Raw genomic sequence first — 115,343 nt, 5'->3', positions numbered from 1 at the left:
GCCGCACGGTCACCAGGAGCCCGATCGCGTACGACGGCGTGTACGCCCCGGCCATCGCCGTCACCGCCCAGCGCGCGGGCAGCAGCACATGGCAGGCGGTGACGAGGGCGATGTTGACCACGGCGACCCACGCGGCCATGAGGGCCGGTCCTCGATCATGCGCACAACCTATGTGAGCCGGGGGAGCGGGCCGCGATGCCGGGGCGGGCGCGGGGGACCGGACACCGTGAGAGAAAATAGTTGCCTTGAGAAACTAGGAAGTGTGATGAAAGGTCCCGCATGCCGCACCTCACCATCGACTACTCCTCCCGTCTGGCCGGAGTCCTCGACGCGAGCGTTCTCGTGAAGGAGCTGCATCCGCTAGTCCTGGAGGAATCCGGATCGACGGGCGTGTGCAAGACGCTGGTCCGGCCGGTGGACACATACGTCGGAGACATGTCGAACGGAGAGACCGCTTTCCTGCACATCGAGGTGGGCCTCCTGGCCGGCCGTCCCGACCACCAGCGGGCCCGCCTGTCCGAGCGCGTACTGGCCCTGGCCGACGGACACCTGCGCGCGGCCGGTGTGCCCGAGGCGGTCGTCTCGGTGGAGGTCAGGGAACTGGCCGGCAGCTACCGGCTGTCCACCGTGACCACGGCCGGCGGATGACCCCGCCACGGCCCCGCGCCGGCCGTCGTCACCCGGGGACCCCTTAGCCGTCGCGAGGGCCCCTGGGGGCCCTAGGGGTGTCGTGCGTCACCACCCCCTGCCTAGCCTCCGAAATCGAAAGGGGAAGCGGACCGGCAACCGTCCGGAGGCGATCCGCACGGCCCAGGCCCTCACTTCGATCCCGATCGGATGGCGCGCTGGTGAACAACGAAGAGCAACTGCTCGACTACCTCAGGCGGACGACGGCGGACCTGCGCGAGGCGCGGCGACGGCTGCGCGAGAACGAGCGACGCGCACACGGCCCGGTCGCCGTCGTCGGCATCGGCTGCCGTTACCCCGGCGGCGTCACCACTCCCGAGGAACTGTGGGACCTCGTCGCGACCGGCACCGACGCCGTGACCGGCTTCCCCGCCGACCGCGGCTGGGACGTCGACGCCCTGTACGACCCCGACCCGGCCCGGCCCGGCAAGACCTACGCCCGCACCGGCGGATTCCTGCACGACGCCGCCGACTTCGACCCCGGCTTCTTCGGCATCAGCCCCCGCGAGGCCCTCGCCATGGACCCGCAGCAGCGGCTGCTGCTGGAGACCTCCCACGAGGCCTTCGAACGGGCCGGCATCGTCCCCGCGTCCCTGCGCGGCAGCCGCACCGGCGTGTTCGCCGGCGTCATGTACAACGACTACGCCACCCGCCTCGGCTCCGTCCCCGACGACCTCGACGGCTATCTGGCCAACGGGAGCGCCGCCAGCATCGCCTCCGGCCGCGTCGCCTACACCTTCGGGCTCGAAGGACCCGTCGTCACCGTCGACACCGCCTGCTCCTCCTCCCTGGTCGCCCTGCACTGGGCGGTACGGGCGCTGCAGTCCGACGAGTGCTCCCTCGCCCTGGCCGGCGGGGTCACCGTGATGTCCACCCCGGAGACCTTCGTCGACTTCAGCCGGCAGCGCGGGCTCGCCCCCGACGGCCGCTGCAAGGCGTTCGCCGCCGCGGCCGACGGCACCGGCTGGGGCGAGGGCGCCGGCATGCTGCTGCTGGAACGGCTCGCCGACGCCCGCCGCAACGGCCACCCGGTGCTCGCCGTCATCCGGGGCAGCGCGGTCAACTCCGACGGCGCCAGCAGCCGGCTGACCGCGCCCAACGGCCCCTCCCAGCAGCGGGTCATCCGGCAGGCCCTGGCCGGTGCCGGGCTCACCCCCGCCGACGTCGACGTGGTCGAGGCACACGGCACCGGCACCGCCCTCGGCGACCCCATCGAGGCCCAGGCGCTGCTCGCCACCTACGGCCAGGACCGCGAGCGGCCGCTGCTGCTCGGCTCGGTCAAGTCCAACCTCGGGCACACCCAGGCCGCCGCGGGCGTCGCGGGCGTCATCAAGATGGTGCTGGCCATGCGGCACGGCGAGGTGCCGCCCACCCTCCACGTAGACGCGCCCACCGACCAGGTGGACTGGAGCGCCGGAGCCGTCGAACTGGCCCTGGGGCGGCGCCCCTGGCCCGCCACCGGACGGCCCCGCCGCGCCGCCGTCTCGTCCTTCGGCATCAGCGGCACCAACGCCCACGTCGTCCTCGAACAGGCACCCGCCGACCCCGAACCGGCCGAGGACACACCCGGCTCGCCCGCCCGGGAGGGCGGCAGCGTCCCCTGGATCGTCTCCGGCCGCACCCCCCAGGCCCTCACCGCGCAGATCGCCCGGCTGCGCGACCACCTCGGCACCCACCCCGGCGCCCGCCCGGCCGACCTCGGACTGTCGCTCGCCACCACCCGCGCCCGCCACGAACACAGCGCCGTCGCCGTCGGCCGGGACACCGCCGAACTGCTCGCCGCGCTCACCGCCGCCACCCCGCTCACCCGGACCGGCGGCCGGACCGCGTTCCTGTTCACCGGGCAGGGAGCCCAGCGCACCGGCATGGGCCGCGCCCTGCACCGGGCCTTCCCGGTGTACGCCGAGACCTTCGACGCGGTGTGCGCCCTCGCCGACCCGCACCTGGACCGGCCGCTCGCCGACGCCCTCGACGACGACAGCGGCCTGCTGAACCGCACCGACTACGCCCAACTCGCCCTCTTCGCCACCGAAGTGGCCCTCTACCGCCTCCTGGAGTCCTGGGGCGTCACCCCCGACTACCTGGCCGGCCACTCCGTCGGCGAGATCGCCGCCGCCCACGCCGCCGGGGTGCTGTCCCTGCCCGACGCCGTGCGGCTCGTCCTCGCCCGCGGCACCCTGATGGCGGCCCTGCCCGAGGGCGGCGCCATGGCCGCGCTGCGCGCCACCGAGGAGGAGATCACCCCCCACCTGGACGCGACGGTGGGCCTCGCCGCCGTCAACGGCCCGCGCTCGGTGGTGATCTCCGGCGCCGAGGACGCCGTGACCGCCCTCGCCGCCCGCTTCGGCGGCGGCAAGCGGCTGACCGTCTCGCACGCCTTCCACTCGCCGCTGATGGAGCCGATGCTCGCCGGCTTCGCCGAGGCCGCCGCCCGCTGCTCCTACGCCGAGCCCCGCATCCCCCTCGTGTCCACGCTCACCGGCGCCCTCGCCGACCCCGCGCACCTCACCACCCCCGGCTACTGGGTCGACCACGTCCGCCGCACCGTCCGCTTCGCCCCCGCCCTGACCACCCTGCACGACCTGGGCGTGCGGACGTTCCTCGAAGTCGGCCCGGACGCCGCCCTCACCGCGCTCGCCGCCGACTGCGTACCCGAGGACAGCGTGACCATCGCCGCCCTGCGCCGCGCCGGCGACGAGGAACACGACCTGGTCACGGCCGTGGCCCGGCTGCACGCGGTCGGCACCGACGTCGACTGGGCGGCCTTCTTCGCCCCGCACCACGCCCGGCCGACCACCCTGCCCACCTACGCCTTCCAGCGCAGCCGCCTCTGGCTGGACGCCGGCACCGGCGGCAGCGGCGACGCCGGCGGCCTCGGGCAGAGCGCCACCGGCCACCCCCTGCTGACCGCCGCGACCGACCTGCCCGACAGCGGGGGAGCGGTCCTGACCGGACGGCTCTCCCGCGCCTCGCACCCATGGCTCGCCGACCACGCCGTGCACGGCACCGTGCTGCTGCCCGGCACCGCCTTCGTGGAACTGGCGCTCCAGGCCGCGGAGCGCACCGGCTGCGACACCGTCGGCGAACTCACCCTGCACGCCCCGCTGATCCTGCCCGAGCAGGGCGCCCTCGCCGTCCAGGCCGCCGTCGGCCCCGACCGGGACGGACAGCGGGAGCTGACCGTCTGGTCCCGCCGCGCCGACACCCCCGACGCCCCCTGGACCCGTCACGCCGCCGGAGTCCTCACCTCCGCCGACGGCACGGACCCGGCCGGGCTCACCGACTGGCCGCCCCCGGACGCCGAACCCGTCGACCTGGCCGGCCTCTACCCCGCCCTGGCCCGCACCGGCTACGGCTACGGCGAGGTCTTCCAGGGCCTGCGCGCCATGTGGCGGCGCGGGGACGAGCTGTTCGCCGAGGCGGCCCTGCCCGACAGCGCCCGCGCCACCGCCGCCGGGTACGGGATCCACCCGGCCCTGCTGGACGCCGTCCTGCACGTCAACCTGCTGGACCTGCCCGACGGCCAGGCGGTCCTGCCGTTCGCCTGGGCCGGTGTCACCCTCCACGCGCCGGGCACCGACACCCTGCGCCTGCGCCTGACCCCCTCCGGCCCCGACTCCGTCGCCCTCACCCTGGCCGACGCCGCCGGCGCGCCCGTCGCCACCGTGCGCGGCCTCGTGGCCCGCCCGGTCACCGCCGACCAGCTCGCCGGGGACGGCGACGACCCGCTGTACCGGGTGGACCTCGTCCCGGCGCCCGCCGCGACGGCCCCGGCCCTGCCCGCGACGGCCGTGTGCGGCCTCGGCCACGACGACACCGGCCCCGAGAGCGGAGGTCCGGACCGCGTTTCCGGCCTCCTCGGCGCCGACGTCCCCCACCACCCCGATCTCGCCGCCCTCACCGCCGCCGGCCCCGTCCCCGACCTGGTCCTGCTGGCCGTACCGCCCGCCCCCGACGCCGTACCCGACCTGCCCGCCCTGGTGCGCGCGCGGGTGCACGGGGTCCTGGACGTGCTGCGCTCCTGGCCCGCCGACGAGCGGTACGCCGGGCGCCGGCTCGCCGTGCTGCTGCGCGCCGGCGACCTCGCTCACGCCGCCCTGTACGGGCTCGTCCGCGCGGCACAGGCCGAGCATCCCGGGCGGTTCCTGCTGGTCGACAGCGACGGCAGCGCCGACCCCGCACCGGCCCTCGCCGGCGCGCTCGCCGCCGGGGAACCGGAGATCGCGGTGCGGGACGGCGAGGTGCGGCTGCCCCGGCTGGCCCGCGCCAAGCCCGGCGCCCCGCCCGCCTGGGACCCGGACGGCACCGTCCTGATCACCGGCGGCACCGGCGGCCTCGGCGCGCTGATCGCCCGTCACCTGGTCACCACGCACGGCGTACGGCACCTGCTGCTGGCCGGGCGGCGCGGCCTGGACGCCCCCGGAGCCGCCGGACTCGCCGACGCGCTGCGCGACTCGGGCGCGGAGGTGACCGTCGCCCGGTGCGACGCCGCCGACCGCGACCAGCTGGCCGCGCTGCTCGCCGGACACGACGTACGGGCCGTGGTGCACGCCGCAGGCGTCGTCGACAACGGCGTCCTGGCCGGCCTGGACGACCGCCAGGTGGACCGGGTGCTGCGGCCCAAGGTGGACGCCGCCTGGAACCTGCACGAACTGACCCGCGAGAAGGACCTGTCCGCGTTCGTGCTGCTGTCCTCCGCCGCCGGACTGCTGGTCGGCGGCGGCCAGGCCAACTACGCCGCCGCCAACACCTTCCTCGACGGCCTCGCCGCCCACCGCCGCTCGCTCGGCCTGCCCGCCGTCTCCCTCGCCTACGGCCTGTGGTCCGGCACCGACGGCATGAGCTCCGGCATCGACGCCGCCGACCTGGAACGGCTGCGCCGGCTCGGCCTGCCGCCCCTGACCCCCGCCCAGGGCCTGCGCGCCCTCGACACGGGCCCCGGCGGCGAGGACGCCGTACTGGTGCCCGTACGCCTGGACGCCGCCGCGCTGCGCGCCCGGACCGACGGCGTCCCCGCACTGCTGCGCGGCCTGGTCCGGCCCACCCGGCGACGCGGCGCCGAAGGCGGCACCCCGGCGGGCTCCTGGCGCGACCGGCTGGCCCCGCTGACCGACCCCGACCGCGACCGCGCCCTGCTGGAGCTGGTGCGCACCCATGTCGCCGCCGTGCTCGGGCACCCCTCGCCCGAGTCGGTGGAACCGGGGCGCGCCTTCCAGGAGATGGGCTTCGACTCGCTCGCCGCCGTCGAACTGCGCAACCTCCTCGCGGGCGCCACCGGGCTCACCCTGCCCGCCACGCTCGTCTTCGACCAGCCCACACCCACCACCCTCGCCGCCCACCTCAAGACCGCGCTGGTGCCCGGCCCCGCCGACCGGGCCCGGTCCGCGCTGGCCGAGCTGGACCGCCTGGAAGCCGCGCTGCACGCCCTGCCCGACGAGGACGGCAGCCACGCCCGCGTCACCGCCCGCCTCGAAGCGCTGCTGCGCGACTGGCAGGACACCCACGGCCGGCACCCCGCGCCCGCGGCGCCCGAGGACTTCGGCGACGCCAGCGACGACGAACTCTTCGCCAGGATCGACAACGAACTGGGAGCCCTGTGATGGAAGACTCGGCCACGGCCGGCAAGCTCCGCGACTACCTCAAGCGGGCCACGACCGAGCTGGAGCGCAGCCGCCGCCGCGTACGGGAGCTGGAGGACCGCGAGCGCGAGCCCGTCGCCATCATCGGCATGGGCTGCCGCTACCCGGGCGGTGTGCGCACCCCCGAGGACCTGTGGCGGATCGTTGACGAGGGCATCGACGTCGTCACCGACTTCCCCACCGACCGGGGCTGGGACACCGAGGCGATCTACGACCCCGAGCCCGGCGCCCCCGGCAAGACCTACGTCCGCCACGGCGGCTTCCTGCACGACGCCGCCGAGTGCGACCCCGCCTTCTTCGGCATCAGCCCCAAGGACGCGCCCGGCACCGACCCGCAGCAGCGGCTGCTGCTGGAGGTCACCTGGGAGGCGTTCGAACGGGCCGGCATCGACCCCACCACCGTCAAGGGCACCCCGACCGGCGTCTTCGTCGGCCTGATGCACCACGACTACCTCGGCGGCACCATCTCCGGCAGCATCGTCTCCGGCCGCATCGCCTACACCCTGGGCCTGGAGGGCCCCGCGGTCACCATGGACACCGCCTGCTCCTCCTCCCTGGTGGCGCTGCACCAGGCCATCCAGTCGCTGCGCAAGGGCGAGTGCTCCCTGGCGCTGGCGGGCGGCGCCGCCGTCATGGCCAGCCCCGAGATGTTCATCGAGTTCAGCGAGCGCCGCGCGCTGTCCCCCGACGGCCGCTGCCACTCCTTCTCCGACGACGCCGCCGGCGCCGCCTGGGCCGAGGGCGCCGGCATGCTGCTGGTGGAGCGGCTGTCCGACGCGCTGCGCAACGGCCACGAGGTGCTCGCCGTGGTCCGGGGCTCCGCCGTCAACCAGGACGGCGCCTCCAACGGCCTGACCGCGCCCAGCGGTCCGGCCCAGATCCGCGTCATCCGGCAGGCCCTCGCCGACGCCCGGCTCGCCCCGCACCACATCGACGCGGTCGAGGCGCACGGCACCGGCACCACCCTCGGCGACCCGATCGAGGCCCAGGCCGTCATCGCCGCCTACGGGCAGGACCGGCCGGACGACCGGCCGGTGTGGCTCGGCTCCCTGAAGTCCAACATGGGCCACCCGCAGGCCGCGGCCGGGGTCGGGGCCATCATCAAGATGGTCATGGCGATGCGCCACGGCACCCTGCCCCGCACCCTGCACGTCGAGAAGCCCTCCACCGCCGTCGACTGGAGCGCCGGGGACGTCCGGCTGCTCACCGAGGCCCGCCCCTGGGACACCCCCGACGGCCGCCCGCGCCGGGCCGGCGTGTCCTCCTTCGGCATCTCCGGCACCAACGCCCACACCATCCTGGAGGAGGCGCCGCCCGCCGCCACGGAACAGGACGCCCCCGAGCGGGCCGCGCTGCCCGTGATCCCCTGGGTGCTGTCCGGCAAGGGCCCCGACGCCGTGCGCCGGCAGGCCGAACGGCTGCTCGCCGCGGCCGGCGGCCTCGACCCGTACGACGTCGGCCACTCGCTGGCCACCACCCGCACCGTGTTCACCCACCGGGCCGCCGTCACCGGCCGCGACCGGGACGAGCTGCTGGCCGGCCTGCGCGCCGTCGCCGACGGCAGCCGGCCCGCCGAGGCGGCCCCCGAACCCGGCCGGCTCGCCGTGCTGTTCTCCGGGCAGGGCTCCCAGCGGCCCGGCATGGGCCGCACCCTGTACGCCGCGTTCCCGGTGTTCGCCGCCGCCCTCGACGAGATCTGCGCCGCGTTCGACACCCACCTGGACCGGCCGCTGCGCGAGGTGATGTGGGATCAGGACACCGACCCCGCGCCGCTGCACCGGACCGTCTACACCCAGGCCGCCCTGTTCGCCTTCGAAACCGCCCTGTACCGGCTGCTGGAGCACTGGGGCATCCGCCCGGACCTGCTCGCCGGGCACTCCGTCGGCGAGGTCGTCGCCGCGCACATCGCCGGCGTGCTGGACCTGAAGGACGCCGTCGCCCTGGTCGCCGCCCGCGGCCGGCTCATGCAGGAACTGCCCGCCGGCGGCGCGATGGTGTCCCTGCTCGCCACCGAGGCGGAGGTCACCGGGCTGCTCACCGACGGCGTCGGCATCGCCGCCGTCAACGGCCCGCGCGCGGTGGTGGTCTCCGGCGACGAGGACGCCGTGCTCGCCGTCGCCGCCCGGGTGGAGAAGGCCACCCGGCTGAAGGTGTCGCACGCCTTCCACTCCCACCGCATGGACCCCATGCTGGAGGAATTCCGCGAGGTCCTGGCGCAGCTGACCTTCCGGGAGCCCGCCCTGCCGGTCGTCTCCAACGTCACCGGACGCCTCGCCGACCGGCTGACCTCGCCCGACTACTGGGTCCGGCACGTCCGCGAGGCCGTCCGCTTCCACGACGGGGTCACCACCCTGGCCGCCGAGGGCGCCACCCGTTTCCTGGAGGTCGGCCCCGACGCGGTCCTCAGCAACCTGGCCCAGGACTCGGCGCCCGTCGTCATCGCCGCCCAGCGCCGCGACCGCGCCGAGGACGCCGCCCTCCTCGACGCCGTCTGCCGGCTGCACCTGACCGGCACCGGCCCCGACTGGACGGCGCTGTTCCCCGGGGGGCGCAAGGTCGACCTGCCCACCTACCCCTTCCGCCGCGACCGGCACTGGGAGGACGCCCCCATCCTCCAGGCCGAACGCTCCGCGGCGGCCCGCGCGGGCGACGCCGCCGACCCGTTCTGGGACCTGGTCCGCGACCAGGACGTCACCGCCGTGGCCGCCACCCTCGGCGTCGCCGACGAGACCTCCGTCGCCGCCGTCGTACCGGCCCTCGCCGCCTGGCACGAGCGGCGGCAGACCGACGCCGCCGCCGACGGCTGGCGGTACCGCGTCGCCTGGGAGCCGCTGGCCCCCGCCGCCACCCCGGCGCGCGGCGGCCGCTGGCTCGCCGTCGTCCCCGCCACCGACGACCCGTGGACCACTACCGTCCTGACCGGGCTCACCGAACGGGGCCTCACCCTTGACACGCTCACCGTGACCGCCACGGCCGGCCGCGCCGAACTCGCCGCGCTGCTCGCCGGGCGGGACGGCGCCGACGGGGTGCTGTCGCTGCTCGCGCCCGCCACCGCGCCGGCCGTCACCGCCGCCCTCGTCCAGGCCCTCGGGGACGCGCAGGTCACCGCCCCGCTGTGGTGCGTCACCCGCGACGCCGTCGCGCACGGCCCGGCCGCCGCCGTCACCGGCCTCGACCAGGCCCCGGTGTGGGGCCTCGGCCGGGTCGCCGCCCTGGAACACCCCGAACGCTGGGGCGGACTGGCCGACCTGCCCGCCGAACCCGGCCCGGACACCCTCGCCCGGCTGGCCGCCCTGCTCGGCGACGCGGGCGGCGAGGACCAGGTCGTGCTGCGCGACACCGGCGCCTACGGCCGGCGCCTGGAGCCCGCCCCCGCCCGTACCGGCGCCCCCTGGACACCGTCCGGCACCGTGCTGGTCACCGGGGCCACCGGCGCCGTCGGCAGCGCCGTCGCCCGCAGGCTCGCCGCCGAGGGCGCCGATCACCTGCTGCTGACCTCCCGCCGCGGCATGGACGCCCCCGGCGCCGCCGACCTGGTCCGCGAACTCACCGACGCCGGCACCCGGGTCACCCTCACCGCCTGCGACCTCACCGACCGCCGGGCCGTGGCCGCCCTGCTGGACTCCGTACCGGCCGAACACCCCCTCACCGCCGTGCTGCACCTGGCCGGCGTCCTCGACGACGGCGTCCTGGACGCCCTCACCCCCGAGCGCTTCGACCGCGTCCTCGCCCCGAAGGCCGACGCCGCCCGCCACCTGCACGAACTCACCGCGGACCGGGACCTGTCGGCATTCGTGCTGTTCTCCTCCCTGACCGCCACCGTCGGCGGCGCGGGGCAGGCCAACTACGCCGCCGCCAACGCCTACCTCGACGCCCTCGCCGAACACCGCCGCGCCGCCGGACTGCCCGCCACCTCGATCGCCTGGGGACCGTGGGGCGGCGACGGCATGGCCGCCCACGGCACGGTCCGCTCCGCCGCCCGCGCCATGGGCATGTCCCTCCTCGACCCCGCCCGCGCGCTCACCGCGCTGCGCCGCGCCCTGGCCGGCGGCGACACCACCGTCACCGTCGCCGACGTCGACTGGGCGGTGTTCGCGCCCGCCTTCACCGCGACCCGGCCCAGCCCCCTGCTGTCCACGCTGCCCGGCGCCCGCCCCGGCACCGGCGGACCCGAACAGGCGGGCGCCGCCGACGACTTCGCGGCGAAACTCGCCGGCCTCACCGGCGGCGAACGCGACCGCGCCCTGCGGGAGCTGGTCTGCGGCCAGGCCGCCGCCGTCCTCGGCTACGCCGACGTTGACGCCGTCGAGCCGGGCACCGCCTTCCGCGACCTCGGCTTCGACTCCCTCACCTCCGTCGACCTGCGCAACCGGATCAGCGCCGCCGCCGGGGTGCCGCTGCCCGCCACGCTCATCTTCGACTACGCCACGCCCGCCGCCCTCGCCCAGCACCTGGGCACCGAACTCGCCGGCGCGGGCACCTCCTCCGTGGACTCCGTCCTCGCCGACCTCGACCGGATCGCCGCCCGGCTCGGCGGCCTGAGCGCCGAGGACATCGAACAGGGCCGGATCGCCGGCCGCCTGCGGTCGCTGCTCGGCGACCTGGACCAGGCCCTCGGCCAGGAGGAGGCCGTCGCCGTCGCCGGACGGCTCGAGGACGCCACCGCCGACGACGTCTTCGCGTTCATCGACAACGAACTCGGCTCGGCCTGAGGCGACCCTCCCACGACACCCCGGCCGCACCGCGGTCCCCCCTCTTCGCACAGGAGTGGCGACACCCGATGACCAACGACGAAAAGCTGCTCTCCTACCTCAAGCGGGTCTCCGCCGACCTGGCCCAGACCCGCCGGCGGCTGCGCGAGGTGGAGACCCAGGACCGGGAACCCATCGCCATCGTCGGGATGGGCTGCCGCTTCCCCGGCGGCGTGACCACCCCGGAGGAGTTCTGGCGGCTCGTCCACGACGGCACCGACGCCATCGGCGACTTCCCCGACGACCGGGGCTGGGACCTCGACACGCTGTACGACCCCGACCCGGACGCCCCCGGCAAGAGCTACGTCACCCGCGGCGGGTTCCTCACCGACGCGGCCGGGTTCGAGCCGGACTTCTTCGGCATCAGCCCCCGCGAGGCGCTCGCGATGGACCCCCAGCAGCGGCTGCTGCTCGAGGTGTCCTGGGAGGCCCTGGAACGCGCCCGGATCGCCCCCGACGCGGTGCACGGCGCCCGCGTCGGGGTGTTCGCCGGCACCAACGGCCAGGACTACAAGGACCTGCTGGCCCGGATGCCCGACGACAGCGAGGCCGCGCTCGGCACCGGCGTGCTGGCCGCCGTCATCTCCGGCCGCATCTCCTACACCCTCGGCCTGGAGGGCCCGGCCGTCACCATCGACACCGCCTGCTCCTCGGCGCTCGTCGCGGTGCACCTCGCCGTGCAGGCGCTGCGCAACAAGGAGTGCTCCCTCGCCCTGGCGGGCGGCGCCACCGTGATGTCCACCCCGGGCAACTTCATCGCCTTCAGCCGGCAGCGCGGGCTCGCCGCCGACGGCCGCTGCAAGTCCTTCGCGGACACCGCCGACGGCACCGGCTGGAGCGAGGGCGCCGGCATGCTGGTGCTGGAACGGCTCTCCGACGCCCGCCGCAACGGTCACGAGGTACTGGCCGTGGTCCGCGGCTCCGCCGTCAACCAGGACGGCGCCTCCAACGGCCTGACCGCCCCCAACGGCCCGTCCCAGCAGCGCGTCATCCGTGCCGCCCTGGCCTCCGCCGACCTCGGCCCGGCCGACGTGGACCTGCTGGAGGCGCACGGCACCGGCACCACCCTCGGCGACCCCATCGAGGCCCAGGCACTGCTCGCCACCTACGGACAGGGCCGCGAACAGCCGCTGTGGCTGGGCTCGGTGAAGTCCAACATCGGGCACACCCAGGCCGCGGCCGGCGTCGCCGGCATCATCAAGGCGGTCATGGCGATGCGGCACCGGGTCCTGCCCCGGACGCTGCACGCCGAGCAGCCCTCCACCAAGGTCGACTGGGCACAGGGCGACATCCGGCTGCTGACCGGCAACCGGCCCTGGACCGACCCCGGCCGCCCCCGCCGGGCCGCCGTGTCCTCCTTCGGCGCCAGCGGCACCAACGCGCACACCATCCTGGAGGAGGCCCCCGCCGAAGAAGCCGGGGAGGCGGGGGAGGCGGAGCCGCGTACGGCGCCGCCGCTGGTGCCCTGGGTGGTCTCCGGCCGCACCGAACGCGCCCTGCGCGAACAGGCCGCCCGGCTCGCCGCCGCCGTCGGCGAACTCGACCCGGTGGACGTGGCGCACTCCCTGGCCGCCACCCGCACCGCCCACCCGTACCGGGCCGTGGTCCTCGGCGCCGGCCGCGACGAGCTGCTGACCGCCCTGACCGGCGTGGCCGAGGGCGGCCGGGGCGCCGCCTCGGGCCGGGTCCGCAAGGGGCAGACCGCCTTCCTGTTCACCGGCCAGGGCGCCCAGCGCGCCGGCATGGGCCGCGAACTGCACGCGAGGTTCCCGGTGTTCGCCCGCGCCTTCGACGAGATCTGCGCGCTCACCGGCGACGACGACCTGCGTGACCTCGTCCTCGGCGACGACCCCGAGCCGCTGCGCCGCACCGCCCGCACCCAGACCGCGCTGTTCGCCTTCGAAGTCGCCCTGTACCGGCTGCTGGAGTCCTGGGGGCTCACCCCCGACTACCTGGCCGGGCACTCCGTCGGCGAGATCGCCGCCGCCCATGTGGCGGGCGTCCTGGACCTGAGGGACGCGACCACGCTGGTGGCCGCGCGCGGCCGGCTCATGCAGGCGCTGCCCGAGGGCGGCGCGATGATCGCCGTACGCGCCACCGAGGAGGAGATCCGCCCGCTGCTCACCGGCCGGGTCGGCATCGCCGCCGTCAACGGCCCCCGCTCCGTGGTGATCTCCGGCGACGCCGCCGAGGCCGAGGCGGTGGCCGCCCGCTTCGGCAAGAGCCGCCGGCTGACGGTCTCGCACGCCTTCCACTCGCCCCTGATGGAACCGATGCTGGACGGCTTCCGGACGGTCGCCGAGTCCCTGACCTACCACCGGGCCACCCTCCCCGTCGTCTCCAACGTCACCGGCGCGCTCGCCACCCAGGACATCGCCTCCCCCGACTACTGGGTACGGCACGTGCGCGAGGCGGTCCGCTTCCACGACGGCATCCGCGCCCTCGCCGCCGAGGGCGTCACCCGCTACCTCGAGGTCGGCCCGGACGCCGTGCTCACCGCCATGGCCCGCGACTGCCTGACCGTCGACGAGACCGACACCGACGCCGGCACCGACACCCGTACGGACACCCAGCCCGGCGCCGACGCCGTCCTGGCCGCCGCCTCCCGCCGCGACCGCGACGAGACCGAGACCCTGCTCACCGCCGTCGCCCGGCTGTACACCGGCGGCGCCGCAGTGGACTGGACCGCGCTGTTCACCGGCGCCCGCACCGTCGACCTGCCCACCACCGTCTTCCAGCGCGAACGCTTCTGGCCCGAGACCACCGCCACCGCCGGCGACGTCGGCTCCATCGGACTCGACTCCGCCGACCACCCGCTGCTCGGCGCCGCCACCGTCCTCGCCGACACCGACGGCGCCGTGCTCACCGGCCGGCTGTCGGCGCGCACCCACCCCTGGCTCGCCGACCACGTCGTCGCCGGCCGGATCGTCGTCCCCGGCACCGCCATGGTCGAGCTCGCCGTCCGCGCCGGCGACCAGGTCGGCTGCGCCCACCTCGACGAACTCGCCCTGGAGACCCCGCTGGTGCTGCCCCCGGACGACGGGGTACGGGTCCAGGTCGCCGTCGGCGCGCCCGACACCACCGGCGCCCGCACGGTGCACGTGTACGCCCGCGCCGAGAGCCAGCCCGCCGACGCCCCGTGGACCGCGCACGCCTCCGGCCTCCTCACCGCCGGCCCCGCCGCTCCGGGCGCCCGCCTGGACGACTGGCCCCCCGAGGACGCCGAAGCGCTCGACACCGGCGGCCTGTACGAGCGGCACGCCGCCGCCGGACTGGAGTACGGGCCCGTCTTCCGGGCGCTGACGGCCGCCTGGCGGCGCGACGGGGAAGTCTTCGCCGAGGTACGGCTGCCCGAGCGGCCCGCCGCCGACGCGCCCCGCTTCGGCCTGCACCCGGCCGCGTTCGACGCCGCCCTGCACTCCCTCGCCCTGCTCGGCGACGGATCCGCCGACGACACCGCCCGGCTGCCGTTCGCGTTCGCGGGCGTCACCCTGCACGCCACCGGCGCCTCGGTGCTGCGCGCCCGGCTCACGCCCGCCGGCGACCACGCCTTCGCCGTCGACCTGGCCGACGCCGACGGCGCCCCCGTCGCCACGGTCGCCTCGCTGACCTCCCGCCCGCTCACCAGCCTCGCCGGTCACGACCCCGCCGCCGACGCCCTGTTCACCCTCGACTGGCAGCCGCTGCCCCTGGACACCGACGCCCCCGACCCCGGCCACCGGGTGCTGCACAGCGCCCCCGGGTCCACCCCCGACGCCGTCCGCCAGGCCCTGCGCACCGCACTCGCCGCCCTCCAGGACGACGACCCCCGCCCGCTCGCCGTGGTCACCCGGGGCGCGGTGAGCACCGCCGGCGAGGACGTGCCCGACCTGGCCGGCGCCGCCGTATGGGGCCTGGTGCGGTCCGCGCAGTCCGAGCACCCCGACCGGTTCACCCTGCTCGACCTCGAACCCGGCGCGGACGCCGCCACCGTCCTGCCCGGCGCCCTCGCCACCGGCGAACCCCAGCTCGCCGTGCGCGCGGGCACCGCCCGCGCCGCCCGTCTGACCCGCGCCGAACTCCCCGCCGACGCACCCGGCCTCACCTTCGATCCCGAGGGCACCGTCCTGCTGACCGGTGCCACCGGCGGCCTCGGCCGGGTCCTCGCCCGCCATCTGGTCACCGCGCACGGCGTACGGCACCTCGCCCTGCTCAGCCGCTCCGGCACCGCCGACGACCTGATCGCCGAACTGGCCGCCCTCGGCGCCACCGCGACCGCCCACGCCTGCGACGTCGCCGACCGGGACCGGCTCGCCGCCGTCCTGGCCGGCCTGCCCGCCGACCGCCCCCTCACCGCGGTCGTGCACGCCGCCGGCGTCCTGGACGACGGCGTGGTCTTTGCCCTCACCCCCGAACGCCTCGACACCGTCCTCGCACCGAAGGCCCTCGGCGCCCTCCACCTCCACGAACTGACCGGCGAGCACGTCCCGTTGGTGCTGTTCTCCTCCGTCGCCGGCACCGTCGGCGCCCCCGGCCAGGGCAACTACGCCGCCGCCAACGCCCTCCTGGACGCCCTCGCCGCGCACCGCCACGCCCACGGCGCCCCCGCCCTGTCGCTGGCCTGGGGCCCCTGGGCACCGGCCGGCGGCATGACCGGCACCCTCGACGAGGCCGACCGGGCCCGGATGACCCGCGGCGGCATGACCGCCCTGTCCGCCGGGGAAGGCACCGCGCTGTTCGACCGCGCCCTGCGCGCGGGCCGCCCCGCCCTGGCACCGGTACGGCTCTCCCTGCCCGCGCTGCGCGCCCAGGGCCCCGGCCTCGCGCCCGTCTTCCGCGCCCTCGCGGGCCGCCCGGTGCGCCGGGAGGCCGCCGCCGAGGGCACCGGCGCCGGCCTCGCCGAGCGGCTGGCCGCCCTGGGCGCCGAGGAGCGCGCCGAGGCGCTGCTGCACACGGTCCGCGCCCATGTCGCCGCCGTCCTCGGGCACGCCGACCCGGGCGGGGTGGAGACCGACCGGGCCTTCAAGGACCTCGGCTTCGACTCGCTCGCCGCCATCGAACTGCGCAACTCCCTCTCCGCCGAACTGGGCCGGCGGCTGAGCGCCACCCTGGTCTTCGACCACCCCTCGCCGGACGCGCTCGCCACCCACCTCGGCACCCTGGTCGGCGACGCCCCGGCCGCGGCCCGCGGCGGCCGGCGCACCCGCACGGCCCGCGCCGGCGAACCGCTGGCGATCGTCGGCCTGGCCTGCCGCTACCCGGGCGACGTACGCACCCCCCAGGACCTGTGGCGCCTCGTCGCCGACGGCACCGACGCCATCACCCCCTTCCCCGCCGACCGCGGCTGGGACGTGGACCGGATCGTCGACCCCACCCGGAGCCGCCCCGACACCTCCTACGTCGGCGAGGGCGGCTTCCTGCACGACGCGGGCGACTTCGACGCCGCGTTCTTCGGCATCAGCCCCAAGGAGGCCCTCGTCATGGACCCCCAGCAGCGGCTGCTGCTGGAGACGTCCTGGGAGGCGCTGGAGAGCGCCGGCATCGACCCGCACACCCTCAAGGGCAGCCGCACCGGCGTGTTCGCCGGCGTCCAGTACCACGACTACTTCGGCAGCTTCGGCTCCGGCAGCATCATCTCCGGCCGCGTCGCCTACACCCTGGGCCTGGAGGGCCCCTCCCTGTCCGTCGACACCGCCTGCTCCTCGTCCCTGGTGGCGCTGCACCTGGCCGCCCAGTCGCTCCGGCAGGGGGAGTCCAGCCTGGCGCTGGTCGGCGGTGTCGCCGTCATGGCCACCCCGGAGACGTTCATCGAGTTCAGCCGGCAGGGCGCGCTCGCCCCCGACGCCCGTACCCGCGCCTTCGCCGACGCGGCGGGCGGCACGGTGTGGGGCGAGGGCGTCGGCGTCCTCGTCGTGGAACGCCTCTCCGACGCCCGCCGCAACGGCCACGAGGTACTGGCCCTGGTCCGCGGCACCGCCGTCAATCAGGACGGCGCCTCCAACGGCCTCACCGCCCCCAACGGCCCCGCCCAGGAACGTGTCATCCGCGAGGCCCTCGACAACGCCCGCCTCGCCACCGCCGACGTCGACGTGGTCGAGGCGCACGGTACGGGGACGACGCTGGGTGATCCGATCGAGGCGCAGGCGTTGCTGGCCACCTACGGCCAGGACCGGGAGCAGCCGTTGTGGCTGGGCTCGGTGAAGTCGAACATCGGGCACACGCAGGCCGCCGCCGGCGTCGCCGGAGTCATCAAGATGGTCATGGCGATGCGCCACGGCGTCCTGCCCAGGACCCTGCATGTGGACAAGCCGTCGACGAAGGTCGACTGGGACGCCGGGAACGTACGGCTGCTCACCGAGGAACGGCAGTGGCCCGCCACCGGCCGCGCCCGCCGGGCCGGGGTGTCCTCCTTCGGCATCAGCGGCACCAACGCCCACGTCATCCTCGAACAGGCCCCGCCCGCCCCCGCCGAGCCCGCACCCACCGCACCCGACGGCCTCGCCGTGCCGTGGCTGCTCACCGCCAGGACACCCGCCGCGCTCGCCGGACAGGCCGCCGCCCTCCTCGGCCACCTCGACACCCACCCCGGCCTCGACCCGTCCGACATCGGCTGGTCGCTCGCCACCACCCGCGCCCGCTTCCCCCACCGCGCCTCGATCACCGGCGCCGACCCGGCCGCACTGCGCGGCGCGCTGGCCGCGCTGGCCGACGGCACCACCGCCCGCACCCTCGTCCAGGGCACCGCCCCCGGCCGCGCCCGCCCCGTGTTCGTCTTCCCCGGCCAGGGCTCCCAATGGTCCGGCATGGCCACCGAACTCCTCGAACAGTCACCGGTGTTCGCCGCCCGCATGGCCGAGTGCGCCGCCGCCCTGGCCCCCTGGACCGACTGGGACTTCGCCACCGAGCTGCGCGGCACCCTGGACCGGGTGGACGTCGTCCAGCCGCTGCTGTGGGCCGTGATGGTGTCCCTCGCGCACACCTGGAGCGCCTACGGCGTCACCCCGGCCGCGGTCATCGGCCACTCCCAGGGCGAGATCGCCGCCGCCTGCGCGACCGGCGCGCTGTCCCTCGCCGACGGCGCCCGTGTCGTCGCCCTGCGCTCCCAGGCCATCGCCGAGCTGCTGTCCGGCACCGGCGGCATGATGTCGGTCGGCGAAGGCGCCGACGCGGTCCGCGCCCGGCTCGCCGCCTTCGACGGCCGGCTGTCGGTCGCCGCCGTCAACGGCGCCGCCTCCACCGTGGTCTCCGGCGACGCCGGAGCCCTCGACGAACTCCTCGCCCTGCTGCGCGCCGAGAAGGTCCGCGCCAAGCGCCTGCCCGTGGACTACGCCTCGCACAGCGCCCACGTCGAGACCCTGCGCGCCCGCCTCGCCGAGGTCCTCGACGGCATCGAGCCGCGCGCCACCGGGGTGCCGTTCTACTCCACCGTCACCGGCGGCCCCCTCGACACCACCGCCCTCGGCGCCGAGTACTGGTACACCAACCTGCGCGGAACCGTGCTGTTCGAACAGGCGGTACGGGCCGCCGTCGCCGCCGGACACCAGCTGTTCATCGAGGCCAGCCCGCACCCGGTGCTCACCGTCGGCATCCAGGAGACCGACGACGCCGTGGCCGCCGTCGGCTCCCTGCGCCGCGACGAGGGCGGCCGGGACCGGCTGCTGACCGCGCTGGGCGAGGCGTTCACCCACGGCGCCGCCGTCGACTGGGCCGCCGTCGCCGAGGGCCGCCGGCCCCGCCGGGTGCCGCTGCCCGGCTACGCCTTCCAGCGCGAACGGTACTGGCTCGACAGCACCGCCGGCGGCGCCGACGTCACCTCCGCCGGCCTCGCCCCCACCGACCACGCCCTGCTCGGCGCCGCGATGGTCCGCGCCGACACCGAGGGCGCCGTGCTCACCGGCCGGCTGTCCGCGGCCACCCAGCCCTGGCTGGCGGACCACCGGGTGGGCGGCCGGCTGCTCTTCCCCGGCACCGGACACCTGGAACTCGCGCTGCGCGCCGGCGACCAGGTCGGCTGCGGGGACCTCGCCGAACTCACCCTGCACGCGCCGCTCGTCCTGCCCGACCACGGCGCCGTCCAGCTCCAGGTCACCGTCGGCCCGCCCGAGGGGGACACCCGTCCGGTCACCATCTGGTCGCGCCCGGAGAGCCCGGACGGGGAACTGCCGTGGACCCGGCACGCGGACGGACTGCTCGCTCCCACCGGCACCCTGCCCGTCCCCGCCGACCCGCTCACCGACTGGCCGCCCCGGGACGCCGAACCCGTCCCGCTCGACGGCCTGTACGACGACCTGGCCGGCCTCGGCCTCGGCTACGGGCCGCTGTTCCAGGGCCTGCGCGCCGCCTGGCGCACCGCCGACGGCCTGTACGCGGAGGTCGCCACCGACGCGACACCCGACGGGTTCGCCCTGCACCCGGCGCTCTCGGACGCCGCGCTGCACACCGTCGGCCTCACCGACGCGGCCGGCGAGGAGGCCCTGCTGCCGTTCGCCTGGTCCGGGGTACGGCTGCACGCCACCGGGGCGACCGCGCTGCGCGTCCGCGTCCGGCCCACGGGAGAGGGCACCGTCGCCCTCACGCTCGCAGACCCCACGGGCGCCCCCGTCGCCACCGTCGACGCCCTCACCCTGCGGCCCCTGCGCGCCGAGGCGCTGGCCGCCGCGGCCCGAACGCCCCGCGCGGGCGCGCTGTACCGGGTCGAGTGGGTCCCGGCCCCGCCGGTCACGGCGGCCGCCGGCCCGGTGGAGGTGGTGCGGGCCCCGGCCGGGGTGAGCGCCGCCGAGACCCGGGCGGCCGTCGGCGCGGTCCTGGACGGGCTGCGGGCCGGGCTGGCCGACGACCGCCTCGCCGATGTGCCCCTCGTCGTCGTCACCGGCACCGATCCGGCGGGCGCGGCCGCCGCCGGCCTGGTCCGCTCGGCCCAGTCGGAGAACCCCGGCCGGATCGTCCTGGTCGAGTCCGACACGCCTCCGGCCGCCGAACTCCTTCCCGAGGCGGTGGCCCTCGGTGAACCCCACGTGGCGTTCCGGGACGGCGCCTGGAAACTGCCGCGCCTGATCCGCGTCCCCACGGAAGCCCCGGCCGCCGGCGGATCGGAGACGGCCGCCGCCGGGCCCGTACGAGCTGCCGCCGGGATTCCGGCCGCCGACGGGACGTCTGTGGTTCCGGCCGTCGACGGGTCGCCCGCGGTTCCGGCCGCCGGGTCCGCCTCGGCCGCCGAGGGTTCCGCCGAGAACGCCGGCGCTTTTTCCCCGGCTTCCGCCGGGCCCGTACCGGCCGCCGGAACAGCCGGCCCGGCCGAGACGGACCCCGCCCCAGTGCAGGTCTCCGGCAAGGCCGCCGCGCCGGACGCCGGTGAGACCGCTGCCGCCACCCCCGCCCCGCCCGAAGAAGAGACTGCCCTCCCGGGCGACGGCTTCGGGGACGGTACCGTCCTGGTCACCGGTGCCACCGGTGCCCTCGGGCGGATCGTGGCCCGCCACCTGGTCGCCGAGCGGGGGGTGCGGAGTCTGCTGCTGGTGAGCCGGAGCGGCGGCGCCGAGGACCTGGTCGGTGAACTCACCGAGCTGGGCGCCGAGGTGACGAGCGTCGCCTGCGATGTCGCCGACCGCGCCGCGCTCGCCGCCGTACTGGACGCCGTACCCGCCGGCCGGCCGCTGACCGCCGTGATCCACGCGGCCGGTGTCCTCGCCGACGGGGTGCTCTCCTCGCTCACCCCGGAGCGGCTCGACACCGTGTTCCGGCCCAAGGTCGACGCCGCCTGGAACCTGCACGAACTCACCGCCGGCCTGGACCTGTCGGCGTTCGTGCTGTTCTCCTCCTCCGCCGCCACGCTCGGCTCGCCCGGCCAGGCCAACTACGCCGCCGCCAACGCCTACCTCGACGCCCTCGCCGTACACCGCAGGGCCCTCGGACTGCCCGCGCACTCCCTGGCCTGGGGACTGTGGGCGCGGGCCGGCGGGATGACCGGCACCCTCGGCGACAGCGACCTCGGCCGGATCGCCCGCGGCGGCGTCGCCCCGCTGGAGACGGAGGAGGGCGTCGCCCTGTTCGACGCCGCCGTGCGCGGCGCCGACCCCGCCGTGCTGCCGGTGCGGCTGGACCTGGCCGCGCTGCGCGCCCAGGGCGCCGACGCCGCCCCGCTGTTCCGCGCCCTGGTGCCCGTACGCAGGGCCGGCGCGGCCGGTGCGCGCGGCGCGGCCGGCGGCGCCGACGCGCTGCGCGAGAGGCTCGCCGGACTGCCGGCGGCCGAACGCGAGCCGTTCCTCACCGACCTCGTGCGCGGCCAGGTCGCCACCATCCTCGGCTACCGCTCCGGCCAGGACGTCGGCCGCACCCTGGCCTTCCGGGAACTCGGCTTCGACTCCCTGGCCGCCGTCGAACTGCGCAACCGGCTCACCACGGCGACCGGTCTGAAGCTGCCCGCCACCCTCGTCTTCGACCACCCCACACCCGCCGTCCTCGCCCGCCACCTGCTCGGCGAGCTCACCGGCACCCTCGCCCCGGCACCCGCCCGCACCGCCCCGCGCGCCGCCGCCGACGACGAGCCGATCGCCGTCGTCGGCATGGCCTGCCGCTTCCCCGGCGGCATCGCCTCCCCGGAGGACCTGTGGCGGCTGGTCGCCGAAGGCCGGGACGCCATCGGCGAGTTCCCCACCGACCGCGGCTGGGACCTCGACCGCCTCTACGACCCCACCCTGGACCGCCCCGGCACCAGCTACACCCGGCACGGCGCCTTCCTGTACGACGCGGCCGGCTTCGACCCCGCGTTCTTCGCCATGGACGACGAGGAGGCCCTGGTCACCGACCCCCAGCAGCGGCTGCTGCTGGAGACCTCCTGGGAGGCGCTGGAGCGCGCCTCCATCGACCCCGCGACCCTGCGCGGCTCCGACACCGGTGTGTTCGCGGGCGTCATGTACCACGACTACTTCGGCAGCTACGGCTCCGGCAGCGTGGTCTCCGGCCGGGTCGCCTACACCCTCGGCCTGGAGGGGCCCACCCTCAGCGTCGACACCGCCTGCTCCTCCTCGCTGGTCGCGCTGCACCTGGCCGCGCAGGCGCTGCGGCAGGGCGACTGCTCGCTGGCGCTGGCCGGGGGAGTGACCGTCATGGCCACCCCGGGCACCTTCGTGGAGTTCAGCCGCCACCGGGGCCTGTCCCGGGACGGCCGCTGCAGGCCGTTCGCGGACGCCGCCGACGGCACCGGCTTCGGCGAGGGCGCCGGCGTACTGCTGCTGGAGCGGCTGTCCGACGCCCGCCGCAACGGGCGCCGTGTCCTCGCGGTGCTGCGCGGCACCGCCGTCAACCAGGACGGCGCCTCCAACGGCATCAGCGCCCCCAACGGGCCCGCGCAGCAGCGCGTCATCCGCCGCGCCCTCGAAGCGGCCGGTGTCGCCGCCGCCCAGGTCGACGTGGTCGAGGCGCACGGCACCGGCACCACCCTCGGCGACCCCATCGAGGCCCAGGCGCTGATCGCCACCTACGGCAGCGAACACACCGACGACCGCCCGCTGTGGCTCGGCTCGGTCAAGTCCAACCTGGGCCACACCCAGGCCGCCGCCGGAGTCGCCGGCGTCATCAAGATGATCGAGGCGCTGCGCCACGAGACGCTGCCCGCCAGTCTCGGCGTGGACCGGCCCACCCGGCACGTGGAGTGGGAGGGCGGCAACGTCCGGCTGCTCACCGAGAACCGCCCCTGGCCGGACCCGGGCCGCCCGCGCCGCGCGGGCGTCTCCTCCTTCGGCATCTCCGGCACCAACGCCCACGTCATCATCGAGGCCGCGCCCGCCGGGGCACCCGCCGAAGAGGCCGCCAAAGAGCCCGCCGCCCCGGCCGGCGGCACCGTGCCGTGGCTGCTGTCCGGGCACACCCCCGACGCCCTGCGCGCCCAGGCCGCCCGGCTGCTGGACCACCTGTCCGCCGCCCCGGACACCGACCCGCACCGGCTCGCCGGAGCGCTCGCCCACGCCCGGACCCGGCTCGGCCACCGGGCCGCCGTCCTCGGCCGCACCCGGGACGAACTGACCGCCGGACTGAGGGCCGTGGCCGAGGGCCGCACGCCCCCGTCCGGGGCGCTCGGCACCGCCGCCGACGGCCGGCTCGCCTTCCTCTTCTCCGGCCAGGGCTCACAGCTGCCCGGCATGGGCACCCGCCTCGCGGCGGCCTTCCCCGCCTTCGCCACCGCCTTCGACGAGGTCCGCGCCCACCTCGACCCGCTGCTGGACCGCCCCCTCGCCGAGGTGCTGGACTCCGCCGAGCTGCTGGAGCGCACCGAGTACACCCAGCCCGCGCTGTTCGCCGTGGAAGTGGCCCTGTACCGGCTGCTGGAGTCCTTCGGCGTACGGCCCGACCTGCTCGCCGGGCACTCCGTCGGCGAGTTCGCCGCCGCCCACGCCGCCGGCGTGCTCGGCCTGGCGGACGCCTGCGCGCTCGTCGCCGCCCGGGGCCGCCTGATGCAGGCCCTGCCCGAGGGCGGCGCGATGATCGCCGTACGCGCCACCGAGGAGGAGGTCGTGCCGCTGCTCGGCGACGGCGTCGGCATCGCCGCCGTCAACGGGCCCGCGTCCCTCGTCGTCTCCGGTCCCGCCGGACCGGCCCGCGCGCTGGCCGCCCGCTTCGACCGCACCAGGGAACTCGCCGTCAGCCACGCCTTCCACTCGGCCCTGATGGAGCCCATGCTGGCCGAGTTCGGCGAGATCGCCGCCACCGTGTCGTACGGGACCGCGCGCATCCCGATCGTGTCCACCCTCACCGGCGCCCCGGCCGCCCCCGACGAGCTGTCCCGCCCCGAGTACTGGGTGCGGCACGCCCGCGAGGCCGTCCGCTTCGCCGACGCCGTCACCGCCCTGCACGACGCCGGAGTACGGCACTTCGCCGAGGTCGGCCCCGGCGGCGCGCTGACCGCCGCGGCCGGCGAGTGCCTGCCCGACCAGGTCACCGTCGTACCGCTGCTGCGCAAGGACCGCGAGGAGACCGACGCGCTGCTCGCCGGGCTCGCCGCGCTGCACGTGCGCGGCACGGCCGTCGACTGGACGGGCCTGCTGCCCCACCGCGACGGCTTCGACCTGCCCACCTACGCCTTCCAGCGCGCCCGCTACTGGATGACCGGCGACCCGGGCCCGGCGCGCCCGGCCGACGGGCACCCGCTGCTCGGCACCGCCGTCGAACTCGCCGGCACCGACGGCGTCCTGTACACCGGGCACCTGTCCCTGGCCGGACAGCCGTGGCTGGCCGGCCACCGCGTGGGCGGGGCGGCGCTGCTGCCGGGCACCGCCTTCGTGGAGATGGCCCTGGCCGCCGGGGCCCGCGCCGGCTGCCCCGCGGTGGAGGAGCTGACCCTCACCGAACCGCTGCTCCTGCCCGAGGACGGCGCCGTCCGCCTCCAGTGCACGGTCGGCGCACCCGACGCCACCGGCGCCCGCGCCTTCCGGGTGTACGCCGCCCACGGCGACGGCGATCCCTGGACCACCCACGCCACCGGTGTGCTGCGGCCCGCCGGGGAACCGTCCGCACCCGGCACGGCCGCCTGGCCGCCGCCCGGCGCCGAACCGGTCGGTCTGGACGGCGTCTACGAGCGGCTGGCCGAGCTGGGCGCCGAGTACGGGCCCGGCTTCCAGGGCCTGAAGGCGGCCTGGCGGCACGGCGAGGAGGTCTGCGCCGAGGTCGCCGTCCCCGGCGGCACCGAGGGGTTCGCCCTGCACCCGGCGCTGTCCGACGCCGCGCTGCACGCCATCGCGCTGCGCGCCGGGACCGAGGAGCGCATGACGCTGCCGTTCGCTTGGAGCGGCGTGGAGCTGTACGCGCCGGGCGCTACCGCCCTGCGGGTGCGGATCGCCCCGGCCGGCGCGGGCGCGGTACGCGTCGAGGCCGCCGATGCCGCCGGGCGGCCGGTGCTGCGGGTGGCGTCGCTGGCGCTGCGGGCGGTGGACCCGGAGCGGATCGCGGCGGCCGCCGCGGGCGGCCACGACGACCTGTTCGCCCCGGACTGGGTGCCCGTCGCCGTGCCCGCGGCCCCGCAGGCCGGGCGGTGGACCGTCTGCGGCCCCGGCCGCGGGGACCTGGCCGCCGCCCTGGCGGGCGAGGTCGCCGAGGTCACCGTCGCCGCCGATCCGGCCGAGGCCGCCGCCCACGGCCCCGACACCCTGGTCCTCGTCCACCCCGGCGGCGCGGACCCGGACGCGGTCCGGGCCGGCCTGCGCCACCTGCTCACCCAGGTGCGCGACTGGCTGGCCGACCCCCGGTCCGCCGACTCCACCCTGGTGGTGGCGACGCACGGGGCGACCGGCCCCGGGGACGTCACCGATCCCGGTGCCGGGGGCGCGTGGGGCCTGATCCGCTCCGCCCAGTCCGAGCACCCCGGCCGCCTCGTCCTCGCCGACCTGGACGGCACCGAGGCATCCCGCCGGCTGCTGCCCGCCGCCGTCGCCTCCGGCGAACCCCAGCTCGCCCTGCGCGACGGCGCGGTGCACGTCCCCCGGCTGGTGCGCGCCCCGCGCCTGTCCGAGTCCGCCCCGGCGGACTTCTCCGGCGGCGTCCTGGTCACCGGCGGCACCGGCGCCCTGGGCCGGCTGGTCGCCCGGCACCTGGTCACCGCGCACGGCGCCGACCGGCTGGTGCTGCTCAGCCGGAGCGGGCCCGAGGCACCCGGCGCGGCCGGGCTGCACCGGGAACTGACCGCGCTCGGCGCCGAGGTGACGTTCGTCGCCTGCGACGCCGCCGACCGCGCCGCCCTCGCCCGGATCCTCGACGAGCACCCGGTCACCGCGGTCGTACACACCGCGGGTGTCCTCGCCGACGCCGTGCTGACCTCACTCACCCCCGAACGGCTGGACACGGTGCTGCGGCCCAAGCTGGACGCCGCCTGGCACCTGCACGAACTGACCCGCGAACGGCCCCTGACGGCGTTCGTGCTGTTCTCCTCCGCCGCCGGTCTGCTCGGCAGCCCCGGCCAGTCCGGCTACGCCGCCGGCAACGCCTTCCTCGACGCCCTCGCCGCCCACCGCAGGGCGCTCGGCCTGCCCGCCGTCTCGCTCGCCTGGGGCGCCTGGGCGGGCAGCGGCGGCATGGCCGACCGGCTCACCGGCACCGACGCCCGGCGCGTCGCCGCCGGCGGGGTGCTCGCCCTGGACGCGGAGACCGGGCTCACCCTGTTCGACACGGCGACCGGCCGCCCGGAACCGGTGCTGCTGCCGGCCCGCCTGGACCTCGCCCCGCGCGACCCCGCCCGCGTCGCCCCGCTGCTGCGCACCCTGGTGCGGGCGCCGCGCGCGGCCGGCCCGGCCGCGCCGGCCGCCGCGACGGCACTGCGCCGCGAACTGGCCGGCCTCGCGCCCGAGGACCGCGCCGAACGGCTGCTCCGGCTGGTCCGGGACGAGGCCCGTACGGTCCTCGGCACCGAGGAGGTGGAGGACGGACTGCCCTTCAAGGACCTGGGGTTCGACTCGCTGACCGCCGTGGAGTTCCGCAACCGGCTCAACGAGGCCACCGGCCTCAGGCTGACCGCCACCCTCGTCTTCGACCACCCCACCCCGGCCGCGCTCGCCGCCCACCTGGGCGCCGAACTGGCCCCGGCCGCCCAGGACGGCCCGCGCGCCGAGGACGACACCGTACGGGCCGCGCTCGCCGCGATCCCGGTGGCCCGGCTGCGCGAGGCCGGTCTGCTGGACGGCCTGCTCGAACTGGCCGGACTGCGGCCCGCGCCGCACCCGGACGGCGACGGCCAGGCCGGCCCCGCCCCGATCGACGCCATGGACGCCGAGAGCCTGATCAGCATGGCGCTCGACGGCCTCGGCGGGGACGACGACGCCCTGTGACGACGCCCGCGACAAGGAAGAGGACCATGGCCGAGTCCGAGATGCCGGACACCAGGATGGTCGAGGCGCTGCGCGCCTCGCTGAAGGAGATCGAGCGGCTGCGGGAACGCAACCGCGCGCTGACCGCGGCGGCCCGGGAACCGGTCGCGATCGTCGGCATGGCCTGCCGCTACCCGGGCGGTGTCCGCTCCCCGCAGGACCTGTGGCGGCTGGTCGCGGACGGCGGCGAGGGCATCACCGCCTTCCCCGCCGACCGGGGCTGGGACCCCGGCCTGTACGACCCGGTCCCGGGCACACCGGGCCGCTCGTACACCCGGCAGGGCGGATTCCTGCACGACGCGGGCGACTTCGACGCCGCCTTCTTCGGTATCGCCCCGAACGAGGCCCTCGTGATGGACCCCCAGCAGCGGCTGCTGCTCGAAGGTTCCTGGGAGGCCCTGGAGAACGCGGGGATCGACCCCGCGACCCTGCGCGGCTCCCGCACCGGCGTGTTCGCGGGCGTCATGTACCACGACTACTTCGGCAGCTTCGGCTCCGGCAGCATCGTCTCCGGCCGGGTCGCCTACACCCTCGGCCTGGAGGGGCCCACCCTCAGCGTCGACACCGCCTGCTCCTCGTCCCTGGTCACCCTGCATCTGGCCGCGCAGGCGCTGCGGCAGGGGGAGTGCGCGCTGGCGCTGGCCGGGGGAGTGACGGTGATGGCCTCGCCGGGCACGTACGTGGAGTTCAGCCGGCAGGGCGCGCTCTCCCCGGACGGGCGGTGCCGCTCCTTCGCCGACGACGCGGCCGGCACCGGGTTCTCCGAGGGGCTGGGCGTCCTGGTGCTGGAACGGCTGAGCGACGCCCGGCGCAACGGCCATCCGGTGCTGGCGGTGCTGCGGGGTTCGGCCGTGAACCAGGACGGTGCCTCCAACGGGCTGACGGCGCCGAACGGTCCGTCGCAGCAGCGGGTGATCCGGCAGGCGCTGGCCTCCGCCCGCCTCACCACCGCCGATGTGGACGTGGTCGAGGCGCACGGTACGGGGACGACGCTGGGTGACCCGATCGAGGCGCAGGCGTTGCTGGCCACCTACGGCCAGGACCGGGAGCAGCCGTTGTGGCTGGGCTCGGTGAAGTCGAACATCGGGCACACGCAGGCCGCCGCCGGGGTCGCCGGTGTCATCAAGATGGTGATGGCGATGCGCCACGGTGTCCTGCCCAGGACCCTGCATGTGGACGAGCCGTCCACGAAGGTCGACTGGGAGGCGGGGAACGTACGGCTGCTCACCGAGGAACGGGACTGGCCCGCCATCGACCGGCCGCGCCGGGCCGGAGTGTCCTCCTTCGGGATCAGCGGCACCAACGCGCACGTCATCCTCGAGGAGGCACCCGCCGAGGACCCGGCGGACGGCGAACCGGACGCCCCCGTCGTCGTCTGGCCGCTGTCCGCCCGCTCCGCACCCGACCTGCCCGCCCAGGCCGAACGGCTGCACGCCTTCCTGGCCGGCCGGCCCGGACCGCACCCGGCGGCCGTCGCCCGCGCCCTCGGCACCAGGCGCACCGCCTTCGGCCACCGGGCGGCCGTCACCGGCACCGGCCGGGAGGACCTGCTGGCCGGGCTGCGCGCCCTCGCCACCGGGACGCCCGCGCCCGGCGTCGTCACCGGCCGGGCGCGCTCCGGCACCCGTACCGCCTTCCTGTTCACCGGGCAGGGCGCCCAGCGCCCCGGCATGGGCCTGGAACTACGCGCCCACTACCCCGTGTTCGCCGACGCCTTCGACGCGGTCGAGGCGCGGCTCGGCCTGGACCTGACCGGGGTGCTCGCGGGCGACGACACCGACGCCGTCCACCGCACCGAGTACGCGCAGCCCGCGCTGTTCGCGTTCGAGGTCGCCCTGTTCCGGCTGCTGGAGTCCCTCGGGGTGCGGCCCGACCTGCTCGCCGGGCACTCCGTCGGGGAGATCGCCGCCGCCCATGTGGCCGGCGTCCTCGACCTGGACGACGCCTGCGCCCTGGTCGCCGCGCGCGGCCGGCTCATGCAGGCGCTGCCGGAGGGCGGGGCGATGGTCGCCGTGAAGGCCACCGAACAGGAGGTACGGCCCCTGCTGGACGACCGGGTCGCCCTCGCCGCGGTCAACGGCCCGGACTCGGTGGTCCTCTCCGGCGAGGAGGAGGCGGTGCTCGCCGCCGCCGAGGGCTTCCCCAAGGCCAGGCGGCTCACCGTCTCGCACGCCTTCCACTCGCCCCTGATGGACGGCATGCTCGACGAGTTCCGGGCCGTGGCCGAGAAGCTGGCCTTCCACCCCGCGCGCATCCCGCTGGTGTCCACCCTCACCGGCCGCCTCGCCAGGGACGGGCTCCTGAGCGACCCCGGTTACTGGGTGCGGCACGCCCGGGAGGCCGTCCGGTTCGCCGACGCCGTCACCGCCCTCGCCGCCGCCGGCGCCGGCCGCTTCGTGGAACTCGGCCCCGACGCCCACCTCACCGGCCTCGCCCGCGCCTGCCCGGCGGCCGACGGCGCCGTCCTCGTCGCGCTCGGCCGCCGCCACGGCGGTGAACCCGCCGCGCTGGCGTCCGGCCTGGCCCGCCTGCACACCGACGGCCTCGCCCCCGACTGGGCCGCCCTGTTCCCCGGCACGGCCCGCGCCGAACTGCCCACCTACGCCTTCCGGCACGAACGTTACTGGCTGAACGCCGACGTGCCCCTCACCGCCGGCCCCCTGGCCGAGCCCGTCCCGGCCACCGCCCCCGAGGACGGCGGGCCGTTGCGGCGACGGCTGGCCGGTGCCGGGCCGGCCGAGCAGGAGGCCCTGCTCACGGACCTGGTCCGGTTTCAGACCGCCGCCATCCTCGGCCACAGCGGACCGGAGGCCGTCGAGCCCGACGCCGTCTTCCTGGAGATCGGCCTGGACTCCGTCACCGCCGCCGAACTCCGCGCCGCCCTGGGCGCCGCCCTGGACACCACCGTGCCCGCCGGTGCCGTCTTCGACCACCGCACCCCGGCCGCCCTCGCCGCCGCCCTGCGCGGCCACCTGGCCGGCGGACCGGCGGCCCCGGACGACAACGGCGACCTCGAATCGGTCGGCGGCCTGGTGCGGCGCGCGGCGGCCGACGGACACATGGACCAGGCCATCGAGCTGCTGCGCACCGTCGCCGGGATCCTCCCCGGCTTCTCCCGCCTGGCCGAACTCGGCGGCCTCACCGACCCGGTGCGGCTGGCCACCGGCCCCGCCGGGCCCCGGCTGGTCTGCCTGCCCTCGCCGATGGCCCTGGGCGGCGCCCACCAGTTCGCCCGCCTCGCCCGGCACTTCGAGGGCCGCCGGGACCTGCTGGTGCCCACGATGCCCGGTTTCGGCCCCGGCGAACCGCTGCCGCGCTCGGTGGACGCGGTGCTGGAGGCGGTCGTCGAGGGCATCCGCCGGGCCTGCCCGGACGAACGGCCGTACGTGCTCGTCGGCTACTCCTCCGGCGGCCAGTTCGCCCACGCGGCGGCCGAGATCATGGAGAAGGCCGGCCGGCCGGCCGCGGGCGTGGTGCTGCTGGACACCTACCTGCCCGGGGACGACGGCAAGGACGAGCTGTGGCGGCAGATGTTCGACGGCATGCTGGCCCGCGAGTCCGCCCTGGGCGGTTTCGGCACCGCCCGCCTGGCCGCGATGAGCCGCTACAGCGACCTCATCCAGCACTGCCCGCCGGGCGTGCTGACGGCGCCGGTGCTGTTCGTGCGGCCGACCGAGTCCTTCGCCACCGGGCCCGGCACCGGGGACTGGCGGGCGCTCTGGCCCGCCGAGCACCGGCCGGCCGACGTGCCCGGCACCCACTTCACGCTGCTGGAGGACCACGCGGAGACCACCGCCGAGGCGGTCGAGGCCTGGCTGGCCGCCGGGCCGCGCTGAGCCGGCGCCGCCGGAAAGGCGGCGGACGGCGGACGAGGTGCGGACATCGTCCCGCGCGGGCGGCCGAAAGGCCGCCCGCGCCCGCATATCTCCCTTATTCGGCGACCTCGCGGAAATGCGACACCCATGCCTCGATATCACATCGGATACTGTCCGGGTCTACTCCTAATCGCGCGGCGATTTCGTCCGCCGCCGATTCCGGCTGCCAGTCGCCGCGCTGAAGCGCCAGCCACATCGTCGTACCGCGCGGACCGCACCGGTGGCGCTTCCCGGTGCGCCGGGAGAACAGCTCCAGATAACCATCGGGCCGGACGCTCGCGGTCAGCTCGTGATCAGGCCTCCTGGCCATGGGACATCCCATCTATCGTGGATTTATCCGGTCGGTTTCGACGGTACCCGTAGTCACGCCCCGGGACACGGGTGGCAATCGGCCCTTTCCCGGGGGAGCCAGATATGCGGTCGAGGTGGTGACACCTCTGCACAAAAATGACGTCACCCCTGCACAAAGATGGAGACATCGCCGTACACATGTCACCGGAATACTGCCGAAACCTGGACCGGGAAGGTAGAGAAACCTCTACCTCGAACCGGGCGGACAATGCCAATGTGCCGCGGGCGTGCCCGTTCCTAATCTGGTCCCCAGACATCGCGTGAGAGACGCGTCATCCCCGAGGGAGCCCCAGTGCACACTTCACACGACCTCCGCCGGACGGAGGCGGTACGGCTGGACGCCGTGTCGAAGATCTACGGCCGGGGAGACGGCCAGGTGGCCGCGCTGCGCGAACTCACCATGAGCTTCGCCGACGGCACCTTCACCGCCGTGATGGGCCCCTCCGGATCCGGGAAGTCCACCTTCCTGCACTGCGCCGCGGGACTGGTCCAGCCCAGCTCCGGCACGGTGACCGTCGGCGGCACCGACCTCGCCGGACTGGACGACACCCACCTGACCAAGCTGCGCCGCGACCGGATCGGCTTCATCTTCCAGTCCTTCAACCTGCTGCCCGCGCTGACGGTCATGCAGAACATCACGCTGCCGCTGCAACTGGCCGGACAGCGGCCCGACAAGGCCCTGATCCGCACCGTCGTCCAGCGCGTCGGCCTCGCCGAGCGGCTCGGTCACCTGCCGGCCGAGCTGTCCGGCGGCCAGCAGCAGCGCGTCGCCATCGCCCGTGCCCTGGTGACCCGCCCCGCCGTCGTCTTCGCCGACGAGCCCACCGGCGCCCTGGACACCCGCACCGCCGCCGCCGTGCTCGGACTGCTGCGCGAGTCCGTCGACACCGCCCGCCAGACCCTGGTCATGGTCACCCACGACCCGGTCGCCGCCTCCTACGCCGACCGCGTGGTCTTCCTCGCCGACGGTGCCTACGCCGGCGAACTGCACCGGCCCACGGCCGACGCGGTCGCCGCCCGGATGACCAGGCTCGGCGCCTGGGAGGACGACACCCACCGGCAGAGCGCCCCGCAGCACTCGGGAGGACGGTACTGATGTGGCGCCTGGCACTGCGCACCCTGAAGTTCCGCCGCACGAGCTTCGTCGCGACCTTCCTCGCCATGTTCCTCGGCGCCGCGATCGTCATCGGCTGCGGCGGCCTGATGGAGACCGGAGTCCGCATGGCCGCCGCGCCACAGCGCCTGCGCGAGGCCCCGGTCGTCGTCACCGGTGAACAGACCTACGACTCCAGCGCGCTGACCGAACGGCACCGCATCGACGCCGGCCTGGCCGGCGAGGTGGCCCGGGCCGACGGAGTGCGCGCGGCCGTGCCCGACGTGTCGTTCCCGGCCACCGTCCTCAAGGACGGCAAGCCGCTGACGGAGAAGTCCGCGTCGTACGGCCACGGCTGGGCGAGCGCCCGGCTCACCCCCTATACCCTCGCCGCCGGGAAAACCCCCGTCACCGGCGGCGAGGCCGTGCTCGACGCCGGGCTGGCCCGGCGGGCCGGTGCCCGCCCCGGTTCCCCGGTCGACATCGTCGTCCAGGGCACCGCCCACCGGTTCCGGGTCAGCGGCATCGCCGAACAGCGCGGCGACCACAACCCCGACGCGGCCGTGTTCTTCACGGACGACCGGGCCCGTACCCTCGCCGGCGGCCGGATCGACTCCGTCGCCGTGCTGCCCGAGCCCGGAACGAGCGCCGCCGCCGTCGCGGACGCGGTGCGCGCCGAGGTCGGCGACCGCGCCGAGGTCCTCACCGGCGAGCGCCGCGGACTGGCCGAGCTGCCCGGCACCCTCTCCAGCCGGCGCACCGTCGTCATCCTCGCGGCGGTCTTCGGCTCCTCGGTCGTCCTGATCGTCATGTTCGGCGTCGCCTCCACCCTCGGCCTCTCCCTCCAGCAGCGCGCCCGTGAGATGGCCCTGCTGCGCGCCGTCGGCTCCACCCCGAAGCAACTGCGCCGCATGATCCTCACCGAGACGGCCGTGCTGTCGGTGGCCTCCGTCCTGCTCGCCCTGGCGCCCGGCTACGCCATCGGACGGCTGCTGTTCAAGGTGCTGACCTCCAGCGGCGTGGTGGCACCCGCCATCACCTACCACGCCGGCCCGCTGCCGATGGCCACCGGCGCCGCCGTCACCGTGCTCGCCGCGGCCGGCGCCACCCGGTTCGCCGGACGGCGCGCCGCCCGCACCGAACCGGTCGCCGCGCTGGCCGAATCCACCGCCGGCAGCCGCTGGTTCAGCCTGCCCCGGCTGCTGCTCGCGCTGTTCTTCCTCGCCAACGGCATCGGCCTGGCCGTCGCCACCGCCACCGTGATGGAGGACGGCCCCACCCTCGCCAGCACCGCCGGACCCGCCTCCGTGCTGTTCTGCGTCGGCCTCGCCCTGCTCGCGCCCGGCCTCACCAAGGCCATGGTGGCGCTGCTGCGACCGCCCGTACGGGCCCTGTCCGGACTCTCCGGGCAGCTGGCGCTGCGCAACGCCGCCACCGCCCACGTCCGCATGGCGGGCGCCGTCGCACCGATCGTCCTGCTCATCGGCATCGCCACGGGCACCCTGTACATGCAGTCCACCGAGAACCACGTCTCGCGGACCTCCTACGACGAGAACATCCTCGCCGACTACGTCCTCGACTCCACCACGGGCGGATTCGCGCCCGGCGTCGTCGCCACGGTGCGGGCCACGCCCGGGGTGGCCGCGGCCTCCGAGTTCGTCACCAGCCGGGGCTTCGTGGACCGCCCGGGCGGCCCCGCCGACACCGACCTGCGCGGAGTCTCCGCGGAAGGGGTGCGCCAGAGCCTCGACCTGCCCGTGGTCGCCGGCTCCCTGGAGGACTTGCGCGGCGACACCGTGGCGCTGTCCGAGAAGAAGGCCCGGGAGTACGGGGTAGGGGTCGGCGACCGGCTGCCGCTGCACCTCGGCGACGGCACTCCGCTACGGCCCACCGTCGTGGCCCTCTACACCGACAACCCCAAGCAGCAGTACCTGACCCTGCCCGCGGCCACCCTCGCCCCGCACACCGGCGACGGGCTGCCGCGCCAGATCCTGGTCCGTGCCGCGCACGGCACCGGCACCGGGGTCCACGACCGGCTGGCCGCGCTGGCCGCCCGGGTGCCCGGCACCGAGCTGGACGACAGCTCCTCCCTGGCCGGCCGGAACAACCAGATCCAGCAGATCCTGGTGTCCGCCAACTACACCATCGTCGCCATGATCGTCGGATACGCGGCCATCACCGTCGTCAACACCCTGGTGTCCGTCACCCGCAAACGGCGCGCGGAGTTCGGCCTCCAGCGGCTCACCGGCGCCACCCGCGCCCAGGTGATCGGCATGCTGACCGTGGAAGGCGTACTGATCGGCGTCGTCGCCACCGTCCTCGGCACCCTCGCCTCCGCGACGACCATCGTCCCCTACAGCCTCGTCAAGAGCGGCTCGTACCTGCCCTCCGGATCCCTCGGCATCTACCTCGCCATCGTCGGCGGGTCCCTGCTGCTGGTGTTCGGCGCCACGCTGCTGCCCTCCTGGCGCGGTATGCGCAGCCCCGCCGTGGACACGGTGAAGGCCGCGTGAGCCGCGTCGCCCCTGCCGGGCCGTCCCCGCTTCCCCCGGGCGGGGACGGCCCCGGCGCGACGGGCGGCGGCGGATGGGAACATGAGCGCATGAAGACTGTGCCGGTCGCGTGGCGCGGCCGCCCGCGGCGCGCCGCCCTGGACACCCTGGTCGGCGTGGCCACCGCCACCGGAGCCCTGCTGTCGGTCGTCCTCTTCGTCACCACCACCTACTTCGTCATCCTCTGCCTGATCGGCATCGGCTTCCTCGCCCTGCCCTACCTCACCCGGGCCGTGCGGTGGCTGTGCGACCTCAACCGGCGCGCCGCCGCCCGCTCCGGCGTCCCCGTCGAGCGGCCCTACCGGCCCGAACCGCAGGAGATCGAGCGGGACATCGTCGGCTGGACGCGCCGCTGCAAGTGGATCCTCGCCGACCCCGCGACCTGGCGGGACCTGCTGTGGCTGCTGCTCAACACCGTCGTCGGGCTCGTCGGTTTCGTACCGGCCGCCCTGCTGTACTACGCGGGGGAGGGGCTGTTCCTGGCCTGCGGGCTGTGGCGGCCGGTCGCGGACGGGGGAGCGGGCCGCTGGTACGCCGGCGTCACCGTCGGCAGCTGGCCGGCCGCGCTCGCCGCCGGACTGCTCGCGCTCGTCGTGCTCACCGGCTGGCTGCTGCTCTCCCCGCTGGTGCTCAAGGGGTACGCCTACTTCGTCCGGTTCCTGCTCGGTCCGACCCGCGGCGCCCAACTCGCCTCGCGCGTACAGCACTTGTCGGAGACCAGGTCGGGCGCGCTGGACATCCAGGCCGCCGAACTGCGCCGCATCGAACGCGATCTGCACGACGGCGCCCAGGCCCGGCTCGTCAGCCTCGGGCTCCAACTCGGCGCCGTCGACCGGAAGCTGGGCCAGGACCCGGAGGAGGCCCGCCGGCTGCTGCGGCAGGCCCGCAGCTCCTCCGTGCAGGCCCTGCGCGAACTGCGCGACCTCGTCCACGGCATCCACCCGCCGGTCCTCGCCGAACGCGGCCTGGCCGACGCCCTGCGCGCCCTGGGCCTGGCCAGCCCGCTGGAGGTGACCGTCGTGGTGGACCTGCCCGGCCGGCTGCCCGACCCGGTCGAGTCCGCCGTCTACTTCGCCGTGTCCGAACTGCTCACCAACGCCCTCAAGCACGCCGACGCCCAGCGGGTGGAGATCGTCGCCTGGCGCGCGGACGACACCCTGCACGCCCGGATCACCGACGACGGCCGCGGCGGCGCCGACGCCTCGGCCGGGAGCGGTCTGGAGGGCATCCGCAGGCGGCTGGCATCCTTTGACGGCGTCCTGGAGATCAACAGCCCTCCGGGCGGACCGACCGTGATCAAGCTGGAGCTGCCGTGCGCGTTGTCCTCGCCGAAGACCTCTTCCTCCTGAGGCAGGGAATCATCCAATTACTGGAGGCGTACGGCTTCGAGGTCGCCGCCGCCGTCGACAACGGCACGGACCTCGCCGCCGCGATCGCCGACCACCGGCCCGACGTGGCCATCGTGGACGTACGCCTGCCGCCCACCTTCACCACCGAGGGCCTCCAGGCCGCCCTGCGGGCCCGGCGCGAACGCCCCGGCCTGCCGATCCTCGTGCTGTCCCAGCACGTGGAGCAGATGTACGCCCGCGAACTGCTGGCCGACGGCACCGGCGGCATCGGCTATCTGCTCAAGGACAGCGTCCTCGACGACGAGCAGTTCATCGACGCCGTACGCCGGGTCGCGGCCGGCGGCACGGCCATGGACCCCGCCGTCGTCGCCCAGTTGATGACCAGCCACTCCCGGGACGAACCGCTGGCCGCCCTCACCGCCCGCGAACGCGAGGTGCTGGAACTCATGGCCGAGGGCTGCTCCAACACCGCGATCGCCCAGCGGCTCACCGTCACCGAGGGCGCGGCGGCGAAACACATCTCCAACATCTTCACCAAGCTGATGCTCCCGCCGTCCAGCGACAGCAACCGCCGGGTCCTCGCGGTGCTCGCCTACCTCAACGCCTGAGCGAAACCCGGGAGGTGGGGCGGGTAGGGGTGGCCAGGGGCCCTTGACCGCGTGAGACTGCTGGAGCCCGTTCGCGCCCCGCGCGGGCGCAGCCGTCTCCAGGAAGGGAACGCCCGCCCCATGACCACGCTCGCCGAGCACGACCGCCTCTGGATACGCCGCTACCATCCCCGCCCGGACGCGGCGGCCAGGCTGGTGTGCCTGCCGCACGCGGGCGGCTCGGCGACCTTCTACCACCCCGTTTCGGCGAGCATGCCGGAATCCGTGGACGTGCTCGCCGTGCAGTACCCCGGCCGCCAGGACCGCCGCCAGGAACCCTGCGCGGAGAGCATCCAGGAACTGGCCGACCGCCTCACCCCCGTGCTGCTGCCGTGGGCCGACCGTCCCCTCGTCCTGTTCGGTCACAGCATGGGCGCCACCCTCGGCTTCGAGGTCGCCCGCCGGCTGGAACGCGACCACGGCGTGGTGGCGCGGGCGCTGGTCGTCTCCGCCCGCCGCGCCCCCTCCTGCCCGCGCGACGAGTCCGTCCACCTGCGCGACGACGACGGGCTCATCGAGGAGATGCGGCTGCTCAGCGGCACGGACTCGGCCATCCTCGACGACATCGAACTGATCCGCATGGCCCTGCCCGCCATCCGCGCCGACTACCGGGCCGCCGAGACCTACGTCTACGAGCCCGGACCGAACCTGCGCTGCCCCGTCGTCGCCCTGGTCGGCGACGACGACCCCAAGGTCACCGTGGAGGAGGCGCGCGCCTGGTCCCGGCACACCGACGCGCCCTTCGAACACCGCGTGTTCCCCGGCGGCCACTTCTACCTGACCGACCATCAGAAGCAGGTGCTCGACCTGCTGGCCGAGAAGGCGGTGGAGGCATGAGGTCGGTCCTCGTCACCGGATGCGGCAGCGGCATCGGGCTGGAGACGGCGCTGGCGTTCGCCCGGCGCGGCGACCGGGTCCACGCCTGTGTGCGCGACCCCGCCACCGCCGGGGAACTGCTGCGGCGCGCCGACGCGGAGGAACTCACCCTGGACGTCCCGCGGCTGGACGTCACCGACGACGCCTCCGTGACCGCCGCCGTCACCGCGGTGCAGGACCGGTACGGGCCCCTGGACGTCCTCGTGAACAACGCCGGTGTCGACCGGACCGGACCGGCCGAGACCATGCCCCTCGAACACGCCCGCACCGTGTTCGAGACCAACTTCTGGGGTCCGCTGCGGCTGGCCCGCGCCGTGCTGCCCGGGATGCGCGCCCGGGGCTCCGGCGTCATCGTCAACGTCTCCTCGCTGGCCGCCCGTACCTTCGCCGTGCCGCACGGCGGGTTCTACGCGGCGAGCAAGGCCGCCCTGGGCGCCCTCAGCGAGGCCCTGTACGCGGAGGTCCAGCCGTTCGGCATCCGCGTGGTGTGCCTGGAGCCGGGCAGCTTCGCCACCGCCATCCAGCGCGCCTCCCGGGCCGGCGCGGCCGACGGGCAGCCGCCCGGGACCGGCCCGTACGCGGCGGACCACGCCTGGCTGGACCGGTTCCTCGCCCGGGTCGCGGAGGGCGCCGCCGACAGCGCCGGGGCGGCCCGCGCGGTGCTCGCCGCCGCCGACGACCCCACGACCCCCCTGCACACCGTGGTCGGCGACGACGCGCGGGCGGCACTGGAGTTCCTCGACGGGGTCACCTACGAGCAGTGGCTGCCCCGCTTCCTGGAGCAGGCCGGGTCGCTGGCGGGCCCCCGGCCCGCCGGCCCCCGGTAGCACGACGTCGGCGGCGGGACCGGCCACCCGGTCCCGCCGCCGACGCGCGGGCTTCAGTCGTGCACCCGGATCGAGCGGGACGGGCACAGGTCCGCGGCCTGGGCGACCTGCTCGCGCAGCTCCTCGGCCGGCTCCTCGCTCAGCAGGGTGACCAGGCCGTCGGCGTCCTGGTCGAACACCTCGGGGCTCAGCAGCGCGCACTGGCCGGAGCCCACGCACCGGTCGCGTTCGGCGGAAACACGCATCAGGGACAGTCCGTTCGCGTCGGCCGTCACCAGGTGACGGGGAGTTCGTAGACGCCGTACACCATGGCGTCGTCCTTGAACCGCAGCTCCTCCACCGGGGCGGCCAGCCGCAGGCCGGGGACGCGGCGCAGCAGCGTGCCGTAGACCGCCTCCAGTTCCGCCCGGGCGAGGTTGGCGCCGATGCACTGGTGGACGCCGTAACCGAACGCCAGGTGGGAGCGGGCCTCCTTGCGGTGGATGTCGAGGGTGTCCGGGTCCGGGAAGACCGACTCGTCGTGGTCGGCCGCGTTGTTCAGGGCGAGGATGCCCTCGCCCGCGCGGATGGTGACGTCGCCGACCTCGATGTCCGCCACCGCGACCCGGGCGGTGCCGGCGTCGGAGATGGAGAAGACGCGCAGCAACTCCTCCACGGCGTTCGGCAGCAGGGCCGGATCGGCCCGCAGCTCGGCCATCTGCTCCGGGTGCTCCAGCAGGGCCAGCACCCCGAGGGCGATCATGTTGGCGGTGGTCTCGTGGCCGCCGACCAGCATCAGCCGGGCCATCGTCACCACATCGGTGTGGTCGGCGACCTGCTCGGTGCGGTTCTTCTCCAGGAAGCGGCTGATGAGGTCGTCGCCCGGCTCGTTCTCCTTCAGGGTGACGAGCTGGTCGAGGTACGTGTCCAGGGCCTGCACGGCAGCCCCGTACTCCTGCGGGCTCAGGTCGTGGTTCATCAGCGCCGCCGACCACTCCTCGAACCGCGCATGGTCCTCGTAGGGCACGCCGAGCAGTTCGCAGATCACCAGCGAGGGCACCGGCAGCGCGAGGGCGGTGACCAGGTCCACCGGGCCGCCCGCGGCCAGCATCGCGTCCACGTGCTCGTCCACGATCTGCTGGATCCGCGGCCGCAGCTCCCGCACCCGCCGGGCCGTGAACTCCGGTATCAGCATGCGCCGGTGGGCGGTGTGCTCCGGCGGGTCCATGTTCAGCATCATCAGCCGGACCTGCGCCAGCAGTTCCTCGGGGATGTGGAACTGGTGCGGATAGCCCGGGAGTTTGAGGTTGGAGCTCACCCGGCTGTCGCCCAGCACCTGCCGGACGTGCTCGTGCCGGGTGACCAGCCAGGCCGGCTTGCCGTTCACTTTCAGGGCGGCGCGGGAGACGGGGGCGTCGGCGCGCAGCCCGGCGTACTCGGGCGGCTCGGCGAACGGGCAGGTGCGCCGCAGGGGGAACCGCACCGGCGGCGCTTCCGTCCCGGCTACGGCGTCGGCGGACTGGGTCATGGCTGCCTTTCGGACATCGGTGACGACAGGAGGAGGGCGGGGCGGGGGAGCGTCACCAGGTGACGGGCAGCTCGTACAGGCCGTAGACGATCGCGTCGTCCTTGAACCGCAGCTCCTCCACCGGGGTGGCCAGGCGCAGCGTCGGGATCCGCTCGAGCAGCGCCGAGTAGACGACCTCCAGCTCCATGCGGGCCAGGTTCTGGCCGATGCACTGGTGGACGCCGTAGCCGAACGCCAGCTGGCTGCGGGCCTCGCGGCGCACGTCCAGGCGGTCGGGGTCGGGGAAGACGCGGGCGTCGTGGTTGGCCGCGTTGTTCAGCGGCAGGATCCCCTCACCGGCCCGGATGGTGACCCCGCCCAGCTCGATGTCCTCCAGGGCGACCCGCGCGGTGCCCGCGTCGGAGATGGAGAAGAAGCGCAGCAGCTCCTCCACCGCGCGCGGCATCAGCTCCGGCTCCGCGCGGACTGCGGCCAGCTGGTCCGGGTGCTCCAGCAGGGCCAGCACACCGAGCGCGATCATGTTGGCGGTCGTCTCGTGCCCGGTGACCAGCATCAGCTTGGACATGCTGACGATGTCGGAGTGTTCCACGGCCGGTGTCTGCCGGTTGAACTCGATCAGCCGGCTGATCATGTCGTCGCCCGGCTCGCTCTCCTTGGCGGTGACCAGCCCGTCCACGTACCGGTCCAGCTCGTAGTGGGCGCGGCCGCGGTCCTCCTCGCTGATGTCGTGGTTCATGATGGCCCACGCCCACTCCTCGAACCGGCCGTGGTCCTCGTAGGGGACGCCGAGCAGTTCGCAGATCACCAGGGAGGGCACCGGCAGGGCGAGGGCGGTGACCAGGTCGACCGGGCCGTCGGCGCCCTTCTCCAGCATGTGGTCGATCTGCTGGTCCACGATCTGCCGCACCCGGCCGCGCAGCTCGCGCATCCGCCGCACACTGAACTCCGGGGCCAGCATGCGCCGTTGCACGGTGTGGTCCGGCGGGTCCATGGACAGGAAGGTCAGCGGCACCGACTGGAGGATCTCCTCCGGCACCGGCACCTGGAGGGGGTAACCGGGCAGCTTCAGGTTCGCGCTGACCCGCTCGTCGCCCAGCAGCTTCTTGTACAGGTCGTGCCGGGTGACCAGCCAGGCGGGCTTGCCGTTGACCTTCAGCCGGGCCCGGGAGACGGGAGCGGTCTCGCGCAGCTCGGCGTAGGCGGCCGGCGGGCTGAAGGGACAGGCCCGCCGCATCGGGAAGTCCGGCGGCGCGGCCTGGTCGGCCGGTTCGGCAGGTGCAGTCATCAGGTCCTCTTCGCACGGGAGGGAGCGGGAGGCGCCGGCGACGGATGCTCCGGGCGCGGCACCGTGCGGCGCTGTCGGCCGTCCCCCGCACGCTAGGCACCCACCGGGGCGAACCCCAACCCCTAGCCGCCCCTAGGGGGCGGGGGCGTCGGTTTCCGGGGCGCGTCGTACGGACCCGGTGCCACGAGGAGGGCGGTCGGTGGCCTTATAGAATGGGAGGGGGAATTCGATGATGGGGCATTTATTGATATCGGGTCATGGATCGGGTGAGGTCGGCTTGGTCCATGGTTCTGACTTCCTGTCGTGGCCGTCAGTCCTGGAATGTGAGCCGATCTCGGAAGCCGAAGATTTCAGGGATGCGGTCAGGCGTGTCCTGGAATCGCTGTGGGGAGCGGGAATGCGAGCCGTAGCCGTCTGCGACTTCGAGGACGGTCTTCCGTATTCCGGGGGCATCGACCTGTACCGCTGACGTGGGCCGGCGGCCTTGCCGGATCAGGAAACCAGAGACTCAACTGCGGCCGAGCATCTCGGCGGTGAGGATGGTTCCGCCGAGACTCCAGCCGCCGTCCGCGACTTCCTCGAGGATCACGAGTGTGTTCGGGCGGGCCCGTTCTCCGTAGACGTCGGCGAACGCGTCGGTGACGGCGTCCTGGAGCTTCTTCCTGGACGCGTCCGTGAGCGTGCCGGCGGGAACCTTGAGGTTGGCGTAGGGCATGAGGCGTTCCTTTTCGATGGTGAGTGTCGGGTGGGAGGGCGATGCGGGGCGGACGGCGCCGTCAGGCCATGCCGCCGTTCGCCCGCAGGACCTGGCCGTTGACCCAGTGCCCCCGCGCGCTGGTGAGGAAGGCGACCACATGGGCGATGTCGGCCGGTGTTCCCAGGCGCTCCAGCGGCGGGGCCTTCGCCAGCGCCTCGATCTGCTCCTCCGTCTTGCCGTCCAGGAACATGTCGGTCGCCGTGGGCCCGGGGGCGACGGTGTTGACGGTGATGTCCCGGCCCCGCAGCTCACGCGCCAGGATCAGGGTCATCGCCTCGACGGCGCCCTTGCCGGCGGCGTACGCGCCGTAGCCCGGGAACCGGGTGGCCACCACGGAGGTCGAGAAGGCGACGAAGGAGCCGCCCGCGCGCAGCCGGCGGGCGGCCTGCCGCGCGACGACGAAGGTGCCGCGGACGTTGGTACGCAGCACGGCGTCGAGCACGTCCAGATCGAGGTCGGCGATCGGGGACAGAGCCAGCCGTCCGGCGCAGTGCACGACCACGTCCACACCGCCGAACTCGTCCCGCACCCGGTCGAACACGGCGGCGACGGCGTGTTCGTCGGCGACGTCGGCCCGGAGCGCGATCGCCCGGCCGCCTGCCGCGGTGATCGCCTCCACCGTTTCCCGGGCGGAGGCGGAGTCGCTCGCGTGGTTCACGGCCACGGTCAGGCCCTCGTGGGCCAGGCGTTCGGCCACGGCGCGCCCGATGCCGCGTGAGCCGCCGGTGACGATGGCGACCCGGCGGGACGCCGCTTCGGGGGCGGCTGTGTCGGTGGGGTTCATGTGTCCCACGATGCGCCGCTCGCCGCCGTGCGTACCAGGGGATGTCATCCCCTGTGTCAGCGGCACGCCGGCGCCGCCATCTCGCGCAGACTAGGGGTGTGGCTTCCATGAGATACACCGAGCTCGGCGCCTTCCTGCGTTCGCGCCGCGAGCGCATCCGCCCCGAGGACGTCGGCCTCGTCGCAGGGCCGCGCCGCCGTGTGCCGGGGCTGCGCCGTGACGAGGTGGCGCAGCTCGCGGGCGCCTCGGTCGACTACTACAACGAGATCGAGCGAGGCGCGGGATCACAGCCCTCGGAGCAGATGCTCGCCGCCCTGGCCCGCGCGCTGCGGCTGACGTCGGACGAGCGCGACTACCTCTACCGCCTGGCCGGACGCCCCCTGCCCGCGCCCGGCGGACCCCGGTCGCATGTGCACCCCGGGATGACGGACCTGCTCACCCGGCTGACCTCGACCCCGGCGCAGGTGATCACCGACCTGCATGTCACGCTCGTACAGAACCCCCTCGCCATCGCCCTGCTCGGCGACCACTCGGGGTTCCGGGGCAAGAACACGAGCTTCATCCACCGCTGGTTCACGGACGCCGACGCCCGCCGCCTCTACCCCGAAGCCGATCACGACGCCCAGTCCCGGGCGTTCGTCGCCGATCTGCGGGCCGCCGCGGCGCGCCGGGACACGAAGGACCCCGAGGCCCGCACCCTGATCGCCGACCTGAACGCCTGCTCACCCGAATTCGCCGCCCTGTGGGCCCGGCACGAGGTCGGGGTCCGCCGGGGCGACCGCAAGCGCATCAACCACCCCGCGCTCGGCACGCTGGAGGTGAACTGCCTCAGCCTGCTCAGCGAGGACGGCCGGCAGCGGCTGCTGTGGTTCACCCCGGCGCTGGGCACGGACAGCGCCGGAAAACTGGAGCTGCTCGCCGTCGTGGGGACACAGCTCGCCGACATCCCGCGCTGACGGCGTGTCAGTGCGCGTCGGGCCGGCCTGGCAGGGCGCCGGCGAGCACCGTGGTCACCAGCTTGTGCACAGTGGCCGTCGTCGGCGGTCCCGGGTCGCGGTCCGCGAACAGCAGATGCCCGCCTCCGACCAGGGAGAGGGTGAGCGAGTCGATGTCGGCGCCGGCCGCGATGCGGCCCTTCTCGCGCTCGTCGGCCAGGTAGGCGGAGACCGCGGTCGTGACCTCGGTCAGGATCGCCAGGCCGCCTCCCGGCCTGGCCTGCCGCAGCCGGGCGCGCAGCTCGTCCCGGAAGGTGATGAGCGGGATGATCGCCACCGGGACCGGTCCGAAGAGGGTGGTCAGCGCATCGGTGAGGTTGCCGGCCACCGTGCCGGTGCCCACCGCCGCGCGCAGCGCCTCCGCCTGCCGTTCGAGCTGTGCGGCCCGGTCGAGCACCAGCTCGGCGAGGAAGGCGTCGAAGTCGGGGAAGTGCCGGTGCAGGACACCCTTGGCACAGCCCGCCTCGTCGGTGACGGCCCTGCTGGTCAGCCCGTTCGGGCCGGTACGCAGCAGTACGCGTTCGGCGGCGTCGAACAGCTGCCGCCGCGCGTCGCGAAGGTGCACCCCGGTCGGCACTCACGGATCCTCTCGTCGGCCCGGTCCTGGGCGTCCATTGCTGAGTGGGCGCTCGCCCACTAGAGTGAACGCATGCCCACTTTACCGCGAGAGCATGCAGAGGGAGAGCGGCCGGAGCCGGTGCGGCCGCACCAAGTCCGGCAGGTGGCCGAGTCCTTCGGCACGGACGCGCAACGCTACGACCAGGCTCGCCCGGGCTATCCCGAAGACCTGGTGGCACGGATCGTCGCCGGCAGCCCGGGGCCCGACGTGCTCGACGTCGGCTGCGGCACCGGCATCGCGGCCCGCCAGTTCCAGGCCGCCGGCTGCGCCGTGCTCGGCGTCGAGCCGGACGCGCGGATGGCCGGCTTCGCACGGGCGCGTGGCCTGGAGGCCGAGGTGGCGACCTTCGAAGCCTGGGAGCCGGCCGGCCGGACGTTCGACGCGGTGATCGCCGCCCAGTCGTGGCACTGGGTCGACCCGGTCGCCGGGGCCGCGAAGGCGGCCGAGGTGCTGCGTCCGCGCGGGCGCCTGGCCGTCTTCGGGCACGTCTTCGAGCCGCCGGCCGAGGTGGCCGAGCCGTTCGCGGCCGCCTGTCGCCGGGTGGCGCCCGACTCCCCGTTCCAGCCGGCGCGACGTCCACTGGAGACGTACCAGGCGGGGTACGCGAAGATCGCCGACACGCTCCGCGCGACCGGGCGGTTCGGTGAACCGGAACAGTGGCGATTCGACTGGGAACGGTCCTACACCCGCGACCAATGGCTCGACCTGCTGCCCACCACCGGCGGCCTCACCCGACTCGACTCCGCCCGACTGGCCGGGATACTGGGCGCGGTCGGGGACGCCATCGACGCCCTCGGCGGCCGCTTCACCATGCACTACACCACCCTGGCGACCACCGCCGTCCGCACCGGCACACCTTGATCCGCCGCCGCCCGTCGCGGGCAAGGCCGGCGGGCACGGGCCACGGGACGTCTCCGGCAGCGGGACAGGCGGGCCACCTCACGGCAGTCCCGACCGGCAACGTGACCGCCGGCCGGGCGTGCGCCAACACCCCGGGCAGCGGCCCCACGACCTACCCACGTCGTCCCGCCGCCGCGCCGCACACGACTCCCGAAGGGCCGCCCCCGCCCGCCTGCGTGACTTGGCCGCCGTGTCGGACGCGGGTGCCGATGGGGCCGTCCCGCTCGTATTGCCACCTGGCGGCGGTGTCGGGCGCGGCTGCCGGCAGGCTCTGGCCTGTTCGCCTGCGTGACCTTGGCACGGTGTCGGGCGCGGCTGCCGTAGGCCCCGCCTCCGCCCGCCGCGTCACCCCGCCGCCGTGCCGGGTGTGAGTGCTGGAAGGGCTCCGCCTCGCTCGTCCACGTGACCTTGGCGCGGTGTCGGGCGCGGCTGCCGTAGGCCCCGCCTCCGCCGCCCGCGAAGTGAGCCCGCCGCCATGCCGGGAGTGAGCGTTGGAACGGCCCGCCGCTCGCCCGTGTCATCCCGCCGCCCGTGCCGGACGCGAGTGCCGAAACAGCTCGTCCCCGCCCGCAACGCCCCCCCGCACCGGTCCGCGACTGCGGTGACGGCTCGGTGCCGTCCGCCATGTGACCTCGTCGCCGCGTCGGCGTGGTTGTCGGCATGACCCGCTCTCGCTCGGTCATCTCACCCTGCTGCCACGCCGGACGCGGCTGCCGGTAGGCCCCATCCCCGCTCGTCCACGTGACCTCGGTGCCATGTCGCAAGCGGCTGCCGAAGGCTCCGCCTCCGCCGCCCGCGAAGTGAGCCCGCCGCCATGCCGGGCGGGAGTGTCGGAACGGCCCGCCGCTCACCCGTGTCATCCCGCCGCCCGTGCCGGACGCGAGTGCCGAAACAGCTCGTCCCCGCCCGCAACGCCCCCCCGCACCGGTCCGCGACTGCGGAGACGGCTCCGTGCCGCCCGCCATGTGACCTCGTCGCCGCGTCGGCGTGGTTGTCGGCATGACCCGCTCTCGCTCGGTCATCTCACCCTGCTGCCACGCCGGGCGCGGCTGCCGGTAGGTCCCGCCCCCGCTCGCCCACGTCACCCCGCCCGTCGGCTGCCACATGACCCGCCCCCACCCCCGTACGCCCCCAGTCCCCCCGCGTACCGCCTAGGGGCGGTTAGGGGTCTGGTGGCGGGGCGGGGGCCGTTAGCGTCGGCTGCGGAACTCGGGGGAGACGGTGAGGGCACCGCGCCCCGGCTCTTCCGGTCCCGGCCGGTGTCCGCGCCCGGCCGCCGTTCAGTCCCGCAGCGAGCAGAGGTGATCAGCGTGTCCCCGGAAGCCAGCGCGAAGGGCACCGTCCCCTTCGGGGAGTACCGGACCTGGTACCGGGTGACCGGTGAGCTCGGCGCGGGACGGCCGGCGGTCGTCGTCGTGCACGGCGGGCCGGGCAGCACCCACGACTACCTGCTGCCGCTCGCCCGGCTCGCCGAGGACGGCTGGCCCGTCGTCCACTACGACCAGCTCGGCAACGGCGGCTCGACCCATCTCCCGGACAAGGACCCGGAGTTCTGGACCGTCGAGTTGTTCGAGGACGAACTGGCCAACCTGGTCGAGCGGTTGGGCGTCGCGGACGATTACGTGCTGTTCGGGCAGAGCTGGGGCGGCCCGCTGTGCGCCCGGCACGCCATGACCGCCCCGCCCGGCCTGCGCGGCCTGGTCGTCGCCAACGCGCCCGCCTCGTACCCGCTGTGGCTGAAGGAGATGGCCCGGCTGCGCGCCGCGCTCCCGCCGGAGGTGGACGACACCCTGCGGCGGCACGAGGCGGCCGGCACCTACGACAGCGAGGAGTACCTCGCCGCGATGCGGGTCTTCTACGACCGCCATGTGTGCCGGGTGACGCCCTGGCCCCGGGACTTCCTGTCCTCCTTCATGGAGATCTACAACGACCCCACGGTCTACTACGCGATGAACGGCCCCAACGAGTTCCATGTCATCGGCTCCCTGAAGGACTGGTCGATCGTCGGCGACCTGCACCGCGTCCGCACCCCGACCCTGCTGATCAGCGGACGCCACGACGAGGCCACCCCGGCCGTCGTCCAGCCGTACCACGACGGGATCCCCGGAGCCCGCTGGGAGATCTTCGAGGAGTCCAGCCACCTTCCGCACCTGGAGGAACCCGAGCGGTTCCACGCGGTGCTGACCGACTTCCTCAAGAGCCTGTGACCCGCCAGGGCCCGAAAGGGGACACCGCCATGGCACCCGACACCGCCCTCGTCTTCCCCGGCATGGGACCCGTACCGTTCGCCGAGGTGGGCAGGTTCATGGTGGCCAACCCCATCGCCCGGGACCTGGTCGCCGTGGCCGACGACGCCCTCGGCTACTCCCTCGTGGACGCCTTCCGCACCTCCCCGGGCGACTACTCGGAGGCCGCCCAGGTCGCGTTCTTCGTCAACTGCCTGGCCTGCGCTTACTGGGCCGGCGAACACCTCGGGGTGGAACCCGGCATCGTCGCCGGGCCCAGCTTCGGCGAGAAGGCGGCCCTCGCCTACACCGGCGCGCTGGACCTGCCCGACGCCGTCCGCCTGACCGCCGAGATCGCCCGCTGCCTGGAGGAGTACTTCGCCACCGAGCACCGGGACATCGTCACCCTGTCCTTCGTCCGCGCCCCGCGCGACGGCCTCGACGAGATCCTCGCCGAACTGGACGAGGCGGGGGAGTGGCACGAGATCTCCTGCCGCATCGACGACGGCTTCTTCATGCTGTCCCTCTCCGAACACCGGGTGAGCTGGATGGAAGAGCGGCTGCGCGCCATCGGCAGCCTCCCCCTGTACACCATGCGGCCCCCCATGCACGCCTCGGCGTTCCGGCCGCTGCGCGAGAAGGCCGCCCGCGAGGTGGTGTCCCGCTACACCTTCGCCGACCCCTCACTCCCCGTCGTCGCCGACCAGGACGGCCGGGTCCTGCGCACCGGCGAGGAACTGCGCACCATGCTCCTCGACGGCTTCGACCACCCGATGGACTGGCCGAGCGTCACCACGGCCCTGAAGGACGCCGGTGTCCGCCGGATGTGCGTCGCCGGACCCGACAGCCTGTTCGGCCGGGTGCCCCGCACCGTCCGCCAGTTCGACGTCGTCGCGGCCCAGCCGCGGCTGGCGATGACCCCCCGGCGCCGTACCCGCGCCGCCGCCTGACCCCCGGCGCCGTACCCGCGCCGCCTGAACCCCCGCCCGACTCGTTGGAGGCCCCCATGTGGGACGACCGGTTCGAACACATACTCCGCCCCTTCCTGCCGTTCCTGCCGCCGCAGGAGGAGCTGACACCGGAGTCCGACCTGAAGGACCTCGGCCTGGACTCGCTCGGCACCGTCCAGCTCCTCGGCACCCTGGAGGAGGACTACCAGGTCCGCTTCCGCGACAGCGCGCTCACCATGGACACCTTCCGCACCGCCGGCGTGCTGTGGGACACCCTGCGGGGCATGCTGCAGAGCACCGCGGGCTGACGGGGCGGTCACCGTGGACCCCACCGTGGACGGCACGCTGTCCGGCCGGTTCGCGTGCGGCCTGGCCCTCGCCCCCGACCGGCCCGCGCTGCACGCCGACGGCGTCGACCTCACCTACCGCGAACTGCACGAACTCGCCCTCGTCCGGGCCGGCTCACTGCTCGCCCGGCTCCCCGGCCGCCCGCCCGCCGTGGGCGTGCTGGCCGGCAAGGGACCCACGGCGTACGCCACCCTGCTGGCCGGCCTGTACAGCGGCGTCACCGTCGTCCCCCTCCAGCCGGCCTTCCCCGCCGCCCGCACCCGGCGGATGATCGAGGCCGCCGGGGTCGGCGCGCTGCTCGCCGACGACGACGCCCTGCCCGCCCTGACCGCGCTGTACGAGGACGGGCTACGGCTGCCTACGCTGTTCGCCCCCGGCGGGCAGCCCATGCCGGCGCTCGCCCTCGACCCGGACAGCGCCCTGAAGGCACCCCAGCCCACCCGGCCCGGTGACATCGCCTACGTGCTGTTCACCTCCGGCTCCACCGGCCGGCCCAAGGGCGTCCCGGTCACCCACGCCAACACCGCCCACTACTTCGGACTGCTCGACGAGCGCTACGACTTCGGGCCGCACGACGTCTTCTCGCAGACCTTCGACCTCAACTTCGACTGCGCGATGTTCGACCTGTTCTGCGCCTGGGGCGCCGGGGCCGCCGTCGTCCCCGTACCCGCCCGGGCGTACGCGCGCCTGCCGGAGTTCGTGGCCGAGCGGGGCATGACGGTGTGGTTCTCCACGCCGAGCGCGATCACCCTCGTACGCCGCACCGGCGGGCTCGCCCCGGGCGCGCTGGGCTCGCTGCGCTGGAGCTTCTTCGCGGGGGAGGCGCTCGGCTGCAAGGACGCCGAGGACTGGGCCGCCGCCGCGCCGGGCGCCGCGCTGGAGAACCTCTACGGCCCCACCGAGCTGACCATCACCATCACCGCGCACCGCTGGACACCGGGCCGCCACCCGAACGACATGGTGCCCATCGGCGCCGTCCACCCCGGCCACGACACCCTGCTGCTCGACCCCTCCGGCGCGCCCAGCACGGGTGAAGAGGGCGAACTGTGCGTCGCGGGACCCCAGTTGACCCCGGGTTACCTCGACCCGGCCGACGACGCCGGTCGGTTCCTGGAACACGACGGCCGGCGCTACTACCGCACCGGCGACCGGGTCCGGCGCGCCGACGACGGCGGCTGGCACTACCTGGGCCGCAAGGACGCACAGGTCCAGGTGCACGGCATCCGGGTGGAACTGGCCGAGGTGGACGCCGCCGCCCGTACCTGCCCCGGCGTCGAGGACGCGGTGACCGTGGCCGTACCCGTGGACGGCACCGTGGAACTCGCCGTCTTCCACACCGGCGCGCCCGTGCCGCCCGCCCGGTTCGCCCGCCATCTGCGCGCGCTGCTGCCGGCCGCCGTCGTCCCGCGCGCCTACCACCACCTGGACGCCCTCCCGCTCAACGCCAACCGCAAGACCGACCGCAGGAAGCTCGCCTCCCGGGCCGCGGCCATGCGGCAGCCGGCCGGAGGCACACACGAAAGGCGGCAGGAGTCGCAGTGAACGGTCAACCGACAGTGCCGGCCCGCACCGACGCCCGGGTGCACGACCTGCTCGACGAGGCCACCGCCGAGCACCCCGACGCCTGGGCGGTCTCCGACGCCACGGGCCGCTGGACGTACCGGGAACTGGCCGCCCACAGCCACGCCGTCGACGCCTGGCTGCGCGCGCGGGGCATCGGCCACGGCGACCGGGTCCTGGTCCAGCTGCCCAGCACCCGGGAACTGGTCGCGCTGCTGTACGGCACCGCGCGCCGGGGCGCGGTCCTCGTCCCCGTCAACACCGGCATGAAGGACTACCACCTGCGGGCGGTCGTGGAGAACGCCGAGCCCGCGCTGATCGTCGTCACCGACCCGGCCGTGGAGCGGATCGGCGCCCTGGCCGGCGAGGTGCCGGTCCGCGGACTCGGCCCGGCCTGGGAGGAGATCACCGCGCTGCGCGAGCGCGAGGTCCGCCCGGCCGAGGCCCCGGTCGGCGCCGACGACATCGCCGTCCTCGTCTACACCTCCGGCTCCACCGCCGCGCCCAAGGCGGTGATCTGCCCGCACGGCCGGATGGTCTTCGCCACCGAGGCCATCGGCCTGGAACTCGGCTACCGCCCCGACGACGTGGTGTTCTGCCGCTTCCCGATCTCCTGGGACTACGGCCTGTACAAGGTGCTGCTCACCGCCGCCGGACGTAGCGAACTCGTCCTCGCCGACGGCGAGTCCGACCTGGTGCTGCTGCGCCGCATCCGGGAGACCGGTGCCACGGTCGTCCCGATCGTGCCCTCCCTGGCCGCCATGATCTGCGCCCTCGCCGCACGCGAACCCGCCCGCGAGTCCCGGGTGCGCCTGTTCACCAACACCGGTGCCGCGCTGCCGAAGTCGACCGCCGACGCCCTGCGCACCGCGTTCCCCGGCGCCGAGGTGGTCGTCCAGTTCGGGCAGACCGAGTGCAAACGCGTCTCCGTGCTGCCGCCCGCCTTCCAGGACGCCAAGCCCCACTCCGTCGGCCGCCCGCTGCCCGGCACCCGCGCCTTCGCCGTGGACGACGAGGGCCGGCCGCTGCCGCCCTGGCAGACCGGCGAGATCGTGGTCGAGGGACCGCACGTCATGCCCGGCTACTGGCGGGCCCCGGAGCAGACCGCCCGCGCCTTCCGGCCCGCTCCCGGCGGCGGACTGCGGCTGCACACCGGCGACTTCGGCCATGTGGACGAGGACGGCTTCCTCTACTACGAGGGCCGCCGCGACGACATGTTCAAACACAAGGGCGTCCGTATGAGCACCACCGAGATCGAGGCCGCCGCCACCGATGTCGCCGGTGTCCGCGCCGCCGCCGTCCTGCCGCCCGCCGAGGACCGCCCCCTCGCGGTGTTCGCCGAGGGCGACATCGACCCGCACACCTTGCTCAAGGAGCTGTCGCTGCGGCTGGAACCCGCCAAGGTGCCCACCGTGAGCCGGGTCGTGGACGAACTGCCGCTCACCCCGCACGGCAAGCACGACCGCAAGGCGCTCGCCCGCCTGCTGGAAGGAGCCACCGCGTGACCGCCACGGAGCCGACCGGGCGCGACCCCCGGACGACCACCGACCCGGCCGGACGCGACCGTCACACGAGGACCGCCGAGCTCGCCGGGCGCTTCGGCACCCCGGCCTACGTCTACGACCTGGACCGGGTCGCGGCGGCCCGCGACGACCTGTTCGCCGCGCTGCCCGACGAGGTCGAGGTGTTCTACGCCGCCAAGGCCAACCCCCACCCCGAGCTGCTGCGCGAGCTGCGCACCGGCGGCTGCCGCGCCGAGATCAGCTCCGTCGGCGAACTCGACGCCGCCTTGCGGGCCGGTTTCCCCGGCGACCGGATCCTGTACACCGGACCCGGCAAGACCACCGCCGAACTGGCCGAGGCGCTGACCCGGGGCGTCCGCCTGTTCTCCACCGAGTCCCCCGGCGACCTGCGCCGCGTCGGCGAGACCGCGCTGAAGCTGGGCCTGACCGCCGACTGCCTGCTCCGCGTCAACAACGCCACCGGCGCGGCGGCCACCGGCATCCGCATGACCGGCGTGCCCTCGCAGTTCGGCTTCGACAGCGAGACCCTGCCCGGCCTCGCCGCCGAGCTGCGCGAGATCCCGGGCACCCGGGTCGCCGGACTGCACTTCTTCCCGCTGAGCAACGCCAAGGACGAGGCCAGCCTGATCGCCGAGTTCCGGCACACCGTCGCCACCGCCGCCGCTCTCCAGCAGTCGCTCGGCGTCACCTTCCGGTTCCTCGACATCGGCGGCGGATTCGCCGCGCCCTACGCCGTGCAGGGCACCCGGCCCGTCTACCGGGAACTGCGCGACGCCCTCGCCCGGACGCTGGACGAGCACTTCCCCGGCTGGCGCTCGGGAGCCCCCCAGGTGGCCTGCGAGTCGGGCCGCTACCTGGTCGCCGACAGCGGCACCCTGCTCACCGGCGTCGTCAACGTCAAGGACAGCCGCGACCACCGCTACCTCGTCCTCGACGCCGGCATCAACACCTTCGGCGGCATGTCCGGGCTCGGCCGCATCCTGCCCGTGTCCGTCGAACCCCACGAGTCCGTGGGCGCCGACGGCACCCCGGCGAGCCTGGCCGGGCCGCTGTGCACCCCGGGCGACCTGCTCGGCCGGGGCGTCCCGCTGCCCGCGCTCGCCCCGGGCGACCTGCTCACCGTTCCCAACGCCGGCGCCTACGGCCCCACCGCCAGCCTGCTGATGTTCCTCGGCCGGCCCGCGCCCGCCGAGATCGTCGTACGCGGCGACGACCTCGTGTCCGTCTCCCGCATCGAGCACACCCGCACCTACGACCACGGACAGGCCCTGTGATGAGCCCCTTCCCGAACGCCTCCGACCCCGGCGACCGGCCCGTGCTGGTGGCCGGCGGCATCTCCGACTCCCACACCTGGAACCTCGTCTACCTCCAGCTCCTGCTGGAGGAGCACGGGCACCGCGTGGTCAACCTCGGCCCCTGCGTCCCCGAGGACCTGCTCATCGCCGAGGCCCTCGCGCACCGTCCCGCGCTCATCGTGGTCAGCAGCGTCAACGGCCACGGCTACCACGACGGCATGCGGACCGTCACCCGGCTGCGCGAACAGCCCGCCCTCGCCGCGGTGCCCGCCGTCATCGGCGGCAAGCTCGGCATCGCCGGACCCTGCGGCGCCGAGGAGACGGCCGCGCTGCGCGCCGCCGGGTACGACGCGGTGTTCGACGACAGCGCCGAAGGCATCGCCGCCTTCCGGCGGATGCTCGGCGCGCTGCCGCAGCGGGCCCTGGTGTGACCGGCGGCGGGTTCGGCGCGTTCGTCCGCCGGGCTCACGACGCCGGCCGCCTGGTGGTACAGCCCCGGATGGGGATGAGCAGCCCGCGGCGGATGCGGGCCGGGCTGCTCGCCACCCGGGACGCCAGGGCGACCACCGTCGGCACGATCACCCTGGACAGCTACACCCGGGTCGGCGACCTGGAGTCGGCACGCCTGGCCGTCCTGGAGGACGTCGCCCTCAACGGCTACCCGATCGTGAGCCACGACCCGGCCACCACCGCGGGCGTCCTCGACGGGATCCACGGCCCCGGCTTCCCCGTCCAGGTCCGGCACGGCTCCGCCGCGCCCCAGGACATCTTCCGGGCGCTGACCGCCGTGGGGCTCGACGCCTCCGAGGGCGGCCCGGTCTCCTACTGCCTGCCCTACGGCCGGGTCCCGCTGCGCGCGTCCGTCGCCCACTGGGCACACGCCTGCGAACTGCTCGCCGCACGCCGCGATTCGGGCGGCGAACCGCACCTGGAGACCTTCGGGGGCTGTGTCCTCGGCCAGCTGTGCCCGCCGAGCCTGCTCGTCGCCGTCAGCGTGCTGGAGGCACTGTTCTTCCACCGGCACGGCATCCGCAGCATTTCCGTCAGTTACGCCCAGCAGACCCATCCCGGCCAGGACGCCGAAGCGGTGGCCGCGTTGCGCCGCCTGTGCGCACACCATCTGCCGGACGCCGAATGGCATGTCGTCGTCTACGCCTACATGGGGCTGTACCCGGAAACGGAACAGGGCGCCTACCGGCTGCTCGGGAAAGCGGCCGAACTCGCCGTCGCCAGCGGCTCGGAGAGGCTCATCGTGAAAACCGTCGCGGAATCCCGCCGCATTCCCACGGTGGCCGAGAACGTAGCCGCCCTCGAATACGCGGCCGAGGTCGCCGCCCGCACCCCGCGGGCCCCGCTGGACGCCACCGGCACCCAGACCTACGCCGAGGCGTCCGCCCTGGTCGACGCCGTGCTGGAGCTGGACGACGACCCCGGTACGGCCCTGCTGACGGCGTTCGCCGAGGGACGCCTCGACGTGCCCTACTGTCTGCATCCGGACAACGCCGGATCCAGCCGTAGTTATATCGCCGCGGACGGCCGGCTGGCCTGGGCCGACATCGGCAGGATGCCGCTGAACGGCATCGCCGACGTACGCCCGGCCCGCGCCGTCACCGCCGCGGAACTGCTCGATTCCCTGTCCTACGTACGCCGTTCGTTCGACGGACCCGACCCCCGGAACACCCGGGGCGTCGAATCCGCCCACCCCTAGGGGTGGTTAAGGGTGTGGCCTTTCCGGGGCCGTCACTACGGTGTGGAAAAAGGTGAGGAAAACCGGTGTCGGCCGAAAGTGGAGATGCGTGGATGAACGGGCCCGGATCCGACTCAGCTCTGGCACGACGGCTCGCCACGGCCGTACCGTCCCGGCACCGCGCGCTGGTGACCGACCTGGTGCGCACGGCCGTGGCCGAGGCGATCGAGACGGCCCGGCCGGGCACGGCGGCCCCGCTCGATGCGGCCGCCCCCCTCGCCGCGCAGGGTCTCGACTCGCTCGCCGCGGTCGACCTGCACCGGCGGCTGACCGCACGCACCGGCCTGGACCTGCCGGTCGGCCTCGCCTACGACTGCCCGACCGTCCAGGACCTCACGGCCCGGCTGCTCGCCGAGGTCCACGGCACCCCGGACACCCCCGACGAGCCGGCCGGTGACCCGGACCCCGGCGAACCGGTCGCCGTCGTCGGCATGGGCTGCCGCTTCCCCGGCGGCATCGCCTCGCCCGCCGACCTGTGGCGGCTGCTCACCGACGGCGGCGAGGTGCTGACCGGCTTCCCCCAGGACCGCGGCTGGGACCTGGACGCCCTCTATAACGAGGACCCCGAGGTGCCCGGCAGCACCTACGTGCGCAGCGGCGGATTCCTCGACACCGCCGCCGAGTTCGACGCCGACTTCTTCGGCATCAGCCCGCGCGAGGCGCTCGGCATGGACCCCCAGCAGCGGCTCGTCCTGGAGACCTCCTGGCAGGCCCTGGAGGACGCCGGCATCGACCCCACGGCGCTGCGCGGCACCCCGGCCGGGATGTTCCTCGGCGCCGAGATCCAGGAGTACGGCCCGCGCCTGCACGACGCCCCGGACGGCCTGGACGCCTACCTGCTCGCCGGGAACGCCAACAGCGTCATCTCCGGCCGCGTCGCCTACGTGCTGGGCACCGAGGGGCCCGCGGTCACCGTGGACACCGCCTGCTCCGCCGCCCTGGTCGCCGTGCACCTGGCGTGCCGCTCGCTCAGGCAGGGCGAGTCCTCGCTCGCGCTCGCCGGAGGCGTGGCCGTCATGGGCGGCCCCGGGGTGTTCACCGCCTTCAGCCGGCAGCGGGGCCTCGCCCCCGACGGACGCTGCAAGGCGTTCTCCGCCGCCGCCGACGGCACCGGATTCGCCGAGGGCGTCGGCGTGCTCGTCCTGGAACGGCTGTCCGACGCCCGCCGCAACGGGCACCGGGTGCTGGCCCTGATACGCGGCTCGGCCGTGAACCAGGACGGCGCCTCCAACGGCCTGACCGCGCCCAGCGGCACCGCCCAGCAGCGGCTGATCCGCCGGGCGCTCGCCGACGCCGGCCTGACCGCAGCCGACGTCGACGTGGTCGAGGCCCACGGCACCGGCACCCGGCTCGGCGACCCCATCGAGGCCACCGCGCTGCTCGCCACCTACGGTCAGGACCGCCCCGCCGGCGCGCCCCTGCTGCTCGGCTCCGTCAAGTCCAACCTCGGGCACACCCAGGCCGCCGCCGGCGCCGCCGGACTGATCAAGACCGTCCTCGCCATGCGGCACGGGCGGATACCGGCCACGCTCCACGTCGACGCGCCCACCCCGCACGTCGACTGGTCGTCGGGGGCCGTGGAACTCGTCACCGCCCAGCGCCCCTGGCCCGACACCGGCCGGGCCCGGCGGGCCGGGGTGTCCTCGTTCGGCGTCAGCGGCACCAACGCGCACGTCATCCTCGAACACCCCGAACCGGAGCCGGAGTCCGCGGCGTCCGCCCCGGACCCCTGCCCGGCCCCGCCCGCCGGGACACCCCTGCCGTTCGTCCTGTCCGCCCGGGGCGAGGCCGCCCTGCGGGCCCGCGCCGCCGACCTGCTGCCCCTCGCGGACGAGGCCCCTCTCCTGGACCTCGCCCACTCGCTGGCCACCACCCGGGCCACGCTGCCCGACCGTGCCGTCCTCGTCGCCGCCGACCGCGCCGAACTGCGCGCCGCCCTGCGCGACCTGGCCGCCGGCACCACCCCGCCCACCGCCCGCGCCGACGGCGAACTCGCCTTCCTGTTCACCGGGCAGGGCAGCCAGCGCCCCGGCATGGGCCGCGAACTCGCCGCCGCCCACCCGGTGTTCGCCGACGCCCTGGACGACATCTGCGCCCACTTCGACCTCCAGCTCGCCCGGCCGCTGAAGGAGATCCTGTTCGCCGCGCCCGGCACCCCCGAGGCCGCGCTGCTGCACCGCACCGAGTACGCGCAGCCCGCCCTGTTCGCCCTGGAAGTCGCCCTGTACCGGCTGCTGGAGAGCTGGGGCCTCACCCCCGACCAGCTCGCCGGGCACTCCGTCGGCGAGATCGCCGCCGCCCACGTCGCCGGCGTCCTCACCCTCCAGGACGCCACGATCCTGGTCGCCGCCCGCGGCCGGCTCATGCAGGCCCTGCCCGAAGGCGGCGCCATGCTCGCCGTACGGGCCGCCGAGGACCAGGTGACCCCCCTGCTCACCGCGCGCACCGGCATCGCCGCCGTCAACGGGCCCGGCGCCGTCGTCGTCTCCGGGGACGCGGCCGACGTGGAGCTGATCGCCGCCGAACTGGCCGCGCAAGGCCACGACAGCAAGCGGCTGCGGGTCGGCCACGCCTTCCACTCGCCGCTGATGGAACCGATGCTGGCCGAGTTCCGCCGGATCGCACACGTCCTGGACTACGCCGAGCCGCGGCTGCCGGTCGTCTCCACCGTCACCGGCGGCCCCGTCACCGCCGAACTGCGCGACCCCGAGTACTGGGTGGAGCACGTCCGCGCCAAGGTCCGCTTCCACGACGCCGTCCGCTCCCTCGCCGACGCCGGCACCCGCACCTTCCTCGAGGTCGGCCCGGACGCCGTGCTGTCCGCCCTGGGCCCGGACTGCACCGACGTACCCGGCACCGCGTTCCTGCCGGTGCTGCGGCGCGAGCGGCCCGAGCCGCGCGAGGCCCTCACCGCGCTCGCCGCCGCCCACGCCCGGGGCGTCCCCGTCTACTGGCGGCGGCACTTCGCCGGCCTCGGCGGGAGCCGCATCGACCTGCCCGGTTACCCCTTCCAGCGGCGCCGCTTCTGGCTGGAACAGCGCACCGGCACCGACGCCACCGGCCTCGGCCAGCTCCCCGCCGGGCATCCGCTGCTGGCCGCCGTGGTCGCCGTCGGCGCCGAGGGCGTCGTCCTCACCGGCCGCCTCTCCACCCGCGCCCAGCCCTGGCTCGCCGACCACGTCATCGCCGGCCGGATCCTCTTCCCCGGCACCGCCTTCGTCGAACTCGTCCTGCGCGCGGGCGACCACGCCGGCGCGAGCACCCTGGAGGAACTGACCCTCGGCGCCCCCCTGGTGCTGCGCCCCGAGGAGGACATCGCCGTACAGGTCGCCGTCGGGGAACCCGACGCCACCGGCCGGCGCGCCGTCACCGTGCACAGCCGCGCGGACCAGGCAGCGCCCTGGACCCAGCACGCCACCGGGTTCCTCACCACCACCGCCCCGCCCGCCCCGGCCGCCCCCGCCGAGTGGCCGCCGCGGGACGCCCGGCCGCTGGACACCACCGGCGTCTACGCGGCACTCGCCGGCCAGGGCTACGACTACGGGCCCGCCTTCCAGGGACTGCGCGCCGCCTGGCGGCACGGCGACGACGTCTACGCCGAGGTCGCCCTGCCCGAGGAAGCCACCGCCGACGCCGGCGCCTTCGGGCTGCATCCGGCGCTGCTCGACGCCGCCCTGCACGCCGCCGACCTCGGCACCCCGCCGCGGCCCGAGGTGCTGGTGCCGTTCGCCTGGACCGGTGTCACCCTGCACGCCACCGGCGCCACCGCCCTGCGCGTACGGATCACCCGCCGGGGCGGCGACACCATCGCCGTGCACCTCGCCGACCCCACCGGCGCCCCGGTGGCCGCCGTCGAGGCCCTGACCTCCCGGCCCGTACCGGACCAGGACCTGCTGTACACGGTGCGATGGCAGCCGTATCCCCGGCCCGCGGCCACCGAACCGCTGCGGACCGCCGTCCTCACGGACGTCACCGAACCGCTGGGGGACGGGCCCGCCCCGGACGCCGTCGTGCACCGCGTCCCCGGCCCCGTGGACGCCGACGCGACCCTGGCCCGCGCCCATGTCCGCGACGTCCTCGATCTGTTGCGCACCTGGCAGACGGACGAACGCCTCGCCGGTACCCGGCTGGTCGTCGTCACCCCGCCCGAAAGCCCCGCCCACGCGGCCGTCCGCGGCCTGGTCCGCTCCGCCCAGGCCGAGAACCCCGGCCGCTACGTCCTGATCGAGCACGAGGCGCTGCCCGACGAGGCCGGTCTGCGCCGCGCCCTCGCCACCGGCGAACCCGAACTCTCCCTCGCCGACGGCGCGTTCAGCGTGCCCCGGCTGGTCGCGCAGCCGGCCGGCGACGCCCCCGCCGCCGACTGGGGCACCGTGCTCGTCACCGGCGGCACCGGCGGCCTCGGCGCGCTCCTCGCCCGCCACCTGGTGACCGCCCACGGAGTACGCCGACTGGTCCTCGCCGGCCGCCGCGGGACCGCCCCGGACCTGCGCGCCGAACTGACCGCGCTGGGCGCCGAGGTGACCGTGGCCGCCTGCGACACCGGCGACCGCGAGGCGCTGCGCCGCCTGCTGGAGCGGCACCCGGTGGACTCCGTCGTGCACGCGGCGGGCACCGTCCACGACGGCACCGTGGACACCCTCACCGACGCGATGGTGGACGAGGTCTTCCACGCCAAGGCCCTGGGCGCCTGGCACCTGCACGAACTGACCCGGGACCGCGAGCTCTCCCGCTTCGTGCTGTTCTCCTCCCTCGCCGCCGTCCTCGACGGAGCCGGCCAGGGCAACTACGCCGCCGCCAACGCCTACCTGGACGCCCTCGCCGCCCACCGCGCCGCCCTCGGCCTGCCCGCCACCTCCCTCGGCTGGGGCCTGTGGGCCACCGACCGCGGCATGGGCGCCGACCTGGACCAGGCCGCCCGGGACCGCATCGCCGCCTACGGCGTGCCCGGACTGACCGCCGCCCGCTCCCTGGAGCTGTTCGACGCCGCCGTGCGCTCCCGCGCCCCGCACCTGGTGCCCGTGGAGATCGACACCGCCGCCGTCCGCCGCCGCCCCGACGGCGTACCGCCGCTGCTGACCGGCCTCGTCCGCCCGGCCACCCGCCGGGCCACGGCGCGCACCGCCCCCGCACCGGCCACGGACGGACGGCTCGCCGCGCTGCCCGCCGCCGACCGCGACCGCGCCCTGCTCGACCTCGTGCGCACCGAGGTCGCGGCCGTCCTGCGGCACGACGGCCCGGCCGCCGTCGACCCCGGCCGGGCCTTCACCGACCTCGGATTCGACTCGCTCGCCGCCGTCGAACTGCGCAACCGGCTGAACACCGCCACCGGGCTGCGGCTGCCCGCCACCCTCGTCTTCGACCACCCCACCTCCCGCGCCCTGGCCGGTCACATCCGCGACCGCCTCTTCGGCACCGGCCCGGAGGAGGACCCCGCCGCCCCCGCCCGCACCGCGACCGACGACGACCCGATCGTCATCGTCGGCATGAGCTGCCGCTACCCCGGAGACGTCCGCTCCCCGGAGGACCTGTGGCGGCTCGTCGCCGACGGCACCGACGCGGTCGGCGGCTTCCCCACGGACCGCGGCTGGGACACCGAGGCGCTCTACGACCCCGAGCCCGGCATCCCCGGCCGCACCTACACCCGCGAGGGCGCCTTCCTGTACGACGCGGCCGAGTTCGACGCCGCCTTCTTCGGCATCGGCCCGCGCGAGGCCACCGCCATGGACCCCCAGCAGCGGCTGCTGCTGGAGGTGTCCTGGGAGGCCCTGGAGCGCTCCGCCATCGACCCGCACCGGCTGCGCGGCTCCCGCACCGGCGTGTTCGCCGGCGTCATGTACCACGACTACGGCATCCGGCTCGCCGAGGTCCCCGAGGACCTCGCCGCCTACCTGGGCAACGGCAGCCTCGGCAGCGTCGTCTCCGGCCGGGTCGCCTACGCCCTCGGCCTGGAGGGACCGGCCGTCACCGTCGACACCGCCTGCTCCTCCTCGCTGGTCACCCTGCACCTGGCGGCCCAGGCGCTGCGCCAGGGCGAATGCGACCTCGCCCTGGTCGGCGGCGTCACCGTCATGTCGACACCGGACACCTTCGTGGACTTCGCCCGGCAGCGCGGACTGGCCGCCGACGGCCGCTGCAAGTCCTTCGCCGACGGCGCCGACGGCACCGGCTGGGGCGAGGGCGCCGGCGTCCTCGTCGTGGAACGCCTCTCCGACGCCCGCCGCCACGGGCACCGGGTCCTCGCCCTGGTGCGCGGCTCCGCAGTCAACTCCGACGGCGCCTCCAACGGCCTGACCGCCCCCAACGGCCCCTCCCAGCAACGCGTCATCCGCGCCGCGCTCACCGCCGCCGGGCTCACCCCGGCCGACGTGGACGCCGTGGAGGCCCACGGTACGGGGACGACGCTGGGTGACCCGATCGAGGCGCAGGCGCTGCTGGCCACCTACGGCCAGGACCGCGAACAGCCGCTGTGGCTGGGCTCCGTCAAGTCGAACATGGGCCACACCCAGGCCGCCGCCGGGGTCGCCGGAGTCATCAAGATGGTCATGGCGATGCGGCACGGCGTGCTGCCCAGGACCCTGCACGTGGACCAGCCCTCGACCCAGGTCGACTGGAGCGCCGGCGCCGTGGAACTGCTCACCGAGCCGCGTCCGTGGCCCGCCACCGGCCGGGCCCGCCGGGCGGGCGTCTCCTCCTTCGGGATCAGCGGCACCAACGCCCATGTGATCCTGGAGGAGCCCGCCGAGCCCGAGCCCGCCGAACCGGACCCCGCCACCGCCCCGCCGGTGCTCGCCCTCCCGGTCTCCGCCCGCTCACCCGAGGCCCTGCGCGGCCAGGCCCGACGGCTGCTGGACCTGACCGGCACCGCCCCCGCCGACCTCGGCCGGGCCCTGGCCACCACCCGCGCCACCCACCCCCACCGCGCCGTCCTCCTCGCCACCGGCGACGACCAGGCCGCCACCGCCCTGCGCGCCCTCGCCCACGGCACCGAGGCACCCGGACTGCTCGTCACCGGCTCCGCCACCGACGGCGGCCTGGCCTACCTGTTCTCCGGCCAGGGCGCCCAGCGCCCCGGCATGGGCCGCGACTGGTACGACGCCTTCCCCGTCTACGCCGAGCACTTCGACCGCATCGCCGCACTCTTCGACAAGCACCTCGAACGGCCCCTCGCCGAGGTCGTCCTCGGCGACGACGCCGGCACCCTGGAACAGACCGCCTACACCCAGGCCGCCCTGTTCACCACCCAGGTCGCCCTCTACCGGCTGCTGGAGTCCTTCGGACTGCGCCCCGACCGGCTGGCCGGGCACTCCGTCGGCGAGTTCGCCGCCGCGCACGTCGCGGGCGTGTGGTCGCTGCCGGACGCCGTCACCGCCGTCGCCGCCCGCGGCCGGCTCATGCAGGCGCTGCCCGCGGGCGGCGCGATGGCCGCCGTCCAGGCGTCCGAGGAGGAGGTGGCCGCGCTGGTGGACGGCGAGCGGTGCGCGATCGCCGCCGTCAACGGCCCCCGGTCCGTGGTCGTCTCCGGCGACGAGGACGCCGTCGCCGAGATCGCCGCGCACTTCCCCGGCGCCCGCCGGCTGCGCGTCTCGCACGCCTTCCACTCGCCCCGCATGGCACCCATGCTCGACGGGTTCCGGGAGGTCATGGCCGGGCTGCGGGCCGCCGAACCGGTCCTGCCGATCGTCTCCACCCTCACCGGCGCCCCCGCCACCGCCGCCGACCTCGGCTCCGCCGACTACTGGGCACGGCACGTACGGGAGACCGTACGGTTCGCCGACGCGGTCGCCACCCTGGCCGCGCAGGGCACCGGCACCTTCCTCGAACTCGGCGCCGCGCCCGTGCTCACCGCCCTCGGCCCCGACTGCCTGCCGGACGCCGAGGACACCGCCTTCGTCCCCGCCGCCCGCAAGGACACCGCCCCCCTGCCCGGACTGCTCGCCGCCCTGGCCGCCGTCCACACCCGGGGCTTCGACGTCGACTGGGGCGTGCTGTACGAGGGTTACCCGGGCCGCCCGGTCGACCTGCCCACGTACGCCTTCGAGCACCGCCCGTACTGGCTGCCCACGCCCGCCGTCACCGCCGGCGACGCCGCCGGGCACGGGCTCGCCACCGCCGGACACCCGCTGGTCAGCGCCCGCCTGGACCTGCCCGGCGACGCCGGGGTCCTGCTCACCGGCCGGATCTCCACCGCCACCCACCCGGTTCTCGCCGACCACGCCGTGCTGGGCACGGTCCTGGTGCCCGGCGCCGCCCTGGTCGACCTCGCCCTGCACGCCGGACGCCTGACCGGCCGTCCCGTCCTGGAGGAGCTCACCCTGCACGCCCCTCTGGCGCTGCCCGGGGACACCGCCGTACGCCTCCAGGTCGCCGCCCGCGCCGACGGCACCGTGGACATCCACTCCCGCGCCGAACGGGCCCCCGCCGACGAGGGCTGGACCCACCACGCCACCGGCACCCTCACCGGCTCCGGCGCCGCACCCGCACCCGCGCCCGAGTCCGGGGCCTGGCCGCCGCCCGGGGCCACCCCGCTCGACGTCGGCGGCCTCTACCCGCGCCTGCACACCGAGGGCTACGACTACGGCCCCGTCTTCCGGGGCGTGAGGGCCGCCTGGCGGGACGGGGACACCCTGCTCGCCGACCTCGAACTGCCCGCCCACGCGGCCCAGGACGCCGCCCGGCACGTCCTGCACCCCGCGCTGCTGGACTCCGCCCTGCACGTCACCTCCCTGCTCGACGGCGAGCCGGCACCCGACGGGCCGGCCGACGGCATCGCCCTGCCCTTCGCCTGGACCGGTGTCACCGCGCACGCCCAGGCGTCCGTCACCGCCCGGGTCCGGATCACCCCCGGCCCCGACGGCACCCGCATCGAGCTGGCCGACACCGACGGCCGGCCCCTGGCCACCGTCGCCTCCTACGTCACCCGGCCCTACGCCGCCGACCGGCTCACCCGCCGCCACCGCCACCTCTACGCCGTCACCGAAACCCCCCTGCCCGAGGCCGCCGGACGCCCCGACCGCCGTGGCTGGGCGGTCCTCGGCGACGACGACCTCGGCCTAGGCGCCCCGGTCCACCCCCACCTGGACGCACTCGGCACCACCGTCCCCGACGTGGTGATCCTGCCCGTCACCGCACCCGGCACCGACGACCTGCCCGGCGCCGTGCGCGGCGCGCTCGGCCGCACCCTGGACGTCCTCCAGGCGTGGACGGGCGACGACCGGTACGCCGGCTCGGTGCTCGTGGTCCTCACCGGCGGCTCGCTCGCCGACGCGGCCGTGCACGGGCTGGTGCGGGCCGCACAGGCCGAGGACCCCGGCCGGATCCTGCTCGTCACCCGGGCCGCGCCCGACGCGCCCGTACCCGACCGGGCCGCGCTCGCCGCCCTCCTCGACTCCGGGGAACCCGAGGTCCACTGGCGCGGCGGCACGGCGCACGCGCCCCGGCTGGTCCGCGCCGACGACACCGGCGGCACCGGCCGGCCGTGGGGCACCGTCCTCGTCACCGGCGGCACCGGCGGACTCGGCGCCCTGGTCGCCCGCCACCTGGCCGCCCGGCACGGCGTCACCCGCCTGGTGCTGACCAGCCGCCGCGGACCCGGGGCGCCCGGCGCCGCCGCACTGCGCGCCGACCTCGCCGCCCTCGGAGCCGAAGCCGACATCGTCGCCTGCGACGCGGCCGACCACACCGCGCTCGCCGCCCTGCTCGCCGCGCACCCCGTCGACAGCGTCGTGCACACCGCCGGCGTCCTGGACGACGCCCTGATCGGCTCGCTGACCCCGGCACGGCTGGACACCGTCCTCAGGCCCAAGGCGGACGCCGCCTGGCACCTGCACGAACTGACCCGGGAGCGGGAACTCGCCCACTTCGTGCTGTTCTCCTCGGCCGCCGGCACCCTCGACGCCTCCGGCCAGGGCAACTACGCCGCCGCCAACGCCTTCCTGGACGCCCTCGCCGCCCACCGCGCCGCCCTCGGCCTGCCCGCCACCTCCCTCGCCTGGGGCCTGTGGTCCGGCGGCGGCATGGGCGCCGCCCTCGACCGGGCCGACGTCCAGCGCATCGAACGCACCGGCATCGGCGCGCTCGACCCGGACGAGGCACTGGAGCTGTTCGACGCCGCCGTGGCCACGGACACCCCCGCCCTGGTCCCGGTGCGGCTGGACACCGCCGTCCTGCGCCGCCGCGCCGATGACGTCCCGGCCGTGCTGCGCACCCTGGCCGGCGTCACCGCCCGCCCGGAGCGCGCCGAGCACGCCCGCACCCTCGGCGAACGCCTGGCCGAACTGCCCGCCGCCGACCACGAACACACCGTGCTGGAGGCGGTCCGCACCGAGGTGGCCGCCGTCCTCGGCCACCCCGGACCCGCCGCCGTCGAACCCCGCCGCGCCTTCACCGAACTGGGCTTCGACTCGCTCGCCGCCGTCGAACTGCGCAACCGCCTGAACACGGCCGGCGGACTGCGCCTGCCCTCCACCCTCATCTTCGACCACCCCACCCCGGCCGCCCTCGCCGCTCACCTCCTCGAGCGGCTGCGGCCCCAGCCCGAGCCGGCCGCGCCCGGCGACGACGACGAGGTGCGCGCCCTGATCTCCCGCATCCCCGTCGCCCGCCTGCGTGCCGCAGGCCTGCTCGACAGCCTGCTGAAGCTGTCCGAGCCCGCCGCGGAACCCGCCCCCGCCGAACCGGCGGGGGACATCAGGACCATGGCCGTGGCCGACCTGGTGCGCGCCGCCCTCGACCGCACCGCCCCCCAGTGACCACCCGCGTGCCGGACGACGCGCCGCGTCCGGCACCGGGCCACCCGTACCGGCGCACCCTCACCGCGTCACCAGCGCCGCCGAGCCAGCAGGGAGCGACACCGACCGTGGACACATCCGTCGAGCAGATCGTCGAGGCGCTGCGCGAGTCGTTGCTAGAGAACGAGCGGCTGCGCCGGCACAACGACCAGATCACCGAGGCGGCGCACGAGCCCGTGGCGATCGTTGCCATGAGCTGCCGCTACCCCGGCGGCGTCCAGACCCCCGAGCAGCTGTGGCAGCTGGTCGACACGGGCACGGACGCCGTCGGAGACTTCCCCGACGACCGGGGCTGGGACACCGAGGCCATCTACGACCCCGACCCGGACGCCCCCGGCCGCACCCACGTCCGCGAAGGCGGGTTCCTTTACGACGCGGCCCGGTTCGACCCCGGCTTCTTCGGCATCAGCCCCCGCGAGGCCCTCGCCATGGACCCGCAGCAGCGGCTGCTGCTGGAGACCGCCTGGGAGGCCTTCGAACGCGCCGGCATCGACCCGCACACCCTCAAGGGCAGCCGCACCGGCATCTACGCGGGCGTCATGTACCACGACTACGGCAGCTGGCTCACCGAGGTCCCGGAGGGCGTCGAGGGCTACCTCGGCAACGGCAACCTCGGCAGCGTCGCCTCCGGCCGCGTCTCCTACCTCCTCGGCCTGGAAGGGCCCGCCGTCACCGTCGACACCGCCTGCTCCTCCTCCCTGGTCGCCCTCCACCTCGCCGTACAGGCCCTGCGCACCGGCGAGTGCACCCTCGCCCTGGCCGGCGGCGTGACCGTGATGTCCACCCCGGACACCTTCATCGACTTCTCCCGCCAGCGCGGCCTCGCCCTCGACGGCCGCTGCAAGTCCTTCGCCGACGGCGCCGACGGCACCGGCTGGGGCGAGGGCGCCGGACTGCTCCTGCTGGAACGGCTCTCCGACGCCCGCCGCAACGGCCACCGCGTCCTGGCCGTCGTGCGCGGCTCCGCCGTCAACCAGGACGGCGCCTCCAACGGCCTCACCGCCCCCAACGGCCCCTCCCAGCAGCGCGTCATCCGCGCCGCCCTCGCCAACGCCCGGCTGGAACCCCGCCAGGTGCACGCCGTCGAGGCGCACGGCACCGGCACCCCGCTCGGCGACCCCATCGAGGCCCAGGCCCTGCTCGCCACCTACGGCCAGGACCGCGCCGAGCCGCTCTGGCTGGGCTCCGTCAAGTCCAACATCGGGCACACCCAGGCCGCCGCCGGGGTCGCCGGCGTCATCAAGATGGTGATGGCCATGCGGCACGGCCGGCTCCCCAGGACCCTGCACGCCGACCGGCCCACCACCCAGGTCGACTGGGAGGCGGGCGCCGTCGAACTGCTCCGCGAGGCACGGGACTGGCCCGCCGACGGCGAGCCCCGCCGCGCCGCCGTCTCCTCCTTCGGCATCAGCGGCACCAACGCCCACGTCATCGTGGAGGCCGCCCCCGAGACCGAGCCCCGCGCCGCGGACCCCGCCTGGACCGGCCCGCTCCCGCTGGTGCTCTCCGGCAACGGCCCCCAGGGCCTGGCCGCCCAGGCCCGCCGCCTCCTCGACCACCTCGCCACCGCCACCGACCCCGTCCCGGACATCGCGCACACCCTCGCCACCGGGCGCGCCGCGCTGGACGAACGGGCCGTCGTCACCGCCGCCGGTCCCTCCGCCCTCGCCGCCGGGCTGACCGCCCTCGCCGAGGGCGACGACACCGCGCCGAACGTGGTGCGCGGCCGGCCCGCGCCGGAGTCCCGCATCGCCTTCGTCTTCCCCGGCCAGGGCTCCCAGTGGGCCGGCATGGCCGCCGACCTCCTCGACGCCTCCCCGGTGTTCGCCGCGCGCATGGCCCACTGCGCCACGGCCCTCGCCCCCGTCACCGACTGGGACCTCATCGAGACCGTACGGGCCCGGCAGCCGCTGGACCGCGTGGACGTCGTCCAGCCCGTGCTGTGGGCGATCATGGTGTCCCTCGCCGAGGTGTGGCGCGCCCACGGGATCCGGCCGGCCGCCGTCGTCGGCCACTCCCAGGGCGAGATCGCCGCCGCCTGTGTGGCCGGCGCGCTGTCCCTCGCCGACGGCGCCCGCGTCGTGGCCCTGCGCAGCCAGGCCATCGCCCGGGAACTCTCCGACCGCGGCGGCATGATGTCGGTGGCCCTGCCCGAGGCCCGGGTGCGCGACCTCCTCACCCCTTACGACGGCCGGGTCTCGGTGGCCGCCGTCAACGGCGCCTCCTCCGTGGTGCTGTCCGGCGACGCCGACGCCCTGGACGCGCTCCGCGAGACCATCGTGGTCGGCGGGCACCGCGCCAAGCGGCTCCCCGTGGACTACGCCTCGCACTCCGCGCACGTCGAGGCGGTCCGGGAGCGGCTGCTCACCGACCTCGCGGACATCCGGCCCCGGCCCGCCGAGGTGCCGTTCTACTCCACCGTCACCGGCGCCCGCCTCGACACCACCGGCCTGGACGCCGGCTACTGGTACACCAACCTGCGGCAGACCGTGCTGTTCGAGCCCGCCACCCGGACCCTGCTCGACGCCGGGTACGGGGTGTTCGTCGAGTGCAGCCCGCACCCCGTGCTGCTGCACAGCGTCGAGGAGACCGCCGACACCGCCGACGCCCACATCACCGCCCTCGGCTCCCTGCACCGCGACGACGGCGGCGCCGAGCGCCTGCTGACCGCCCTCGGCGAGGCATTCGTCGCCGGCGTCCCGGTGGACTGGACGCCCGTCTTCGACGGCCTGCCGGTCCGTCCCGCCGACCTGCCGACCTACGCCTTCCAGCGCGAGCGGTACTGGCTCGGCCGGTCCGCCGGCGGCGGCGACGTCACCGCGGCCGGACTGCAGAGCACCGGCCACCCCCTGCTGGGCGCCGCCGTCCCGGTCGCCGGGGGCGGCATCGTGTTCACCGGCCGGCTCGCCACCGCGACCACGCCCTGGCTGGCCGACCACGCCGTCTCCGGCACCCCCCTGCTGCCCGGCACCGCCCTGGCCGAACTCGCCCTCGGCGCGGGTCACCGGCTCGGCTGCGCGCACCTGGCCGAACTCACCCTCCAGGCCCCGCTGACCCTGCCCGAGCGGGGCGCCGTCCAGCTCCAGCTGCACGTGGCCGCCGCCGACGACACCGGGCACCGCGCGCTGACCGTCCACTCCCGCCCCGAGGGCGCCGACGACGACGCCTGGACCCGGCACGCCACCGGCCTGCTCGCCCCCCAGACCGGTGCGCCCGCCTTCGACCTCACGGCCTGGCCGCCCCCGGGCGCGGAGCCCGTACCCACCGAGGACGCCTACGACCGCCTGGCCGCCCTCGGCTACGACTACGGGCCCGCCTTCCAGGGGCTGCGCGCCCTGTGGCGGCGCGGCGACGAGACCTTCGCCGAGGTCGAACTCCCCGTGGACGCCGACGCGTTCGCCCTGCACCCGGCCCTGTTCGACGCCGCGCTGCACGCCGGCGGCCTCACCGCGGGCGGCCAGGACACCGCCCTGCTGCCGTTCTCCTGGACCGGGGTCTCGCTGTACGCGGCCGGCGCCACCGCCCTGCGGGTCCGGCTGCACGGCGACGAGACGCTGTCCGTCCGGCTGGCCGACCCCACGGGCGCCCCGGTCGCCGAGGTCGAGGCCCTCGTCTCCCGGCCCGTCGACCCGGCCGCGCTCACCGCCGCCCGCCCCGACGCCCTGTACCGGCTGGACTGGCCGGCCCTGCCCGCCCCCGAGACGCCCGCGCCCGAGTACGCCGTCCTGGACGAACGGGGCCCGGCCGCGCTGGAGACCGTGCCCGCCTGGGCGGTGCTGCCCGCCGGCGGCGACGGCCCGGGCAGCGGCGCGCACCGGGCGGCCGAGCGCGTGCTGACCGCCGTACAGGACTGGCTGGCCGACGAACGCACCGCCTCCGCCCGGCTGCTGGTCCTCACCCGGGGCGCCGTGGCGGCGGGGGAGGAGGACGTCACCGACCTGGCGGGCGCCGCCGTCTGGGGGCTGGTCCGGGCCGCCCAGGGGGAGCATCCGGGGCGGTTCGTCCTCGTGGACGGCGAGGACCCGGACACCGCGGTGGCCGTGGCCGCGGCCACCGGAGAACCCCAGCTCGCCCTGCGTGACGGCACCGTGCGGGTGCCCCGGCTCGCCCGCGCCCTCCCGGACGGACCGGCACCGGCCCTCGACCCGGAGGGCACCGTGCTGATCACCGGCGGCACCGGAGTGCTCGGCGCCCTGGTCGCCCGGCACCTGGTCACCGAGCACGGCGTCCGCCACGTGATGCTGGCCGGCCGCAGCGGCACCGCCGCCGACGACTTCGCCGGCCTGGACGCGGAGATCACCGTGGCCCGCTGCGACGCCGCCGACCGGGAGCAACTGGCCCGGCTCCTCGACGGGATACCGCCGCACCGCCCGCTGACCGCCGTCGTCCACCTCGCCGGCGTCCTGGACGACGGCCTGGTGACCGACCAGACCGGCGAGCGCCTGGCCGCCGTACTGCGGCCCAAGGCCGACGCCGCCTGGCACCTGCACGAGCTGACCCGCGACCTCGGCCTCGCCGCGTTCGTGCTGTTCTCCTCCGCCGCCGGCACCCTCGACGGCGCCGGCCAGTCCGGCTACGCCGCCGCCAACGCCTTCCTCGACGCCCTCGCCGCCCACCGCCGCCACCACGGACTGCCCGCACACTCCCTGGCCTGGGGTTTCTGGGCACAGCGCACCGGCCTGACCGCCCACCTCACCGACGCCGACGTGGCCCGCATGGCCCGCGCCGGGGTCCGCCCGCTGACCACCGAGGAGGGCCTGCGCCTGCTCGACGCCGCCCTGGGCGCCGCCGAGCCGCTGCTGCTCCCGGTCGGCCTGGACCTGGCCGTCCTGCGCCGCGCCACGGAGGTTCCGGCCGTGCTGCGCGGCCTGGTGCCCGCCCGCGCCCGCCGTACCGCCGCCACCCACGCGGACTCCGCCCCGCTCGCCGGCCGGCTCGCCGCCCTCGGCCCCGCCGAACGCGACGCGGCCCTCATGGAACTGGTCCGCACCCACGTCGCCGCCGTGCTCGGCCACGGCAGCGACATGACGCTGGATCCGCGCCGCTCCTTCCGCGAGTCCGGCTTCGACTCGCTGACCGCGGTGGAACTGCGCAACCGCCTGGGCGCCGCGGTGGGCCTGCGCCTGCCCGCCACCCTGGTCTTCGACTACCCGGACGCGGGCGCGCTCGTCGCCCACCTCAGGACGGAACTGTTCGGCGAACGGGCCGAGCCCGCCGCCGACGTCACCGCGCGGGAGGCGGACGAACCGGTCGCCATCGTCGCCATGGCCTGCCGCTACCCCGGCGGCGTCGCCACGCCCGAGGACCTGTGGCGGCTGCTGGCCGACGGCGGCGACGGCATCGGCGCCTTCCCCGCCGACCGCGGCTGGGACCTGGACGGCCTGTACGACCCGGAGCCCGGCAAGGCCGGCCACTCCTCCACCCGGTTCGGCGGATTCCTGTACGACGCCGCCGACTTCGACCCCGACTTCTTCGGCATCGGCCCGCGCGAGGCCCTGGCCATGGACCCGCAGCAGCGGCTGCTGCTGGAGACGTCCTGGGAGGCGCTGGAACGGGCCGGCATCGACCCGCACTCCGTGCGCGGCAGCCGCACCGGCGTCTTCGCGGGCGTCATGTACCACGACTACGGCAGCCGGCTGCGCCGCGTCCCCGAGGCCGTGCGCGACCACCTCGGCAACGGCAGCCTGGGCAGCGTGGCCTCCGGCCGGGTCGCCTACGCCCTCGGCCTGGAGGGCCCGACGCTCACCGTCGACACGGCGTGCTCGTCGTCCCTGGTGGCGCTGCACCTGGCCGCGCAGGCGCTGCGGCAGGGGGAGTGCGCGCTGGCGCTGGCCGGCGGGGTGTCCGTGATGTCGACCGTCGACACGTTCGTGGACTTCAGCAGGCAGCGCAACCTGGCCGCCGACGGCCACGCCAAGTCCTTCGCCGACGCGGCGGACGGCACCGCCCTGTCCGAGGGCGCCGGCATGCTGGTCCTGGAACGGCTGTCGGACGCCCGGCGCAACGGGCATCCGGTACTGGCGGTCCTGCGGGGTTCGGCCGTGAACCAGGACGGTGCCTCCAACGGGCTGACGGCGCCGAACGGTCCGTCGCAGCAGCGGGTGATCCGGCAGGCGCTGGCCTCGGCCCGTCTGACCACCGCCGATGTGGACGTGGTGGAGGCGCACGGTACGGGGACGACGCTGGGTGACCCGATCGAGGCGCAGGCGTTGCTGGCCACCTACGGCCAGGACCGGGAGCAGCCGTTGTGGCTGGGCTCGGTGAAGTCGAACATCGGGCACACGCAGGCCGCCGCCGGGGTCGCCGGTGTCATCAAGATGGTGATGGCGATGCGGCACGGCGTCCTGCCCAGGACCCTGCACGTGGACGAGCCGTCCACGAAGGTCGACTGGGAGGCGGGGAACGTACGGCTGCTGACCGAGGAACGGGACTGGCCCGCCATGGACCGGCCGCGCCGGGCCGGGGTGTCCTCCTTCGGGATCAGCGGCACCAACGTCCACGCCATCCTCGAGGAGGCACCCGCCGAGGAGCCCGCACCGGACCCGGCCACGGCCCCGCTGCTGCCGCTCGTCGTCTCCGGCGCCACCCCCGAGGCACTGGCCGCCCAGGCCGCCCGGCTGCGCGCGGTCGCCGGCCGGCCGCTGCCCGACCTCGCCCGCTCCCTCGCCACGGACCGCGCCGCCCTCACCCACCGGGCCGCCGTCGTCGCCCGCGACGGGGACGAACTCCTCGCCGCGCTCACCGCGCTGGCCGACGGCACCGCCTCCGACGCCGTGGTCCGCGGCCGCCCCGCCGGCGGCAGGACGGCCGTCCTCTTCACCGGCCAGGGCGCCCAGCACCCCGGCATGGGCCGCGGCCTGTACGCCGCCCACCCCGCCTTCCGGGACGCGCTCGACGAGGTCTGCCAGGCGCTCGACACCCACCTCGACCGCCCGCTGCGGGACGTGATGTGGGCCGAACCCGGCACCGAGGACGCCGGCCTGCTCGACCACACGCTCTACACCCAGAGCGCCCTGTTCGCCGTGGAGACCGCGCTGTACCGGCTGCTGGAGTCCCACGGCGTCCGCCCGGACCTGCTGGCCGGTCACTCCATCGGCGAACTGACGGCCGCGCACGCCGCCGGGGTCTGGGACCTCGCGGACGCCGCCCGGCTGGTCGCCGCGCGCGGCCGGCTGATGCAGGCGCTGCCCGCCGGGGGCGCGATGCTCGCCGTCGACGCCACCGAGGAAGAGGTGCTGCCCCACCTCGGTCCCGAGGTGTCCGTCGCCGCCGTCAACGGACCCCGCGCCGTCGTCGTCTCCGGCATCGAGGCCGCCGTGGCCGCGGTCGCCGCCGCCTTCCCCGGCCGCCGTACCAAGCGGCTGCGGGTCAGCCACGCCTTCCACTCCCCGCTGATGGACCCGATGCTCGCGGAGTTCGAGAAGACGGCCCGCGAACTGCGCTACGCGCCGCCCGCGATCCCCCTCGTCTCCAACCTGACCGGAGCCCGCGCGGGCGAGGAGGAGGTGTGCGACCCCGGCTACTGGGTGCGCCACGTCCGCGAGACGGTCCGCTTCGGCGACGCCGTCCGCGCGCTGGCGGCCGACGGGGTGCGCACCTTCCTCGAACTCGGCCCGGACGCCGTGCTGTCGGCCCTGGGCGCACCCGCCCTCGCCGACACCGAAGGGGCGGCGTTCGTCCCGGCGCTGCGCCGCGACCGGGACGAGGAGCGGACCTACGCGGCCCTGCTCGGCACCGCCCACGTCCGCGGGGTCCCCGTCGACTGGCCGGGGGTGTTCGCCGGCACCGGCGCCCGCCGCACCGACCTGCCCACCTACGCCTTCCAGCGGCGGCGGCTGTGGCTGGAGGACGAGCCCGGCGCGGTCACCGACGCGGGCGGCCTCGGCCAGGCCCCGGCCGGGCACCCGATGCTCGGCGCGGCCCTGGACCTGGCCGACGACGACCGGGTCACGCTGACCGGCCGCCTCTCCCTGGCCACCCACCCTTGGCTCGGCGACCACGCCGTGGCGGGCGTGGTCCTCGTCCCGGGCAGCGCCTTCGTCGAACTGGCCGTCCAGGCCGGCGACCGCACCGGCTGCCCGCACCTGGCCGAACTCACCCTGGAACGCCCGCTGGTGCTGCCCGGGCACGGAGCCGTCCACCTCCAGGTGTCCGCGGCGGCACCCGACGCCGACGGGCGCCGGCGGCTCACCGTGCACGCCCGCCCGGAGGACACCGACGGCGCGTGGACCCGGCACGCCACCGGCGTCCTCGCCCCGCGCACCGCGCCGGAGCCGGCCGCCGCGACCGACTGGCCGCCCGCGGGCGCCGTCCCCGTGGACGTCACCGGCACCTACGACCACCTGGCCGCGCAGGGCTACGCCTACGGCCCGCTGTTCCGCTGCCTGCGCGGCGCCTGGCGGCTCGGCGAGGAGGTCTGGGCCGAACTCGCCCTGCCCGACCCCGCCGCGGCCGACGGCTTCGCCCTGCACCCGGCGCTGCTCGACTCCACCCTGCACGCCATCGACCTGCTCGACGGCCAGGACCCGACCGTGCTCACCCTGCCCTTCTCCTGGGAGGGCGTCACCGTGTACGCGACCGGCGCCACGGCGGTCCGGCTGCGGCTGACCCCGCACGGCACCGGCCACATGACCCTCGGCCTGTACGACGGCACGGGCGCGCCGGTGGCCGAGGTGGCCTCCCTGCGCATCCGTGAGGTGACCGCCGGCCGGCTGCACGCGGCCGCGCCCGAGCCCGGCGACCTGTTCCGCGTACGGTGGACCGAACTACCGGTCGCGGCGGGGGACTTCGGGCCCGCGCCGCTCACCCTCACCGTGGACCCGGGCCCCGGCGCCGAACCGCCCGTCGCGGCCCGCGAGAGCGCCGTACGCGCCCTCGCCGCGCTGCGCCGGCACCTCGCCGGGGAACCGGGGGACGCGCCGCTGGTGGTGCTGACCCGGTCGGCCGTCGCCGTCCACGCCGACGACGCGCCCGATCCGGCGCAGGCCGTGATCTGGGGCCTGGTGCGGTCGGCGGCGGTCGAGCACCCCGGCCGGTTCGTGCTGGCCGACACCGACGGCGACCCCGCCTCGGCCGCCGTCCTCGCGGCCGCCGTGGCCACCGGTGCCCCCGAACTCGCCCTGCGTACCGGCACGGTGTACGCGCCGGAGCTGACCCGCGTCACGGACCCGGACCCGGAGCCGGAGCCGGGGGAAACCGCTCGCGGGTCCGCCACGGCCCCGGCGGGACCCGCCCGGGAATCCGCTCTGGACCCGGCGGGAACCGTCCTGGTCACCGGCGGTACCGGCAGCCTCGGGCGGCTGCTGGCCCGGCACCTGGTCACCCGGCACGGGGTACGGCGGCTGCTGCTGGCCGGCCGCGGCGGGCGGCTGCCCGAGCCCGGCCTCCTGGACGACCTGGCCGCCCTGGGCGCGACCGTGACCGTGGCCGCCTGTGACGTGACCGACCGGGACGCGCTCGCCGGTCTGCTGGCGTCCGTGCCGGACGCGCACCCGCTGACCGCCGTGGTGCACGCCGCGGGCGTCCTCGACGACGGCCTGGTCACCGACCTCACCCCCGAGCGGCTCCAGGAGGTCATGCGGCCCAAGGCGGACGCCGCCTGGCACCTGCACGAGCTGACCCGCGGCCTCGGCCTCGCCGCGTTCGTGCTGTTCTCCTCCGCCGCCGGCACCCTGGGCGCGGCGGGCCAGGCCAACTACGCCGCCGCGAACGCCTTCCTGGACGCCCTGGCCGCGCGGCGGCGCACCGAGGGGCTGCCCGCCCTCTCGCTGGGCTGGGGGCTGTGGGACACCGGGGAGGGCATGGCGGCCGGGCTCGGCGAGACCGAGCTGCGCCGCCTGGCCCGCGACGGCATCCTCCCGCTGCCCGCCGACCGGGCCCTGGCCCTGTTCGACCGCGCGCTGACCACCGAGGGCACGCCGACGGCAGGGGACACGCCCACCACCGTGGGAGTCCAGGCCGCCGACCGGGCCCTGCTGCTGCCGGTCCGCGTGCAGGTCACCGAGGACGCCCCCGCCCTGGTACGGGGCCTCGCCCCCGCGGCCGTACGGCGCACCGCCCGCCCGGCGGCCGCCCCCGTGGCCGCCGCCACCGTCGAGGCGCTGCCGGACCGGCTGGCCCGCCTCGGCGCCGCCGACGCCCTGAACCTGCTGGTGGAGACGGTCCGCGGCCATGTCGCCGACGTCCTCGGACACGGCTCCGCCGGCGCCGTCGACCCCCAGCGCCCCCTGGGCGACCTGGGCGTGGACTCGCTGGCCGCACTGGAACTGCGCAACCGGCTCGGCGCGGACACCGGCCTGCGGCTGTCCACCACCCTCACCTTCGACTACCCGACCTCCGACACCCTCGCCCGGCACCTGCTCGCGGAACTGGGCGTCGACGGCGCCGCCGCCCCGGTCGACATCGAGGCCGAGGTGGTGCGCCTGGAGGAGCTGTCGGGGAGCGCGCTGGACTCGCCCGCGCTGGACGAGGAGCAGCGCGCCCGGGTGGCCGCCCGGCTGCGCACCCTCACCGCCCGCTGGGACGGCACCGGGGAGTGGCGGGACAACGGCACCGGGCAGAGCGCCGGGACGGGGCTGGAGACGGCCACGGCCGACGAGCTGTTCGGCATCCTGGACGACGAGCTGGGCAGCTTCAGCTGACCGCGCACGGACGGCACGCGGCCCCACCGGTGACCTTCCGGTGGGGCCGCGTGCCCGCCCCCGCGCCGGTTCCCGACCGGACGACGACGAGGTACCGCCGTACCGCTCAGCCCGCCGACGAGTGGGTCTCGGCCCAGCGGTCCGACAGCTTGGGGATGCGATGCTCCAGCATTTTCGACGGCAGCTCCGCACGGCTGGCCACCTGCAGCTTGCGGTAGACCCGGGTGAGGTGCTGCTCCACCGTGCTGATCGTGACGTGCAGCCGGGTGCTGATCTCGCGGTTGGTGTAGCCGAGCGCGGCCAGCCCGGCGACCCGGCACTCGGCGTCGCTCAGGAGGGCCTGGCCGTCCTCGGACTCGGCGGCTTCGGGCCGTACCGGATCCTCCAGCAGGTGCGCGTCGACCGGCGACTCGATCCGGCAGGCCTCGGCCTCCCGGGCCGCCTGCCGGGCCACCAGCCGGGCCCGGGCGTACTCGCCGAGTTCGTAGTGCGCGGCGGACAGGTCGGCGTACGCCTGGGCCAGCGCGTAGCGGTCGCCGCACGTCTTGAGCAGGTCGATCGCCTCGCGCAGCAGCGAGGCCCGGCGGTGCGGCTTGCAGGTCGCGGCGAGCAGCCTCAGGGCCATGGCCCGGGCCCGGGAGCTGTGCCCGCCGGGCAGCCGCAGCTGCTCCTCGGCCCACTCGCGGGCCGTGCGGGCCTTGCCGATCCGCAGGTTGGCCAGGGCCAGGTCGGACCGCCAGGGGATGCCCTTCTGGAGGTTCGGGTTGCCCTCGCGCAGCAGCCGTCCGCAGGTCTCGAAGTCGCTCAGCGCCGCGAACGGCCGGTCGGTGGCGAGGTGGTGGTGGCCGCGGGCACGCAGGTACTGGATGCCGAACACGGTACGGAACATGGGTTCCGGCACATCGTGCCGGAGCAGTTCCTCGGCCTCGGCGTAGGAGCCGAGGGCGGTGTACGCGGAGATGGCCGTCGACAGCGGCAGGCCGATGAGCACCCCCCAGCTCTGGGGGCCCAGGAGGCCGAGCGCGTCGAGCGCGCCCTGCGACGCGGTGGTCACGTCCCCCTGGAGCAGGGCTATCTCGGCCCGGATGGAGCCGAGCAGGGCCCGCCAGGTCGTCGCCCGGCGCTCCACGGCGCACTCCAGCAGCCCGTCGCAGGCGTCGGCGGCCAGCGCGGGCCGGTCGGCGTGGGCGATGGCCAGCAGGGACATCGCGACCAGTTCGAGGTTGAGGTGGTCCAGCCGGTGTCCTTGCAGGGCCTGCGCGACGGCCGCCGCGGACTCGTCGGTGGCCTCGCCGCCGACCAGGGCCGCCACCCGGGAGGCCAGTCCGCCGGCGTCGGCGCGCACCGGGCGGGGGCGTGTGTCGAGGCCGGCGACCGGGACACTTCTGCCGGGCAGCGCCACGCCGTAGAACCACTGCCGTACGAACTCCACCTCGGCGACGATCTGCGCGTCGGCGGGCGACTGGACGCGTACGAGCGTGGCCACGGCCTTGGCCGCCAGCCCGGTGTCGCCCCGCCACAGCAGATAGCGCAGCACGGTGGCGGTGTCCCGCATGCTCAGCTCGCCGTCCAGCGCGGCCTCGCGCAGCGGCTCCAGATGGGGGCCGGCCGCCGCCGGGTTGGTACGCCACTGGGCTCGGGCCAGGGCCACCGACAGGGCGTGGCCCTCGCGCGGGTCGGCGCAGACGCGCAGGACCATGCCGAGATAGGCGGTGCAGCGCTCCACGTCGTCGGCGGCCAGCGCCTGTTCGGCGGCGGCGCGCAGCACCTCCGCGCCCCAGCGCGCCGGCACCAGGTCCGCGGCGTGCAGATGCCGTGCCACCTCGACGGCGGGGGCGCCGGAACGATACAGCAGATGGGCGATCCGGCCGTGCAGCTCGGTGCGGGCGCCGGTGTCCATGTCCTCCAGGACGGCCGCGGCGGCGGTGGGGTGCCGGAAGGCGTGCCCGTCCAGCAGGCCGGAGGAGTTGAGGACGGCGACGGCTTCCTGGGCGCCGGCGGGCGTGGTGCCGGCCAGCTCCGCGACGGCGGCGCCCGGCACCGGGGCGCCGAGCGCGGCCAGGGCCCGGGCCACCCGGACCTGGCCGGCCTCGCCGCGGTGCAGCAGGGACAGTACGGCCTGGCGGTAGGCGGCGCCGGGAACGGGCGGGCCGATCTCGGGGCCGAGGCCGGCGCTGTCGTCCAGCAGGGCGTGCACGAGCAGCGGGCTGCCGGCGGTGGCCTGGTGGTAGGCGTCGCACACGGGCCCCGGCAGGGTGCGTCCGGCCTGGGCGGCGAGCAGTTCGCCGACGCTCGCCTCCGACAGCGGGGCCAGCCGGACCCGCCGGTGCGGCTGGCGCAGCAGCTCGGTGTGCGCGGCCGTGTGGAGCGCGCCGAGGTGCCCGGAGGTGGCGCACACCACGAGCACCCGCCGGGAGCGGCTGCGGCGCAGCAGGTGGACGACCGTCGTCAGGGAGTCCGGGTCCATGGCGTGGGCGTCGTCGAGGGCGATGACCAGGGGCCGTTCGCCGGGGACCAGGCGCAGCAGCGCCTCGGCCGCCTCGGCCGCCGGGGGCACGGCGGACGTGGGGAGGGGGTGGGGCTCGGGGTCCTGGGGACGGCGGTCGAGTAATTGCCCGACCAGACTCATCGGCTGGGCCCGTTCCGCCGTACTGGCCGTACCGGTCAGTACGCGGGCGTCGGCACTGTGCAGCGTGGTGAGGAATTCGTGCAACAACTGGGTCTTGCCGGATCCGGGGCCCCCTGTGATGATCACGAGTCGGCCGTTTCCCCGTGCACTGTCGTCGAATGCCTCGGCCAGGGACTGGAGTTCTCTCGAACGGCCGAAGATATGCATCGTGCCTCTCCCCATGGATTCTGAATTCCGAACCGGATCATGCTCCGCTTATCGCGTGATGGGTGGTGGCGGGGTGTCACGCGACGGTGCGTGGAGAGTTCACAAGGGCGGCGACGGCGTCGCAAAGGCGGCGCGCCGGAGCGGTTCGGGCCCTGGCGGACGGCTGCTGACCGGCGGCGCGGCGTGCGCGCGTCCGCCGGTGTGTTCCCTGCCTGCATCGCGAGAGGCGTTGCATCCTCTGGTCTCCCGTTTGCGCCGCGTACTGTGGACACCCCGCACGGACTTTCGGCCAATAATTGGCTGAAATCCATGCGGGGTGTCCGCGGCCTTGCTGGTCGATCCCCGAATTAAAGATTAGAAACACATAGCAGACTGAAACGTTATCTGTCCAGATCAACGTTGTCAACTGTCGTCATGTGTCGGTCACTTATGGTCTCGTTATACCTCCTGCCTACTGGCTGGACGGTCCGTCGAGGCATCGTTTTACAGACCGTTTATTTACCGGATGATGAATGAAAGGAGCCGGGCACGGGCGACCGTGAGATCGGTCACGTGAAAACCTTTCCGCTGCCCGTTCGGGCACCGCCCCCGGCCCCGGGACGGGTCAGGGGAGGATCGAGTCGATGTACCCGCCGTCGACGCGCAGCGCGCCGCCGGTCGTCGCCGACGCCTGATCGGAGGCGAGATAGACGACCATGTGGGCGATCTCCTCCGGCTCGATCAGCCGCTGGATCAGGGACTGCGGACGGTGCCGGCGCATGAACTCGCGCTGCGCCTCCTCCCAGGGCAGCTCCCGGTCGACCAGCTCGTATACGAAGTCCTCGACCCCGCCGGTGTGGGTGGGTCCCGCGATGACCGAGTTCACCGTCACGCCCGTGCCCGCGGCCTTCTTGGCGAAGCCCCGGCTCACCGCCAGCAGGGCGGTCTTCGACATCCCGTAGTGGATCATCTCCGCGGGGGTGACCACCGCGGAGTCGCTCGCCACGTACTGGACGCGGCCCCAGCCGCGCTCGGTCATGCCCGGCAGATACAGCCGGGTCAGCCGCACGGCGGCGAGGACGTTCACCTCGAAGTAGCGCCGCCACTCCGCGTCGGTGATCTCCAGCGGGTCGGCGGTGCCGAAGACGCCGAGATTGTTGACGAGGATGTCCACCCGCGGCAGCAGCTGCGCGACCCGGGCCGCGCCCTCGTCGGTGGAGACATCGGCGGCCACCGGTACCGGCTCGGCGCCGGGCACCTCCCGCGCCAGCGCCTCCACGCTCGCGGTCACCCGCCGCTCGTCACGGCCGTTGACACCCACCCGGGCCCCGGCCCGGGCCAGCGCGACGGCGATGGCGGCACCGATGCCCTGCGTCGAGCCGGTGACCAGTGCGGTACGTCCTGTGAGATCGATGTGCATGAGGACACGAGTTCCCCCCTGCCCGCCGGCCTACCGTGGCCCGCGCCCGGCCACCACCGGCACCGGCAGACGCACATTGATGAAGCCGGCCCGCCGCCGGTGCGACTTTCCCGGCGTGATTCCGCGCGCGGGCGTCAAGATCCCGTCAGCGCGGGGGCGCCGGGCGCCAAGGTCCCGTAAGGGACCGGTCGGGGGCGGCCGGAACCGGACACACCCTGGGGCACCGCACACGCGACCGAAGAACGAAGGAGCACGCACCCATGTCCGTCCTGACCACCGGGCCCGGCGCCGCCCCCGCCGGCGAGGAGCCGCCCGATACCGGGGAACGGCACCGCCTGACCGCCGTCACCGGCCTGGCAGCGCTGTCCCTGGACGCGATGGCCTCCGTGGCGTACGGCCCGGAGGCCATCGCCCTGGTGCTGGCCGCCGCGGGCGCCCGGGGCCTGGGATTCACCCTGCCCGTCACCCTGGCCATCGCCGCGCTGCTCGCCGTACTCGTCGCCTCCTACCGGCAGGTGATCGCGGCCTTCCCCGACGGCGGCGGCTCGTACGCGGTGGCCAAGGCGCACCTGGGCACGCGCACCAGCCTGGTGGCCGCCGCCTCACTGGTGCTGGACTACGTCCTGAACGTGGCCGTCGCCGTCACGGCGGGCGTGGCCGCGCTGACGTCCGCCTTCCCCGCCCTGTACGGCGCCCGGCTGTGGCTGTGCCTCGCCGTGCTCGCCCTGGTCACGGGCGTCAACCTGCGGGGGATCGCGGAGTCGGCGAAGGCGTTCATCGTGCCGGCCGTCGTCTTCGTGGGCGCCGTCCTCGCGCTGATCGTCGTGGGGCTGTTCCGGTCCGCCCCGGTCAGTACGGCGACCGCGGCCGGTCATGCCTCGGTGGTCGCGGACAACGCAGGCGGGGTCGGGGCGCTGCTCCTGCTCAAGGCCTTCGCCTCCGGGTGCAGCGCCCTGACCGGAGTCGAGGCCATCGCCAACGCCGTCCCCTCCTTCCGCGCCCCGCGGGTGCGGCGGGCACAGCGCGCGGAGGCCGCCCTCGGCGCCGTCCTCGGCCTGATGCTGATCGGCCTGGCCGTGCTGATCGGCCGCTTCCACCTCCAGCCGGTCGCGGGCGTGACGGTCCTCGCCCAGCTCGCGGACGCCTCCCTCGGCCACAACGGGGCTTTCTACGTCCTGCAGTTCGCCACCATGATCCTGCTGGCGCTGTCCGCGAACACCTCCTTCGGCGGCCTGCCGGTGCTGCTGGAGCTGCTCGCCCGGGACAACTACCTGCCGCACGTCTTCGCGCTCAAGGCCGACCGGCAGGTGCACCGGCACGGCGTCCTGGCCCTCGCCGGGGTCTCGGCGGGCCTGCTGGTCTTCTCGGGCGGTGACACCAACACGCTGGTGCCGCTGTTCGCGATCGGGGTCTTCGTCGGCTTCACCGTCGCCCAGGTGGGCATGGTCCGGCACTGGCGCCTGGAGCGAGGACCCGGATGGCGCGGGAAGGCCCTGCTCAACGGCCTCGGCGCGCTGCTCACCGGCGTCTCGGCCGGCGTGGTCACGGCGAGCAAGCTCACCGAGGGCGCCTGGCTGGTGGTCGTGACGCTGCCCCTGCTGGTCGCCGCCTTCGTCGCCGTGCACCGGGCCTACGACCGCATCGGGGAGCGGCTCGGCCTCGGCCGCGTCCCGGAGCCCCCGCACCGCGAGCGCTCGCTGGTGATCGTCCCGGTGTCCTCGCTGTCCCGGCTGACCTTCGAGGCGCTGACGGCCGCCGTCTCCCTGGGCGACGAGGTCCGGGCCGTGACCGTGTGCCACCCGGACCCGGAGGACCGCGCCGCGGTGCACGCCCTGGAGCGGTCCTGGGCCGCGTGGGACCCCGGGGTGCCGCTGGTGCGGCTGAGCTGCGCCCGGCGCGGCCTCGGCCGGCCGATCGCCGCCTACGTCCGGCAGGTGACCGCCGCCCGGCCCGGCACCCGGGTCACCGTGCTGATCCCGGAGACCGAGCCGGAGCGGTTGTGGCAGGGGCTGCTGCGGAACCAGCGGGGCGCGGTCGTCGCGCACGCCGTGCGCCGGGAGACGGACGCGGTGATCTGCCGCCTGAGGTTCCGGCCGTCCCGACCGCCTCGTGAGAACACGCGGCCGGCCGCCGGGGACGACCGGTAGCCGTAAGAGAACCGTCAAAGACGCGGGTGAGGCCGTAAGGGAGGCGTCAACAAGCGGCCGGATCCGGCCAGAGAGGCGCTTTCCTCGTACTCGTCCGTTTCCACCGAACCTCACTCCAGGAGTTCGCGATGGCCGATCTGGCCTTCGTCGTCACCGTGCTCGCCGGTTTCACGCTGGTGGCTCTCGTCGCCAAGGGGGTGACGAAGCTGTGACCGCCGAGAACATCGCCGGCCTGGTCGTGGCCGTCGCCCTGCTGGGCTATCTCGTCCTCGCCCTGATCTTCCCGGAGAGGTTCTGAGCACGCACATGGGTCCCGTACTGGCAGGCGTGCTCCAACTGCTCGCCCTGGTGGGCGCGCTGGCGCTCGTCCACATCCCCTTCGGCAACTACATGGCCCGGGTCTACTCCTCCGAGAAGCACCTGCGGGCGGAGAGGTGGATCTACCGGGGCATCGGCGCCGACCCCGACGCCCGGATGACCTGGCCCGCGTATCTGCGCGCTGTGCTGGCCTTCTCGCTCGCCGGTGTCCTCTTCCTCTATCTGCTCCAGCGGCTCCAGGGCGTCCTGCCCGGCTCGCTCGGCTTCTCCGCGGTCACTCCCGCGCAGTCGTTCAACACGGCCGTGTCGTTCGTGACCAACACCAACTGGCAGTCGTACGCGGGCGAGCAGACCATGGGCCATGTCGTGCAGACCGCCGGCCTGGCCGTGCAGAACTTCGTCTCGGCCGCCGTGGGCATGGCGGTGGCGGTGGCGCTGGTCCGTGGCTTCGCCCGGTCGCGCTCCGGTGAACTGGGCAACTTCTGGGCCGACCTGGTGCGCGGCACCCTGCGGATCCTGGTGCCCGTCGCGGCCCTCGCCGCCGTGGTGCTGGTGGCGTGCGGAGCGCTGCAGAACTTCTCCGGCGTCCACGAGGTCGGGCAGTTCATGGGCGGCCGGCAGCAGTGGGGCGGCGGCGCCTACGCCTCGCAGGAGGCCATCAAGGAGCTGGGCACCAACGGCGGCGGCGTCGCCAACGCCAACAGCGCCCACCCGTTCGAGAACCCGACCCCGTTCACGAACCTGCTGGAGATCTTCCTCATCCTGGTGATCCCCTTCTCACTGACCCGCACCTTCGGCGTACTGGTCGGCAACGTGCGGCAGGGGTACGCGATCCTCGGCACCATGGCCGGCGTCTGGCTGGGCTTCACCGCGCTGATGATGTGGACCGAGTTCGCCCACCACGGCCCGGCGCTCCAGGCCGCGGGCGGGGCGATGGAGGGCAAGGAGGTCCGCTTCGGCACCGGCGGCTCGTCGATCTTCGCGGTGACGACCACGCTCACGTCGACCGGTGCGGTGGACTCCTTCCACTCCTCCTTCACGGGCCTGGGCGGCGGCATCACGATGCTCGGCATGATGCTGGGCGAGATCGCGCCCGGCGGTGTCGGCTCCGGCCTGTACGGCATGCTGATCATGGCGGTGATCGCGGTGTTCATCGCCGGCCTGATGGTCGGCCGCACCCCCGAGTACCTGGGCAAGAAGATCGGCGCCCGGGAGATGAAGCTGGCCGCCTGCTACATCCTCGTCACCCCGGCACTGGTACTGGTCTTCACCGCGGCCTCCCTCGCCCTGCCGACCCCGCCGCACTCGATGCTCAACCCGGGCGCGCACGGCTTCTCCGAGGTCCTGTACGCGTTCACCTCGGCGTCGAACAACAACGGCTCGGCCTTCGCCGGCCTGAACGCGAACACCGACTGGTTCAACACCATGACCGGACTCGCCATGCTGCTCGGCCGCTTCCTGCCGATGGTGTTCGTGCTGGCCCTCGCCGGCTCGCTGGCCGGGCAGCGGCCCGTCCCGGTGACGGCGGGCACCCTGCGCACCGAGAAGCCGCTGTTCACCGGCCTGCTGGTCGGCGCCATCCTGATCATCACCGGTCTCACCTACTTCCCGGCCCTGGCACTGGGCCCGCTCGCGGAGGGCCTGGCGTGATGAGCACCGACGTACACGAGCAAGAGGACTCGATGTCCACTCCCACCCTCGCGCCCCACCACGACACACCGACGGGGCACCAGACGGCCGAGGGCCGCGTCCGAGCGGGCCTCTTCGACCCCCGGCAGCTCGTCAAGTCGCTGCCGGACGCCTTCCGCAAGCTCGACCCGCGGGTGATGGTCAAGTCTCCCGTGATGTTCGTGGTGTGGATCGGCTCCGTGCTGACCACGGTCTTCTCCCTGAAGGACCCCGGCGACTGGTTCGGCTGGACCATCAGCGCCTGGCTGTGGCTGACCGTGCTCTTCGCCAACCTGGCGGAGGCGGTCGCCGAGGGCCGGGGCAAGGCCCAGGCCGACACCCTGCGCAAGGCCAAGACCGACACCGTCGCCCGCCGGCTGCTGCCGGACGGCGCCGAGGAGCGGGTCCCCGGCACCGCGCTGACCGTCGGCGACCTGGTGGTCTGCGAGGCCGGGGACGTCATCCCCGGTGACGGGGACGTGGTGGAGGGCGTCGCGTCCGTGGACGAGTCGGCCATCACCGGCGAGTCCGCGCCGGTCATCCGCGAGTCCGGCGGCGACCGCAGCGCCGTCACGGGCGGTACGAAGGTCCTGTCGGACCGGATCGTCGTCAGGATCACCACCCGGCCCGGGGAGACCTTCATCGACCGGATGATCGGCCTCGTGGAGGGCGCGGCCCGGCAGAAGACGCCGAACGAGATCGCGCTGAACATCCTGCTGGCCTCGCTGACCATCGTGTTCCTGCTGGCCTGCGCCACCCTGCCGCCGTTCGCCGATCACGCCGGCACCCATCTGACGATGGTGGTGCTGGTCGCCCTGCTGGTCTGCCTGATCCCGACCACGATCGGCGCCCTGCTCTCCGCGATCGGCATCGCGGGCATGGACCGCCTCGTGCAGCGCAACGTGCTGGCCATGTCGGGGCGTGCGGTCGAGGCCGCCGGTGATGTCTCGACGCTGCTGCTCGACAAGACCGGCACCATCACCCTCGGCAACCGGCAGGCCGCCGAGTTCGTGCCGGTGCGCGGTACGACCCGGGCCGAGCTCGCCGACGCCGCCCAGCTGTCGTCGCTGGCCGACGAGACCCCCGAGGGCCGCTCCGTCGTGGTCCTGGCGAAGGAGGGGTACGGGCTGCGGGAACGGCACCGCGGCGAACTCGCCGGCGCCGAATGGGTCGCCTTCACCGCCCAGACCCGCATGTCCGGCGTGGACGTCGACGGCCGCAGGGTCCGCAAGGGCGCCTCCGCCTCGGTCATCGCCTGGGTGGTGGAGCGGGGCGGCACGGTCGCCGAGGACGCGGACCGGATCGCCGACCGGATCTCCGCGGCCGGCGGCACCCCGCTGCTGGTCGCGGTGGAGGACGCGGACGGCGCCCGGGTGCTCGGCGTCATCCACCTCAAGGACGTCGTCAAGGAGGGCATGCGGGAGCGGTTCGAGGAGCTGCGCCGCATGGGCATCAGAACGGTCATGATCACGGGTGACAACCCGCTGACCGCCAAGGCCATCGCCGAGGAGGCGGGCGTGGACGACTTCCTCGCCGAGGCCACCCCCGAGGACAAGATGGCACTCATCAAACGGGAGCAGGCCGGCGGCAGGCTGGTCGCGATGACCGGCGACGGCACCAACGACGCGCCCGCCCTCGCCCAGGCGGACGTCGGCGTGGCCATGAACACCGGCACGTCGGCCGCCAAGGAGGCCGGCAACATGGTCGACCTCGACTCCGACCCGACCAAGCTGATCGAGATCGTCGAGATCGGCAAGCAACTCCTCATCACCCGGGGCGCGTTGACGACGTTCTCCATCGCCAACGACGTGGCGAAGTACTTCGCGATCATCCCGGCGCTGTTCGCGGCGGTCTACCCGGGCCTGGACAAGCTGAACATCATGCACCTGTCCTCGCCGGACTCCGCGATCCTGTCGGCGGTCGTCTTCAACGCGCTGATCATCGTCGCGCTGGTGCCGCTGTCCCTGAAGGGCGTGCGGTACCGGCCGATGAGCGCGGACCGGATGCTGCGCCGCAACCTCGGGATCTACGGCGTCGGCGGCCTCATCGCGCCGTTCGCCGGCATCAAGCTCATCGACCTGCTCGTCTCTCTGATCCCCGGGATCGCGTGAAGGACATGAAGAACTCCGTTGTGAACACCGGCCGTCTGCTCGGCGCCGGCCTGCGCGCACTGCTGGTGTTGACCGTGCTCACAGGCGTCCTCTATCCGCTGGCCGTCACAGGTGTGGCCCAGGCGCTCTTCCCCGGCGCGGCCAACGGCTCCGAGATCAAGGCGGACGGCAAGGTCGTCGGCTCCTCCCTGATCGGACAACAGGGCTACAGCCTCCGGTACTTCCAGCCCCGCCCGGCACACGGACTGGCCGAGAACTCGGTCAACACCCAGTACCGGCTGCTCGTGTCCGGGGCGACCAATCTCGCCGCCGACAACAAGGAACTGCTCCGGCAGGTCGAGGACGCCAAGACCAAGGTCGTCCGGGACAACTCGGTGCCCGGTCACCCGGTCAGCCCCTCGGACGTCCCCGCCGACGCCGTCACCTCCTCAGGCTCCGGCCTGGACCCGGACATCTCCCCGGCCTACGCCGCCCTCCAGGTCCGCCGGGTCGCCGCGCGCAACCACCTGCCCGTCACCGCGGTACGCGAGCTGGTCGCCGACCACACCGAGGGGCGCACGCTGGGATTCATCGGCGAACCACGCGTGAACGTCCTGGAGTTGAACATCGCGCTCAAGGACCTCACGGCCAGGCGGTGACGGCCCCGCACGACCGCACGGGAGCCGGCGGCACCATGGCGCGTGCCGGTGCCGTCGGCTCCCACGGCCATGACAGGAAAGGTGCACACCCATGACCCGGGTCCTCGTCGTGGAGGACGACCCGCAGCTCGTACGGGCCCTCCTGATCAACCTCCGGGCCCGCCGGTACGGCGTCGACACGGCTCCCGACGGAGCCACCGCGCTCCGCCTCGCCGCCGCCCGGCGGCCCGACGTCGTGCTGCTGGACCTCGGCCTGCCCGACATGGACGGCGTCGACGTGCTCAGGGCCCTGCGCGGCTGGACCCGCGTCCCCGTCCTGGTGCTGTCCGCCCGGCAGGCCTCGGACGAGAAGGTCGCCGCGCTGGACGCCGGCGCCGACGACTACGTCACCAAGCCGTTCAGCATGGACGAGCTGCTCGCCCGGTTACGGGCCGCCGTCCGCCGCGCCGAGGAGGCACCGCCGGTTCCGGAGCCGACCGTGGTGGAGACGGATGCCTTCACCATCGACCTGTGCGCGAAGAAGGCCGTGCGCGACGGCCGGGAGGTCCGCCTCACCCCCACCGAATGGCATCTGCTGGAGATCCTGGTCACCCGCCCCGGCCGGCTCGTCACACAGAAACGGCTGCTCCAGGAGGTCTGGGGGGTCTCGCGCAGCGACAAGAGCAACTACCTGCGCGTCTACATGGCCCAGCTGCGGCGCAAACTGGAGACCGACCCCTCCCGCCCCCGCTATCTGATCACCGAACCGGGCATGGGCTACCGCTTCGAAGGCTGAACCCCGCGCTCGCGCGCCCGGCGGCGCCCGGGCCGCGAACGGAGACGGTCCAGGACGGCACCGGCACCCGTCACCACGGCGACGACCAGCATGAAGGCCGCCCAGAGTCGCAGCGCGCCGGAACCGTCGATCGCCTGGCAGCCGAACCAGACGAGAGCGGCGCAGGTGACGAGGCCGCTGCCGAGGGTGCGTAGCCGAGAGTTCATCCGATTCCCGACGAAGGTGTGCGGACGGGCCAGGGCGCACCGAGTCTACGGGCATGCGTCACACCGGCGACACGGTGACGACCGTACGGCCGGCGCGCGGCCTACCGGCTCCGCTCCCACCAGGCCGGCGATACGCTCAACGACCAGATGTCGCCCGCCTGGTGGAGCTCGGGATCGTGGACGTCGTGATCACCGTCGCCGTACGGGTCGGGGTCGTCGACGACGAAGACGCGGACGCCGGACTCGGGCACGCGGTAGCGGTGCACGTCGCCCGAGAGGTCGTCGGGCTCGACCGTGCACCCCAGGGCGAGGATCCCGGCCCGCACCTCCTCGAACCGGACACGGGGCGCGAACTCCCCGTACGCCCGCGCCAGGGCCGGCGGCACCCCTTGCCCGTGGATCAGCCGGTGCGCCTGCACGCTGATCCCGAAGCAGGACAGGGGCCCGCCGTCCGCCGAGAAGGAGATCTCCACCAGCCCGTGGTCCCGGCGCAGCAGCCCTTTGCCGGGATCGTCCACACAGTCCGCCCCCAACACCGCTTCCCAGTCCCCGGGCGCGGACCCGATCCCCACCCCGAGCACCTCGGCGCGCGTAGCCACATGAGCGTAGAAGTCCGGGCCGGACACCGGCCGGTCTCCTCCGCCGGTGCGGTCCGGGCCCGTAGTCGTCATCGGTGCCCGATCGTCCGCGGATCGATGGCCCAGTGGTTGGCCCGGATCACCCGGCCCGCGAAGTCCACCTCGGTCTCCCCCCGGAGCCGGAAGCCCACGGACCGGCAGATGCCGTTCGACGCCGCGTTGCCGATCGCGGGAAAGGCGTGCACCACGCCCCAGCGATCCTGGTCCCGGGCCTGCTCCAGCAGCGCCCGGACGGCTCGCTTGCCCAGCCCGCGCCCCTGGAACTCCGGCAGCACCATCCACCCGATCTCCGAGAGCGGCCCGTCGCCGGTGTCGTGGGACCAGATCGTCACCGTGCCCGCCACCACGCGGGGACGGTCCGGGTCGGGAACGATCATCTTGATCCATGCCGCGTCGGCCGCCGCCTGGCGGACGTCCCGCGCGACCTTGTCCGCCACCCCCGCGCGGGGCAGGGGCCCGCCGAGGTCGGTCATCATCACGGGATCGCACCGCATCCGGACATAGGCGTCGACATCGCCCGGTGACACATCGCGCAACCGCACAGGCCCCTCCTTCGTCGCGTCAGGATCGTCGCATGCCCCGGGGCGCCGCCGGAACGGGGTCACGGGCCGGTGAGGAGGACCAGCCGTCCGGTGGCCCGGGTCATGGCGACGTAGCGGTCCACCGCTCCCTGGACGCCGGTGCCGAAGCGGTCCGGGTCGACGAGGACGACCAGGTCGAATTCGAGACCCTTCGTCAGCTCCGGCGGCAGCGAGCGGACCCGGGGCGTCGCCGGGAACGTGGGGTCGCCGATGACACAGGCGATCCCTTCGGCGTGTGCGGCGAGCCAGGCGTCCAGGACCGGGCGCAGGTCCGCGACCGGCCCGTGGACCACGGGAACACCGCTGCGGCGCACGGACACAGGCACGTTGGCGTCGGGCAGCGCGGCCCGGATGACCGGCTCGGCCTCCGCCATGACCTCCTCCGGCGTCCGGTAGTTCACGCTCAGGGAGGCCAGGCGGATCCGGTCGAACCCCACCCGTTCGAGCCGCTCCCGCCACGACTCCGTGAACCCGTGCCTGGCCTGCGCCCGGTCCCCGACGATGGTGAAGCTCCTGGACGGGCACCGCTGGAGCAGCATCTGCCACTCGGCGTCGGTCAGTTCCTGCGCCTCGTCCACCACGATGTGCGCGAACGGCCCGGCGAGCAGGTCGGGGTCGGCCGAGGGCAGTTCGGACTCGTCCACCAGGCTGACCTTGGCGTCCTCGCCGCGCAGCATCCGCACCAGGCCCTCACCGTCGTCCCCGTCGGCCCCGGAGGTCGCCACGGCCTCTATCAGGTTGTCGACGACCTGCGTCATGCGCTCCCGCTGCGCCGCGAGGACCGCCACGCGCCGGCGTTCGCGCCGCGCCACGTCCGGGTCGCCGAGCCGCTGCCGTGCCGCGTCCAGCAGCGGCAGGTCCGACACCGTCCAGGCCTGGGCGTCCGCGCGCTGCAACCGCCGGACCTCGTCGCGGTCCAGCCAGGGCGCGCACAGCCGCAGATAGGCGGGCACCGTCCACAGGTCCCCGACCAGGTCGGCCGCCTCCAGCAGCGGCCACGCCCGGTCGACGGCCGCCAGCAGCTGCCGGTTCGCCCGCAGCGACCTGCGCAGCAACTCGGGCGGCGCATCGCCGTCGTGCTTGTCCTGAAGGATCGTCAGCAGCTCCTCGAGTACCTGCTCGCGGGCCTCGTTGTGGGGCGTGCCCGGTTCCGCCGCGTCGAACGCCGCCGCCCAGTCGTCGGCGCTCAGCCGGATGTCGGACCAGGGGGTGGTGACCGTCATGCCCTCGGCGGGCGGTTCCTCGTAGAACCTCACGGCCGTCTCGATCGCCCGCACCATCCGCGCGGACGACTTCAGCCGGGCCACCTCCGGGTCGGCCTCGGCCACCGCCTGCGCTCCCTCGGCGACGAGGTCCCGCAGTGTGCAGGTCTGCACGCCCTCCTCGCCGAGGCTGGGCAGCACATCGGAGACGTAGGACAGGTACGGCCGGTGCGGGCCGACGAACAGCACCCTGCCCCTGCGGTGGCCGAGCCGGGGATCGGCGTACAGGAGGTAGGCGGAACGGTGCAGGGCGACGACGGTCTTTCCGGTGCCCGGGCCGCCGTCCACCACGAGCGCGCCCCGGGAGCCCGCCCGGATGATGGCGTCCTGGTCGGCCTGGATGGTGCCGAGCACATCCCGCATCCGCTCCGAACGGCTGCCGCCGAGACCGGCGATGAACGCGGACTGGTCGTCCAGCGCGGCGTGCCCCACCAGGCCCTCGGCGGTGAACACCTCGTCCCAGTAGTCACCGATCCGGCCGTTCGTCCAGCGGTACCGGCGGCGGCTCGCCAGGCCCATCGGGTGGGCGTGGGTGGCCCCGAAGAACGGCTCGGCCGCGGGGGAACGCCAGTCGACCAGCAGCCGCCGGCCCGTGCTGTCGGTGAGGCCGAGCCGCCCGACGTACACCGGCTCGGGGTCGTCCGCGACGACCATGCGTCCCAGGCACAGGTCCAGGCCGAAGCGGCGCAGCGTGCGCAGCCGGGCGGTCAGCCGGTGGATCTCCGCGTCCCGGTCCATCGCCTGCCGGCCGGTGCCGCCGGGTGCCCTGCGTTCGGCGTCGAGACGGGCGGACAGCTCGGCGATCGACTGTTCGAGACACTCCGCGATCGCCGCGAAGTGCCGTTCGTCGTCGGCGATCAGCGCCGGATCGGCCTTGGCGGACAGCCGGTCGGGAAGGTCGAAGGCGCTGGTGGTCAGGTGGGGTGTCACGTGGGTGTCTCCGATGTGGCCGCTGGTTCGGCCGGGTAGTGGTCGTGGCGTCGGGGCGGGGCGTCCGGGGCGTCGGGGGAGTCGGGGCCGGAGGCCGAGCCGGAGGGGACTGACGGTAGCGCCGGCCGGGACTGGCGATCCGGAGGGACTGGACCGGCGGTTCTGTCAGCAGGGAGTGGTGACCCGGTCCGCCGGGAATCGCGGTTCTGTCAGCCGGACTGGCAATTCTGTCAGCAGGGAGCGGCAGTCGTGCCGGCCGGACTGGTGATTCCCGTCAGCGGGGAGTGGCGGTCGTGTCGGCAGGGCTGATGGTTCTGTCAGCGGGAAGTGACGCCGTCGAGCAGCAGTCGCGCCGCCACCGACGCCCCGTCCGCGCGGACCCGGCCCGCCACGGAGGTCGCCCGCGCGCGGGTCTCGGGGGCGAGCGCCGTGCGGAGCGCCGCCGACAGCGAGGCGACGGTGGGGGCGGGGCCGTCGTGGGCCGCGCCGATGCCCAGTTCGGCGACCCGGCCCGCCCAGTACGGCTGGTCGGCCACCTGGGGCACCACCACCTGGGCCGCTCCGGCCCGGGCGGCCGTCGTCGTGGTGCCCGCGCCGCCGTGGTGCACGACGGCGGCCACCCGGGCGAACAGCGCCTGCTGGTTGACCTCCCCGACCTCGAAGCAGTCGTCCCGGTCGCCGCCGGGAGACAGCTCCGCCCAGCCGCGTGCCAGGACCATACGGCGGCCCTGCGCGCGGACCGCCTCGACGGCGACGCGGGCCATGTCCGCCGCCGCGTGCAGGGGCATGCTGCCGAAACCCACGTAGACCGGTGGGGCGCCGGCGTCGAGGAACGCCATCAGGTCGGCGGGCAGCGGTCGTGTGTCGGGCAGGATCCACGCGCCGGTCTGTACGACGTCGAGGCCCGCCGTCTCGTGCCACGGGTCCAGGAACGGATCGCTCGCCAGCCAGGGCCGGTCGCCTACGACGTAGGCGCGGACGTCGTCCACCGGCGGCAGACCGAGGGACGCCCGATGGGTGTCGAGAGCCTCGCGGAACAGCGCGTTGACGTTCCGCGCGTCCAGTTCCCACAGTGCCTTGTGGTCGGTCACCTCCGGCGGGAGCGGGCGGCCCGGGTAGGCCAGCGGCCGGCGGTGCGGCGCGGGCAGGGTGAGCTGCTGGAAGGTGACGGACACCGAGGGGATGCCCAGTTTCTCGGCCACCGACAGCGCGCCCGCGGCGGCGGGCAGCGCACCGGTCGCCACCAGCAGATCGCAGCCCTCGGCCGCCTCGGTGACCGGCCCGAGCTGCCCGGCGATCAGCCGGGCCGCGCGCTCGGGCAGGGAGGAGGGGGACGGCGCCGCCCGCGTCAGCGCGCGGGCCGAGGGACCGACCGGCACCAGCGGCACGCCGACGTCGGCCAGCCGCCGCGCGAAGTCCTCGTCCGGCGGCGCGCACACCCGCACCTGGGCGCCCTGCTCACGCAACCGGACCGCGAGCCCCGCCAGCGGTTCCACGTCCCCACGTGACCCATAGGTCGACAACAGCACACGCACTTCGCAGAACTCCCATTTCGGCGGCTTCCCGGCTCAGGTCGATGATTCTGCGGTACGAAGGGGGCCTTGCCGCAAGGCCCCCTGTGCGCTATAAGTTGAGAGTGGCAAGGAGTGGGTGACCTCCTTGCCTTCGTTCTTTTTGCCTCGGGGTTTCCTCGGTTTCCCTTGGTTTCCCTCAACCCCCCTCAGCGCCCGTGCTCTTCGGCCGTGCGGTCCCGTTCCGTCCTGGCCCAGGCGACATGGCCGTCCGGGCGGATCAGTGCGGTACGCACCCCGGCCCAGGCCGCCGGTGACCCGAGGAGGGCGCCGGTGTGCCGGACGGTGCCCGGCGCCGGGGGTCCGGCGGGCAGGTCCCCGGCGAGGTCGAGCAGGAGCGGGCGGCCCGGGCGCAGCAGGGAGAACAGCCCCTCGGAGCCCTCGACGGCCAGATCCGGGGCGCGGGTGCCGGTGAGCGGATGAGCGGCCGGGTCCTCGGGAGGGTAGCCGTCGGCGAGCCCGGAGACCCGCTCGGCCAGTGTCGCGTTGAGGGCCGGCTGGGCGGCCAGCAGTGCGCCCAACTCCGCGCGCAGCGCCAGCCCTTCCGGTGAGAAGGCCGTCATCAGGGCGGTCTGGGCGCGGCTGCTCTCCAGCAGGCGGGCGCCCACCGGGTGGCGCTCGTCGTGGTAGGAGTCCAGCAGTGTCTCGCCGGCCCGGCCGGCGAGGACGGCCGCGAGCTTCCAGCCGAGGTTGTGCGCGTCCTGGATGCCCACGTTCATGCCCACCCCGCCGGTGGGGAAGTGCTGGTGGGCGGCGTCCCCGGCGAGCAGCACCCGCCCGTCGCGGTAGCGCTCGGCCTGCCGGGTGGCGTTGCCGAAGCGGGAGAGCCAGACGGGGTCGCGCAGCCCGAAGTCCCGCCCGGCGATCGCCCGTACCTTGGCCCGCAGTTCGTCCAGGGTGAGATCGCCCGGCCAGATGGCCGTCAGGTCGTCCGGGGTGATGCCGACCAGCCGGGTCGTCCCGCCGGGCAGCGGTACGGCCATCAGCCCGCCGGACGGGCCGCAGACACTGAATCCGGGCGGCGGGGGGCTGTCCAGCCGTACGTCCCCGAGGAAGCCCAGGACGGTGGCGGGCGTGCCGGGGAAGCCGATGCCGGCCGCCGCGCGGACGGTGCTGCGCACTCCGTCGCAGCCGACGGCGTACGCGGCCCGCAGTTCGTACGGCCCCTCGGGGCCCTGTACGCGCACGGTCACCGCGTCCGGTGCCTGGGTCAGGCCGGTGACGCGGTGTCCGCGCAGGAGGCGGGCGCCGAGCGCGAGCGCACGCTCCTCGAGGAACTCCTCCGTCCTGGCCTGCGGGAGCGCCAGGGTGTACGGGAACGGGGTGTCCAGCGCCCGGAAGTCCAGCCGGGTGCCGAGCCCGCCGAAATGGCCGCCCGGGATGGGGGTCCCCGCCTTGAGGAAGGGGCCGTGGGCACCCCGGGACGCCAGGATCTCCAGGGTGCGCGGATGCACGGTGAGCGCCCTGGACCGCTGGTCGCGCTCCCGGCGTTCCTCCACGACGGTGACCGTGACCCCGCCCAGCCGCAGTTCGGCGGCGAGCCAGAGCCCGACGGGGCCTCCTCCGGCGATGACGACCTGCTGTTCCACGCCTGCCTCCTTCTTGGTCAGTGACCAATAGTCGTGGGCGCAGTAAACTAGGTCAGTGACCAAGAAGCAAGCGGATGCGGAGCGCGGCCCCCGGCTGGACGCCGGCGCGGTGGTGCGCACGGCCCTGGAACTGCTGGACGAGAACGGGCTCGACGCCCTGTCCACCCGAGCGGTCGCCGACCGCCTCGGGGTCCGGATGAACACCGTGCTGTGGCATGTGAAGACCAAGGCCCGGCTGCTGGAGCTGATGGCGGACGCCGTCGTCGGGGAGGCCCCGCTCGACCGCCTGCCCGACGCCTGGGACGACCGGGCGCGCGAACTCGTCCGCCGCTACCGCCGCGCGCTGCTCGCCCGCCGTGACGGCGCCGCCCTGGTGACCGGCACCTACCCCGCCGAGCCGCACACCCTGCGCTTCGCCGAGGCACTCGTCGGCGCCCTGCTCGACGGCGGCATGACCGAACGCGAGGCGGCCTGGACCATGTGGGCCCTGGTCTACTTCACGCTCGGCCTGGCCCAGGAGGAACAGTCGGCCGCCGCCCGGCCCCGGGACGGAAGCCTGGCCCGGGCGGTCTCCGCGGACACCCACCCCGCCCTGCACCGCACCCTGGCCCACCTGGGCGCGGAATCCTTCGACGCCCGCTTCGAGTTCGGCCTCGACGCGATCCTCACCCGACTCTGAGATCAGGCGGACACCCGCGGCACCGGCACCACCCCGCCACCCGAACCCCGCAGCGGGGACAACAGACTGGGCAGCACACTCAACGTCATGCCCACGGCCCCGGCCCACAGGGTGGCCGTGACACCGAACACGGCACCCGAGACCCCGCCCAGCACCCCGCCCAGCGGAATACCGGCCCAGGACACGAAGCGCGCCGTCGCGCTCATCCGGCCCAGCAACCGGTCAGGCGTCAGGGCCTGTTGCAGGCTCGACTGGGCCACGACCCGGACGACCCCGCCCAGCGACAGAGCCGCGAGCCCGGCCGCGCCCGCGTAGAGGCCCCAGCCCGGCCGGGCCACCGGCATCAGGGCGGTCAACGGGCAAGTGGCCAGGGACGCCAACCAGACGACCCGGCCCTGCCCCACGCGCGCCGAGACCCTGGTGGCCAGCAGCGCGCCCAGCAGGGCCCCACATCCCATCCCGGCCAGCACCAGGCCGATGCCCGACGGGGTCAGACCGGCCTCACGCGTCAGGAAGACCAGCAGCATGCTCTGGTACAGGGCCAGGAACAGGTTGAACACCGCGTCGCCCAGCACGACCGCACGCAGGACGGGGTGCCCGAACACGAACCGCACCCCTTCCGCGATCTCCCGGCCCAGCCGGGGACCCGGGCCCGGCTCCGGCCGCGGCTCGCGGGTCCGGACGGTCAGCGCGAGCAGCCCCGACACGGCCATCCCGGCCGCACTCGCACTCAGCGCCGCCGGGGCTCCCACCAGAGCGGCCAGCGGCCCGGCCACCGTCGGCCCGCCAATACTCGTCACCGAACGCACCGCCGACAGCTTCGCGTTGCCCTCCAGGAGCCGACCGCGCCCCACCACATGCGGAAGGTAACCGGCGTAGGCGACATCGAAGAAGACGGTCAGCACACCATGGACCAGGGCGACCGCGTAGAGCCAGCCGATGGTGAGCGTCCCCGCCCACCACGCCACCGGAACCGTCGACAGGACCAGCGCGCGCAGCAGATCGGCGCCGGCCAGCACCGGCCGTTTCCGCGCACGGTCCACCCACGCGCCGGCCGGCAGCCCGACCAGCAGCGAACCCGCCGTGGTCGCCGCGGCCAGCAGCCCGAGCCGGAACTCGTCGGCGTGCGTCGCCTCCAGCGCGGCCAGCGGCAGCGCCAGGAACACGATGCGGTCGCCCAGCTGCCCGAGCGCGGTGGCGGCGAACAGCCGCCCGAAGTCCGGGTCGCGCAGCAGCCCGAGCCGGGACGCCTTGGACATACGAATCTCCCGTCACTGTCCGTGGAAAGGCCGTTGCCGTGTCCGCGCGGTGTCTACGGCCGCTCGACGCCGAACTCGTAGACCACTTCCCGGCGCGCGTCGGGGATGACGATGTCGGCGGTCTCCACCGGGCGTCCGTCCGTGGCGAAGATGGTCCGTTCGATCCGCAGCACCAGATCCCCGAGGCCGATCCCCAGCAGGAGCGCCTGCTCCCGGGTGGCGCGGGCCGGACGCGGCACCTCCACCACGGTCTCGACGACCACCCCGATGGACCGCATGCGCGCGACCACGCCCTTGCCCGCCAGCGGGCCCGTCTCGGGCAGCACGACGGGTGTGCCGCCCGTCAGGGCCATCGGCTCCCACGACTCGGAGAGCTGCACGGGCTGTCCCCCGGCCAGGAACTCGTAGTGGGTGGTCACGCACAGATCGCCCACGCCGATGGCCAGCCGCCCGGCGATCTCCTCGGGAGCGGGCACACGTACCACGCTGTGCGCGTCCCAGGCGTCGGCCCGGCCCCGCTCCCTGGTACCGGCGGGAGCGGCACCCCGTCGTTCCCGGTGCCGGGAGCGCACCAGCCGCAGGCGTTCGCGCGGCACCCGCACATAGGTGCCCGAACCGGCCCGCCCTTCGAGGAGGCCCTCGATGATCAGACGGTCCATCGCCCGCTGTACGACGTTGCGCCCGACCCCGTACTCCCGCGCGAGACGGGCCCGGGACGGCAGCCGTTCCCCGACACCCCACTCTCCCGCGAGAATCCGCGCGCGCAGCACATCGGCCATCGCGAGATACGGCGCCTGTCGTGGCATGGGTCGTCCTCCGGTGAGTCCGCCGCCCGACGAGTGGCGGTGCCAGCGGGCGTCGCCGGAAAACTAGTGCACCCGGTCAAAGCTGCTGGAGCAGCATGACGCAGGGCATCCGGGTGCCGGGGGAGGGCGGCTCAGGAGGCGGGCGGTCCGATCTCCCCCGCGAAGACGATGACCTGGTCGATGAGGTTCCGTCGCAGGTGGACGACGTCCGTTCCCGCCAGGCGGGGGCCTCCGTCGGGCAGGGTGAAGACCCACTGGTACCGGGCCCATTCGTCGGGCATGTCCACCGCCGAGCAGCGCACCATCGTGCCGGCCCCCGCCGGGTGGCGCCGGATGTCCCGCACGAACCGCTCGACCGCCTCGATCCCTTCACTGCGCCCGAGCGGCCCCCAGAAGACCACGTCCGGGGTCAGGGCCTGGGACAGCAGGGCCGTCACATAGGCGTCGTCCGAGGCGTTGAACGCGGAGATGAACGTGTCGATCGCGGACCGCGCGGTCTCTTCCTGCATGCATCAGTAATACCAGCCGCCGTACGCGGAGCGCCCGTTCCCGGCTCGGGGGCTCAGCTCCGCAGGGCGATGAGACCCGCGGACGTCTCCGCGAACCCGCAGGAATCCAGGTAGAACGGGCGCAGGTGCTCCTCGAAGTCGACGTGGAGCCACGCGCAGCCGGCGCGCCGGGCCCCGTCGGCCGCGCGGGCGACCAGTGACGCGCCCACGCCCCGGGACCGGCACGCCGGGGCGACCACTGTGTCCAGCAGGAAGGCGTGGGCCCCGCCGTCCCAGGCGACGTTCACGAAGCCGACGAGAGCGTCGTCCCGCCGGGCGCAGACCCAGCCCAGACTGTGACGCCCGACCCGCGCCCGCCAGTCGGCCGCGGTGACCGGATGACCGAAACCGTCGGCGTGCAGCGCGTTGAGAGCGGCGTTGTCGAAGTCGCCCCGCCACTCGTACGTGATCATCACGCCGCCGAATCGTACCCCCCGCCGACCGTCCACGACCCCGCCCGCCCAGGTTCCGGCCGCGCCCGGTCCCGGGCGCCCGCCCACGGCCCCGTCGCCCCGTACGGGCCCGCCGGTTCGCCTGTTCCTCCGGGGCCGGTCCGGGTTAGCGTGCTCCCCATGTCCGGAAGAGCACCGAGGCGCCCCGCCCGCCCCCAACGTCCCCCCGCCCAGCGCGATTACGACCTGCCACGCTGGCGGGACCTGGGCAGTCTCGGCCGTACGAAGTCCTTCGTGCGCAAGGCCGCCGAGGTGGACGGTGGCCGCGAGGCCGTCGTCAAGCACTGCGCCGACCTGCCGGGCCAGCGCCTCACCCGGTTCCAGCGGATCCGCCTCCAGCGGTTCCACCAGGAGGCGCTGTACATGCACCGGATGACCGGCACGCCCGGCATCCTGCCGGTCTGGGACATCGACGACGAACACGGCGACCGGCCCCGCTGGTACGCCATGCCGCACGCCCGCCCGCTGGCCGACGCCCTCGACGGGAACTCCACCCTCCTCGATGTCGTCGCCCACGTCGCCGAGCTGGCCGGAACCCTGGCCGCCCTCGCCGAGCAGGGCACCTACCACCGCGACATCAAGCCCGACAACCTCTTCTGGTACGACGGCGCGCCGGTCCTGGGCGACTTCGGGATCGCGGCCATCGCCCACATGCCCGCCGGACTGACCCGGCAGGGAGAAGGCATCGGCCCCGCCAACTTCCTCGCTCCCGAGATGCGCCGGGCCGCCGGCCCCGGAGCCGGCGAGCGGGCCGACGTCTACTCCCTCGCCAAGACGCTCTTCGTCCTCGCCCACCCCCGCCGGGGGCCCTACCCGCCGTTCGGCACGCACCGCGTCGACGCCGAGGAGTTCAGCCTGTGGTCGCTCGGCGGCGGAAACGCCACCCTGGCCCTGGGGCACGTGCTGGAGGCGGCCACCCAGCACACCGTCGGCGACCGGCTGACCATGGCCGACTTCCACGCCGAACTGCGCGCCTGGCTCGCCCGGCACCGCGCGGACGCCGCCCGGTTCACCCCCCTCGGCGGCCGCTCCTTCCGACGGGGCTTGGGCGACCCGGCGCTGTGGGACCGCCACCACCGGGACGAGGAGGCCACCCGGGCGATGCTGCTGCCCTGCGTCCGCCGCATCGCCGAGGCCCTGACCGGCGACCCGGGCGCCTGGACCGAGGGCATCGACCACGACAGCGGCGACAGCACCCTCGGCACGTACGACTGGCAGCCCAACAGCGAGGAAGGCTTCGTACCCGAGGGCTTCCTCTGGATGGCCACACACGCGCACGACGGCCGGCGCGTCGTCCTGGAGGCCGTCCTCGACCACGAGGTCTGCTTCCTCGCCGAGGCCCAGCGCGGCGGACCCCCGTGGACCCTCGAACGGCAGTGGGGCCACACCCCCTGGCACCGGGCCCGCATGCCCCGCACCAACGACCGGCTACGGGAACTGACCGACGAGGTCGTGGAGTGGATCGCCGGCTCCGCGCCGGACACCCGCCCCGCGCCGGACCGGCAGGTCACCGCGCCCCGGGCACCGGTCACAGGCCCATGACGTCGAACAGGAGGGACGGATCCGGCTCCGTCGCCCGGTCCAGGGTCTGCTCGGCCCAGATGACCTTCCCCCGCGCCGCGTAACGGGTCCCCCACAGGTCCGCGAACTGGGAGACGAGGAACAGCCCCCGGCCCCCTTCGTCGGTGCTGGCCGCGCGCCGCAGCCGGGGGGAGGTGTTGCTGCCGTCCGACACCTCGCAGACCAGGGTGCGGCCCAGCAGCAGCCTGACCCGCACGGGCGGGGCGCCGTAACGGATGGCGTTGGTCAGCAGTTCGCTGAGGATGAGTTCGGTGGCGAACGCCGTCTCCTCCAGCCCCCAGTCGGCCAGCCGCCGGCTCACCTCGCCCCGTACCCGGGGCACGGCCGTCACGTCGAACGGCACGTCCCAGGTCGCCACGCAGGACGGGTCGAGCCGCCGGGTCCGGGCGACCAGCAGGGCCACGTCGTCACTGGGCCGCTCGGGCAGCATCCGCTCCACCAGGGCGCGGCAGGTCTCCTCCGGTGTCCGGTCCGCGTGCGCGACGGTCGAGGAGAGCAGCGCCAGGCCCTCGTCGACGTCCCGGCCCCGGCTCTCGATCAGCCCGTCGGTGAACAGGACGAGCCGGCTGCCCTCGGGCAGTTCCAGCTCACCCGTCTCGAAGGGGTGCCCGCCCACCCCCAGCGGCGGCGACAGGGGCAGGTCCGGGAAGGTCACCCGGCCCTCCGGATCCACCACGGCGGGCGCCAGATGCCCGGCGCGGGAGACGGCACAGCGCCCGCAGACCGGGTCGTAGACGGCGTACAGACAGGTGGCGCCGGTGAGCGGCACATGGTCGTCGTCGGCGGTCGCGGTCTGCGAGTCCAGCCGGTTCACCATCTCGTCCAGGTGCCCGAGCAGCTCGTCCGGGGTGAGGTCGAGCGACGAGAAGTTCAGCACGGCCGTGCGCAGCCGCCCCATGGTCACCGCGGCCTGCATCCCGTGCCCCACGATGTCCCCGACGACGAGCGCCACCCGGAACCCGGGCAGGGGGATGACGTCGAACCAGTCGCCGCCCACACCCGCGCGGGCCGGCAGATACCGCGACGCGATCTCCAGCACGTCCTGCTCCGGCAGCCCCACCGGCAGCAGACTGCGTTGCAGCGTCACCGCCATCTCGTGCTCACGGGCGTACCGGCGGGCGTTGTCGATGGCCACCGCGGCCCGGGCGACCAGCTCCTCGGCCACCGCGACGTCCTCCTCCTCGAACCGGGGAGAGCCCGCGCCCCGCCAGAAGTCGGCCATGCCGAGGATCACCCCGCGGGCCCGCAGCGGCACCGTGATCAGCGAGTGGATGCCGTAGTCCAGCACCCGCTCGGCCCCGCCGGCGTCCCGCGCCCGCCAGTCCTGTGCGGTGCGCAGGTCCGGCACCAGGACGGCCTTGCCCCCGCGCAGCGCCGCCGCCATCGGGGTGTCGGCCATCACGAACCGGATCACCTCGCCCACCGGCTGCAACGGGTGCCCGGTGTGTGTGGTGCGCAGCGCGGTACGGCGCATCTCGCGCACCGCGCTGGTGGGCTCCTCGCCGCGCAGCACCGAGTCCAGCAGCTCCACGGTGACGAAGTCGGCCATGCGCGGCACCGCCACCTCCGACAGCTCCTCCGCCGTGCGCCGCACGTCGAGCGTGGTGCCGATCCGCATGCCCGCCTCGTACAGGAACGACAGCCGGCCCCGCGCCAGCTCGGCCTGCCCGGACAGGGCCAGCAGCTCCGTGGTGTCACGGAAGGTGGCCACGAGCCCCGGAGCGCCGCCGTACGGGGCGGTGGGCCGGATGTTCACCGCCAGCAGCCGGTCACCGGCCTGGACGACCTCGTCGGACGCGGCCTCGCCCGCCTCCAGCAGCCGGGTCGGTCCCGGCCCCAGCCCCAGCTCCCGCACCTGCCGTCGGTCGGCGTCCCGGGGGAGGTCCAGCAGCCGGCGCGCCTCGTCGTTGGCGAGCAGCACCCGCCCGTCGCCGCCGAGGATCAGCACCCCCTCGCGCACGGCGTGCAGTACGGCGTCGTGGTGCTCGTACATCCGGGTCATCTCGGCCGGGCCGAGCCCATGGGTCTGCCGCATCAGCCGGCGGCTGACCAGGGCGGCGCCACCGGTCGCCAGGACCAGTGCCCCGGCCGCCGTGCCGAGCAGCACCGGCAGCTGGCGGACGAGGACGTCGCCCACGTTCACGTACTCGATCCCCGCGGTGACCACGCCGACCACGCGTCGGCTCGGGTCCGTCACGGGGACGAGGGCGCGCACCGCGTCGGCCGGCCGGCCGTGGAAGGTCTCGGTGAACGACTCTCCGAGGAGCGCCTGGCCGACTCCCTGGGCCTTGGTGCCGATCAGCGCGGGGTCCCGGTCGGTCAGCCGGACCCCGTGCTTGTCCAGCACGGCGACGAAGTCGACGCCGGAGCCCTTGCGTACCTGCTCCGCTTCCGGCTGGAGCCGGGCCGTCGGATCCGGCGAGCGCAGTGCCTGTGCCGTGCCGGGGGCGTGCGCGAAGGCCTCGGCCACCGCCAGCGACCGGTCCTTCGCGCTGCGCTCGGCGTCGTACTTCCCCTGCACCACCAGGGCGGCGGCCCCCACCGCGACCAGCAGCAGCATGATCAGCGCCTGGAACAGGAAGACCTGTGCGGCGAGGGTGCGGACGCTCAGGGACGACGGGATCCGGCGCCCGCGAAACGGCCACGGCACTCGTCGACGGGGCGGATCGGAGGCCCCCCGGGTGCCGGGCGGCGGCGCCGCTTTCGCCCTTGGACGGCGGAAACGTCCGCTCATCTCCCTTTTCTAGCACTGTGGCTCGGTGCCCGGCGACCGCTGTGCGCCGACCGCGCGGGATGTCGCCGCGGCGGCGTCGGCCGGGCGGGTGAGGGGGTGCGGGGCCGGGCCTGCTCCGGACGGATGGCGGCCGGCGCCCGCCCGCCGGGGGACGGCCCGGCCCGGGCATGCTGGGTTTCGTACCGGCCGGGGCGGAAACATGCCGCTGAGCGGAGCAATCGCCGGTGTGCCGCGCACGGGCGCACCAGGCTGGGGACCTTGTCGTGCGCTGCTGTGACAGGAGTCCGTGTGCGAAGACCACGTATGCCGAAGCCTGGACATACCGGTCGGGAGCCGGGGGACGGCGCCGGTGCGCGGACGCGGTTGCCGCAGCGTCCCGGATGGCTGCGATGGCTGCCGGTCCTGTACGTCGTCGCCGTCCTGCTGCTGGAGCCCGCGACCCCCGTCGAGTGGCCGGTGAGCTTCGTGCTGATCGCCCTGCCCCTGGTGACCGCGTTCGCCTACGGTCCGGTGGTCGTCGCCGGTGCCACCGTCTTCGCCGTCGTCCTGGAGGGCGTCCTGGCCGGCACCCCGTGCTGTGCCGGCCGGCCCGTCGGCTACCTGTGGGACCGCTACTACGTCGCCTCCTACGTCTGCACGGCCCTGGTGGGCGTCCTCGGCGCCATCCTGGCCGCGCACCGCACCCGCCGTGAGCGCACCCTCGCCGACGTGCGCTTCGTGGCGGACATCGCCCAGCGGGTGCTGCTCCGGCCGGTTCCGCACCGGATCGGCGACCTCCTCCTGGACAGCCTCTACCTGTCCGCCGCGGCGGAGGCGCGCATCGGCGGGGACCTCTACGAGGCCGTCCCCACCCGGTACGGCACCCGGCTGCTCATCGGGGACGTACGGGGCAAGGGGCTGCTCGCGGTGGAGACCGCCGCGGCCCTGCTCGGCGCGTTCCGCGAGGCGGCGCACGACGAACCCGCGCTGCCCGCCCTGGCCGACCGCGTGGAGACCAGCATGGACCGCAGGGCGGCCCTGCTGGGCGGGCACGAGGTGGGCGAACGGTTCGTGACCGCCGTCTTCGTGGAGATCCCCGCCGGGGAGCGGGTGCTGCGCGTGGTCAACTGCGGTCATCCGCCGCCCGTCCTCATCCGCTCCGGGGAGGTCCGCGAACTGGACAGCGGACGGTCGGCCCCGCCGCTCAACCTCGGGGTGCTGGCCGGGGAGCCGTACCACGTGGAGGAGTACTCCTTCCGTCCCGGCGACCAGCTGCTGCTGTACACGGACGGAATCACCGAGACCCGCGACCCGGACGGCTCCTTCTACCCGCTCCTCCAGCGGCTGCGCGCCTGGCGTTCCCTTCCGCCCCAGGGGCTCGTGGAACGGCTCCACCACGACCTGCTGGCCTACAGCGGCGACCGCCTCCAGGACGACATCGCGGCGCTCGCGGTCTGCTTCCCCGCCGACGGCCCGGCCGGATCGTCCTGTGTGCCTGGCGTGGACGTCATGTGAGTATCCGCCCCTGGAGCGTCCACGTGCCCGAGTCTTGGCGGTGAGGCGGGGTGTCTCTTATAAGGTAAAGAATAGTATTCACTTTTTTCTAGCCGTGGATGGCGATGGCACATGACAGGTCGAGTGGTGAAACAGGAGAGAGCGGCGCGCACCCGTGCCGCCCTCGTTCGCGCGGCGGCCGAGACGTTCGCGGAGTACGGCTTCGCCGGCACGACCGTCTCGCGCATCGCCGAGCGGGCCGGGCTGACCCTGGGCGCGATGTACTTCCACTTCAAGTCCAAGGAAGAGCTGGCGCGCCTGATCGTCACCAGCCAGCCGGAACTGGTGGTCCCGCCGCTGGACTCGCGAGGGCTGCAGCACGCCGTCGACCTGACGCTGGCCTGGGCCTACGAACTGCTCGACAACCCGGTGCTCCGGGCGGGCGCGCGCCTGGTGATGGACCAGCGGCTCTTCATCGAGCCGGACGTGAACTCCTACCGGCAGTGGACGGGCATCCTGGTGGCCGACTTCGAGGAGGCCCGGCGCCGCCGCGAGCTGCGGGCCGACGTGGACACCGAGGCCTGCGCCCGGCTGATCGTCAGCTCCTGCACCGGCGCCCAGATCCACACCCAGCTGGAGACCTCGCACCGGGAGCTGCCCGCGCGCGTCGAGGAGATGTGGCGATGTCTGCTGCCCGCCCTCGCCGTGCCCAGCGCGGCCAAGAAGCTGGTGTTCGGCGAGGAGCGGGTCAGGACGGCGGGCCTCGCTGACGTGTGACGCCTGTTTTTCGTCGTCCGGCTACGGTTTGGGAACCGGAACGACTGGCAACGTACCGGAGGGGGCGATGGGGTGGGCTCCGGGCTCGGCATGCTCGCGGACGGGCCGCACGGCCTGGCAGGGGGGAAGGAAGCCACCGGAGTCCGGGATTCCGTCACTCGTCAAAGAAAAAGAAAAAATAATCCTATTATTATAGAAGGGGGAGTGCCTGCATACAGGTGAGGGGCGCCCCGCTCAAGCGCTGCGAACGGCACCGGAAGTGACCTGAGTCGGAGGGGAACGACGTGGAACTGAGGATGCTCGGGGAAGTGGCGGTACGAGAGGGGACGTTACCCATCTACTCGGCCGAGGTCCCGACCAGACAGGTGCTCGCCCTCCTCATGGCGGCGGCCGACCGTGCCGTACCGGCGTACGCCCTCGCCGGCGAACTGTGGCCCCAGGGCCTGCCGGACGGCGCCCAGGACGCGCTGGAACACCACATCGGCCGGCTGCGCGCCGTCATCGGCGCGGCCTCGCAGGCGGCGGGCAGTGAACGGCCGGCCGAGCAGGTCCTGGCCTCGGTGCCCGGCGGCTACCGGCTGGACACCGGCGGCGGCTCCAGCGACCTCAGGACGTTCGAGCGGCTGACCGGCGCCGGATACCGGGCCATGGAGGCGGGCGATCTGCACCTGGCCGGCCGGCGGCTGCGCGAGGCCCTCGCCCTGTGGACCGGCGCCCCGCTCTCCGGCGTCCCCCACGGACCCCAGCTCCAGGCCCACGCGGCCCGGCTCACCCGCTCCTGGCAGCGCGCCGTGGACCGGTGGATCGAGGCGGAACTCAGGCTCGGGCGCTGGCGGGAACTCTGCTTCGACCTGGCGCAGGTGCTCACCCGCTACTGCCCCGACACGCCGCCGTACGCACGGCTGAAGGCGGACCTGGAGCACCGGGGCCAGGACCGCGACGTCATCCGGGACTACCTGCGCGGACGGCGCGAGACGCGCACCGCGCCCGTGCGGCCCCTGCCGGGCCTCGTCCCCGACCGGCGGGAAACGGGCCGGCGGCCGCACTGCGCCGGCCTCGAAGCCGGCACGCTGCCGCGCGTTCCGCTCGGGGACCTGCAGAGCGCCTGACCCGCGGCGGGTCCGGCGGGGGAGGGCCAGGACGCGTACGGCCGAGGAGGACGGGCCAGGACGCGTACATCCGACGACACCGGGCAAGGACGCGTACGGCCGCGCAGACGGGCCGGGCGCCGCGGCAGGAGGCCGGGACGCGGGCGGGGGCGACCAGCCCCGCCACGTACCGGCCCGGAGGCGGGTGGGTGACGGTGTCGAGGCCGGCCCGATCCTGACCGACAGGCTTGCGGCTGCGGGGACTTGACGGACTGCCCGGTGACCTGACGGAGCAGATGGTGGCGCGTTGGCGGTGATCGCGGGGTCCACCAGGATGGCGGTCCGGTGGGCGCCGTGCCGCCCGGCCGGAGCGACGACGGGGACCGTGTGCGACCCCGCTCCTCCTGGTGTACGGCCCTTCCTCCACCGGTCCCTGAACAAGGAGTCGCGAGCCCTCGTGAAGCACCAGGACACCAGCGCCTCGTCCGCCGCCGGCCTGCGGTGGGACGAACTCGACCGCCGTGCCGTGAACGTCGCCCGCGCTCTCGCCGTGGACGCCGTCGAAACCGCGGGCCACGGCCACCCCGGCACCGCCATGAGCCTCGCCCCCGCCGCGTACCTCCTCTTCCAGCGGCTGCTGCGGCACGACCCCGCCGACCCGCGGTGGGCCGGCCGTGACCGGTTCGTGCTCTCCTGCGGTCACTCCAGCCTCACCCTCTACACCCAGCTCTACCTCTCCGGCTACGGCCTCGGGCTCGACGACATCAAGGCGCTGCGCACGGACGGCAGCCTGACGCCCGCCCACCCCGAGCACGGCCACACCCCCGGCGTGGAGACCACCACCGGGCCGCTCGGCCAGGGACTGGCGAACGCGGTGGGCATGGCCATGGCGGCCCGGCGCGAGCGCGGCCTGTTCGACCCGGAGGCCGAGGCCGGCCAGTCGCCCTTCGACCACGCCATCTGGGTCTTCGTCTCCGACGGCGACCTGGAGGAAGGCATCAGCCACGAGGCCGGCTCCCTCGCGGGACACCAGAAACTGGGCAACCTCGTCGTGCTCTACGACGACAACCACATCTCCATCGAGGACGACACCCGCATCGCCCAGTCCGAGGACGTCCTGGCCCGCTTCCGGGCCTACGGCTGGCAGACGGAGCGGGTCGACTGGACCACCCCCGACGGCTACCGCGAGGACGTCCCCGCCCTGTACGACGCCCTGGCCCGGGCCCGCGACACCACCGACCGGCCCTCGCTGATCGCCCTGCGCACCGTCATCGGCTGGCCCGCGCCCCACAAGCAGAACACCGGCAAGATCCACGGCGCGGCCCTGGGCGCCGAGGAGGCCGCCGCCGCCAAGCGCGCGATGGGTCTCGATCCCGACGCGGCCTTCCAGGTGCCGGACGAGGTGCTGACCCACGCCCGCGCGGTCGCCGACCGGGCCCGCGACCTGCGCGCCACCTGGGACAAGCGCTACGCGGACTGGCGCGCCGCCCAGCCCGCGAGGGCCGCCCTGTACGACCGGATCAGCGCCCGCCGGCTGCCCGAGGACTGGACCGCGCACCTTCCCACCTTCGCCCCCGGACAGCAGATCGCCACCCGCAAGGCCTCCGGGGAGGTGCTCACCGCGCTGGCCGCGGCGCTGCCGGAGCTGTGGGGCGGCTCCGCGGACCTGGCCGAGAGCAACAACACCACGATGCGCGGCGAACCCTCCTTCGTCCCCGAGGAGTTCGCCACCGCCGCCTTCCCGGGCCACCGCTACGGCCGCACGCTGCACTTCGGCGTCCGCGAGCACGCGATGGGCGCCGTCCTCAACGGCATCGCCCTGCACGGCGGCACCCGGCCCTACGGCGGTACGTTCCTGGTCTTCTCCGACTACATGCGGCCGGCGGTACGGCTCGCGGCGATGATGAGGCTGCCCGTCACCTACGTGTGGACCCACGACTCCATCGGCCTCGGCGAGGACGGCCCCACCCACCAGCCCGTCGAACACCTCTGGGCGCTGCGCGGCATCCCCGGCCTGGACGTCGTACGCCCCGCCGACGCGGGCGAGACGGTCGCCGTCTGGCGCGGCGTCCTGGAACGCCCGGACCGCCCGGCCGGACTGTGCCTGAGCCGGCAGAGCCTGCCGGTGCTCGACCGCGGCGAGGGCAGCGGGCTCGCCCCCGCCGACGAGGCGGTCCGCGGCGGATACGTCCTCGCCGACGCCGAGGGCGGCACCCCGGACGCGGTCATCATCGCCACCGGCAGCGAGGTGCACCTCGCGCTCGCGGCCCGGGAACTGCTGCGCGCCGAGGGCACCGACACGCGCGTGGTGTCCATGCCGTGCCTGGAGTGGTTCCTGGAGCAGAGCCAGGACTACCAGGACGCGGTCCTGCCGCCCGAGGTCACGGCCCGGGTCTCCGTGGAGGCGGGCACCGCGCTCGGCTGGTACGCCCTGCTCGGCTCCGCCGGACAGGCCGTCTCCCTCGACCAGTTCGGTGCCTCGGCCGCCCCCGAGGCGCTGTACCACCGGTTCGGCTTCACCCCGCACAAGGTCGCCGCCGCGGTGCGCGCCAGCCTGGAGCGGGCCCGGCGGACCGCACGCGCCTGACCCGCCCCGCCCCCGCAGCACAGGAAGGAACCAGCCGATGCCGACCCGGCGACGCGCCGCGGTTCTGGGCTCTCCCATCGCCCATTCGCTCTCCCCCGTACTGCACCGCACCGCCTACCGCGAACTCGGCCTGCACACCTGGACGTACGACCGTCACGACATCGACGAACCCGCCCTGGAGTCCTTCCTCGGCGGCCTCGACGACAGCTGGGCGGGCCTGTCGCTGACCATGCCGCTGAAGCGGGCCGTGCTCCCGCTGCTCGACTCCGTGACCGACACCGCGCGATCCGTACAGGCGGTCAACACCGTGCTGTTCACGGCGGACGGCCGGAAGGAGGGGCACAACACCGATGTCCCCGGCATGACATCGGCGCTGCGCGAACGCGGCATCACCCGCGTCGGCCACGCCGCCGTCCTCGGGGCGGGGGCCACCGCGGCCTCCGCCCTGGCGGCCCTGGCCCGCATGGGGGCACCCGAGGTCACGGCCTATGTGCGCGGCGAGGGCCGGGCGGCCGAGATGCTCCGGTGGGGCGAACGCCTCGGACTCGCCGTCCGCACGGCCCCCTGGGACCGGGCGGCCCACGCCCTGAACGCGCCCCTCGTCATCTCCACCACCCCCGCCCAGGCCACCGACGACCTGGCCGAATCCGTACCCGAAACCCCGGGAGTGCTCTTCGACGTACTGTATGATCCCTGGCCCACTCGGCTCGCGCACCACTGGGGGACCCGGGGCGGAACGGTCGTCGGCGGCCTCGACCTGCTGGTACACCAGGCGGTGCGTCAGGTCGAGCTGATGACGGGCCGCCACCCGGCACCGGTGCACGCCATGCGCGCCGCCGGCCGACGGGCCCTCGACGGCCGTAAACAGCCAATCTGAACCGGGTGTTCGGCCCCTGCCGGACACCGCCCCGGCCACCTGCCTCCCCGACAGGGCGTGGTTGACTGCTCTATAACGGTCTGCCTAAGTTCTGTTCGCAAAAGCGAAAGGCCAGGCCGGCGGGGGAAAAGGCGATGACCGACGCAGCAGACAGAGACCGTCCGGACCTGCTCACCGTGCTCCGGCTGCTGGCCGAAGAGGTACCGTCCCACCGTTTCGAGGAACTGCTGCTACGGGCGGAGCGCACCTGCTCCCCCGAGGAGCGGGACCGGCTGGAACAAGCGGTCCGGCTGGCACACGTCATCCACGCCTCGCAGCACCGGCGCCGGCAGCGCGAGGACGGTCTCGCCGAACTCGTCGACACCGCCCGCGACATGACCCAGCCGCGCGACCTGGGCGAGCTGATGCGGGTCATCAGCCGCCGGGTCAAGCGGATCACCAAGGCGGACATGGCCTGCATCGGGCTGTACGAGGACGACGGCACCCTCAGCCTGCACGCCGCCGAAGGGGCCACCACCGGCATGTGGGCGGAGGTGCGCCCGTCCACGGGAGCCGGACGGCAGGCCATGACGATCGGGGCCCCGTTCTGGACGGCCGACTACCTGCGCGACGACCGGTTCGAACACTGCCCGCAGGCCGACGAGATGGTCCGCGCGGAAGGCATCGCCTCGCTGCTCGCCGTGCCGCTCGTGCACGGCGACAGCACCCTGGGCGTGCTGTACTGCGCGAACCGCACCGTACGCCACCTCACCCCCGACGAGATCGGCCTGGCCTGCTCACTGGCCGCGCTGGGCGCCGTGTCGCTGGAACGCGCCGAGCGCCTGCAGGACGCCAGCGACGAGGTCAGCGAACTCGAGACCGACGGCTTCCGCACCCGCACCACCCTGGCCAGACTGCAACAACTGGCCGACGTCCACTCCCACCTGATGGGACTGCTGCTGTCCGGCGCGGACCTGGAGACCCTGGCCCAGGCCGCCGCCGACGCGCTCGACGGCACCGTTCAACTGCGCAACCCGGCGGGCCGCATCGTCACCGCCACCGCGCCCCTGCCCGACCTGGACGACAACGCGGTGACCGAGGTGTCCTGGGACGCCCACGCGCAGCGCACCCCGATACCGTACGGCGAGGACACCTGGATCGCCCCCGTGGTGGCGGGCGCGGAGAACCTGGGGTTCGCCGTGCTGCGCCCCGCCACCCCGCTGATCGGCGAGGACGAACGGCTGCTGTACCTCGTCACCCAGGTCTTCGCCCTCCACCTGCTCCTCAGACACGGCACGGCCGCCGCGGAAAGCCCCGTCCCCGACGAGCTGCTGGACGAACTGATCGCCCTGCCCTCCGGCGACTCACGCCGGGCACACCGCCTGGAGCAGCGTCTGGGCCGGGCGGGCCTGGACCCGGCGGCGCCCCATGTGCTGCTCGTCGTCCGCATCGAGGGCGGGCCGCACGGGCGCGCCATGATGTGGGCCTCCTCCTACGCCTACCGGCACGGCGGTCTCAAGACCGCCCGGGACGGCAACATCGTGCTGCTGCTGCCGGGCACCGAAGCATCGGACACCGCCCAGTCGGTCGCCGGCGTACTGTCCGCGGTGCTGGGCCACCCCGTGACGGTGGGCGCCTCCGGGCCCGGCCGCGGGCCCACCGAGGCGGGCCGGCTCCACCAGGAGGCGGTGCGCTGCCTGAAGGCGCTGACCACGCTCGACGCCGTCGGCAGCGCCGCGGCGCTCGACGACCTCGGCTTCGTGGGACTCCTGCTGTCCGACGGCCATGACGTGGGCGGCTTCATCGAGAACTCCATCGGGCCGGTCCTCGCCTACGACCGGGACAACGACACCGAGCTGGTGAAGACGCTGGAGGCGTACTTCGCCACGGGCGCGAGCCCCAGCAAGGCCGCCGACAGGCTCCACATCCACGCCAACACCGTTTCGCGGCGACTGGAACGGGTCGGCGTGCTGCTGGGCCCGCGGTGGCAGCAGCCCGACCGGAGCCTGGACGTCCAGCTCGCCCTGCGGATCCACCGGATGAGGGCCCTGCTGCGCCCCGACACCGCCGGCGCGCCGGAAGCCTGAGACAGCAGTGTGGTCCCACGGGCCCGCCCGGTCCACGACGGGCCACCGGATCTGTCAGGTCCGGTCACACCGCCGCCCGGAGATGACGTATTCCCCGGCACGGACCAGGACACGGCAGCACCGGTCACTAGCGTGCCGTGGATGAACACACACATACACGTGGGCACCGGCCCGGGCGCGTACGACGTGCGGGTGGGCCACGGCCTGCCGAGCGAACTCGCCGGCGTCCCCGCCGTGGCGGCGGCCTCGCGCGTGGCCGTCCTGCACGCGCCCCGGCTGCGCGACACGGCAGCCCAGGCGGCGGCCCTGTTCGCCGGGCGGGGCCTTCGGCCGACCGTGATCGAGCTGCCGGACGGCGAACAGGCGAAGACGGCCGACACCGCCGCCCGTTGCTGGGGGACCCTCGGACACAACGGCTTCACCCGCACCGACGTGATCGTGGGCATCGGGGGCGGGGCCACCACCGACCTGGCCGGCTTCGTGGCCGCCACCTGGCTGCGCGGAGTGCCCTGGATCGCCGTACCGACCACCCTGCTGGGCATGGTGGACGCGGCGGTCGGCGGCAAGACCGGCATCAACACCGGCGCGGGCAAGAACCTCGTGGGTGCCTTCCACCCGCCGAGCGCCGTCCTGTGCGACCTCGACGCGCTCGGCACGCTGCCGGCCGCCGACTACACGGCGGGCCTCGCCGAGGTCGTCAAGGCCGGCTTCATCCGGGACCCCACGATCCTGGACCTGATCGAGGCGGACCCGGAGGGCGCGCGCACCCCGCACGGCCCGCACACCCGGGAACTCGTCGAACGCGCCATCCGGGTGAAGGCCGAGGTCGTCACCCAGGACCTGCGCGAACAGGGCCCGCGCGAAGCCCTCAACTACGGCCACACGCTGGGCCACGCGATCGAGAAGTGCGAGGGCTTCACCTGGCGGCACGGCGAGGCGGTGTCGGTGGGCATGGTGTTCGCCGCCGAACTCGCCCGTCTGGCGGGCCTGTCGGACGACACCGTGGTACGGCGCCACCGGGGCGTGCTCGACGCGGTCGGCCTGCCCCTGCGCCACCGCGGCGGACGGTGGCCCGAACTGCTGGACGCCATGCGGGTGGACAAGAAGGCCCGCGGGAACACACTGCGCTTCATCGTCCTCGACGGCATCGGCCGCACCCGTGTCCTCGCCGACCCCGGCCCGGACCGGCTCGCCGCCGCCTGGGCCCGGGTCTCCGGCTGAACGGACCGGACAGGGCAGGCCGTCCGGCGGGGAGCCCCGCCTGGGCCGGACGTCGATGGGAAGGGGAGGTTCCGCGCGCCGTTGCGTGGATCCACCTCAACCCGTCGGCTGCTGTGCGGAGTTCCTCCTTTCGTCCGGCGCGGCTCGCGGACGACGGCCGGTGCGCCGCCCGGCCGGGGGCGCGGTGGCGGCCGGCCCGGTCAGGCCCCGATCAGCCGGCCGGCCTGCCGCGGCCCGTACTCCGCGGTGTGCAGGGCGATCGCCGCGTGCGCCACGGACGCCAGCGTCATATGGCGGTGCCAGCCGCGGAACGAACGGCCCGCGAAGTCGCGCAGCCCGGCCCGCTCACCGATGTCGTCACTGTCCCGCTCCACCCGGTCGGCCAGCTTCGCGGTGCGCACCAGCGACGCGGCCGGCACCCGGGGCAGGGAGGTGAGCCAGAGGGCGGACGGGGGCCGCCCCGGGTCGGTCCACTCGCCCAGCAGGAACAGCCGCCGGGGCGCCTCGCCGACGGGGCCGGGCAGGGTCACGGGGATCTTCGCCGCCCAGGAGGCGCGGGGCAGGTGCGGCTCGGCCGGGTCGTACCAGGCGGCGGGCACCCGCATTCCCTTGAGCAGGTCCAGGATCCGCCGGGCGGGCAACGGCCCGGCCCGGTGCCCGGGCAGCGCCGGGTCGGCGACGGACAGCGGGCTCGAGGGGCTGATCCGGGCGAGGAAGGGCACCCCGCCCGAGGCCAGGCGGCGGGACGCGGCGCCGATGTCGCAGCGGCGCAGATCCAGCACGGCGGGCCGCCGCGGGATGTTCCACAGCCGCGCCATCTGCAGGGCCACGGACACGGCGCACTCCTCGGCACTCTCCGGCGCCGTCCGCTCGGGCACCTCCGCCCGTGCCCGCCGCTCGGGGTCGTTGACCCAGCTCTCGGGCAGCACCATGCGCCAGTTGACGGGGGCGCTCACCGTCGGGGAGGCCAGCCAGGCGCCGATCACCTGCTGACCCCGGACGACCTGTCCCAGGTGGGGGGCGAACTGCTCGTCCACGCCCACCGAGTACTTGCCGGCCTTCGGTATGTGCATCGACTGTATGACCCACGCCTGCGGCGCGATGGTGTGCTCCAGATAGCCGGCCAGCGCACCGCGCAGGGGCTGCCAGTCCCAGGTCGAGCTGGCGACGAAGTGGTGCAGGCTCTGCTCCAGGCCGGGCCGGCCCAGATGGGCGGCGATGTTGCGGATGGACTTGCGGCCCCGGGTGGTCAGCAGTCCGCGCAGATACTGTTCCGCCTGGCGCCGCTGGTCCTTCCGGCCGAGTAAGGAGAACAAGGCGGCGCTCAGTTCCGCGACGATGTCGTCGTCGGGCACCTCGCCGTCGGGGGATGCGGAGCGCTGGTGGGGCACGGACGGTGCGCGGGGTGCGTCGACTTTCCTGAGGACAGACGTGTTCACGATGCTCCAGCCGTGTTCGGGCAGCTCTCTTCGGTTACCTGAGCACCATGGCTGGTGAGACCTCGGCGGGACGAGGTGTGCCTGCCACCCGAATATGCCGGATCCTGCGTGGAGCACCACCCGTGCGGGGCCCGCGGGCCCGGGACGCGGCGGCACGGTTGACGCGCTGTTGACGGAGTATTGCGCCGACTACCCAGGGTGTGTGGCCGGACCACCGCCGACCCGGGTGGGTGTGGGGGCCGCGCCCCACACCCACCCGCTCACCTCAGCGAACCGTCAGGCTGTCGAGGTAGGAGCGGACGTTGCGGCGGGTCTCGGTGACGCTGTCGCCGCCGAACTTCTCCGCGACCGCGTCCGCCAGGACCAGCGCGGCCATGGCCTCGGCGACGATCCCGGCGGCCGGCACCGCGCACACGTCCGAACGCTGGTGATGCGCCTGTGCCGCCTCACCGGTGGCCACGTCGACCGTCCGCAGCGCCCGCGGCACGGTCGCGATCGGCTTCATCGCCGCCCGCACCCGCAGCAGCTCACCCGTGCTCAGACCACCCTCCGTACCACCGGAACGGCCCGTGACCCGCCTGATGCCCTCATCCGTCGTCACGATCTCGTCGTGCGCCTTCGAACCCGGCACCCGCGCCAGCTCGAAACCGTCACCGACCTCCACACCCTTGATCGCCTGGATGCCCAT

The 115,343-nt window shown here is 74.9% G+C and carries 60 protein-coding genes (1 of these 60 running past the window's edge); 38 read left to right on the top strand and 22 right to left on the bottom strand.

The genetic code is table 11. The annotated features are described in order from the left end of the window. Window positions 1–139: the 5' portion of a hypothetical protein gene (locus IE251_RS35595; protein WP_189757079.1), read on the bottom strand. 257 nt of this gene lie to the left of the window's left edge; only the first 139 of its 396 coding nucleotides appear in the window; its start codon is at window positions 137–139; the stop codon falls past the left edge of the window. A 140-nt stretch (window positions 140–279) separates the two neighbouring features. Here IE251_RS35595 and IE251_RS35590 point away from each other — a divergent pair, with 140 nt between their 5' ends. From IE251_RS35590 to IE251_RS35540, 11 genes are all read left to right on the top strand, one after another. Then, on the top strand, window positions 280–648 hold the full coding sequence (locus IE251_RS35590; RefSeq protein ID WP_189757078.1) for a 5-carboxymethyl-2-hydroxymuconate Delta-isomerase: 369 nt from the start codon (window positions 280–282) through the stop codon (window positions 646–648). A gap of 200 nt (window positions 649–848) precedes the next feature. Then, complete coding sequence (locus tag IE251_RS35585) at window positions 849–6,287, top strand: type I polyketide synthase (protein ID WP_189757077.1); 5,439 nt, start codon at window positions 849–851, stop codon at window positions 6,285–6,287. Next, complete coding sequence (locus tag IE251_RS35580) at window positions 6,287–11,038, top strand: type I polyketide synthase (RefSeq protein WP_189757076.1); 4,752 nt, start codon at window positions 6,287–6,289, stop codon at window positions 11,036–11,038. Before IE251_RS35585 ends, IE251_RS35580 begins: the two co-directional genes overlap by 1 nt. 68 nt (window positions 11,039–11,106) lie before the next feature. Then, complete coding sequence (locus IE251_RS35575; RefSeq protein WP_189757075.1) at window positions 11,107–26,865, top strand: type I polyketide synthase; 15,759 nt, start codon at window positions 11,107–11,109, stop codon at window positions 26,863–26,865. A 26-nt stretch (window positions 26,866–26,891) separates the two neighbouring features. Beyond that, window positions 26,892–30,740, top strand: coding sequence for a type I polyketide synthase (locus tag IE251_RS35570; protein WP_189757074.1), 3,849 nt, complete (start codon window positions 26,892–26,894; stop codon window positions 30,738–30,740). Window positions 30,741–31,422: 682 nt separating this feature from the next. Further along, the gene (locus IE251_RS35565; protein WP_189757073.1) at window positions 31,423–32,226 is read left to right on the top strand and encodes an ABC transporter ATP-binding protein; all 804 of its coding nucleotides are present in this window, start codon (window positions 31,423–31,425) and stop codon (window positions 32,224–32,226) included. Then, window positions 32,226–34,736, top strand: coding sequence for an FtsX-like permease family protein (locus IE251_RS41810; protein ID WP_189757072.1), 2,511 nt, complete (start codon window positions 32,226–32,228; stop codon window positions 34,734–34,736). Before IE251_RS35565 ends, IE251_RS41810 begins: the two co-directional genes overlap by 1 nt. Window positions 34,737–34,825: 89 nt before the next feature. Then, window positions 34,826–36,124 carry a sensor histidine kinase gene (locus IE251_RS35555; protein ID WP_189757071.1) on the top strand — a complete coding sequence of 433 codons (1,299 nt, stop codon included), beginning with the start codon at window positions 34,826–34,828 and terminating at the stop codon, window positions 36,122–36,124. Then, window positions 36,088–36,732 (top strand): response regulator, encoded by a 645-nt coding sequence (locus IE251_RS35550; RefSeq protein ID WP_030793664.1) that lies wholly within the window; start codon window positions 36,088–36,090, stop codon window positions 36,730–36,732. Before IE251_RS35555 ends, IE251_RS35550 begins: the two co-directional genes overlap by 37 nt. 120 nt (window positions 36,733–36,852) lie before the next feature. Next, window positions 36,853–37,608, top strand: a complete 756-nt coding sequence (locus IE251_RS35545; protein ID WP_189757070.1) for a thioesterase II family protein — start codon at window positions 36,853–36,855, stop codon at window positions 37,606–37,608. Further along, window positions 37,605–38,474: an SDR family oxidoreductase gene (locus tag IE251_RS35540; RefSeq protein ID WP_189757069.1), complete on the top strand. Its 870-nt coding sequence runs from the start codon at window positions 37,605–37,607 to the stop codon at window positions 38,472–38,474. The genes IE251_RS35545 and IE251_RS35540 overlap by 4 nt, the downstream gene beginning before the upstream one ends. Before the next feature lie 53 nt (window positions 38,475–38,527). On the opposite strand, the gene IE251_RS35535 is transcribed toward IE251_RS35540, so the two are convergent. From IE251_RS35535 to IE251_RS35515, 5 genes are all read right to left on the bottom strand, one after another. Further along, the gene (locus tag IE251_RS35535; protein ID WP_030613384.1) at window positions 38,528–38,719 is read right to left on the bottom strand and encodes a ferredoxin; all 192 of its coding nucleotides are present in this window, start codon (window positions 38,717–38,719) and stop codon (window positions 38,528–38,530) included. Between the two features lie 26 nt (window positions 38,720–38,745). Beyond that, a complete protein-coding gene (locus IE251_RS35530) occupies window positions 38,746–39,981 on the bottom strand; it encodes a cytochrome P450 (RefSeq protein ID WP_189757068.1) in 1,236 nt (411 codons plus the stop codon). 52 nt (window positions 39,982–40,033) lie between these two features. Further along, window positions 40,034–41,266 (bottom strand): cytochrome P450, encoded by a 1,233-nt coding sequence (locus IE251_RS35525; protein WP_189757067.1) that lies wholly within the window; start codon window positions 41,264–41,266, stop codon window positions 40,034–40,036. Window positions 41,267–41,774: 508 nt separating this feature from the next. Then, window positions 41,775–41,981 (bottom strand): tautomerase family protein, encoded by a 207-nt coding sequence (locus IE251_RS35520; RefSeq protein ID WP_189757066.1) that lies wholly within the window; start codon window positions 41,979–41,981, stop codon window positions 41,775–41,777. Window positions 41,982–42,042: 61 nt separating this feature from the next. Next, on the bottom strand, window positions 42,043–42,807 hold the full coding sequence (locus tag IE251_RS35515; protein ID WP_189757065.1) for an SDR family oxidoreductase: 765 nt from the start codon (window positions 42,805–42,807) through the stop codon (window positions 42,043–42,045). 107 nt (window positions 42,808–42,914) lie between these two features. On the opposite strand from IE251_RS35515, the gene IE251_RS35510 reads away from it, so the two are divergent. Then, window positions 42,915–43,763, top strand: coding sequence for a helix-turn-helix transcriptional regulator (locus tag IE251_RS35510; RefSeq protein WP_189757064.1), 849 nt, complete (start codon window positions 42,915–42,917; stop codon window positions 43,761–43,763). Between the two features lie 7 nt (window positions 43,764–43,770). Here the strand turns inward: IE251_RS35510 and IE251_RS35505 are convergent, their stop codons facing one another. Further along, window positions 43,771–44,379: a TetR/AcrR family transcriptional regulator gene (locus tag IE251_RS35505; protein ID WP_189757063.1), complete on the bottom strand. Its 609-nt coding sequence runs from the start codon at window positions 44,377–44,379 to the stop codon at window positions 43,771–43,773. Between the two features lie 72 nt (window positions 44,380–44,451). On the opposite strand from IE251_RS35505, the gene IE251_RS35500 reads away from it, so the two are divergent. The 11 genes from IE251_RS35500 to IE251_RS35450 all read left to right on the top strand — a co-directional run bounded on the left by IE251_RS35500 (window position 44,452) and on the right by IE251_RS35450 (window position 76,399). Then, window positions 44,452–45,282: a class I SAM-dependent methyltransferase gene (locus tag IE251_RS35500; RefSeq protein ID WP_189757062.1), complete on the top strand. Its 831-nt coding sequence runs from the start codon at window positions 44,452–44,454 to the stop codon at window positions 45,280–45,282. A 1,349-nt stretch (window positions 45,283–46,631) separates the two neighbouring features. Then, window positions 46,632–47,528 (top strand): proline iminopeptidase-family hydrolase, encoded by an 897-nt coding sequence (locus tag IE251_RS35495; protein ID WP_189757061.1) that lies wholly within the window; start codon window positions 46,632–46,634, stop codon window positions 47,526–47,528. 29 nt (window positions 47,529–47,557) lie between these two features. Then, a complete protein-coding gene (locus IE251_RS35490; RefSeq protein ID WP_189757060.1) occupies window positions 47,558–48,496 on the top strand; it encodes an ACP S-malonyltransferase in 939 nt (312 codons plus the stop codon). Window positions 48,497–48,552: 56 nt separating this feature from the next. Further along, window positions 48,553–48,804 carry a phosphopantetheine-binding protein gene (locus tag IE251_RS35485; RefSeq protein ID WP_030793698.1) on the top strand — a complete coding sequence of 84 codons (252 nt, stop codon included), beginning with the start codon at window positions 48,553–48,555 and terminating at the stop codon, window positions 48,802–48,804. Between the two features lie 13 nt (window positions 48,805–48,817). Beyond that, window positions 48,818–50,386 carry an AMP-binding protein gene (locus IE251_RS35480; RefSeq protein ID WP_373302092.1) on the top strand — a complete coding sequence of 523 codons (1,569 nt, stop codon included), beginning with the start codon at window positions 48,818–48,820 and terminating at the stop codon, window positions 50,384–50,386. Beyond that, window positions 50,383–51,909 (top strand): class I adenylate-forming enzyme family protein, encoded by a 1,527-nt coding sequence (locus IE251_RS35475; RefSeq protein WP_189757059.1) that lies wholly within the window; start codon window positions 50,383–50,385, stop codon window positions 51,907–51,909. The genes IE251_RS35480 and IE251_RS35475 overlap by 4 nt, the downstream gene beginning before the upstream one ends. A 119-nt stretch (window positions 51,910–52,028) precedes the next feature. Further along, the gene (locus IE251_RS35470) at window positions 52,029–53,201 is read left to right on the top strand and encodes a type III PLP-dependent enzyme domain-containing protein (RefSeq protein ID WP_189757085.1); all 1,173 of its coding nucleotides are present in this window, start codon (window positions 52,029–52,031) and stop codon (window positions 53,199–53,201) included. Then, window positions 53,201–53,653: a cobalamin B12-binding domain-containing protein gene (locus IE251_RS35465; RefSeq protein ID WP_189757058.1), complete on the top strand. Its 453-nt coding sequence runs from the start codon at window positions 53,201–53,203 to the stop codon at window positions 53,651–53,653. The genes IE251_RS35470 and IE251_RS35465 overlap by 1 nt, the downstream gene beginning before the upstream one ends. Beyond that, entirely contained in the window at window positions 53,650–54,930 is a 1,281-nt protein-coding gene (locus IE251_RS35460) for a methylaspartate mutase (RefSeq protein ID WP_189757057.1), read from the top strand. The genes IE251_RS35465 and IE251_RS35460 overlap by 4 nt, the downstream gene beginning before the upstream one ends. Window positions 54,931–55,022: 92 nt before the next feature. Next, window positions 55,023–65,720 carry a type I polyketide synthase gene (locus IE251_RS35455; RefSeq protein ID WP_189757056.1) on the top strand — a complete coding sequence of 3,566 codons (10,698 nt, stop codon included), beginning with the start codon at window positions 55,023–55,025 and terminating at the stop codon, window positions 65,718–65,720. Window positions 65,721–65,827: 107 nt separating this feature from the next. Then, window positions 65,828–76,399: a type I polyketide synthase gene (locus IE251_RS35450; RefSeq protein ID WP_189757055.1), complete on the top strand. Its 10,572-nt coding sequence runs from the start codon at window positions 65,828–65,830 to the stop codon at window positions 76,397–76,399. Window positions 76,400–76,505: 106 nt separating this feature from the next. On the opposite strand, the gene IE251_RS35445 is transcribed toward IE251_RS35450, so the two are convergent. Continuing rightward, window positions 76,506–79,235 (bottom strand): AAA family ATPase, encoded by a 2,730-nt coding sequence (locus IE251_RS35445; RefSeq protein WP_189757054.1) that lies wholly within the window; start codon window positions 79,233–79,235, stop codon window positions 76,506–76,508. Between the two features lie 604 nt (window positions 79,236–79,839). Then, window positions 79,840–80,634 (bottom strand): SDR family NAD(P)-dependent oxidoreductase, encoded by a 795-nt coding sequence (locus tag IE251_RS35440; RefSeq protein WP_189757053.1) that lies wholly within the window; start codon window positions 80,632–80,634, stop codon window positions 79,840–79,842. A 260-nt stretch (window positions 80,635–80,894) separates the two neighbouring features. On the opposite strand from IE251_RS35440, the gene IE251_RS35435 reads away from it, so the two are divergent. The 6 genes from IE251_RS35435 (at window position 80,895) to IE251_RS35410 (ending at window position 88,291) form a co-directional block, all read left to right on the top strand. Then, window positions 80,895–82,781, top strand: coding sequence for an APC family permease (locus tag IE251_RS35435; RefSeq protein WP_189757052.1), 1,887 nt, complete (start codon window positions 80,895–80,897; stop codon window positions 82,779–82,781). 208 nt (window positions 82,782–82,989) lie between these two features. Further along, window positions 82,990–83,079, top strand: a complete 90-nt coding sequence (gene kdpF / locus IE251_RS35430) for a K(+)-transporting ATPase subunit F (protein ID WP_037655415.1) — start codon at window positions 82,990–82,992, stop codon at window positions 83,077–83,079. Window positions 83,080–83,087: 8 nt separating this feature from the next. After that, window positions 83,088–84,749, top strand: coding sequence for a potassium-transporting ATPase subunit KdpA (gene kdpA, locus IE251_RS35425; protein ID WP_189757051.1), 1,662 nt, complete (start codon window positions 83,088–83,090; stop codon window positions 84,747–84,749). Next, window positions 84,749–86,878, top strand: coding sequence for a potassium-transporting ATPase subunit KdpB (gene kdpB, locus IE251_RS35420; RefSeq protein ID WP_189757050.1), 2,130 nt, complete (start codon window positions 84,749–84,751; stop codon window positions 86,876–86,878). Before kdpA ends, kdpB begins: the two co-directional genes overlap by 1 nt. A 5-nt stretch (window positions 86,879–86,883) precedes the next feature. Then, window positions 86,884–87,516, top strand: a complete 633-nt coding sequence (locus tag IE251_RS35415) for a potassium-transporting ATPase subunit C (RefSeq protein WP_189757049.1) — start codon at window positions 86,884–86,886, stop codon at window positions 87,514–87,516. Window positions 87,517–87,607: 91 nt separating this feature from the next. Continuing rightward, a complete protein-coding gene (locus tag IE251_RS35410; protein WP_189757048.1) occupies window positions 87,608–88,291 on the top strand; it encodes a response regulator in 684 nt (227 codons plus the stop codon). Here the strand turns inward: IE251_RS35410 and IE251_RS35405 are convergent. The 6 genes from IE251_RS35405 to IE251_RS35380 all read right to left on the bottom strand — a co-directional run bounded on the left by IE251_RS35405 (window position 88,273) and on the right by IE251_RS35380 (window position 95,068). Continuing rightward, window positions 88,273–88,497: a hypothetical protein gene (locus tag IE251_RS35405; protein WP_189757047.1), complete on the bottom strand. Its 225-nt coding sequence runs from the start codon at window positions 88,495–88,497 to the stop codon at window positions 88,273–88,275. The two genes, IE251_RS35410 and IE251_RS35405, sit on opposite strands and share 19 nt — an antisense overlap. Window positions 88,498–88,598: 101 nt before the next feature. Next, the gene (locus tag IE251_RS35400) at window positions 88,599–89,168 is read right to left on the bottom strand and encodes a hypothetical protein (RefSeq protein ID WP_189757046.1); all 570 of its coding nucleotides are present in this window, start codon (window positions 89,166–89,168) and stop codon (window positions 88,599–88,601) included. Beyond that, window positions 89,165–89,677 carry a GNAT family N-acetyltransferase gene (locus tag IE251_RS35395; protein ID WP_189757045.1) on the bottom strand — a complete coding sequence of 171 codons (513 nt, stop codon included), beginning with the start codon at window positions 89,675–89,677 and terminating at the stop codon, window positions 89,165–89,167. The genes IE251_RS35400 and IE251_RS35395 overlap by 4 nt, the downstream gene beginning before the upstream one ends. A 59-nt stretch (window positions 89,678–89,736) precedes the next feature. Continuing rightward, the gene (helR, locus tag IE251_RS35390) at window positions 89,737–91,908 is read right to left on the bottom strand and encodes an RNA polymerase recycling motor ATPase HelR (protein ID WP_189757044.1); all 2,172 of its coding nucleotides are present in this window, start codon (window positions 91,906–91,908) and stop codon (window positions 89,737–89,739) included. Window positions 91,909–92,225: 317 nt separating this feature from the next. After that, the gene (locus IE251_RS35385; RefSeq protein WP_189757043.1) at window positions 92,226–93,443 is read right to left on the bottom strand and encodes a glycosyltransferase; all 1,218 of its coding nucleotides are present in this window, start codon (window positions 93,441–93,443) and stop codon (window positions 92,226–92,228) included. A gap of 185 nt (window positions 93,444–93,628) precedes the next feature. Beyond that, window positions 93,629–95,068 carry an FAD-dependent monooxygenase gene (locus IE251_RS35380; RefSeq protein ID WP_189757042.1) on the bottom strand — a complete coding sequence of 480 codons (1,440 nt, stop codon included), beginning with the start codon at window positions 95,066–95,068 and terminating at the stop codon, window positions 93,629–93,631. A gap of 55 nt (window positions 95,069–95,123) precedes the next feature. On the opposite strand from IE251_RS35380, the gene IE251_RS35375 reads away from it, so the two are divergent. Then, window positions 95,124–95,747 (top strand): TetR/AcrR family transcriptional regulator C-terminal domain-containing protein, encoded by a 624-nt coding sequence (locus tag IE251_RS35375; protein WP_189757041.1) that lies wholly within the window; start codon window positions 95,124–95,126, stop codon window positions 95,745–95,747. A 2-nt stretch (window positions 95,748–95,749) separates the two neighbouring features. Here the strand turns inward: IE251_RS35375 and IE251_RS35370 are convergent, their stop codons facing one another. The 4 genes from IE251_RS35370 to IE251_RS35355 all read right to left on the bottom strand — a co-directional run bounded on the left by IE251_RS35370 (window position 95,750) and on the right by IE251_RS35355 (window position 98,776). After that, entirely contained in the window at window positions 95,750–97,006 is a 1,257-nt protein-coding gene (locus IE251_RS35370; RefSeq protein ID WP_189757040.1) for an MFS transporter, read from the bottom strand. A 53-nt stretch (window positions 97,007–97,059) separates the two neighbouring features. After that, window positions 97,060–97,812, bottom strand: coding sequence for a GntR family transcriptional regulator (locus IE251_RS35365; RefSeq protein ID WP_189757039.1), 753 nt, complete (start codon window positions 97,810–97,812; stop codon window positions 97,060–97,062). A gap of 131 nt (window positions 97,813–97,943) precedes the next feature. Then, the gene (locus IE251_RS35360; RefSeq protein ID WP_189757038.1) at window positions 97,944–98,321 is read right to left on the bottom strand and encodes a nuclear transport factor 2 family protein; all 378 of its coding nucleotides are present in this window, start codon (window positions 98,319–98,321) and stop codon (window positions 97,944–97,946) included. 53 nt (window positions 98,322–98,374) lie between these two features. Further along, complete coding sequence (locus IE251_RS35355) at window positions 98,375–98,776, bottom strand: GNAT family N-acetyltransferase (protein WP_189757037.1); 402 nt, start codon at window positions 98,774–98,776, stop codon at window positions 98,375–98,377. A 156-nt stretch (window positions 98,777–98,932) separates the two neighbouring features. Here IE251_RS35355 and IE251_RS35350 point away from each other — a divergent pair, with 156 nt between their 5' ends. After that, window positions 98,933–100,354, top strand: a complete 1,422-nt coding sequence (locus IE251_RS35350; protein WP_189757036.1) for a serine/threonine protein kinase — start codon at window positions 98,933–98,935, stop codon at window positions 100,352–100,354. On the opposite strand, the gene IE251_RS35345 is transcribed toward IE251_RS35350, so the two are convergent. After that, window positions 100,341–103,127 (bottom strand): SpoIIE family protein phosphatase, encoded by a 2,787-nt coding sequence (locus IE251_RS35345; RefSeq protein WP_189757035.1) that lies wholly within the window; start codon window positions 103,125–103,127, stop codon window positions 100,341–100,343. The genes IE251_RS35350 and IE251_RS35345 overlap by 14 nt on opposite strands. 384 nt (window positions 103,128–103,511) lie before the next feature. Between IE251_RS35345 and IE251_RS35340 the strand changes: the two genes are divergently transcribed. The 7 genes from IE251_RS35340 to aroB all read left to right on the top strand — a co-directional run bounded on the left by IE251_RS35340 (window position 103,512) and on the right by aroB (window position 113,216). Beyond that, window positions 103,512–104,621, top strand: coding sequence for a PP2C family protein-serine/threonine phosphatase (locus IE251_RS35340; RefSeq protein ID WP_189757084.1), 1,110 nt, complete (start codon window positions 103,512–103,514; stop codon window positions 104,619–104,621). A gap of 111 nt (window positions 104,622–104,732) precedes the next feature. Next, the gene (locus IE251_RS35335; protein ID WP_189757034.1) at window positions 104,733–105,377 is read left to right on the top strand and encodes a ScbR family autoregulator-binding transcription factor; all 645 of its coding nucleotides are present in this window, start codon (window positions 104,733–104,735) and stop codon (window positions 105,375–105,377) included. Between the two features lie 284 nt (window positions 105,378–105,661). Continuing rightward, window positions 105,662–106,486 carry an AfsR/SARP family transcriptional regulator gene (locus tag IE251_RS35330; protein WP_189757033.1) on the top strand — a complete coding sequence of 275 codons (825 nt, stop codon included), beginning with the start codon at window positions 105,662–105,664 and terminating at the stop codon, window positions 106,484–106,486. Window positions 106,487–106,922: 436 nt separating this feature from the next. Further along, a complete protein-coding gene (gene tkt, locus IE251_RS35325; RefSeq protein WP_229897069.1) occupies window positions 106,923–109,052 on the top strand; it encodes a transketolase in 2,130 nt (709 codons plus the stop codon). Window positions 109,053–109,089: 37 nt separating this feature from the next. Beyond that, entirely contained in the window at window positions 109,090–109,929 is an 840-nt protein-coding gene (locus tag IE251_RS35320) for a shikimate dehydrogenase (protein WP_189757032.1), read from the top strand. 134 nt (window positions 109,930–110,063) lie between these two features. Continuing rightward, a complete protein-coding gene (locus IE251_RS35315; RefSeq protein WP_189757031.1) occupies window positions 110,064–111,995 on the top strand; it encodes a helix-turn-helix domain-containing protein in 1,932 nt (643 codons plus the stop codon). Between the two features lie 141 nt (window positions 111,996–112,136). Then, the gene (aroB, locus tag IE251_RS35310) at window positions 112,137–113,216 is read left to right on the top strand and encodes a 3-dehydroquinate synthase (protein ID WP_189757030.1); all 1,080 of its coding nucleotides are present in this window, start codon (window positions 112,137–112,139) and stop codon (window positions 113,214–113,216) included. A 200-nt stretch (window positions 113,217–113,416) separates the two neighbouring features. Here aroB and IE251_RS35305 read toward each other — a convergent pair whose 3' ends face one another. Next, a complete protein-coding gene (locus IE251_RS35305) occupies window positions 113,417–114,655 on the bottom strand; it encodes an IS701 family transposase (protein ID WP_189757029.1) in 1,239 nt (412 codons plus the stop codon). 265 nt (window positions 114,656–114,920) lie between these two features. Then, a partial coding sequence (locus IE251_RS35300; RefSeq protein WP_189757028.1) for a chorismate synthase occupies window positions 114,921–115,343 on the bottom strand: 423 nt, incomplete at its 5' end.

Source organism: Streptomyces eurythermus (assembly GCF_014649115.1).
Taxonomy (GTDB): domain Bacteria; phylum Actinomycetota; class Actinomycetes; order Streptomycetales; family Streptomycetaceae; genus Streptomyces; species Streptomyces eurythermus.
The sequence above is the reverse complement of the archived record's forward strand: the minus strand, read 5'-3'. Positions and strand labels throughout refer to the sequence as shown.

Bases quoted from the DNA above. Each gene is read 5' to 3' on its own strand.
- IE251_RS35580 (WP_189757076.1), top strand. From the start codon at position 6,287: ATGGAAGACTCGGCCACGGCCGGCAAGCTCCGCGACTACCTCAAGCGG.
- IE251_RS35570 (WP_189757074.1), top strand. From the start codon at position 26,892: ATGGCCGAGTCCGAGATGCCGGACACCAGGATGGTCGAGGCGCTGCGC.
- kdpA (WP_189757051.1), top strand. From the start codon at position 83,088: ATGGGTCCCGTACTGGCAGGCGTGCTCCAACTGCTCGCCCTGGTGGGC.
- kdpB (WP_189757050.1), top strand. From the start codon at position 84,749: ATGAGCACCGACGTACACGAGCAAGAGGACTCGATGTCCACTCCCACC.
- IE251_RS35575 (WP_189757075.1), top strand. From the start codon at position 11,107: ATGACCAACGACGAAAAGCTGCTCTCCTACCTCAAGCGGGTCTCCGCC.
- IE251_RS35405 (WP_189757047.1), bottom strand. From the start codon at position 88,497: ATGAACTCTCGGCTACGCACCCTCGGCAGCGGCCTCGTCACCTGCGCC.
- IE251_RS35555 (WP_189757071.1), top strand. From the start codon at position 34,826: ATGAAGACTGTGCCGGTCGCGTGGCGCGGCCGCCCGCGGCGCGCCGCC.
- IE251_RS35590 (WP_189757078.1), top strand. From the start codon at position 280: ATGCCGCACCTCACCATCGACTACTCCTCCCGTCTGGCCGGAGTCCTC.
- IE251_RS35345 (WP_189757035.1), bottom strand. From the start codon at position 103,127: ATGAGCGGACGTTTCCGCCGTCCAAGGGCGAAAGCGGCGCCGCCGCCC.
- IE251_RS35485 (WP_030793698.1), top strand. From the start codon at position 48,553: ATGTGGGACGACCGGTTCGAACACATACTCCGCCCCTTCCTGCCGTTC.
- IE251_RS35465 (WP_189757058.1), top strand. From the start codon at position 53,201: ATGAGCCCCTTCCCGAACGCCTCCGACCCCGGCGACCGGCCCGTGCTG.
- IE251_RS35360 (WP_189757038.1), bottom strand. From the start codon at position 98,321: ATGCAGGAAGAGACCGCGCGGTCCGCGATCGACACGTTCATCTCCGCG.
- IE251_RS35435 (WP_189757052.1), top strand. From the start codon at position 80,895: ATGTCCGTCCTGACCACCGGGCCCGGCGCCGCCCCCGCCGGCGAGGAG.
- IE251_RS35440 (WP_189757053.1), bottom strand. From the start codon at position 80,634: ATGCACATCGATCTCACAGGACGTACCGCACTGGTCACCGGCTCGACG.
- IE251_RS35530 (WP_189757068.1), bottom strand. From the start codon at position 39,981: ATGACCCAGTCCGCCGACGCCGTAGCCGGGACGGAAGCGCCGCCGGTG.
- IE251_RS35400 (WP_189757046.1), bottom strand. From the start codon at position 89,168: ATGACGACTACGGGCCCGGACCGCACCGGCGGAGGAGACCGGCCGGTG.
- IE251_RS35320 (WP_189757032.1), top strand. From the start codon at position 109,090: ATGCCGACCCGGCGACGCGCCGCGGTTCTGGGCTCTCCCATCGCCCAT.
- IE251_RS35315 (WP_189757031.1), top strand. From the start codon at position 110,064: ATGACCGACGCAGCAGACAGAGACCGTCCGGACCTGCTCACCGTGCTC.
- aroB (WP_189757030.1), top strand. From the start codon at position 112,137: ATGAACACACACATACACGTGGGCACCGGCCCGGGCGCGTACGACGTG.
- IE251_RS35335 (WP_189757034.1), top strand. From the start codon at position 104,733: ATGACAGGTCGAGTGGTGAAACAGGAGAGAGCGGCGCGCACCCGTGCC.
- IE251_RS35520 (WP_189757066.1), bottom strand. From the start codon at position 41,981: ATGCCCTACGCCAACCTCAAGGTTCCCGCCGGCACGCTCACGGACGCG.
- IE251_RS35350 (WP_189757036.1), top strand. From the start codon at position 98,933: ATGTCCGGAAGAGCACCGAGGCGCCCCGCCCGCCCCCAACGTCCCCCC.
- IE251_RS35515 (WP_189757065.1), bottom strand. From the start codon at position 42,807: ATGAACCCCACCGACACAGCCGCCCCCGAAGCGGCGTCCCGCCGGGTC.
- IE251_RS35510 (WP_189757064.1), top strand. From the start codon at position 42,915: ATGAGATACACCGAGCTCGGCGCCTTCCTGCGTTCGCGCCGCGAGCGC.
- IE251_RS35455 (WP_189757056.1), top strand. From the start codon at position 55,023: ATGAACGGGCCCGGATCCGACTCAGCTCTGGCACGACGGCTCGCCACG.
- IE251_RS35545 (WP_189757070.1), top strand. From the start codon at position 36,853: ATGACCACGCTCGCCGAGCACGACCGCCTCTGGATACGCCGCTACCAT.
- IE251_RS35410 (WP_189757048.1), top strand. From the start codon at position 87,608: ATGACCCGGGTCCTCGTCGTGGAGGACGACCCGCAGCTCGTACGGGCC.
- IE251_RS35365 (WP_189757039.1), bottom strand. From the start codon at position 97,812: ATGCCACGACAGGCGCCGTATCTCGCGATGGCCGATGTGCTGCGCGCG.
- IE251_RS35525 (WP_189757067.1), bottom strand. From the start codon at position 41,266: ATGACTGCACCTGCCGAACCGGCCGACCAGGCCGCGCCGCCGGACTTC.
- IE251_RS35445 (WP_189757054.1), bottom strand. From the start codon at position 79,235: ATGCATATCTTCGGCCGTTCGAGAGAACTCCAGTCCCTGGCCGAGGCA.
- IE251_RS35540 (WP_189757069.1), top strand. From the start codon at position 37,605: ATGAGGTCGGTCCTCGTCACCGGATGCGGCAGCGGCATCGGGCTGGAG.
- IE251_RS35490 (WP_189757060.1), top strand. From the start codon at position 47,558: ATGGCACCCGACACCGCCCTCGTCTTCCCCGGCATGGGACCCGTACCG.
- IE251_RS35415 (WP_189757049.1), top strand. From the start codon at position 86,884: ATGAAGAACTCCGTTGTGAACACCGGCCGTCTGCTCGGCGCCGGCCTG.
- IE251_RS35500 (WP_189757062.1), top strand. From the start codon at position 44,452: ATGCCCACTTTACCGCGAGAGCATGCAGAGGGAGAGCGGCCGGAGCCG.
- IE251_RS35535 (WP_030613384.1), bottom strand. From the start codon at position 38,719: ATGCGTGTTTCCGCCGAACGCGACCGGTGCGTGGGCTCCGGCCAGTGC.
- IE251_RS35370 (WP_189757040.1), bottom strand. From the start codon at position 97,006: ATGTCCAAGGCGTCCCGGCTCGGGCTGCTGCGCGACCCGGACTTCGGG.
- IE251_RS41810 (WP_189757072.1), top strand. From the start codon at position 32,226: ATGTGGCGCCTGGCACTGCGCACCCTGAAGTTCCGCCGCACGAGCTTC.